Genomic DNA, 114,039 nt, shown 5'->3' on the forward strand with positions numbered 1-114,039 from the left:
AGTAATCCGTGTACAACCCCTTGCCCCGCGCCCTGCCTCTGGTCGCCGCCTTGGCCAGCTTCAACGTGCTAGCCCAGGCGCAAACCCAGATGTTCGACCTGCCGCCCGCCAGCCTGGCTCAAACGCTCAACCGCATCGCCAGCCAAAGCGGCCACATCATCGCGCTGGAGCCTGCACTGGTGCGCGGCAAGCAAGCACCTGCCGTGGTCGGCCAGATGAGTGCCGAACAGGCCATGCAAGCTGCTCTGGCCGGCAGCGGCCTGCAGCTGCGGGTTTCCAGCGAGGGGCATTTCAGTGTCGCCCCCGCCAGCCTGGGCGGCGACGTCATGGAGCTGGGCAGCACCAGCATCACCGACAACTACGTGGATGCAACCAGCGAAGGCACAGGTTCCTATGCCGCCCGTGCGGTGACCCTCGGCAAAGGCACGCACACTCTCAAGGAGATCCCCCAGTCGGTCACCGTCATCACGCGCAAGCAACTGGATGACCAGGGCATCACCGATTTGCAGGACGCGCTCAACCACACCACGGGCATTGTCGGCGCGCAGGGCATTGGCCCTGGCGTGGTGGTGACCTCGCGTGGTTTCCAGATCGATGACTGGCAGTACGACGGTGTGCCGATTCCGCGAAACAACTATTCGCTGGGCAACTGGGCAACCCAGGACCTGGTGTTCTTCGACCGAGTGGAGATCCTGCGCGGTGCTTCAGGCCTGCTGCAGGGCACAGGTAGCCCCGGCGGCGCGATCAACCTGGTGCGCAAGCGCGGCCAGGCAACCCCGACCGTTACCCTCACCGGCAAAGCTGGCTCCTGGGACCATTACGGCCTGCAGCTTGACGCCGGCGGCCCGTTGACCGCCGATGGCCGTGTACGCGGACGGCTCGTGGCCGACGAAGACCAAAGCGACAGCTTCATCGACTACCAGTGGAGCAAATCGCATTCGTTGTACGGCGCGCTGGACATCGACCTGAATGACGCCACTACCGTGGGTGCTGGCATCAGCTACAACCGCCAGCAGTCGCGACCGATGCTGCGGGGTATCCCCCGCTACGCCACGGGCAAGCCGGTCGACGTACCGCGCTCGACCTACACCGGCGCTCGCTGGAGCCGTGCCGAGACCGACGTCACCACCTATTACCTGGACCTGGAGCACCGTTTCAACGAGGACTGGGCTTTCAAGGCCGCTGCAGTGCGCATGGACGAGACCAACACGTCGACCCACCAGCGCACCCAGACCGTCGGTGAAGGCCTTGAGCCTGACGGCAGTGGCGTCGAGTATGCAGACTGGATCACCGACTTCCATTCCACCAAGCTGGGCCTGGACATGAACGTGGTCGGCCACTTCGACACAGGCCCCGTAGCACATGAAGTGACCTTTGGCGGCAACTACTCCAAGCTCACCAGCGATGATGGTTACTGGCGCACCTTTGGTGGCAATGACAGCATCTTCGGCATCGACCATGACCGCCCCGAGCCTAGCCGTGACAGCCTGCTTGCCGCGCCCTTCGGGCGCCACGAAAGCAGTGGCTATGATATTCGCCAGAAAGGACTGTACGGTGCCTGGCGCGTCAAACCGACCGACAGGTTGACGCTGATTCTCGGGTCACGCGTCAGCTGGTTCGACTACAGCTACGCAAGCACCACGTACCGCGGGCTGAACCCGGGCCAGGTCAACCCCACCAGCCGCATGACCGAAACGGGTGAGGTCACCCCGTATGCAGGTTTTGTCTACGACCTGACCCGCGAATGGGCCTGGTACGCAAGCTACACAGACGTCTTCGTACCGCAAACCGAACGCGCCGTTGGCAATACACCGCTCAAACCGGTGATTGGCAGCAACTACGAAACGGGCCTCAAGGGCGAACTGCTTGACGGCCGGGTCAACGCTTCGATCGCGCTGTTCCGCTACGATCAGGAAAACCGCGCGGTCACCGATACAACCTCGGGGTTCGCCTGCGATGACTGGTACTGTTCAACAGCGTCGGGCAAGGTACGCAGCCAGGGTGTCGAAGCCGAGATCAGCGGTGAAGTGCTGAGTGGCCTGCAATTGTTCGCAGGCTACACCTACAACACCACCAAATTCCTTGAAGACCCTGTCGACAAAGGCCGCACATTCAGCCAGTGGACACCCAAACACATGCTGCGCGCCTGGGCCGATTACACGCTGCCACTGGACGGCCAGCGCTGGAGTACAGGCCTTGGCTTCACCACCCAAAGCCATACCCTGGGTTACGAGCGCACCTACACCGTGCCGGGCTATACGGTGTGGAGCGCGCGCCTGGCCTATCAGCTGACCCCGGAAGTGAACGTTGCCGTCAACGCCAACAACCTGTTCGACAAGAAGTACTGGGTCGCAGGCTTCAACCAGCTCAATGGCAGCAACAACTTTGGCGAGCCGCGTAACTTCCTGTTGACGGTCAAGTACACCCCAGAGCTCTAACCCCAGGTCATTGCGCCAGCGGCCACTGCGCCAATGGCCAGTAGGCGCCCTTGCGCGACTCGTAAAGCGTGAAGTGTCGCGCGGTGAGGTAGAACTCCGGCGCGCTGCTGGCCTCGGGTGGCTGGCCGTGGTAGTCCCTGGACAGCGTCAGGTGCGGCCGATACTCACGGTTGGCCGCCTCCACCCCCAACGGCAGCAGCGCCTGCTGCAAGCCGTACACCAGGTGCAACAGGGCCGGCGGTGTCTGCTGTGCCTCCAGCACCAGGGCCCCGGCCCGCTGCCACACCTGCAAACGGTCGAGTAACAGCCGCGGCGCCGTGGCCGGCAGCGCCAGTTGATCGACCGCCGCGCAGATCGCTGGCAGCTGGGCGGCGTCCACATCACCGAGGAACAGCAGCGTGACGTGGAAATTGGCTGCCGGCACCGGTTTGCCGCTGCGCAGGCTCAGGCCCCGGCGCCATTGGGCCAGAGCACTGCGCTGGGCATCGCTGACCGGCAAGGCGAAGAACAGCCGTTTGAACGGGCTACCGCTGGGGCGTATATCCTGAACCATACAAACTCCCTGACATGAAACGTTTGCGCAAGACTGTAGGGCATTACACCAATGTCGCCCCACCGTTTCGTAACAATAAGTACAAACTGCCCCCATGATTGTTTATGCTGGCGAGCTTATGCCATGGCGCATGGCCATTTTTCGACAAGTAAACGTCCATGAAAATTGCACTCGTACTTATCTTCGTCCTCTCGATCGCCTATGTTCACCTGCGCGGTCGGGTTCGCCACAAGCTGACGCGTCAGCTGGGCGACCACTCCAGCTTCCTGGCCCCGGTCAACAGCTTTCTGTACCTGTTTTCCAAGCACCCGGCCAAGCCTTACCTGCCGGTTGAGGCTTTTCCCGAACTGAAACCGCTGCAGGACCACTGGCAGGAGATCCGCGAGGAAGGCCGCCAGCTGCTGCACGTAGGCGAAATCAAGAAGTCCGACAATTACGATGACGTCGGTTTCAACTCGTTCTTCAAAACCGGCTGGAAGCGCTTCTACCTGAAGTGGTACGGCGAGAGCCACCCGTCGGCGATGGCGCTGTGCCCACGCACCACCGAGCTGTTGCAAGGTATCGGCACAGTCAAGGCTGCCATGTTCGCCACCCTGCCGCCGGGTGCCAAGCTGGTGCGCCACCGTGACCCGTATGCGGGCTCGTACCGCTATCATCTTGGCCTGGACACGCCGAACGACGACGGCTGCTACATCGACGTGGACGGCGAGAAGTACTCGTGGCGCGATGGCGAGGGGGTGATCTTCGACGAAACCTACATCCACTACGCGGCCAACACCACCGAGCATAACCGCATCATCCTGTTCTGCGACGTCGAACGCCCGCTCAAGTACCGCTGGGCAACCGCGTTCAACCGCTGGTTCAGCCGAAATGTCATGGCCGCCGCCGCTGCGCCCAACGATGCCAGCGACAAGACCGGGGGCATCAACCGCCTGTTCACCCGCATCTACAAGATCCGCGAGCGTGGCAAGGCGCTGAAGAAGCGCAACCGCATGCGTTACTACCTGGAGAAATGGGCAGTGGTCGCAGCGTTGGTGCTGGTGTTCATCTACATCTGAACCGTGTAGGCGCGGGCTTGGTGCAAGCCCGCTGCCAAAGGCCCACTGCATGACCACCAAAGTACAAGCCTCGCACTTGCCACTCTTCGACTAGCCTGAAAGCTCCACTCGCAAACCCCCCAAGGTGAAGACGATGAGCATGATGGACTGGGACGCCTACCGTAAGCAGTTGATGGCCGGCATCGGCGATCTCAAGCAACTCTCACCCGACACCGTGGCCGGTTATGTGACCGCCAGCGGTGCTGGGGCCAAGACCAACCACCTGGACGCCAAGACCCGCGAGCTGATCTCCCTGGCCGTGGCCGTGACCACCCGCTGCGACGGCTGCATCGCCGTGCATTCGCAACAGGCGGTCAAGCATGGCGCCAGCCGCGAGGAAATTGCCGAAGCGCTTGGCGTAGCGGTGGCGATGAATGCTGGGGCCGCACTGGTCTACTCAGCGCGTGCCATGGACGCGGTGGGCAAGGCCAACGGTTGAGCACAAACGGCGTCGCCGCCCTTGCGCGACGGCGCCGCGCCACCCAGACTGGGCGGCTTAGCCCGCGCAGGAACCCGCATGATCCACATTCGCCCCATGACGCCCGAAGACTTCGACCGTTTCTGGCCTACCTTCCAAGCCATTGTCCAGGCCCGTGAAACCTACGCCTTCGAGCCAGCCCTGAGCGTCGAACAGGCTCGCCAGCTGTGGCTGGAGCTGCCCTTGCATACGTTGCTGGCTGAAGAAGATGGCGAGCTGCTGGGTTCCTACTACCTCAAGGCCAATGCTGCCGGGCCTGGCGCACATGTGGGCAATTGCGGCTACATGGTCTGCGAACAGGCGCGCGGCCGGGGCGTGGCGCGCCTGATGTGCGAACACTCGCAGAAGCTGGCGCGCCAGGAAGGTTTTCTGGCCCTGCAGTTCAACTCGGTGGTGGCCAGCAATGAAGTGGCCGTGGCGCTTTGGCACAAGCTGGGCTTCGAGACCGTTGGCCGCTTGCCCAAGGCCTATCGCCATGCCCGCCTGGGGCTGGTGGACTGCCTGGTGATGTACAAATGGCTGGCGGATGAGCCGGTGGTAGAGAAGCCCCCGCTGTTGATCGGGCGCAAGAACATCGAGGCACGGGTTTCGCGGCGCCGCGGACGCTAGCCTTTGCAGGCCTAACCCACCTCCATTGCCCAAGCAAATTTGACGCCCCCGCGTTTCAATGGTCAGATGCGCGCCAGTTTCAGGTGTCCTGCGCCGCCGCGCGCAGGGTGAAACGGGAAGCCGGTGCGTCGTGTTGCCCACGACAAGTCCGGCGCTGCCCCCGCAACGGTAAGCGAGCGAACCCTTCGAGATACCACTGTGCTCCGGCATGGGAAGGTGAAGGTTTCATGCCCCTCGCAAGCCCGGAGACCGGCCTGGAGCTTCACTTGGCAACCCGCGGTGGGCGGGCGCAGGCCGGAATCCGTGCGCGCGCCTGCCTGCATGGTTCGCCTTTGCGTGTTTTCCACCGGGATGCATTCATTCCTGCAGCAGTGGAACGACATGTCCCGTATGTTCAAGCTTCACCCCCTGGCGGCCTGCCTGGCCGTCGCCCTGCCGGCCTTGGCCGATGACCGTGCCCCGCCGCCTCTGGCCTTGCCTTCCACGGCCATCACCGACACCCTCGACAGCCACGCCATCGACCTGGCCACGCCTACCCAGGCCGGCTCGCGCCTTGGCCTGAGTGCCCTGGAAACACCCGCCAGTACCAGCAGCATCAGTGCCGAGCAGATTCAGCAGCGCAACAACCTCACCGTGCAGGATGCGGTGACCCGCTCGCCGGGCATCACCTTCGTCGGCTCCCCAGGCGACGGCGGCACCGGCCTGTCCGCCCGCGGCTTTGCCGGGCACAGTTCGGTGATGACCCTGTTCGACGGCGCGCGCCTTTACACCGGCGCCGGCACGCAAACGTTCCCTGTCGACCCGTGGATGGTCGAACGTATCGATGTGATTCGCGGCCCGGCTTCGGTACTGCATGGCGAAGGCGCCACCGGCGCGGTCGTCAACGTGATCCCGAAAAAAACGTTTGCCGGCGAAGTGCGCAACCACCTGCGTCTGGGCTACGGCTCATGGGACCGTCAGCAGCTCGGCCTGGACAGCGGCGGCAGCCTCAGCGAGCGCCTGAGCTATCGCCTTACGCTGAACCAGCAAGATGGCAATGGTTGGGTCGACCGCACCCATTCGCGCAGCCTGGCCGTTAGCGCAGCGCTGCGTTTCGATGCCAGTGACGACCTCAGCTTCACCCTCGCCCACGACCGTGGCGAGGCGCAGCCCGCCAACTACTACGGCACGCCGCTGATCGACGGCCACTATCGCAGTAGCCTGCGCAACAAGAACTACAACGTACAGAATGACGTGCAGCGTTATGACGACGAGTGGACCCGGCTGACCACCGATTGGACGCTGAACGACCACCTCAGCGCCAGCAACCAGCTGTACTACATCAAGAGCCGCCGCCACTGGCGCAACGCCGAAGACTACAGCTGGGACGCCGAGCGTCAGCAGTTGCTGCGCGGCAGCTACCTGGAGATCAAGCACAACCAGGAACAGTTCGGCGACCGCCAGACCTTCACCTTCGACCACACCCTGTTCGGCCTGGCCAGCAAGACCGTGGTCGGGGCCGAGTACAACAAGGTGCGCTTCAACGTCGACAGCAATTCACCCTACAACGATGTCGGCGGCGACTACATCGACCCATGGCAACCGCAGCCCGGTGGGTTCCACAGTGCCTCGCCGCTGCGACCGCAAACCTTGTCCACCACCCATACCTTTGCCCTGTTCGCCGAGAACCGCCTGCAGCTCAGCGACCGGCTGTCGCTGGTAACCGGCGTGCGCCGCGACCAGAACCACATCGACCGCGACAACCTGACCAACGACAGCCGCAGTGACCGCAGCCTGCAAGGTGGCAACTGGCGCGCTGGGCTGGTGTTCGCGGTCACTGACGACCTGTCACTGTATGGCCAGTACTCCACCAGCGAGGAAGGGGTCAACAACCTCATCAGCCTCAGCCCCACCCAGATGCACTATGACTTGACCGAAGCGAAGCAGACCGAGGTAGGCCTGAAGCAGCGCTTCTGGGAAGGCCGTGGCGAATGGACACTGGCCGCCTACCACATCGTCAAGAAGAAGCTGCTGGTAGACGACCCGATCACCCACGAGAAGCAACAGGCTGGCCAGCAGACCTCCGATGGCCTCGAAGCGACCTTGGAACTGGCGCTGGCGCACCAATGGCAGGTGTCTGCCAACGCATCGCTGGTGCGCGCAAGGTATGACGACTTCGACGAGATGGTCGGCGGCGTGGCGCAGGACCGTGCCGGCAACCGGCCGGCAAACGTGCCACGGCGTACCGCCAACCTGTGGTTGAGCAAAGGTTTCGGCCAACAGGTGGAAGCCGGCATTGGCGCGCGCTATGTGGATGAGCGTTATGCCGACACCGCCAATACCCAAAGCGCCCCCGGCTACACCGTGGTCGATGCCAACATCGCCTGGCAGGTGTTGCCTGATGTACGGCTGGGGTTGCAGTTGAACAACCTGTTCGATCGCGAGTATGTGCAGTCGGCGTTCAGCGGGCAGCAGTGGTTGATGGGGATGCCGCGCTCGTATTTTGCGACGGTGGATTACACCTTCTGACCTGAGTTGCCTGAACCGGCCTCTTCGCGGGCGCGCCCGCGAAGAGGCCTGCACAGGCAACACAAAAACCTCTACCAGCCTCCAATAAATTAGTTATAAGATAACGTTTCACATGACATTCATTCCTATCAGCGACCCTCCATGACAAGCGCCAGCGCCACGCCCACCTTGATCACCCAGCGCCTGCAGAGCATCGATGCCCTGCGCGGCCTGGTGATCCTGTTCATGCTTTTGGACCATGTCCGCGAGACCTTTTTCCTGCACCGCCAGGTCAGCGACCCCATGGCCATCGACAGCACCGAGCCTGCGCTGTTCGTCAGCCGCACACTGGCCCACCTCTGCGCACCGGTGTTCGTCCTGCTGACCGGCCTGTCGGCCTGGCTGTACGGCGAGAAGCATCAGGGCCGTAGCGATGTCTCGGCATTCCTGTTCAAGCGCGGGCTGTTCCTGGTGGTGCTGGAGTTCACCCTGGTCAACTTCGCCTGGACCTTCCAGTTGCCGCCCAGCGTGATCTATCTGCAAGTGATCTGGGCCATCGGCGTCAGCATGATCGCCTTGTCCCTGCTGGTGTGGCTGCCACGCGCCGCACTGCTCACCCTGGGCGCCATCATCGTCGCCGGCCACAACCTGCTCGACGGCCTGCACGTTGGCGTGGGGTCAGCCCTGCACGTGCCCTGGGCAATCCTGCACGACCGCGGCTGGCTTGAATGGTCGGAAAACCTGCGCCTGCGCACGTCGTATCCGGTGCTGCCGTGGATCGGCGTCATTGCCCTGGGTTATGGCCTGGGCCCCTGGTTCGCGCGCGGCAGCGAGGCCGGACAACGCCAGCAACGCCTGCTGACGGCCGGGTTGCTCGCACTCCTGGGCTTTGTCCTGCTGCGCCTGTTCAACGGCTATGGTGAGGCGCCGTGGAGCGGTTACCCCACCTTCACGCAAACGTTGATGAGCTTCTTCAACATCACCAAATACCCACCGTCGCTACTGTTCCTGGCCCTGACCCTGGGCTGCGGCCTTGTGTTGCTGCGCGCCTTCGAGCGGGCCGGCCAGGCGCGCTGGATCAGTGCCCTGGCGGTGTTCGGTGCGGCCCCGATGTTCTTCTACCTGCTGCACCTGTATGTGCTGAAGCTGCTGTACCTGGCCAGCGTGGCGCTGTTAGGCCTCAACCAGGGCGACTACTTCGGCTTCGAGAGCATTGCAGCGGTGTGGCTGAGCGCGGTGCTGTTGGCGGCTTCGCTGTACCTGCCAGTACGCGGGTTCGCCCAACTGAAGCAGCGGCGCCGCGACATCGCCTGGCTGAAGTACTTCTGAAAAGCGTTTTCACCCGGCGGCGCGATGGTCTACCATGCGGGCCGCCGGTTTCCACCACGGAACTAATAGGGAATCCCAGGCCCGCCAATACGGGCCAAACGGAACTGCCCCCGCAACTGTAGGTGCCGAGCCTGCTCCATCGATGCCACTGGGCCAGACCGCCCGGGAAGGCCGGAGCCGGGCCATGACGCACCAGTCAGGAGACCTGCCGGCCTACATTCACCAACCGGCGGGGTGTCCGGGATTGGCCATCAGTGTTGCCCCTGCCACCGGCAGGGGCTCGGCGATGCCTGTCCGCGCGTTCCTCACCCGAACTGTCCGATAGGAGATCGCCCAGCATGCTGCCCCGTTTCGTCACCCTGCTCGCCGGCCTAGGCCTTACCGGCCTGGCCCAGGCCGCGGCCACCCACTACCCGCTGACGCTCGACAACTGCGGCAAGCCGCAGACGTTCGCCCAGGCGCCACAGCGCGCCGTCACCATCGGCCAGGCCGGTACCGAGATGCTCTATGCACTGGGGCTGGGCGACAAGCTGGCGGGCACCTCGCTGTGGTTCAACAACGTGCTGCCCGAGTACCAGGCAGTGAACGCCAAGGTGCCGCGCCTGGCCGACAACGACCCCAGCTTCGAAGCCGTGGTCGGCAAGCGCCCGCAATTGGTGGCGGTGCAGTTCGAATGGATGGTCGGTGCCCAGGGCGTGGTCGGCACCCGCGAACAGTTCGATGAACTGAAGATCCCCACCTACCTGCTGCCGTCGGACTGCGAAGGCAAGGACAACCTGGTCGGCGCCGACGGCACCCGTCTGCAGGCGTTCCAGGTCAGCAGCATCTACAAGAGCATCAGCCAGCTGGCCGAGATCTTCGATGTGCAGGACCGCGGCAATGCTCTGAATGCCGAGCTCAAAGGCCGCCTGGACAGTGCCAAGGCGCAACTGGCCGGCAAGGACCTGTCGGCCACCTCGGCATTGTTCTGGTTCTCCAGCGCCGACCTCGACATCGACCCTTATGTGGCCGGCCGCCAGGGCGTCGCCGACTTCATGCTGCGCACCCTGGGTGTGCGCAACGTGGTCGAGTCCAGCGAAGAATGGCCGACCGTAGGCTGGGAAACCCTGGCCAAGGCCAACCCCACCTGGCTGATCATCGCCCGCATGGACCGCCGCCGCTTCCCCGCCGACGACTACCAGAAAAAGCTCGAATTCCTGCGCAGCGACCCGGTAACCCGCAACATGGATGCGGTGAAGCACGATCGCATCATCATTCTTGACGCCGACGCCATGCAAGCCGGCATCCGCCTGTTCCGCGGCGTGCAGACGCTAGCCACAGCCTTCGCCAGCGGTAAAGCAGCCCAGTGATGATGCGCCTGTTACCCTGCATCGTGGTTGCCCTGGCAGCCCTGTTGGCCGCCCTGCTGGCCGGTACCGCCATCGGCGAAACCAGCCTGTCGCCCAGCGTGGTCGGCCAGGTGCTGGCCAACCACCTGTGGCAGGCCGGCTACCCGGTCGACCCGATCGACGCCGGCATCGTCTGGAACTACCGCCTGACCCGTACCCTGGTCGCAGCCGCGTGCGGCGCCGGGCTGGCAACCTGCGGCGTGATTCTCCAGGCGCTGTTGCGCAACCCCCTGGCCGAGCCGTACCTGCTCGGGCTATCTGCCGGTGCCTCGACCGGCGCGGTGCTGGTCGGCCTGCTGGGCCTGGGTAGCCTGGCATTGAGCATGTCCGCCGGGGCCTTCATCGGCGCCGGGGCCGCATTCGCCCTGGTGCTGCTGCTGGCCCGCGCGGCCGGCCCCAGCAGCAACAACGCTCAGGTGATCCTTGCCGGTATCGCTGGCTCGCAACTGTTCAATGCCCTGACCGCCTTCCTGATCACCAAGTCGGCCACCGCCGAGCAGGCGCGCGGTATCCTGTTCTGGCTGCTGGGCAACCTCAGCGGCGTGCGCTGGCCTTCGGTGTGGCTGGCTGTGCCGGTGGCGCTGTTCGGCTTGCTGGTGTGCCTGTGGCATCGCCGTGCGCTGGACGCCTTCACGTTTGGTGCCGATTCGGCAGCCTCGCTGGGCATTCCGGTGCGGCGTACCCAGTTGTTGCTGATCAGTTGTGCAGCGCTGGTCACGGCGGTGATGGTGTCCATTGTCGGTGCCATCGGTTTTGTCGGGCTGGTAATACCCCACGCCCTGCGTCTGCTGCTAGGCCCCGGGCACAGCCGCCTGCTGCCTGCCAGCGCGCTGGGTGGCGCACTGTTCCTGATTGCTGCAGACATCCTCTCACGCACGCTGATCACCGGCCAGGTGATCCCGGTAGGTGTGGTTACCGCGCTGATCGGCGCGCCAGTTTTCGCGCTGATTCTGGTCAGCCGCCGGGGGCGCCCATGACCCTCCTGGCTGCTGTACAAGTGCACCCACTGAGTTGCCAGGGGCTGGGGCTGCAACTGGCCGGCAATGCCGTACTCAGCGGTATCGACCTTGGCGTTGTCGCTGGTGAAACCCTGGGTATCGTCGGCCCCAACGGCTCGGGCAAATCCTCGCTACTGAAGTTGCTGGCAGGGCTGCGCAAACCCACCTGCGGCAACGTACAGCTGATGGGCGAACCGCTGGCGCAGATGCCTCGCCGCCATGTAGCCCAGGCCTTGGCGTTGGTCGAACAACAGGCCGACACCCTCGATGCGATCAGCGTGTTCGACGCGGTTGCCTTGGGCCGCACGCCCTGGCTCTCGGCCCTGGCGCCGTTCTCCCGGCAGGACCGCGACATCGTCGAGCAAGCGTTGGCCGACCTTGATGCCTTGCACCTGCGTACGCGCCTGTGGGGCTCGCTGTCCGGTGGCGAGCGCCAGCGTGTGCACATCGCCCGCGCCTTGGCCCAACGCCCGCAGGTACTGCTGCTGGACGAACCGACCAACCACCTGGACATCCAGCATCAGCTAAGCCTGCTGCAGCAAGTGCAGGCCCTGCCGGTAACCACCCTGGTGGCTTTGCACGACCTCAACCAGGCGCTCACCTGTGACCGTGTGGCGGTACTCGACAAGGGCCGCCTGGTCGCCCTTGGCAAACCACTCGACGTACTCACCCCCGAGCGCCTGCTGAGTACCTTCGGCGTCCACGCCCACTACCTTACCGACCCTTACGACGGCGCGCGCATTCTGCGCTTTCGCGCCCCCTGAACCCGGAAGTTCTGCCCATGCTGTTTCGCCCTGTCGCCCTGCTGCTTGCCAGCGCCCTGCTTGCCCCGGCCGTGCTGGCCGAAGTGCATGAAGTAAAAATGCTCAACCGCGGCAGCGACGGCGCCATGGTCTACGAACCGGACCACTTGCACATTGCCCCCGGCGACAGCGTGCGCTTTCTGCCCACCCAAAGCGGGCACAATGCCGCCAGCGTGGCGGGCCTGCTGCCCGCCGGTGCCGAGCCGTTCAAGAGCAAACTGAACCAGGTGTTCGAGCAAACCTTCAGCGTGCCTGGTGTGTACGGTATTCAGTGCATTCCCCACCTGGCCATGGGCATGGTGATGGTGATCCAGGTAGGTGATGCGCCCGCAGCGGCGTTGCCGGCGAACTTGCCGGCACGGGCCAAAGCCCGCTTCGCCGCACAACTGCAAAAGCTCGAGGCCGGGCAATGAACCGGTTATTGCTGGCACTGCCGCTACTGGGCCTGGCCCCGCTCGCCCTGGCCGACACTGCCCAGTCGCAGAGTAATGGTTTTCTCGCGGACAGCAGCTGGAACCTGCTCAACCGCAGCGTTTTCGACCAGCGCGACTACAAGCACGGTGGGCGCAACAGCGCAGCGCGCAATGCCTACAAACCGCGCAACGAGCGTAATGGCAAGGCCGAGGAATGGGCCTATGGTTTGATGGGTACCTTCCAGTCCGGGTTCACCCAAGGCCTGATCGGTGTCGGGGTCGATGCCCATGCCTACCTGGGCGTGCAACTCGACAGTGGTGGCGGGCGGGCGGGCAAGGCGCGCTTGCTCGGGGTCGATAACGACGGGCATCCTAAAAACGAGTACAGCCGCGCAGGTGCGGCACTGAAACTGCGCGTGTCCGATACGGTGCTGTCTTACGGTGAGCAACGGGTCAAGACGCCGGTGTTCAGTTCCTCCGACAGTCGCCTGCTGCCCGAGACTGCCACGGGCTTCTTTCTCACCAGCAATGAAGTCGACAACCTCAAGCTGGTAGCCGGGCACTTCAACGAAAGCACCGACCGCAACGCTTCCAGCCACGATCAGGGCTTTGTGGTGAACTACTCCAACGGCCGCCAGGGCAACAGCTTCGACCTGGCCGGTGCCGTGTGGAACCCCGGCGCCGCCTTCAGCGCCAGCCTGTACACCTCACGTTACGAGGACAGCTGGAACCAGCACTACCTGGGCAGTACCCTCAGCCACGCCCTGGATGACCAGCGCAGCATCAGCCTGGACCTCAACCTGTATCGCACCACCGACACCGGCAAAGCGCTATCCGGGCGCATCGACAACACCACCTGGAGCCTGCTCTCGCGCTACAACCAGGGCCCACACAGCTTCAGCCTGGGCTGGCAGCAAGTGGACGGCAACACGCCCTTCGACTACGTGACGCGCGGCGCGATTTTCATCGCCAACGCTGTGCAGATGTCGGACTTCAACGCACCGAACGAGAAGTCATGGCAGGCGCGCTACGACCTGAACATGGGCGCCTACGGCGTGCCGGGGTTGAACCTGGTGGCGTTGTATGTGCGTGGCTTCGATATCGATGGCACGCACGTCGACCCCAATGGCGGGTATGCGTACTTGGGGTATGGCAAGGGTGGCAAGCATTGGGAGCGCGACCTGGAAGCGCGTTACGTGGTACAGAGTGGCAAGGCCAAAGGCACGACGTTCTCGGTCAGGCATAACGTGCACCGGGGGAACACGGCGCAGGCGGAGCTGGATGGCGACCAGATACGGCTGGCGGTGGAATGGCCGTTGTCAGGCGGGTTCTGATGCAATGCGTCGCCTGAGTGGGGCTGCTGCGCAGCCCCTGGGTTTTTCAGGCAACTGAATTACCAGCAGGCAGCAACCCCCACTGGGCCCTCTCCTGTGCGCTCATCGCCGCCAGCACCTCGTCAAACGTGCGCTCCACCTCCGAACTGACATTGCCAAACGCCCGATAATTCGTCAGCAAATAGCGCTTCACCGCCCTGGGCCAACGCCGTTCCTTGTGTGCAGCATTGATGATGCCTTTGGCATCATGCCGCGTTGCCCCGCGCCACAGGTCCATCAACCTGCTCTCGAAATCACCGAAGGTCCACAGGTCTGTGCGGTCTTCGAACTCGTCCAGCAGTTTGAGTTTGTACAGGGCCATGTGCGCCATTGTGAATCTCCCTTGGGTGCTGTTAAAAAGCCATACACGAGGGAAGGTTAGCAAGCCAGGTAGATTTTGAAATGAACGCGTCGATCACACCCAAAGCACCGTCGTAGGGGCTTTCCTACAGGTCAGCGTAATCGCAATTGCATGTGTGTGGTTTGCCAGACCGGGTCCTTCTCCACATCAACCACCGCAAACCCTTGTCGCTCCCAGAATGCAATCGCACCCGGCAGAAACGGATGAGTATGCAGGTACAGGAGGTCGATACCCGCCAGCATCGCCCGCTCGCGCAATGCGCAGAACAGGGCCGCAGCCAGACCATGCCTGCGGTACCCCGGCAACACGAACAGGCGCACCACCTCGACGACCCGTACTGCGTGGTAATCAAACTGGGTAAAGCGATGATCATAGGGCAGGTAACCGATCACCGCGACCAGCCGCCCAGCATCACGGGCTTCCAGGAAACAGCCCGCGCCGTCCAGGTATGCTTCAGCAAAATGCGCCAGGTCACGCGGCAATGGCGCGTTGGCGAGCATCGGAAACAGCTCGCGGCGGGCGCTGTCGACAAACGCCAGCACTTCGGCAATGGCGTCTCGCGCCACGGGTTGCAGGGTCCAGTTCGGCATCGGGTTACTGCCCATGATCGGGAGGGCAAGGTTCTACCCCAGCGCGCCGCACAAGGCAAATCACAGGGCTCGTCGTGGCCAGGCGGACATCGGTATAATCAGCGGTCTTCACTGCCCAACCAGGCCATGCCATGTCGCGCTTCCAGAAGTTGCTGTTGCCCCTGTTGCTGACTGCCGCACTCACCGCCTGCGACCAGAAACCCTCCCGTGAAGAACAGATCCTTGCCCAGCTACCGCTGCAGGACGCCTACACACACAACATCGAGCGCATGGCCGCACTGCTGGGCCGCACTCACCCACAGCTGTCGCAGGCGAGCATTCAGGACGTACTGCGCAAGCACCTCACCGTCGAGGACCAGCGCCAGGACCTGTTCCGCCTGTACAGCGAAAAGAACTTCAGCGACGCCGAGTTCGCCACCATCGTCGCCGCCACCCAGGACCCGGCCAAGGCCCGTGCCCTGGAAGACACCGAAGCCGGCAAACGCCTAAGCGAAAAACTCACCACCCTGATGCGTGAAACCGCCCAAGATGCAAACGTTCAGGCCTTGGTCGAACAGCGCATGCAGCAGGTGGAGGACGAACTCGACGCACTGGACAAGGCAGGTTCTTGACCGCGGCGCACCAGGCCACTCCCGTTCAGTAGCCCTTTTCGATCACCCGAGGTCAGGATTGCCACACGCCAAGCATGGATTGCGCCTGGATTTACGTACACTCATTCTGGTGCTCTGCGCCCTTACCGCAGTGGTCATGCTGTGCGCCAGCTACTTCGCCAGCTACCGAGTGCAGCGCCAACTGCTGATCGACAACGCGCTGGAAGCCAACCGGGTGTATGCGACGAAGCTGGCCAGCATCACCGAAACCTTCATCGGCAACGCCCTGCAGCAACTGGCGTTCAGCGCCAGCCTGCAGGGCCGTCAGCTGAGCGATGGTGCTGCGCTGCAGGTGGAAACCGAGCGTGTGCTGGGCCAGAGCATGGCCTTCAACTCCACCTTCGTGATCGACGCCAACGGCGTGCTGTTGGCAGTATCCCCAGCCCCGCTGCGCCACCTGGTCGGCACCCACGTGCAGTCGCCCGGTGCCCAGGAAGCCTTGCACGAACGCCGTCCACTGGTTTCCACGCCCTACCTGTCGGCGGCCGACAACCTGGTGGTGGCGCTCTCGCAACCCATTTTCGACAGCAACGGCCGCTACCTGGGCTATGTGGGCGGCAGCCTGTACCTGCGTGAGCGCAATATCCTCAACAGCCTGCTGGGCGAGCACTTCTACAAGGACGGTTCTTACCTGTACGTAGTCGATCGCAACCGCCGCCTGCTGTACCACCCCAACAGCGAACGGGTAGGCACCGTGGTGGAGGGCAACGCGCTGGTAGACCAGTTGGCGACACTGGACAGCGGTACTCGGCAACTGACCAACAGCCTGGGCGTGGAAATGCTCGCCGGCTTCGCCACCGTACCCAGCGCCGGCTGGGGCGTGGTCGCGCAGCAGCCCTTGGCGCAGACGGTGACGCCACTGAGCCACCTGGTGCTGAACGTCGTCGGCACTTCGGCACCCTTGGCGCTGGTTGGCAGCCTGCTGCTGTGGTGGTTGGCCATGACCATCGCCCGGCCGCTGTGGCAACTGGCCGCGGGTGCCCGCTCGATGGACCGCGCCGGCACCGCCGAACATTTGCATCAGGTGCGGGCCTGGTACTTCGAGGCAGCAGAACTCAAGCGCGCGTTGCTGTTCGGCTTGAACTTGCTGCAAGAGCGGATTGGCCGGCTCAATCGTGACGCCCAGACCGACCCGCTGACGGGCCTGGGCAACCGCCGCAGCCTGGAGTTCAGCCTGTCGCTGCTGGAAGCCGAAGGAAGAGCATTTGCGGCCATCGAGCTGGATATCGATCACTTCAAGCGGGTCAACGACAACCATGGGCATGAGGTGGGTGATCAGGTGCTGCGCCGGCTGGCGGAATTGATGCGCCGTTGTTGCCGCGAAGGTGACCTGCTTTGCCGCACCGGGGGCGAAGAATTCCTGATGCTGCTGCCAGGGGCCAGCCTGGAAGTGGCGGCGGCGGTGGCCGAACGGCTGCGGGTGACAGTGCAGGACACGCCTGTGGAGCCCGTGGGGGCAGTGACGATTTCGCTGGGGGTGGCGCGCTGGGATGGTGATGCGGGCAGCAAGCCTATGGAAGCTTTGGGCCTGGCTGACCGGGCGCTTTACCAGGCCAAGCAGCAAGGGCGCAACCGGGTGGCCATCGCCTGAGCCCCCTGATTGTGAGCTTGTAACAATCTTTGTCATAAAACTGCAGTGTTTCAGTCATAGGATTGACCCCAACCTGACATTTACACTTCATGGATGAGCGTCTCATGCGTCGTGTGGTTTTCAATCAGAAAGGTGGCGTGGGCAAATCCAGCATTGCCTGCAACCTCGCCGCAGCCAGTGCCGCCGAGGGCTATCGGACCCTGCTGGTCGACCTCGACCCGCAGGCCAATGCCACTTACTACCTGACCGGCTTGGTCAATGACGCCATACCTGCCGGCATCGCCGATTTCTTCCGTCAAACCTTGTCGCCGGTTACCGCCGCTGGCAAGAAGCACCGCGTGGCGATCACCGAAACCCGCTACAGCAACCTGCACCTGGTCACCGCCAGCCCTGACCTCAGCGATCTGCAGAGCAAGCTGGAGAGCAAGTTCAAGATCAACAAGCTGCGCAAACTGCTGGTGGAACTGGGCGAGGACTACGAGCGGATCTACATCGACACCCCGCCGGCGCTGAATTTCTACACCTTCAGCGCGCTGGTGGCGGCCGAGCGCTTGTTGATCCCGTTCGACTGCGACAGCTTTTCGCGCCAGGCCCTGCACTGCGTCATGGCCGAGGTCGAGGAGCTGCGCCAGGACCACAACCCGGCACTGCAGGTGGAAGGTGTAGTGGTGAACCAGTTCGCCGGGCGCACCGCGCTGCACCAGACCCTGGTCGAGCAGTTGCGCAACGAAGGCCTGCCGGTGCTGCCGGTGTACTTGAGCAGCTCGATCAAGATGCGGGAGTCGCACCAGGCGTCGGTGCCGTTGGTACATCTGGCGCCACGGCACAAGCTGGCGATGGAGTTTGTCGACTTACTGGATGCGCTGGAGCGGGCGGCCTGACAGGTCTTGGGGGGCGCTTTGCGCCCCTGTCGCGACAAAAGGCCGCTCCTACAAGCGATCGTGCTGCAGCAAAAGCACTACCCGACCGTTCATCCGAATGGTAGATTCGCCGCCATGAAAACCACCCGGCACACTCGCACGCTGACTGCCTGGGCGCTCTATGCCAGCGTCCTGTTCAGCCTGTTGCTGTGCGGTTTGCACCATGGGCAGATGGGCGGCCTGCGCCTGGCCGGCCTGGAAGGTGGTTTCTGCTCCGTCAACAGCGAGCACGGCGTGGCCATCGACCTGGACGGCGCCGGCGGCGACCAGCACATGGCTCAGCTCGACTGCCCGGTGTGCTCATCGTTCGGCCTGGCGGTACCGCTCAGCAGTGGTGGCTGGTCATTCACCCCGGCGCAAGCCGTGGCCACCTCGCCCATCGTGGTGCGCAGCTGGGCACAACCGCCACCGCGCTATCAACGCCCCGCCCTCAACCCCCGCGCCTCCCCTGCCGTCTTCCCCGCAGCCTCACTTCATTTCGCCTGACTTCAGCCGGGCGCGCCTGTGCGCGCTCGCCGTCAGCCATGAACCTTGCGTGGAAGACACACAAACATGCTTCGCAATACCTCCCTGCTGCTCATCATGGGCACCTGCAGCGTTGCCTGGGCCGGCAGCGCCCCTGTAGAACTTGGCGCCACCACCATCGACGGCGAACGCGACGCCGCCAGCGGCGTGCAACTGGACGAGCCGATCCGCACCGGCTCGCGCCTGGGCCTCACCGCGCGAGAAACGCCCGCCTCGGTCAGCGTCTCGGACCGCCGCCTGATCGAAGAACGCGGCGCCAAGGACAGCCAGGACGTGATCAACGCCATGACCGGTGTAAACGCTTCGGCCAACCCTGGCTTTGGCGGCTTCGTCGCCTACCGCGGCTTCACCCAGAACCAGGTCACCCAGTTGTACAACGGCATCAACTTGGGCTACAGCAGCGCCACTCGCCCGGTGGATGCCTGGGTGCTCGACCGCGTCGAGCTGATTGGCGGGCCGTCTTCGTTCCTGCATGGCGCGGGGGCGGTGGGCGGCTCGATCAACTACATCACCAAGCTCGCCAGCCGCGACCAGCAGATCATTGACGGGCGTATTCGCTACGGTAGCTTCGACGACAGCGAAGTGGCCTTCGGCATCAACCAGGCGCTGGCCAGCAACCCCGCCGATGCCCGGCATTTCATGCGCCTGGACTTCAGCCGCGGGCATGGCAACGGTTATGTCGACCGCAACGAACGGCACACCGACAGCCTGGCCTTTTCGCTGCTCAGCGACCTGACGCCCAACCTCACCCACACCTTGGCGCTGGAATACCAGGAAGACCGCGAAGACAGCCCGTACTGGGGCTCGCCGATTTTGCCGGGGCGCAGCACGATGAAAATCGACAACAGCCGCCGCTTCGAAAACTACAACGTTGGCGATGGCCGCTATGAGCAGCGGGTGCGCTGGCTGCGTTCGATCCTCGACTACCAGATCAGCGACAGCACCAGCGTGCAGAACACGCTGTACCACTACAACGCCCAGCGCGATTACCGCAACCTCGAACGTTACACCTACACCCGCGATGGCAAGGTGCAGCGCAGCAGCCCCTACTTGCAGCGCCACGACCAGAACCTGTTGGGCGACCGCATCGAGCTGCGCCATGACAACCAGCTGTTCGGCCTGGCCAGCCAGTGGTCGCTGGGGCTGGAGTACTCGCGCATGCGCCAGACCCTCTACCCCACCTCCAGCAGCTGGAGTGACGTGGTCGATGCCGAGCACTTCGACCCCGGCAGCTTCGATGACATCCCTGGTGTGAATGCCGGCCTGACCAAGCAACGCCGCCACGAGGTCATCAACCGCGCGGTTTTCGCCGAAAACCGCTTGCAGCTGACTGAGCGCCTGGCCCTGCTGACCGCCCTGCGTTACGACCACCTGGACATGGACGTCACCAACTACGGCGCAGTGACGCCAACTTCGCCGGCCTACTTCGAGCGGCGCTGGGAGCCGCTGTCCGGGCGCATCGGCCTGACCTATGCGCTGACGCCTTCGGCCAGCGTGTACGTACAGTACAGCTCTTCCGCCGACTTGCCGGCCGGCTCGCTGGCAGCGGCGACCTACTCCAATGTCGGCCTTTTCGACTTGTCCAAGGGCGAGCAATGGGAAGTGGGCAGCAAGTTCGACTTCCTCGATGGGCGCGGTGCCGCGACGCTGGCGCTGTACCAGATCGTGCGCAAGGACTTTGCCGTCCGCGACTCCAACGACGCCAACCTCACGGTCCAGGCCGGGCAGCAGACCTCACGCGGTATCGAGCTGTCCGGGCGGTTGCAGGTGACACCGAAACTGCTGGCCGAGGCCAACTATGCCTATGTCGATGCACAGTACGATGAGTTCAACGAGGCGGTGAACGGCGTATCGGTGTCGCGCAAAGGCAATGCACCGACCAACGTGCCGGCCAATGTCGCCAACCTGTGGCTGACCTACAGCCTGTCGTCGGCGTGGTCGGTGGGCGCGGACGGGCGCTATGTGGGCTCGGTGTATGCCGACAATGCCAACAGCCTCAAGGCCCCGGCCTACACCCTGTTTGGCGCGTTCGCCCGCTACCGGCTGGATGAGCACACTACGCTGACCGGGCGGGTGCGCAACCTGACCGACGAGGTGTATGCCAAGCAGGCCTACAACAGCCAGTACTACATGGGGCCGCCGCGCACCTTCGAACTGGCACTGGACATGCGCTTCTGATGCACAGGGCGGTATCGGCCATCGCGCCGATACCGCAAAACCATACATTTCCTACACACAAACCACACAAAGCCCTCAAGCATTTCGAGTGATAATATTGGTTCTCATTACCGCCGGCATTAACGCCGGCTCTATCACATCAAGGAAGTTTCTGTGCTCAGACCGTTGTCTCCGGCAATCGTGGCAGCTGCACTCATCGCCTTGGCGGGTTGCCAGAACCGCCCTGCCTCCGAGGAGGACAAACAGGCGCGCAAGGCATTCGTCAGCGACATGCAACACGTACTGAAGCTGGGCATCGCCACAGCAGATACAGGCAAGCAGGTTGGCGTGGTGATGCTGAATGTCAAACTCGACCAGCACTCCGCCCCCATCAGTTGCAAAACCAGTAAAGCACCGATGAAGTACGAAAGAGCATTACCGGCCGACCTGGTCCGCTCAGACTTCAACGCATTGGCCAACATGGTCGAGGCGCAATGCTGGAAGACCATCTACCCCGTGGTGCCCAAGTCGATGCGCGACGAGGACGGCACGACGGAAATACGAGCGCCGCTGTTCGTGGATCTGCCCGCTGCCGCCCAGGCACTGGATACCCCACGGCGCCAGGCCAATGCACAACGTGAGTTCTTCTGGCAGCACCTGTTCCGCGACCAGCCGGTAAACAGCATCGGCCGGGCCTCGCTCTATTACGAGGCGAATGCGCAGGGCAAGGTCCAAGGCTGCCTGGTACAAATCTATCCCCACCCGAACCGGCCGGATGACTTTCGTCTCGATGGCAGGCTGCAAGCCGAACTCACCAGCCGCTGCATGGCGCTTGACCTGAGCAGCCTGCCGGGCTTCAAGGCCGACATGCACGGCAAAGCCGAAGGCTACAGCGAACTGGAGTACGCCCCCTGGAAGGTCGGCCGGCTGTAAACCGTTATACCGGTTGAATCAGGTATCCCGAGGTCGCCCTCGACAAAGCACCTTTTTGCACCCGGTTATCTACTGGCAAGCACAACAATGATGGCGCGGCCCGACCGCGCCACGTTCATCATGGCTGCCAATGGAACCGGAGAGCACCCGCATGTCCGCACCTCACGAGGTATCCCCCGCCACCCTGCGCAGGGTGATCGCCGCCTCGGCCATCGGCAATTTCGTCGAATGGTTCGACTTCGCCGTGTATGGCTTTCTTGCCACGCTGATCGCCAGCCAGTTCTTTGCCAGCGAAGACCCCAGCGTGGCGTTGCTCAAAACGTTCGCGGTGTTTGCCGTGGCCTTTGCCCTTCGCCCGCTGGGCGGGATCGTGTTCGGCGCGCTGGGCGACCGCCTGGGGCGCAAGCGCATCCTGTCGCTGACAATCCTCTTGATGGCCGGCTCCACCACCCTGATCGGCCTGCTGCCGACCTACGCCAGCATTGGCCTGGCAGCCCCCGCGCTGCTCACCCTGGCGCGCTGCCTGCAGGGCTTTTCTGCCGGTGGCGAGTACGCGGGGGCCTGTGCCTACTTGATGGAGCACGCACCTAACGACAGGCGTGCGTTTTACGGCAGTTTCGTGCCGGTCTCGACCTTTTCCGCCTTCGCCTGCGCCGCAGTGATCGCCTATGGGCTGGAAGCCAGCCTGTCGGCCGAGGCAATGAATGCCTGGGGCTGGCGCGTTCCATTCCTGATTGCCGCGCCGCTGGGGCTGGTCGGTCTGTACCTGCGCTGGCGCATGGAAGAAACCCCGGCATTCCGCGAAGCCGTCGCCCAAGGCAAGGAACATGAGCATTCACCGCTCAAATACACCCTGCGTCACCATGGCCGGGTCATTCGCAACCTGGGGGCGTTCATCTCGCTGACCGCCCTGTCGTTCTACATGTTCACCACCTACTTCGCCACGTACCTGCAACTGGTAGGCAACCTGACCCGCGCACAGTCACTACTGGTGACCACCGTGGCCCTGCTGTTCGCCGCCGTCGGCTGCCCGCTGGCCGGCGCGTTCTCGGACCGAGTGGGGCGGCGCAAGACCATCGGCTTTACTTGCCTGTGGGTGATGCTGTGCGTGTTCCCGGCATACTGGCTGGCCAGCTCTGGCTCGATGTCGGGTGCACTGCTGGGGGTGATTCTGTTGGCGGTGGGCGCGTTGTGCAGTGGCGTGGTCACTGCGGCGTTGCTGTCCGAAAGCTTCCCAACCCGCACCCGCTACACCGCTTCGGCGATTACCTACAACGTGGCCTATACGCTGTTTGGCGGCACCGCGCCGCTGGTGGCGACCTGGCTGATCGGGCAGACCGGCAGCAGCCTGGCACCGGCGTTTTACCTGGTGGTGATTGCGCTGGTGGCGCTGGTGGGCGGGTTGGCGTTGCCGGAGACTTCGCGGATTTCGTTGCATGATGAGGGGGGGGTAGACGGCGTGCAGTCTGGAGTTCGTAGTACTGTCTGAGATTGTCGGGGCTGCTTTTGCAGCCCATCGCGACACAAGGCCGCTCCTACAGGGAAATACGCAATCCTGTAGGAGCGGCCTTGTGTCGCGATGGGCCGCAAAGCGGCCCCTGGCTCTCAGCCCTCTTGCGCCTCTTCCCGCCGATACGCCCACTGATACAACGCAGGCAGAACCAGCAACGTCAACGCAGTAGAAGACAGGATCCCACCAATCACCACCGTCGCCAGCGGCCGCTGCACCTCAGCCCCGGTCCCCGTGGCCAAGGCCATTGGAATGAACCCCAGCGAAGCCACCAGCGCGGTCATCAGCACCGGCCGCAAGCGCGTCAAGGCGCCCTCTTCTACCGCCACCCGCAACGGGCGCCCTTCTTCGCGCAGGCCACGGATAAAGGCGATCATCACCAGCCCGTTGAGCACCGCCACCCCCGACAGGGCAATGAAACCCACACCCGCCGAGATGGACAACGGAATGTCCCGCAACCACAGCGCCAGCACCCCACCGGTCAGGGCAAACGGAATACCGGTGAACACCAGCAAGCCATCCCTGAGGTTATTGAACATCATCAGCAACAGTGCCATGACCAGCAGCAAGGCTACCGGCACCACCACCTGCAGGCGCTCGGTTGCCGATTGCAACTGTTCGAACTGCCCACCCCAGCGTGTCCAGTAACCCGGTGGAATCTGCACCTGCTGGATCAGGGTCTGTTCGGCATCCTCCACGAACGAGCCCAGGTCACGCCCGCGAACGTTGGCGCTGACCACCACCACCCGCTTGCCATCCTCGCGGCTGACCTGGTTAGGCCCCAGTTGCAGGTTCAACGTGGCCACCTGAGACAGCGGGATAAAGCCGATTTGCGCAGCGCCCGCAATGGCACTGGCCGGTACCGGAATCAGCAGGCTGGAAAGCCCGTCCACATCCGTGCGCAAGGTTTCGGGCAGGCGCACCACCATGTCGAAGCGCCGGTCGCCTTCATACAGTGTGCCTGCCGTGCGGCCACCCACGGCAATGGCGATGGCGTCCTGCACGTCGCCCACGTTCAGGCCATGGCGCGCCGCCTTGTCGCGGTCGATGTCGATGGTCAGCACCGGCAGGCCGGTGGTTTGCTCCACCTTCACCTCGGACGCACCCGCGACACCTTGCAGGCTGCTGGCGATTTGCGCGGCGGTGCGGTTGAGCACATCCATGTCATCACCGAACAACTTCACCGCCACATCGCTGCGCACCCCGGAAATCAGCTCGTTGAAACGCAACTGGATCGGCTGCGACAGCTCGTAGTTGCTGCCCGGTACGCTGGCGGCAGCACGTTGCACCTCGGCGATCAGTTCGTCACGCGGCTTGCCCGGATCTACCCACTGCTCGCGCGGGCGCAACATTACATAGGCGTCGGAGATGTTCGGTGGCATCGGGTCAGAGGCGATTTCGGCAGTACCGGTACGGGCGAACACCCGCTCCACCTCCGGCACCTGGGCGATGATCGCCTGCTCCAGGCGCTGCTGCATGTCCACCGACTGCGACAGGCTGGTACCCGGCACACGCAGGGCCTGCAAGGCAAAGTCGCCCTCGCTGAGGCTGGGGATGAACTCGCTGCCCATGCGGCTGGCCATGCCCCCGGACAACAGCACCAGGGCGGCAGCGGCGGCAAACGCCACCTTGCGCCGGCCCAGCACCCAGGCCAGCACCGGTGCATAACGCTGGCGCGCCGTGCGCATCACCAGGCCTTCTTCTTCCTTGACCTTGCCGGTGACGAACAGGGCAATGGCCGCCGGCACGAACGTGACCGAAAGAATCATGGCGCCGAGCAAGGCCATGACCACGGTAAAGGCCATGGGGTGGAACATCTTGCCCTCGACACCGGTCAGGGCAAAGATCGGCAGGTACACCACCATGATGATCAACTGCCCGTAGATCAGCGGCCGGCGCGCCTCGCGGGCGGCGGCGAACACTTCATGGAAGCGCTCGCTGCGGGTCAGCATGCGGCCATGGCGTTGCTGGGCATGGGCCAGGCGGCGGATGGCGTTTTCCACGATCACCACCGCACCGTCGACGATGATGCCGAAGTCCAGCGCGCCTAGGCTCATCAAGTTGGCGCTGACCTTGTTGCTGAACATGCCAGTGAAAGTGAACAACATCGACAGCGGGATGACCATTGCGGTGATCAGTGCGGCGCGGATGTTGCCCAGGAACAGGAACAGCACGGCAATGACCAGGATGGCCCCTTCGATCAGGTTCTTCTTCACCGTGGCGATGGCTTTTTCCACCAGGTTGGTGCGGTCGTACACGGTCACCGCCACCACCCCCTTGGGCAGGTTGCGGTTGATCTCGACCAATTTGGCGGCGACCGCCTGGGACACCGTGCGGCTGTTCTCGCCAATCAGCATGAACACCGTGCCCAGCACCACCTCCCGGCCATTTTCGGTGGCCGCACCCGAGCGAAGCTCTTCGCCCAGGCCAACCTCGGCAACATGGCTGACACGGATTGGCGTGCCATCGACGCTGGAGATGACAATGTTGGCGATGTCTTCGGCCGACGCCACCTGGCCCGGTGCGCGAATCAGCAACTGTTCGCCATTGCGCTCGATGTAACCGGCGCCGACGTTGGCGTTGTTGCGTTCCAACGCCGCGATCAGGTCATTGAGGGTGAGCTTGTAGGCCGCCAGGCGTTTGGGCTCCGGCGCAATCAGGTATTGCTTGGCATGGCCACCAATGCTGTTGACCTCGGCCACCCCCGGCACATTGCGCAGCTGTGGCTTGATGATCCAGTCCTGGATCACCCGCAGGTCGGTTGGGGTGTAGGGTGTGCCGTCTTCCTTGAGCGCCCCCTCCTCGGCTTCCACCGTCCACAGGAAGATTTCCCCCAGCCCGGTGGAGATCGGCCCCATGCCCGCTTCTATCCCCTCGGGCAATTGCTCGCGAGCCACTTGCAGGCGCTCGTTGACCAACTGGCGGGCGAAGAACACGTCGGTGCCATCATCGAAAATCACCGTAACCTGCGACAAGCCCGAACGCGACAGCGAGCGGGTCTGCTTCAGCCCAGGCAGGCCAGCCATGGCGGTTTCGATGGCAAAGGTGATGCGCTGCTCGGTCTCCAGCGGCGAATAACCGGGGGCGGCGGTGTTGATCTGCACCTGGACGTTGGTAATGTCCGGCACAGCGTCGATCGGCAGTTTCTGGTAGCTGTGGATACCCACCGCGGCCATCAGGACCACGGCCAGCATCACCACCAGGCGCTGCTCGATGGCGAATTGAATCAGGCGTTCGAACATGCAGGTGTCCCCGTGATCAATGGCTGTGCTCGGCCGAGCCTTTGCCCAGCTCCGACTTGAGGACAAAGCTGCCGGCGGCCGCTACCTGAGTACCGGCGGCCAGGCCGCTGAGAATCTCTACCTGGCCAGCATCGCGGCGGCCAGTCGTTACCGGGCGGGCCTCGAAGCCTTCCTCGGTGCGGGCAAACACCACGGTCTGTTCTTCCCAGGTTTGCAGGGCGTTTTCCGGCACCGTCACGGCGGCCTTGAAGCGCTCGACGCTGACAGCAATGTTGACGAACAGCCCTGGGCGCCAGGCCCCGTTGGGGTTGGCCAGGGTGGCGCGCACGGTAGCGGCGCGGTTCTGCTCACCGAGCAGGCTGCCGACGTAGTTGACCTTGCCCTCGACCTGGGCGCCCAGGTCCGGCGCACTGACCGTGACATCGCGGCCAGTCACGACCTTGCCAAGGTCACGCGGGGCCACGGCGAAGGTGGCCCACACACGGCTCAAGTCAGACAGGGTGAAAGCGTTGCTGGTCTCGTCAACCACTTCGCCTGCAGTCAGGTGCTTTTCCACGACCACCGCATCGAATGGCGCACGTAGCTCATAGCGGTTACCGGCACCGGCCGGGCCCACGGCGGCGACCTTCTGCCGGGCGTTGGCCAAGGCGATCTCGGCCTCCTGCAATGCCTGGCGCGCCTGCAGGTAATCCTGCTCGGCGCTGATGCGCTCCTGCCACAGTTGCTGTTCACGCTGGAAGGTCAGCCGCGCCAGCTCCAGACGACGCTGGGCGGCCTGCTGCTCGCTGCGCAGGTCGGAGATCTGCTGGCTGGCGATCACCGCCAGCACCTGGCCGCGCTTGACCGCCTGGCCCAGCTCGGCGTGCACCGCCTCGACGACGCCCGGCACACGGGGGACGACGTGGGCGGTACGGTCCTCGTCAAAGCGGATTTCACCTGGGAAGCTGATGGCGATGCCCAACTCACGGGGGCCTGCGGCAGCCAGTTGCACGCCGGCGGCTTCGATCTGGGCGATGGACAGGTGCAGCTGGCCTTCTTCTTCAGCGTGCCCCTCCTCGGCATGGCCCTCAGTGGCCTGCTCTGCGGCGTGGCCGTGGCTGTCTTGGCCATGATCGTCGTGCCGGGCTTCGGCTTTCGACGCCTGGCCGAGGTTGCCGGTCCAGGCCAGGCCGCCAAGGCCGAGTGCGGCGACGGCGGCGGCCAGAAGGGCTAGCTTGCGTGGGTTAGTCATTGTTGCTCCTGCTATTCGGTGTGTTGCTCAGGCCATCGAGGTCGCCGTAGATCCGCTCGACTTGCGCGCGCGCATCGGTCGCCGAGGCCAGCGCCTCGAGGTACAGCCCGCGGGCCTCGATCAGCGTGCGCTGGGCGTCGAGTACATCGAGAAAGGCGAACTTGCCCATTTCAAAACCGCGAGTGGCGGTATCCACGGCCTGCTGCGCAGCGGGCAGGATGGTGCGGTCATAGGCCTGCACGTCCTGCATCGCCGTGGCCCACTGGCTCACGGCACTGCGGGTTTCACTGCGCAGGCGCAGTTCCACGGCGTTGCGCAGGTCACGCGCCTGGTCGGCACGGCGCGCAGCGGCCAGTACATTGCCCTGGTTGCGGTCGAACAACGGCAACGGCATGGACAGGCCAACCACGTTCACCCGCTCACGGTCCTCACGGCTGTACTGGCTGCCAAGGCTGACGGTGAGGTTGGGAATACGCTGGGCCTTTTCCGAACCCAGGGAAGCATCGCCGCGCTCGACCTGCGCAGCGGCCAGGCGCCATTCGACGGTCTGTTCGACCTGCTCAAGCAAAGCGTCGGCGTTGGGCGCAACGCCCGGCGAAAGGTTGGCGGCCTGCAGCTGGTCGAAACCTGCCAGCGGGCTGCCGGTCAGGCGGGCCAGCGCCTGGTAGGCCACGCTGCGCTGGGTGCGTGCGCGGCGCACTTCGGCCTGGGCCTGGGCCAGTTGCACCTGGGCACGGGTGGCCTCTACCGGCGATGACTGGCCCGCAGTGACCCGCCCTTGCACAACCCGCAGCCCGCGTTCAGTCAGTGCCTGCGACTGCTGCGCCAGCTCCAGCGCGGTCTGCGCGCGCAAGGCTGCATGAAAGGCCTGCACCACATCGGCCCGCAGGCCGTTGCGCTGGCGCTCCAGGTCGAGCTGGGCAATGGCCTGGCCAGCACCGGCCACGGCGATACGTGCCCCGCGCTTGCCGCCCAGCTCCAGCGGTTGGCTGAGGGTGACGGTGGTGGTACTGGTGTCACGGCGGGTGTCCTCGACTTCCCAGGCCAGCTCGGGGTTGGGGAGCAACCCGGCCTGGCGCCGTTCACCTTCGGCAATGCCGATTTCGCGGCCGGCCGCAGCCAGCTCCGGGTTCTGGGCAAAGGCGGCGGCAAGCGCCTGGGGCAGGCTCAGGCTCTGGCTGGCCTGGGCGCTGGTGGCACCGGCCAGCAACAGGCAGAGCAAGGCGATCTTGCGGGGGATGGGCACGAATCAAGTCCTCTCGGCGAAGCGTTGGCGAGGGACTGTAGAAAGGGTTGGTTATCGGGGCGGTGGCGGCAACATTACAATTTTGTAATCACCAACGCAGTTCGATAATCGCCCACTTTCCCGGTGCGAAGTGGCTGTCCAATTGACGGAACTAACCAGTCAGTACAAAACTAAGCGCATCCAACAACAACAAAGTGATGCCCGTCATGAAGCCCCTTATTCTCGTGCTCAACGGCCCCAACCTGAACATGCTGGGCACCCGCGAGCCTGCCCAATACGGCCATGAAACCCTTGCCGACCTGGCTCAAGGGTGTGCCGATACTGCCCATGCCCACGGCCTGGAAATCGAATTCCGCCAAACCAACCACGAAGGCGAACTGATCGACTGGGTCCACGCCGCCCGTGGCCGTTGCGCCGGTATCGTGATCAACCCTGGCGCCTGGACCCACACATCGGTCGCCATCCGCGATGCCCTGGTGGCCAGCGAGCTGCCGGTCATCGAAGTGCACTTGTCCAACGTGCACAAGCGCGAGCCGTTCCGTCACCTGTCGTTCGTCTCTTCCATCGCCGTCGGTGTCATCTGCGGCCTGGGCAGCCATGGCTACCGCATGGCCCTGAGCCACTTCGCCGAAATGTTCCAGGAGCGCACGGCATGAGCCAACAAGCCATCCTCGCCGGCCTGATCGGCCGCGGCATCCAGCTGTCGCGCACCCCCGCCCTGCACGAACACGAAGGCGACGCGCAGGCCTTGCGTTACCTGTACCGCCTGATCGATGCCGACCAGTTGCAACTGGACGACAGCGCCCTGCCCGGCCTGCTTGACGCCGCGCAGCACACCGGTTTTACCGGGCTCAACATCACCTACCCATTCAAGCAGGCGATTCTGCCGTTGCTCGACGAGCTGTCCGACGAAGCCCGTGGCATCGGTGCGGTGAACACCGTGGTGCTCAAGGACGGCAAGCGGGTCGGCCACAACACCGATTGCCTGGGTTTTGCCGAGGGCTTGCGCCGTGGCCTGCCCGACGTCGCGCGGCGCCAGGTGGTGCAGATGGGCGCTGGCGGTGCAGGCTCGGCCGTGGCCCATGCCCTGCTGGGTGAAGGAGTCGAGCGGCTGGTGCTGTTCGAAGTGGACGCTGCCCGTGCACAGGCATTGGTAGACAACCTGAACGCTCATTTCGGCGCCGGTCGTTCCGTGGTCGGCACGGACCTGGCCACGGCATTGGCCGAAGCGGACGGGCTGGTCAACACCACCCCGGTGGGCATGGCCAAGCTACCGGGCACCCCACTGCCGGTAGCGTTGCTGCATGCACGCCTGTGGGTGGCGGAAATCATCTACTTCCCCCTGGAGACCGAACTGCTGCGCGCGGCCCGGGCACTGGGTTGCCGCACCCTGGATGGCAGCAACATGGCCGTGTTCCAGGCGGTGAAGGCGTTCGAGCTGTTCAGCGGGCAACAGGCGGATGCGGCACGGATGCAGGCGCATTTCGCCAGCTTCACCTGACGGTTATCAGCGGCAAGCCCGCGAACGCTGAACTGTAGCGGCGATGAGGCCGGAACTGACCGCCTATGCTTGAAGTCAGTCCCTTTATGCGCACGTCCATGAAGACCTCCATCGCCCTCGCCATCCTGGCCCTGATCGCCGCCGCCGCCCTGCTCGGCTCACCGTGGATGAACCAGCGCTTCCACATGCCTGCAGAAAAACCCCAGGCTCAACAACGCGAAACGGCCGGGTCCCCAAGGGAGCCGGCCGTTTCCAAACGCGAGTGACGCTTAGTGCTGCTTGCTGCCAGAGCGGATCTGGTGCACCACACCCATTGCCACCACGATCGCCGCAGCGATACCGGTAGAGATCACCAGGATCTGGTAGTCAGGCATGAAGGCCATGGTGACCAGGGCGGCCACGATGAACGCGATCACCAGGTAGGTCAGCCACGGGAACAGCCACATCTTCAGGCGTACTTCCTTGCCCTCGGCAATCAGCTTGCGGCGCATGCGCAGTTGCGAGAAGGCGATGACCAGGTACACCAGCAGGGCGATCATGCCAGTGGTGTTCATCAGGGTGTCCAGTACGTCTTTCGGGCGCAGGGTCTCGCTGAAGTTGATCAGCGCACACACCACGGCCACGGCGCACGAGCCCATGATCGCGTACACCGGTACACCGGTGCCGGCGCGGGTGATCTTGAAGAACGACGGCGCGTCGCCACGCTGGGCCAGGGAGAACAGCATGCGCGAGGCGGTGTAGTGGCCGGAGATCAGGCAGCTGCTCACCGAGGTCAGCACCACGAAGTTCATCAGCAGTTCGGCATACGGCACGCCCAGCAGTTCCAGGGTACGGCGGTAGGCACCGTAGCCGGAGACGCCCAGGTGCGGGTCGTTCCACGGTACCAGGCAGACGATCAGGAAGATCGAGCCGACGTAGAACAGGCACACACGCCAAACCACCGAGTTGGTCGCCTTGACGATCTGCGCCGCAGGGTCCTTGGCTTCGGAGGCCGCGATCGTGACGATTTCGGCGCCAAGGAAGGCGAACATCACCCCGAGCAGGGCACCGATCACGGTGGTGATGCCATTGGGCATGAAGCCTTCGGCGGTGAGATGGCTGATGCCACGCACCTCACCGAACTGCCAGACGTTCATCACGGCAGCGGTACACACGATCAGGAAGCAGACGATCGCAATCACCTTGATCAAGGCGAACCAGAACTCGAACTCACCGTAGTGCTTGACGTTGAAGAAGTTGACGGTGATCAGCAGCAGGGTCGTGGCCAGCACGAACACGTTGACACTGACGTCAGGGAAGAAGCCATGCAGGATCTTGCCCGCCACATAGGCTTCCCAGGCCATGAGGATGACCCAGTACCACCAATACAGCCAGCCGATGGTGAAACCGGCCCAACGGCCAATGGCGCGGTCGGCGTAGGTGGAGAACGAGCCGGTGTCTGGCGAGGAAGTCGCCATTTCACCCAGCATGCGCATGATCAGCACCACCAGGATGCCGCCTGCCAGATAGGCCAGGACAGCGGCTGGGCCGGCGCTGTGGATCACGCTGCCGGAACCGACGAACAAGGCGCCGCCAATAACCCCGGCGATCGACATCATCGTCAGGTGGCGCGACTTCAGCGAGGCACTGAGCTTGCTCTCGTGCCCGCTTTTCGCGGTGGTGGTTGTGGATGTTGCGTCCATCAGTTGTGTACCCCGTGCTTCTTTTTATCCAAGGAAAACTGTGAAACCCCGATGGCTGGCGATTTCACCTGTACATCAGTGCTAATGCGGGCAGGATGGTGTGAACAAACACACGCAGGCCCTCCATGGCGGCCTGCTGACGCGCCCCAGGGCGACTGCCTGGCGCGAACTGAACATGCTTTATGTGGCGATATCCGACACCTAATGTAAAAATGTCCGACGCAGAGAGCCATGCACAGTGGCATGAATCTCGCACTGCACTGTACAGGTCGCCCTTGCAGTACACCCTGCAAACGCCAGGCGATACGCACCCTGAAGGCCACGAATGTTCGAATTACATCCAGACTCCTCAACCCCGCTGGTCAACCAGATCATCGACGGGCTGCGCGAGCTGATCGACAACCAGACCCTCAAGCCAGGCGCCAAGGTCCCGTCGATCCGCGCCTTTGCCGCGAGCTATTCGGTGAGCACCTTCACCGTGGTCGAGGCCTACGACCGGCTGGTCGCCCAAGGGCTGTTGGTGAGCCGTGGCAATGCGGGGTTCTTCGTCAACCGTGCGGCGGGCGAACTGCTGGAGCAGCACAACGCCGAGGCCGACACCAGTCGACCAACGTTCAACTCCGAGTGGTACCTGCAGCAGATCTTCGAAATCCGCCAACTGCCGTACAAGCCGGGGTGCGGCTGGCTGCCCAACGACTGGATGTACGAGGACGGCCTGCGCCGTGGCCTGCGCCAGGTAGCCGGCAGCCCACTGGAACTGTCGGGCTACGGCGACCCCATGGGCCTGATGGAGCTGCGGGCACTGACTGCGCAGAACCTGCAACAGGAGCTGTCGATCGTCGCCAACCCGGCGCAGCTGATGCTCACCCACGGCGCCAGCCAGGCCCTGGACCTGGCCGCACGCACGCTGGTGCGCCCTGGCGACGTGGTGCTGGTGGACGACCCCGGCTACCCCAACCTGATGAGCATCCTGCGCACCCAGGGCGCCACCCTGGTCGGCGTGCCGCGCACCCCCGCCGGCTACGACCTGAACCAGCTGGAGCAGCTGCTTACCCACCACCGCCCAACCGCGTTCTTCACCCAGCCGCACCTGCACAGCCCGACCTGCTCGCGCACCCCACTGCCGCAGTTGCACCGGCTGTTGCAACTGGCCAGCCAGCACGGTTTCCGCCTTGTGGAGAACAACCTGTACGCCGACATGGTCACCGAGCCGCAACCGTGCCTGGCCAGCCTCGACCACTTGCAACAGGTGGTGTACGTGGGTAGTTACTCCAAGAGCATTTCACCCAACGTGCGGGTCGGCTACATGCTGGCCAACCCCGAACTGATGCAGAAATTGCTGCACCTGAAAATGCGCTCGGGCCTGACCACCTCGCAGGTGATGGAGCGGGTGGTGTACGCGGCGATCATCGACGGCCGCTGGCGCAAGCACCTCAAGCGCCTGCGCCAGCGCCTGGCCGAAGCCCATCAGGAAGTTGGCCGGCATTTGCATCGATTGGGCTTTGAACTGTTCACCGAATCGGATGAGGGCATGTACATCTGGACCCGCCACCCGGCGATTCCCGACAGCGCGGCGTTGCTGGATGACGCGCTGGAAAAAGGCATCATGCTCGGGCCTGGTCAGTTGTTCATGGTCGATGCCAAGGCCACCGGGTGGATGCGGTTCAATGTGGCGTTCAGTACCGATCCGGCGATGTGGGAGTTGCTGGAGAAGGTCTTCGTCAAGCATGTGCGGCGGGGTGGGATGTAGGGGCGGTGTTGTTCCGGGATGTTCGCCTTGGCATTTTCGGCGCCAGTCAAATCGAGTTCCTATCAGGCCCGTGACGGGAGTAGGCCAAACCAAACTTTTGAGGCGGCACGCCCATATCCGCGGCTTAACGAAACAATTCCATCTTAGCAAGCCCGACTTTACTCTAGAACATTTCACTCTCCCGAACCCAGTGATCAGGAGAGTGAAATGACCTCCCGCACGACCATGACAGCTTCAGAAATTGGTGAAATTTATTCACCCTCTCCGTTCCGGTATGACTTTGAATACCTCTTGAATTGGGCTGAGCCTTTTACCCTTCCACTCGTACCACCAGATAGTGCGGCATTTTTCAGTATCGGTGCTGACAGCAGGGATGCCGAAGCTAAAGCACAAAAGATTATAAACAAAATCGAAGCAACTCGCCCCTCCGCCCCACCTGGCCTGAAGCAATATCTGGACAACCACTACTCAGCAATTGACGCTCGTCACACTGACGAACTAATCAGACTGCAGGCCAAGCGGCAATTTCTTCTAGATCTTCAAGAAAAAATCATCTACAAGCGCCTACCCACTGACGACTTCTCAGGAATACATGTGTATGCCCCCGGGCTTACACCAGCCTACCTCTTTTATACCTATATAGACCCTCACATCAACGTTGGAAAAGAGTTCTACATCGCACAGGGCTTCCTGTTTGCCCTTATGCGAAGCATCACTGCAGCGCAGATTGAAATCCTGCTAGGCCAGAGCCTGAAAATAATCCATCGCAAAATAACTACTCTCAACTCAAAACTTGAACCTACTGAAAAAATCACCTCGGAAAGCAATACCATAACCTTTAGCATAACACCTTCAATTCAACTCTCAACAACCTTGGGCGCAATAGGCAATAGCCACTACCATAATCGCCAATTAGAAACAACTTTGCGATCAGGCCGACAATTGCTGGCAAGGGCAGCCGGCGCTGCTGCATCCCGGCTATTCAACGTTGGCATCGGTGCTCTGCTCTATTCTTCCGAACTCGGCAACAGTGATCTCTATCATGAAACAACACTGAGCCTCCCAGCCGATTCATTAATACCGGACCTACCCGATCAGCTGTACGAGAAAGCCCTCAGCCATGGTGTAGCGGAGTCAACCTATCGGATTTATACGAGGAATGACATCTATGCACTCATCAAAAACCAGCAGACAGCAAGTCTCGAAAGCAGAGTACCTCTACGCCCCCTCTACTTCGACGAGGCGACGAACAGCTACATTTCCGTACCTTCGCAAAAGTTTCCAATCAAGCTAACGTTACCCGCCCACACACCCGGCGACACTTCGACAACTAAACCTGGCGCGCAGATACCTTCCTACCCCTATCGTGGCGTGACACTCAATCCACTGCACATCGAAGCCTCCCCTCTACCCGCGCTGGAACCGGAGGACTTCAAAGACTGCATTTACTGCTTCCCGCCAGAATCTGGCCTACCGCCACTGTACGTTGTCTTCAACTCTCCCTACCCCGGCGCGACAACCAAAGGGACTTACAGTGGACGACCCTACAACCCGGATAAAGCTGGGGGACCTATCGAACGACTGGATTGGAGGAAGACTAAGATCACAGCTGATGGCATTGAGCTAGTCAAGCTACACACAAGTCGTTTCGAACCCTCCGATGCGAACAAGATCATGATCGATAGGCTGAAAAAAATACTACAAGGTCAATTAGAAGCAACTGACACTGACAAGCGATTCTACACACATGAAATAAGAGAACTTGAGCGCTTCCGGGCGCTTGAAATCCCAGATAGAATTAGGCCTGAAGATCGTGGCGAAGCATGGAATAACACACATGCCGCAACACTGGAGGACTACCAACTCACTTCAGAACTTGAGCTATTATACACACCAGAAGCCATTGAGGCAGACGACCGGCAGACTGCGCGAGAAAATCAATGAATACCGTCAGCGAAATAGTAATTAACGAAAGCCCTACAGACGTCATTTTATGGCTTGTGAGGCGAGATGGCATTTCTCATCCCCGGCTCGACAACTTGTACAATAGAAATAGCTGGGCAAATATTGGTGACTGCCTACAACTCATGAACTTAGTAAGCAAAATGCTTGAAGAAGGCTTAATACAATATGGCGGTAATGGCTACATCAAGGGCCAGAATTGGCGAGAGCCAGAATTCCTGGCTCAAAAAAAATATGAATTGTGAGGCGCTCTGAACTTAGGGCCTTGCAGGCTAAGATGAGTTTCATCAGAGGCGCCGGCAGTGACAATGGGTCTGCCGGCGCTCACCACCTAACGCCAGTCCGCCTTACCAGCAAAGAACGCCTGCGCATTCACCTCCAGGCTGTCCAGGTGATACCCGCCTTCCTGCACGATCAGACACGGCAACCGCAACGCACGAATCCGCTCCCCCAACGCAGCAAACCCTTCAGTCGTCACTGCCACCTTGCTCTGCGGGTCGAGCTCATAGATATCGAACCCCAAAGACAACACCAGCGCCTCAGCACCAAAGTCCTTCACTGCAGCTAGCGCAACGTCCAACTGCCCCATGAAATCAGCCTCACTGGCCCCATGCGCCATCGGCAAGTTCAGGTTGTACCCCTCCCCTTCACCACTACCCCGCTCGTCCGCGAACCCAGCCACGCCAGGGTAGAAGTTGGTCGGGTCGCCATGCACCGACACATACAGCACATCACGGCGATCGTAGAAAATCTCCTGAATCCCCTGCCCATGGTGCATGTCGGTATCGAGAACTGCCACGCGGCTATAACGGCTGCGCAGGGCCTGGGCAGCTACAGCCGCGTTGTTGATGTAGCAGAACCCACCCGCCGAATCGAAGCGCGCATGGTGCCCCGGTGGCCTGCACAGCGCATAGGCAGCCGGTTCGCCGTCGAGGATGGCCTTGGCCCCGGCCACCGCGCTTTGCGCAGACCAATAGGCCGAACGCCAGGTGTTTTCGCCAACAGGGCAGCTGCCATCCGCCAGGTAGCGCCCGGCCTGGGCGAGAATGCCACGCAAGGCGTTGGGCTCACGCACGAAGATGTTGGACATGACCTCGTCGCCCCAGTCCTCGGGCACTTCCTTCCAGCGTGCATGGGCCTCTTCGAGGAAGGCCAGATAGGCCTCACCGTGCACAGCCCTGAACGGTTCAAGGCCGGCATCGTCGGGCTGGCGGATGTCGAAGCCCAGGTCCTTGGCGGCCTGCAACAGCCGCTGGGCGCGCTCGGGGACTTCCTGCGGGGTGCGCATGGCGCCGCGCGAGTAGTAGCTGCGCGGGTGGTGCAGCAGTTGTTCGGGGTGGAAGTAGCAACGCATCAGGCTTCTCCTTATTCGACAAGGCCCGCACGGGCCAGCACGGCGTTCAGCAGTACATCGGCACCCTGACGGGCATCGTTGGGCAACACGTCTTCGGCTTCGTTGTGGCTCAGGCCGCCGACACAGGGGATGAACACCATGGCCGTCGGGCAGTAGCGGGCCAGCAGGATGGCATCGTGGCCGGCACCGCTGACGATCGATTGCTGGGCATAGCCCAGGCCATCCACAGCCTGCTGCACAGCAGCCACGCAGTCGGTGTCGAACGGGGTGGCCGGGCTGACCCAGTGCCGCTCGATACGCACCTGCAGACCCCGCTGGCTGGCAATGGCTTGCAGCTTCAAGGTCAAGTCACGCTCCATCGCCTCGATGGCTTCGTCGCGGTGGTGGCGCAAGTCGACCGTGAACTGCAGCAGGCCAGGAATGGTATTGCGTGAAGACTTGGCAATGGACAGTTCGCCAACAGTGGTCAAACCTTCGGGCGCGAAGTCCGCTGCCAGTTGCTCAATCGCCTGGATCATCCGCGCCGCGCCATACAAGGCATCCTTGCGCAGCGGCATCGGCGTGGTGCCGGCGTGTGCCGCCATACCTTCGACAGTGACGTCCAGCCAGCGGATAGCCTGACCACCGCTGACCACGCCGATGGCCTTGGCGTTGTCTTCAAGGATCGGGCCTTGCTCGATATGCGCCTCGAAATACGCATCCACCTGGCCACCCAGCGGGCGCTGGCCGGCGTAACCAGTGCGCTGCAGCTCGTCAGCCACGCTGATGCCATCAGCATCGCGGATAGCCAGCGCCTCGGCCAGCGCAAGGCTGCCGGTAAACACCGCCGAGCCGAACATGGCCGGGGTGAAGCGCGCGCCCTCTTCGTTGGTCCATACAGCGATTTCCAGCGGCTTGCGGGTCTGGATGTTCAGATCGTTGAGGCGACGCACCACTTCAAGCCCGGCCAGCACGCCATAGACGCCATCGAAACGACCGCCTTTGGGCTGGGTGTCGAGGTGGCTACCAATCATCACCGGCGCCGCATCCGGGTCACTGCCAGGGCGGCGGGCGAACAGGTTGCCGATGGCATCCACCGTCAGCGTCAGGCCGGCTTCACGGCACCAGTGGCTGAACAGTTCACGGCCAGCCTTGTCTTCGTCGCTGAGCGCCAGGCGGCAGCTGCCGCCACGGGCGGTGGCGCCGATTTCGGCCATGGCCATCAGGCTCGCCCACAGGCGTTCGCCATTGCTTTTCAACATGTGCGGGTACTCCAGAGTAAAACAGTTCGATCAGGCCAGTTCCAGGCGCTGGCTACGGGCATACTGGCGCGCCAGGGCAAGCACGCAGACCAGCGAGACGGTGGCGATCAGGGTGTAGAACACGGCCATCGGCCACCACTGGCCGCTGAAGGTGTGAGCCAACCAGGTGCCGATCAGCGGGGTAAGGCCGCCAGCGATGGCGCCGCAGACCTGGTAGGCCAAGGAAATGGCGGTATAGCGCACGCGGGTTTCGAACATACCGCTGACATAGCCAGCTATCACCGCGTAGAAAGAGGCCATGCAGGCTGCAGCCAGGGCGATGCCCAGTACGATCAACGGCCCCTGGCCCGAGCTGACCAGCACGAACATCGGGTACGGCGAGGCCATCGCCAGCAACGCAACCAGGGCCAGGAAGCGCGTGGCACCGATCTTCTCCGACAGCCAGGCAGCCAGCGGTTGCACGCAGAACTGGATGATCGCCACGAAGAACAGGCACTCAAGTATCAGCGAGCGCTCCAGGTGCAATTGTTGAGTGGTGTAGCTGATCATGAAGGTGTTGGTGAAATAGACCCCGGCAATGCCCAAGGTGTTGGCACCGATGCACAACAACAGCGGGCGCCAGGCGGTGCGCAGCACTTCGAAGACCGGCGCCTGCTCTTTGCGCCGGGCCTTCTCTGCCTGTTCGCGGCTGGCGATGAACTCGGGCGACTCGTTCACCCCCAGGCGAATCGCCAGGCCCACCAGCAGCAACAACGCGCTGGCCAGGAACGGCACGCGCCAGCCCCAGCTCATCAGCTGGTCTTCAGGCAGGCGGGTCACCGCGCCGAAGGCCAGCAGCGACAGAATCAGGCCCGCCGGGCTGCCCAGTTGGGCAAACGAAGCGAAGAAGTTGCGCCGGCCTTTGGGCGCATGCTCGCCGGCCATCAGCACCGCCCCACCCCACTCGCCGCCCACGGCGATGCCCTGGACGATGCGCAGCAGGATCAACAGCACCGGTGCGGTGGCACCGATCTGCGCGTAAGTTGGCAGCAGGCCGATACACACGGTGACGATGCCCATCATCAGCAGGGTGATGACCAGCGACTTCTTGCGGCCGATACGGTCGCCCACGTGGCCGAAGACAATGCCACCCAGCGGCCGGGCGAAAAAGCCCACGGCGAAGGTGCCGAACGCGGCCATGGTGCTGAACAGGCTGTCGTCGGAGGGGAAGAACAGGGCACCGAACACCAGGGCGGCGGCGGTGGCGTAAATGTAGAAGTCGTACCACTCGATCATGGTGCCGATGAACGCGGCAGCGGCGGCACGGCGTGGCTGGGCGGAAGCGGTGGGCTTCATGGGGGCTCCTTTGCTTGTTGTTCTGGCAGGAGTTGCTGGGTCATGGTCGCGCTCTCGTGGCGCTTGGCCTGCGATTTATCGGCTCAGGGCTATGATTAGTCAATTTTCTATTTATTATTCGTACTATTAGCCACGCTTATCATCGAGCCTCGCCATGTCCGACCGTCTGCTCAACGACCGCCTCGACTGGAACCTGCTGCGCACCTTCCGGGTCATCGGCCAGGAACTGTCCATCAGCCGCGCCGCCGCCCGCCTGCACCTCACCCAGCCGGCCGTGAGCCAGGCGCTCAAGCGCCTTGAAGAGCAGCTTGGCCGCCAGCTTATCGCCCGACGTGGGCCGCGTTTCGTGCTGACGGAAATGGGCGAGCAGCTGTTCCAGCTGGCTGGCGAGGTGTATGGGCAGATGTCGCAGATCGGCGGTTTGCTGGAGCAACCGGCGGACGAACTGGTAGGCAAGGTGCGTCTGTTGATGATCAGCCGCATCGTCAGCGAGCGCTTCGACGACTTCCTCGCCGACTTCCATCGCCAGCACCCACGGGTGGAGCTGGAAATCGACGTGATGCGCAGCTCCGACATCGTCGCAGCCCTGCAGGAGAAAACCGCCACAGCGGGCCTTAGCCTCAACCGGCGTGCACAGCCACGGCTGGAGCAACGGCTGTTTCTGCGCCAGCGCTATGCGTTCTTCTGTGGCAAGCACCATGCCTTGTTCGGCCAGGCCGAAGGCGACTTGCAACGGGAGAATTTCGTCAGTTTTACCAGCGACCAGATTGGCGGCATGTTGTCGCCGCTGACCATTTTCCGCGACCAGCAGGGCTTTGCCGGGCGCATCGTGGCGTCATCGCCAAGCCTGGAGGAAGTACGCCGGCTGGTGATCGCCGGCTTTGGCATCGGCTGCCTGCCCGAGCATGTGGTGGCGCCGGATGTAGAGGCGGGGTTGCTGTGGAAGTTGCCGCCGCAGGAAGGGATTGCCGATGTGGATATTCACCTGTTGTGGAACAGGGAGCAGCGCTTCAGTCGGGCAGAAGAGGTGTTTATCGAGGCCTTGCAGCAAAGTCTCGGTTAACAGGCTTCGCTGGCGATAGGAGGGCAAAGCCCTCCCCCTTTCGCGATTAGGCTTCAGGTACCGGTGCCTGCTGGGCGATCAGCCCCAGCTCACGCAGCTCAGCCCAGAACGCGGCCGGAATCACCGCATTGAACGCCGCCAGGTCTTGGTCGGCATGTTGTGGCCGGGTCGCCCCTGGGATCACCGCCGCTACCGCGGGGTGCGCCAGCGAGAACTGCAACGCCGCAGCCTTGATGTCCACCCCATGGCGCGCCGCCACTTCGTTCAGGCGCTGGACACGGGCACGGATTTGCGGGCTGGCCTTCTGGTACTCGTAGTGCTCTCCCCCGGCAATCACGCCGGAGTTGTACGGGCCGCCGACGACAATGCCGAGGCCTTGCGCCAATGCACCTGGCATTACCCGTTGCAACGCACGGTCGTGGTCCAGAAGGCTGTAGCGACCCGCCAGCAGGAAGCCGTCCGGGCGTGCTGCTTCGAGGTCCAATGTCAGCTCGATCGGCTCGACGCGGTTCACGCCCAAGCCCCATGCCTTGATCACGCCTTCTTCACGCAGGCGGGTCAGCACGCGGAAGGCACCGGTACGAGCGATTTCGAACTGGCTCAGCCATTCGTCACCGTAGAAGTCCTGGGCGATGTCGTGAATCCAGACGATATCCAGGTAGTCGGTACCCATACGCTTGAGGGTGTCTTCGATCGAGCGCAGGGTGGCATCGGCGCTGTAGTCATTGACGATGCGGTTACGGTTGCCGTGCTCGAACAGGCCGCTCTTCTCGCCCAGCTCACGAGCAGCCGGGTCTTCCAGTGCGTCGAGGATGACGCGGCCAACCTTGCTGCTCAGCACGTATTCATGGCGCGGGCGCTGGGCCAGGGCCTTGCCGAGGCGGATTTCCGACAGCCCGGCACCGTAGAAAGGCGCAGTGTCGAAGTAGCGCACACCGTTGTTCCAGGCCGCGTCCACCGAGGCTTGCACTTCGGTATCTGGCACGTTGCGGAACATGTTGCCCAGTGGCGCGGTACCAAAGCCCAGGGGGTTGGCGATCAGGTCTTTCAAGCTCATGGCATGTCTCCAAAGGGTGTGTAAGGTCATCAACCGACGACGTGAGCACATCCTAGGCTGGCCAAACCCAGACCGTCCAAGTCATAATTCGTCACAGTTAAGTCCCTGGAGGTCTCATGCAGGATTTGCGTCAGTTGCGCTACTTCGTGGCCGTCGCCGAATGCGAGAATGTCGGCCGAGCCGCCGAGCAGCTGCATATTTCCCAATCGCCCCTCAGCCGGCAGATCGCCCAGCTGGAGGACAACCTTGGCCTGGCCCTGTTCGAACGGCGCAACCAGCGGCTGTACCTGACTAACGACGGGCGCACCTTCCTGGCCGAGGCGCGCGGCCTGCTCAAGCATGCCGAGCGCTTGGAGTCGCTGGGCAAGCGCCTGGGCCGTGGCGAGGAAGGCGGCTTGTGCATCGGCTACGTCAACCACGCCATCCACGCTGGTGTGCTGCCTGGCGCAGTGCGGGCCATTCGTGGCGAACGCCCGAACATTCACATTGCGCTGTACAACATGATCCCCAGCGAGCAGTTCGAAGGCCTGCGCCAGCGCAGCCTGGACATTGCCCTGGTGTGCGAGCCGCCGCCGAAGCACGACCCCGACTTGCGTGCGCAGCCAGTACTGGATGACCCAATGCTGCTGGCCATCCCAGCCTCGCACCCTCTGGCCAGCAAGGCGGAACTGACCCCGGCCGACCTGCACGAGCAGGAATGGATCATCACCGGGGGCCAGCCCGACCAGGTGAACAAGCGCGACGACTTCATCGCCCGCTGCGGTGATGCCGGTTTTACCCCGCGCTTGTCCCTTGAAGCGACCGACCCATTGAGCGTGCTCGGCCTGGTGTCCGCGGGCCTGGGCCTGGCCATGGTGCAGGGCAGCCTGACGGCCAGTGCCGGGCCAACCGTGGTTTTGCGTCAGCTGGATTGGTTCCAACCCAGCGTGCAATTGTGGGCCGCCTGGCACAAGGTCGACCTGCGGCCGATCGTGGGCATTTTCCGTGAACGCGTGCTGGCGCAGGCGAATAAGTCCATAGAGGTCTGAACTCAGTCGAATTACGTCTTTTACAGTCTGAGTAGGCTTTACTAGGATGGCTCTCATCGATACAACTCACCCACAGGAGCCATTCCATGAACATCGACCTCGGCGGGCGCACCGCCATCATCAGCGGCTCTACCGGCGGTATTGGTCTGGCCATCGCCCGCGGCCTGGCCCGCGCCAACGCCGACGTGGTCATTGCCGGCCGCAGCCAGAAATCGCTGGATGCAGCCTTGGCCGAACTGCGCCAACAAGGCGGCCGTGGGCAGATTCACGGCGTGGTCGCCGACCTGGGCACCGCCACCGGTGCCGACACCCTGTTTGCCGCCCACCCACGGGCCGACATCCTGGTCAACAACCTGGGCATCTACGACGACGTCGACTTCTTCGACGTGGCCGACAGTGAGTGGGCGCGCTTCTACGATACCAACGTGTTGAGCGGCGTGCGCCTGGCCCGCCACTATGCACCGGGGATGGTCGAGAAAGGCTGGGGGCGGATCCTGTTCATTTCCTCGGAATCGGGCATCGCCATCCCTGCGGACATGATCAACTACGGTGTTACCAAGGCCGCCAACTTGGCCGTTTCCCATGGCCTGGCCAAGCGCCTGGCCGGCACCGGGGTTACCGTGAACGCGATACTGCCCGGCCCGACCCTGACCGATGGCGTGGCCGCGCTGGTAGCCGATGCGGCACAGGCGTCCGGGCGCAGCATTCGTGAAGAGGCCGACAACTTCGTACGTACCGCACGGCCAAGTTCGATCATTCAGCGCGCCGCCGATGTCGACGAAGTCGCCCACCTCGCGGTGTACCTCGCCTCGCCTTACTCCTCCGCCACCACCGGCGCGGCCCTGCGGGTCGACGGCGGTGTGGTCGACAGCCTTGCTATCTGAACTCAACTGGAGCATTACCCTATGGCAACTGCCTACGCTTCCCTGCAAGCCCAACACAGCCCTGAACACGTCTGGGCATTGATCGGCGGTTTCGACAGCCTGCCGGACTGGCTGCCGTTCATCCCCGAGAGCATCTCCAGCGAAGGCGGCCGTGTGCGCTCGCTGAAAGACCCGGACGGCAACAGCATCGTCGAGCGCCTTACAGCTTTTGACGACAACGCGCGCAGCTACAGCTACACGATCCTGAGCAGCCCGTTTCCGGTGACCGACTACCGATCGACCCTGCGAGTCAAGGCCGACGGCCAAGGCAGCCTGGTGGAGTGGTTCGGCGAATTCACCCCGGCCGGTGTCAGTGAGGCCGAGGCTGAGGCACTGTTCAAAGGCATCTACGAAGGTGGCCTGCAAGCCTTGGCGAAAACCCTGGGCTAAGCGAGTCCCCCAGGTACCTCATCCCCTTGCAAGATTCGAGGGTGGGGGCAAAGCGCTTTTGCCCCCCCGTCAAAACACCTTGTCCCACCCCCGCCTGTATCCCCCGCCTCATCTGCGCTAGCCTGCCGCCCATACTCGTCTCACAAGGACCCGCACCATGCCAACTGATTATCAAGCCTGGGGCTGGACCCCGAACGCCGGCCTCGAAGGCCTGCAGCTGCTGCGCAAACCCCTGCCGCAACCCGGACCCGGCGAAGTGCTGGTGGCCAACCGAGCTATAGCCCTCAACCCGGTGGACTGGAAAATCTGCGAATGGGGCCATCCGGCCTGGCAGCAAGGCACAGTACCGGGTGTGGATGGCGCCGGGGTGGTCGTCGCCGCTGGCGCAGGCGTCGAACTGCCCTTGGGCAGCCGCGTGGCTTACCATCAGTCGCTGGCTCGCGACGGCAGTTTCGCCGAGCATTGCCTGCTCGATGCCAGCCTGGTGATGCACATCCCCAGCGCACTCAGCGACAGCGCCGCCGCCGCCGTACCCTGCCCCGCGCTGACCGCCTGGCAGGCCCTGGCCAAGATACCGGCAGGCACCAGCCGCGATGTGCTGGTGATTGGTGCCGGTGGTGCGGTGGGCTTCTACCTGGCGCAGTTGGCCGCACAACGTGGCCTGCGCGTGTGGGCGACAGCCAGCCAGCGCCACCACGCGGCGCTCAAGGCGCTGGGCACAAGCGGCGTGTTCGACTACCACGACGCCGACTGGCAACAGCAGTTGCAGGTCGCCCTGGGTGAGCGCCCGCTGCATGCCCTGTTCGACACCGTCAGTGGCGCCCACGCAGGCAGCCTCGCCCATCTGCTGGGCTACAACGGGCACCTGGTGTGCATCCAGGACCGCCAGGAAAGCGCGCCAACAGCCGCCTTCAGCACAGCCATTTCGCTGCATGAAGTGGCGCTGAACAGCGTGCATGCCCATGGCCGCCTGGCAGATCGCCAGGCCCTGCGCATGGCCGGTGAACAGCTGTTGCAGGCTGTCGCCAATGGCAGCCTGATCGCGCCTCAACGCCGTGAGTTCGACTTCGCCACGCTGCCCGATGCACTGCGGCAATTGAAAGAAGGCCAAGGCGCAGGCAAATGGGTGACGCGCCTCGGCTGAAGGGCATCCGCGCAACTTGGATCCCATTCTGTGACAAGGTATGCTGGGCAATAGCTAAACGCCATTACTCAGGCAGGCTTAGTGCCTGCCCTCAAGGACGAGCCCTTTGCCCAGCCACCCAACCCGCCACACTATTGCCCGCCAGTGGCAGTTGCTCAAGTTGCTGCCCGGCCGCCATCCGGGCATGAGCTCTACCCAGTTGCAGGCCGCCCTGACAACCGTGGGTCATACCACCAGCAAACGTACCGTCGAGCGCGACCTGGTCGAGCTCGCTGCGCTGTTCCCGCTGCAGTGCAACAGCAAAGGCATGCCCTACGGTTGGTACTGGCAACCGAGCATGAGCCTGGTCGATGCGCAGCCACTGCAACCGGACATACTCACACCCCCGGCACAGGTTGAACTGCACGCCTGGGTGGACGACACACTGGCGCGCCTGCTGAAAGAATCCCCGCTGTCCGCAGACATGCAGCTGACCCCGCAAGCGAGCGGCGGCGCGGCATTGGTGGCCACCGTCGACGACAACCGGGCACTGATGGGCTGGCTGCTGTCGCAAGCGGGTTCGATCCGCGTGCAGGCCCCGAAGACGCTGCGCGTGGCCATGCTGGAACAGCTGCGCCAGAGCCTGGCGCTGCACGATGGCGGTTGTTGACCGGCAGGCAAATATCATTGTCCTGCCGAGCGCTTTTTCCCGGTGCCGGCCCTGCGCAGAATTCGCTCCTGACAACGCATCACTTTCAGGAGTACACGATGAAACGCTTCAAGCCCCTGCTGCTGGCCGTCGCCTTGGCGACCACTGCCCAGGCTACCCTTGCCACCGACTGGCAGCACTCGCCGTACGGCAAGCAGGATGAAATCGGCGCTGCCAACCTGCTCACCCCAGACGTGGTCAAGCAGGCCGTCGGCCTGGTCAAGACCGGCAAGACCTACCCCTTGGCCGTACCCGTGAGCAAGGACTTGCCGGCGTTCCGCCACCGCAGCTTTCACCTGTACAACATCCAGCCCGGCGAGCAGGCCGGCCAGACCCTCGGCCGCAACAAGTTCAGCTTCAACGATGAACTGGTCAACGGCTGGACCGGCGTTGGCACCCAGCTCAACGGCATCGGCCATATCGGCATCGACAACGTCTACTACAACGGCAACAAGGCTGCGGATTTCGTCACCGTTGAAGGCGTGACCAAGCTCGGCGTGGAGAAAGTACCGCCCATGGTCACGCGTGGTGTGGTGCTGGACATGACGGCCTACTTCGGCAAGGCCATCGTACCGGGTGGCACCGCGTTTACCGTCGCAGACATCAAGGCGGTGCTGAAGAAAGAAGGCATTACCCTGCGCAAGGGTGATGTGGTGCTGTTCAACACCGGCTGGCTGGAGTTGGTCGGCAAGGATAACCAGCAGTTCCTCGCCACCGAGCCAGGCATCGACCTACCGGCTGCCGAATGGCTGGCGGATCAGGGCATCGTCGCCTTCGGTGGCGATACCTGGGCCTCCGAGGTATACCCCAACCCGACCGGTGAAGAGTTCCCGGTCAACCAATTCATGCTGGCCAAGCGTGGCATTTACAACCTGGAATTGATCGACACGCGCGCGCTGGTGAAAGACAAGGCGTTCGAGTTCCTGTTCGTGCTGGGCCAGCCGCTGTACAAGGGCTCGACTCAAGTCAATATCAACCCGGTGGCGATTCACTGATCACCGGGCTGATTCAATCTGAATATTGGGGCTGCTTTACAGCCCCAGCTTTCAGAACGTACCCGGATACGCCCCGCCATCAATCAGCAGGTTCTGCCCGGTGATGTACCCGGCCTGCGCGCTGCACAGAAACGCGCAATAAGCGCCGAACTCCCCGGCATCACCAAAGCGTGCCGCCGGAATGGCCTTGCGCCGCGCCTGGGCAGTGGCTTGCACATCACCGCCTGCCGCCTTCAACGTCTTTTGCAGACGCGCCGTGTCGAACGCCCCGGGCAGCAGGTTGTTCAGCGTCACGTTGCTGCCCGCCAGGCGCTGCTGCCGGGCCAGTCCGGCGATGAAGCCGGTCAGGCCACTGCGGGCGCCATTGGACAGGCCCAGTATGTCGATCGGTGCCTTCACTGCGCCTGAAGTGATATTCACCACCCGGCCGAACCCCCGCTCGGCCATGCCATCGACCACCGCTTTGATCAGCTCGATGGGGGTGAGCATGTTGGCGTCCAACGCCTTCAGCCAGTCTTCACGCCCCCAGTCACGGAAGTCCCCCGGTGGCGGGCCACCGGCGTTGTTGACCAGAATATCGACCTGCGGGCAGGCCGCCAGCAGCGCCTGACGTACCTCGGCATCGGCTACATCACCGGCTACGGTACGCACCTCGATGCCCGGATTAGCCGCGCGCAACTCATTGGCGGTCTGCTGCAAGGTGGCGTCGGTACGGGCATTGATGACCAGGTTGACGCCCTCTTTGCCAAGCGCCTCGGCGCAGCCTTTGCCCAGGCCCTGGCTGGCCGCGCAGACGATGGCCCAGCGGCCGGTAATACCTAGATCCATTGGGTTGCTCCTAGATGTAATGCAGTTACAGGGTTGCAGGCAGGCCGTGCCGGTACAATCTAGAACGCCGGTCACGGCCACCGATAATGAAAAGAGCTGATCTACCAATAACCATTGCTTATCCCCACCAGCGCTGCAACAACGGGTCGGGGGTGGATAGGCACTGTGGCGCGTCAACCAGCTACCAACTCCTCTACCAGCAACCGCGCCGCTGGCGACAATGGCGCCGCTACCCGGTGCACGATGCCGAACGGCTCGCTCAACGCCCGCAGCTGCACCGCCAGCGACACCAGCAACCCACGCTGTTCGGCGAAGGCCGCCACTGCACTCGGGATGACCGCCACCAGGCTCGGATCATCTTCCAGCAGCATGAAGGTGGCGAAGGTGGAGAAGGTTTCCAGCGGATAGCGTGGCACTTGCACTCCGGCCTCGCTCAACTCGCGCTCCAGCGCCTGGCGCATGGGCATGTTGGCCGGGTAGACAACCCAACGGTACTGGCTCAGCTCGCCGATCTCCAGGGCCATCGCCCCAGCCAGTGGGTGCTGTGGGTGCGCGACCACCGCCAGTGGCTCATGAGCCAGTTCGACAAAGGCATATTCCGCAGCGTTACGGCCCAGGCCCGGTCGACAGATGGCCAGGTCGAGCCGCCCCTCATCCAGCTGAGCGAGCAGATTGGCGCTGGTGTTCTCGGCGATCTCCACGGCCAACTGTGGCTGTTTGCGGCGCAAGCGCCCCAAGGCGCTGACCAGCGCCGGCATAGCGCCCATGATGCAGCCCACCGCCAGCCGCCCACCCTGGCCTTGTACGATGCCCAGCACTTCTTCGCGCAAATGCCCCAGGTCGCTGTGAATCAGCCGCGCATAGCGCACCACGCAACGGCCCACATCGTTGGCCACCAAACCACTAGGCAAGCGCTGGAACAACGGTACGCCCAGCACTTCTTCCACCTCGCGCAAGGCCTTTGTGGCACCGGGCTGGGAGATGGCCATGGCTTCGGCCGCCTTGTGCAGCGAACCGCAACGGTCCAGCTCGATCAACAGACGCAACTGGCGTAGGCGCAGGCGAGAAAAAATGGAGTCCAGGGAAGGGATCATCAGGCAGGCTCGGCATGGCTCTTGTAATGCCGAGCACTATAAAGGGTGGTCAATGGGGCAGCGTTGCGTTTGCAGCAAATAACCTTTGATTGCAGCACACGCATGCCCGCATTTTTCTGCAGGCGCTTACCGCGTAGTACGTCGTGCCAGGCAGGCGTAGCCCAACCCCAGCACGGTGGCCGCCAGCGCTCCCAGCAACACCATCAGCTCGCGGCTATAGCGGGCCACCAAGGCCGGGAAGCCGATGACCTCGTGGTACACCTGCACATTGGCGGCACCGTTGGCGTGGCTGATGCTGACCCCGCCCTGGCGGATCTGTGAATAGTCTGCGTCGAAATACACCCACACCTTGCACGTACCGCCTGGCTCTATGGCCGGGATCTCCACCTGGGCGGTTGCGGTTTCCAGCAGCGTGTCGTTGCCGGCAGCATCGCGCACCTGCACCAGGCCCTTGGCTGGCAGGCGGATTTTCACCTGGCGTACCTGCGCGTCACCACTGTTGCGCAGCTCGATGAGCAAGCCGGTGCGGTGGTCGACCAGCCCGGCTTCGAACGGCTTGGCGAACAGTTGGGCATACGGTGCCTGAGCCATTTCGATCAGCCGCTCGACCTGGTCATGGCTCAGTTCGCCCTGGTCGATGTTGTTGATGCGCCCCTGCAATTGTTCGTACTTGAGCTGTTCGCTGGCCTTGCTGATACGCTCGCTGAACTGGCTGGGGTAAGTGAGGTAGGCATAGGTCAGTGACGCCTCCAAGCGCGGGTTGCCCCTGAGCAACGCGTAGGCGGCCAACAGGACCATCAGGCCAATCAGCACGGCGACGAGAAGCTTCCCCACCTTGTCCCAGCTCAATGCATACTTCCTTCTGTCGTGTTACAGACGTTCAAAACCGCCCAAGGGTGCCAACTTCACGCCCCCCAGGCAAGCCTGACCGGGCTTGGTGGGTTGCGGGCGTGCGGAGACTAGGGTGCTCCGGCTACCTCCACAATAGCCAAGGGGGTGAAAAGGGTTACTTTCGGAAATGGACTACAAGAACATTACGAAGGGCGGTTCCGTCGCTGTTCGGCCCCTTGACCACTGCACGGCAGTGGCGGACGATCAACCTCCCCTACACAAGGACGAACACCATGCTACGGATACTGGGCAGAGCCTCTTCCATCAACGTGCGGAAAGTTTTGTGGGCCTGTGCCGAGTTCGAGGTCGCGTTCGAGCGTGAGGATTGGGGGTCAGGCTTTCAGCCCACCGACAACGCCGAGTTCCTGGCACTGAACCCCAATGCCATGGTCCCGGTGATCCAGGATGGCGACTTTACGCTGTGGGAGTCCAACAGCATCATCCGCTACCTGGCCAACCGCTACGGCGCCACCGCGTTCTATCCAAGCGAAGCGCAGGCGCGGGCCCGGATCGACCAGTGGATCGACTGGCAGGCCTCGGACCTGAACCGTTCGTGGAGCTACGCGTTCATGTCGCTGGTCAGGCATTCACCCGCCCACCAAGACCCACAGGCGCTTGCGGCCGGTTGCGCGGAGTGGTCGCGTTACATGCACATCCTCGACCGTCAGCTGGCCGGCACCGGTGCCTATGTGGCCGGCAGCCAGTTCACTCTGGCCGACATCCCTATCGGCCTGTCGGTCAATCGCTGGTTCGAAACGCCATTCGAGCACCCGCACTTGCCGGCAGTGCGCGACTACTACGAACGCCTGAGCGAGCGCCCGGCCTATCACCTGCATGGCCGCAATGGTACGCCGTAACGCCAACAACGACTTTTATCGGCGGGCGGGGTGGGTGTGTACAGGGGCGGTAGCTGCTTTGCAGCTCATCGCGACATAAGGCCGCTTCCACAGAGACCGCGCAGCACCTGGAGCTTGCGCTGCACTTGTGGAAGCGACCTTGTGTCGCGGTAGGGGCGCGAACTCAGCGTGCTACAGCGCCACCTGCCCCGCTGCAGCCACTACTCGCCCACGCCAGGCAAACAGCAGCACCATCACCAACCCCAACGCCGCCATCGCCGCGCCCGCCAGGGAAATCGCCGGGTAACCCAGCCCCGCATTGATCACCGCGCCACCCAGTGCCGCGCCAATCGCGTTACCCAGGTTGAACGCGCCAATGTTGACTGCCGATGCCAGGTTGGGCGCATCTTTGGCCGCTTCCATCACCCGCATCTGCAGGGGTGGAACCAAAGCAAAGCTCGCTGCTCCCCAGACCAGGATCGCCAGAGCCGTCGGCAGCGGCCAGTCCAGCACCAGCGGGAACACCAGCAACACGGCAATCAAAACGGCCAACGACAGGATCAACGTGCGATCGATCGAGCGATCCGCCGCCTTGCCGCCCCACACGTTGCCCAGGGTCAGGCCGACACCGAACAACACCAGCATGGCCGTCACGAAGGTGGTGGACGCCGCCGCTTCGCTTTGCAGGATCGGCGCAATGTAGGTGAACACCGTGAACATCGCACTGGAACCCACCACGGTCAGCAACAACGCCGCCAGCACCGGCCCACGGCCTAGCACGCGGATTTCGGCCAGGGCCCCATCCCCCTTGGGCGCGGCCACATTGGGCAGCGCGTACCAGAGCGTGGTCATCGCCACCAGGCCAAGCCCGGCTATACCCCAGAACGCCGTGCGCCAGCCCAGCATTTCACCAAACCAGGTCGCCAACGGCACTCCGCCGATGGTGGCCAGGGTCAAGCCCATGAACATGGCTGCCACGGCCCCAGCGCGCTTCTCGGGCGGCACCACGCTGGCCGCGACGATCGAGCCGATGCCGAAGAAAGCACCGTGGTTGAGCGAGGTGACCACGCGGGCCACCAGCAAGCTGGCGTAGTCACTGGCCAGGGCCGACATCAAATTACCCAGGGTGAAAATGGCCATCAGCCCGATCAACAGGTAACGCCGTGGGATCTTCACCGTGGCCAGGGTCATCAAAGGCGCGCCGATCAGCACGCCAATGGCATAGGCACTGACCAGCAGCCCGGCAGCAGGAATGGAAACACCAAGGTCGGTGGCGATACTGGGCAACATGCCCATGGGGGCGAACTCCGTGACACCGATGCCAAAGGCACCGATGGCGAGTGCGACGAGAGGTGGATTGATACGCATGGCAAGCTCCTTATCTATGCCGCGAATGCTACGATCTGTTTCAAAGTCGCACTAGACTGCTTTTTTGCGAACCACCTTTGCTTGTGAGGCACAAATGGACTTCAGTGGCAGATCTGGAGAGATGGAGGTTTTTGCCAGGGTGGCACACGAGGGCAGCCTATCGGCTGCCGCGCGGGCACTGAACCTGACGCCTTCCGCGGTCAGCCGCATCCTCGCCCGCACCGAACAGCGCCTGGGCACTCGCCTGCTGCTGCGCACCACCCGGGCGATCACCCTCACCCCCGAGGGTGAGGCGTACTTGCGCGGCGCGCGGCGGGTGCTGGCGGACATGCTCGAAGTCGAAGAGGCCATCACTGACCAGGGCGTGCCACGCGGGCGCTTGCGGGTCAGCGCTGCGCTGGGCCATGCCCGGCTGACCGTCGTGCCGCTACTGGCAGCCTTCAGCGCGCGCTACCCGCAGGTGCTGGTCGACCTGACCCTCAGCGACGAGGTAGCCGACATTCTCGGCGGCCAGGCCGACGTGGCGCTGCGTTTCGGGCACCTTCCGGACAGCTCGTTGAGCGCCCGTACCATTGGCGAAACCGGCCAGGTGGTAGTTGCCTCACCTGACTACCTGCAACGCTGCGGCACCCCGCTTGAGCCTGAAGACCTGGCCCGGCACAACTGCCTGCGCTTCAACTTCCGCCGCGCCGCCCCCGACTGGCCGTTTCGTCGCGACGGGCAAACGTTCTCGTTGAGGGTGGCGGGAAATATCGAATGCAGCAGCGGTGAAGCCTTGGCGCAACTGGCCAGGCTGGGTGCCGGCATCGCGCGGATCGGCACCTTCACCGTGGTCGATGACCTGGCCAGCGGGCGGCTGGTGCCGTTGCTCGAGGCATACAACCCTGACGACCGCGAGCCGATCCATGCAGTGTTCGTCGGTGGCCCGGCGATGCCCGCGCGAGTGCGGGTTTTTGTGGACTTTCTGATACAGCACCTGTCCTAATGCCGCACGCTTACATCAACCCTGCAAAGGATCGCCCATGCTTTACGTCGTCATGCTCGGAGGCCGCCACCCCGGCGCCAAGATTGAAGTCCACGACGTGGTATTCGCCCAGGCCGATACCTTCGAACAGGCCTACCCGCAGCTGCGCAAGGCGTGGTTCGGTAGCCCGCAAGGCTTGCACATCGATTCGTGGTTGGAAGTGCACGGCGTAGACGGCCAGCGCATTGAACTGCGCCCGGGCTCACCCGCACGCGGCGCTCTGCGCCTGTATTTCATCAACCTCGGCGGGTATGAACGCGATGTGTTCGGCGAGGCGCACCGCTTCCTGCTGGTTGCCGCCCACAACAAGGCTGCAGCCAAGGCCCTGGGCAAGCAGCGGATGCAAGCGCATTGGCTGAAGCCGCACACCGATGCCCTGCTCGATGTCGATGACTGCCTGGCGATCGATCAGGTGGACGGGCAGTTTGTGCACCTGGTCGAAGGGCCGCATGAGCCGCTGGTGGTACGCAGCGACTACATCCTGATCTGACGGCAATAGAACGCCAGGGCCAAGCCACCCTGCGCGATGCTGGTCCGCGTTAACCGAGCAGGTGCAGCCCCAGCGTAAAGACCGCCACGGCCAAGGCCAGCAACGACACGGCGTGCCGTTCCAGATACGCTGGCCAACCGGGCGCTGGCTGCTGTTCGCATTCACATTGACGCTCAGCCAGGCTTGCTAGCCGTGACTCCACGCTGTCCACACGGTCTGCCTGAGCGCTGGTTGCCAGTGCGAGCTTCTTCAACGCAGTGGTCATTGTGGTGGACAGGCCTTCCCGGGCCAGGTTGCTGGCTGCCAGTTGCTGCTGATGCTGCTCAAGGCTCTTGCGAATCGCCCCTTCCTTCTGCACCCGGGCCAGGGTACTTGCCACCAGCTTCTTGTTCAGCACCTCGATACTGGCCAGCAACGCGCCTTGCTCGGTGGCCTGCCGGGTCAAAGCGTCTGCCTCAATAGTGTTCTCGATCACCCTGTCCACATCCGCCTCGCTGGAAGGCGTCAGAGTGCTGTGTTCGTGTGGCTGGTTCATCAATCTATCCGGATACTGCGATAAAGCGGGGGAAGCTATCAAAATGGCATCACCGGATCCACTGATGAGTTATGGAATTGAGAAATTGGCCAGGTATCTGACAAGGCTGACCAAGCCAGATATGTAAAGTAGCCAGTCACATCTTGGTGAAGGCGTACACCGTCTGCTCACGGCACCCTCAATGCTGGCAAAGCCTTGTCCACCGTGGCATCGCTTGCACTGAGTGATATCAAATTGCCTGCCGCTGCGTCATGACGCGCCAGGGCGAGTCCCGCTGAACCTGCACCATTCTCTTACCTGTATAAGTCATCACTATCGACATGTAATTATTGGCGACATATCTTTTTGCTTACCAGCTGATGATCACTCCCGAGGAACGTTACATGGAAGCAATCGAAATCGCCCTGCTGGGTGTCTGCGGCATTACTCTGCTGCTGGTGTGTCTCCAACTTGTCCGCCAAGGCGAGATATGGAGCCTGCTGCAAAGCGACCGTGAACTGGAACACACCGCACGTATCCACAGGCAGGAGAACAGCACGCTGCACGCGGCTCTGCGCACGGAGCGCGAACATGTGAGCCAGCTGCAACACCAGATTCAAGTACTGCTCGGGCTGGCGCCGGAGGCCTGAGGGCTTTCGACGCAGCGTGCGCGTACACTCGCTTTCAGGCCACTTGCAGGAGCAACTCATGCCCTACCCTATTGAAGAAAAACTGGTCATCGGCGTTGCCTCGAGTGCGCTGTTCGACCTCACTGTCTCGGACGACATCTACAAGTCCGAAGGTGTCGAGGCCTATCGCCAACACCAGGAGCAAAACCTGGACGAGCCGTTTCCCCGAGGTGTGGCGTTCCCTTTCATTCGCCGCTTCCTGAGCATCAATCAAGCCTTCCCCGAGCAATTGCCAGTGGAGGTGGTACTGCTCTCGCGCAACTCGCCCGAAACCGGCCTGCGGGTGTTTCGCTCGATCAACCATTATCAGCTGGACATCACCCGCGCGGCGTTCATGTCGGGCCGCTCGCCTTACGAATACATCCCGGCATTCAATGCCTCGCTGTTCCTCAGTGCCAATGAGGAAGACGTGCAAAAAGCCATCGACGCCAACTACCCGGCCGGGCGCGTGCTGCCTACACGCATCTACGACGATGAAATCGACACAGAGCTACGGGTGGCCTTCGACTTCGATGGCGTGATCGCCGACGACGAGGCCGAGAGCGTGTACAAGCGCAACGACAACCTGGACGACTTTCAGGAACATGAGCGCGTGCACAAGGGCACCCCGCATTCGCCTGGGCCGTTGGCGGACCTGTACCGCAAGCTTTCGCTGATACGCATGCTCGAAGATCGCAAGCTGGCCGAGGACCCGACGTACAAGCGAATTTTGCGCATTGCCATCGTCACGGCGCGCAATGCACCTTCCCATGAGCGGGTGGTGACCACCTTGAAGGATTGGGGCGTGTCGCCAGATGAGTGCTTCTTTCTGGGTGGGATGGAGAAACCCAGGGTGCTGTCGATCCTCAAACCGCATGTGTTCTTCGACGACCAGCGCACGCATTTGCAATCGCCAGCGGGGAATCTGCCGATGGTGCATGTGCCGTTCGGCGTGGCGAACAAGAACGCTACGCTGCAGCGTTCCCAGGCTGCCGTGCCACCCGCCGAAACGGTGCAAGCTGAACACCTACAGCACGATAGCCAGTAGCCATCAATTTACCGGCAACGTAAACTGCCCGTGCTGTGCTGCGCAGCCCTCTCTACCGCCACGGAGCCCCTAGGCATGGATCGCGACGCCCTCGTTCAACAGGTTCAGTTGAACATCCTGAAACGCTACGACGTCTTGCTTGATTGCAGCGAATTCGACGACAGCACACTGAACAAGTTAAGCAAACGCTTGCCCAAGGCGAATGGCGAGCACGCGACCTTCGCACGCTGGTGCGAACATGTGTTGGGAGACTATCGGCCAGCAGTGGCACGCTTCGAGTACGCAGTTGCAGGGCAGACGCGTATCGACACACTGCGCCTGGGCATGCGTGAAGGCCTGTCGACCCAGGAAAGGGCACTGACAGCACAGGTTGAAGAACTGAAGAAACAGATCAACGCGCTGCAGGCCAAACAATCGGCGCTACCCACTCACGTTCAACCTGCCGTGGACATCGAACAGGTGCGTTGGGAGCACGCCTGGCAGTATTTCTATGCAGGCCGGCGTGACGTATTGCGCAACTTGCTGGCTGATGTGCGGGATGTCGAAGGGCACATTTTCAACGCTCAAGGTGAGCGCAACCGCAATTATCGCGAAGTGCTCGACGAAGGCATCCGTTACATGCTTGAGGGTCTGCAACGCCTGGGTTTCATCATCGACGTCACATTGACCACCGCCAGGGAACATGGCTTCATGCCTCAGTACTTCGATTACTACCGTACGCCTGAGCGCGACGATCGATTCGACCATTTGCTCAGCTTCGAAATACCGGAGATGCCGACCGATATCCTGGTTCCGCTACCCGAGGAGGTCAGCGACAAGTCGATCTGCCACGTCTCGCTGTACCGTGGCAGTGCAGCACGGGCTACACCTGAAGAAGTCGAGCACTTGGGGGCATTTCTGCACAGGATGTTCGCTGCGCTCGCCAAGTCGGCCGACCACGTACCACGCGCAGGGCTGCGAGAGCATCTGCTGCTCGCCCTGATGCTGTCCTGGAGCGCCCCCGGGGTAAGCCTGGACGATATGCACTACAGCTCGGTGTACTCACACTCTGACGAGGCGTGGGTAACGCCGAATGCGCAGCCGGCCGACCAGCCCATCGAAATGAGCCCACTGAAGGTTTTCAAGCTGCTGGCCAACGCGGTGGCAGCGCACAGCAATAATTGACCGCTCTGTGCAGGGGGGCAGCTTAGCGTGGGCCGCCGCCTTGGTGGCCGCCAAAGCCACCGCCACCGCCGTGGCCACCACCATGCCCCCCACCACCACCCGGCGGCATGAACATCCAGCAACCCGACAAGGCGGATACCAGCGCCGCCACCAGGGCTGCGCGGAAAAGGTGTTTCAACTTCATAGCAACGCTCCACTAGGCTAGATCCGCTGCCCGCCGTTGGCCGGCTTGGCAGCGGGCGGATTCTAGAGCGGCGGCATGATGGCCCGGGGAAACTTTGCCTATCTTTACAGTCGGCGCAGGCGCACGGGCACAACCACGACGTCCTTGACCCACGCCCGCCCGCCGACGCATGCTCGAACGCTTCCACCCACGCTCAAGGAACGATTGCATGAAGCTGGAAACGCTTGCCATCCATGCGGGCTTCAGCCCCGACCCGACCACCCGGGCGGTGGCCGTACCGATCTACCAGACCACCTCCTTCGCCTTCGACGACACCCAGCACGGCGCCGACCTGTTCGACCTGAAGGTGGCCGGCAACATCTACTCGCGCATCATGAACCCGACCAACGATGTGCTGGAGCAGCGCATGGCTGCCCTCGAAGGCGGGGTGGGCGCGCTGGCGGTGGCGTCGGGTATGGCGGCCATCACCTACGCCATCCAGACCGTCGCCGAAGCCGGTGACAATATCGTCTCGGTGGCCAAGCTGTACGGCGGTACCTACAACCTGCTGGCCCACACCCTGCCACGCATGGGCATCCACACCCGTTTCGCCGCCCATGACGACATCGCCGCCCTCGAAGCGTTGATCGACGCACGCACCAAGGCGGTGTTCTGCGAGTCCATTGGCAACCCCGCTGGCAACATTGTCGATATTGCCGCGCTGGCCGAGGCCGCCCACCGTCACGGTGTGCCGCTGATCGTCGACAACACCGTGGCCACCCCGGTCCTGTGCCGACCGTTCGAGCACGGCGCGGACATCGTCGTGCACTCGCTGACCAAGTACATTGGCGGCCACGGCACCAGTATCGGCGGCATCGTCATCGACGCTGGCAAGTTCCCCTGGGCCGACAACAAAGAACGGTTCGCCTTGCTCAACACCCCCGATCCGTCCTACCACGGCGTCACCTACACCGAAGCCTTCGGCCCTGCCGCTTTCATCGGCCGCTGCCGCGTGGTGCCGTTGCGCAACACGGGCGCCGCGCTGTCACCGTTCAACGCCTTCCTGATCCTGCAAGGCCTGGAAACCCTGGCCCTGCGCATGGAACGCCACACCGAAAATGCGCTGAAGGTCGCCCAGTACCTTCAGGCCCACGAACAGGTGGCCTGGGTGAAATACGCCGGGCTACCCGACCACCCCGAGCATGAACTGGCCCGGCGCTATACCGGCGGCAAACCGGCATCAATCCTGTCGTTCGGCATCAAGGGCGGGCAGGCGGCCGGCGCACGCTTCATCGATGCGCTGCAGTTGGTGGTGCGCCTGGTGAACATCGGCGACGCCAAGTCTCTGGCCTGCCACCCCGCCTCCACCACCCACCGCCAGCTCAACGACGAGGAGCTGGAGAAGGCCGGCGTGCCACGGGACATGGTGCGCCTGTCGATCGGCATCGAGCACAGCGACGACATCATCGCCGACCTGGCCCAGGCCCTGGAGGCCAGCCGCGCCTGACGCATCCGCGCCCCACCCAATGCCGACGGCGGGCGCGCCTTCAATTAGCCTGGATACACCCGCAATGACCCTGTTTTACCTGAAACTGACGGTCACTCCTTTGTTGATGTGGGCCATCTCGCTTGCTTCCCGGCGCTGGGGCGGCCTGTTGGGTGGGCTGCTGTCCGGCCTGCCGATCACCTCGGCGTTGGTGATCACCTTTCTCTGCCTGGAACAGGGCCCGGCCTTTGCCTTGGGGGCGATACCCGGTGCACTGGGTGGCCTGGCAGCGGTGCAGACCACCTACACCTTCTATTTGTTGGCCACCCGCCGCCTCGGCATCGCTGCGTCCGTCCTGCTGGCGTTGCTGTGCTATGGCCTGGCCGCCTATGCGTTTACCCACTGGGGCAGCCTGTACCTGTCGATTGCCGTGGCGCTGGCGCTGATCTGCGTGTTGATCGACGCCAGCGGCCGCGAGCCCACGCCGGATACCCTGGCCCGCCCCCGGCACCGCTACTGGGAGATCCCCCTGCGCATGGTGTCTGCCACTTGCCTGCTGATGGTCATCACCCGCCTGGCCAGTTGGCTGGGCCCGGCGACCAGCGGCATGCTGGCGCCGATCCCGGTGATTGCCTGGCCGCTGGTGGTGTTCGCCCATGTGCAGGGCGGGCGGGCCGCAATGGCGGCGATGGTGCGGGGCAATGCGATCGGCGCAGTGGGGGTCATTGCGTTTTATCTGGTGTTGGCGGGGCTGCTCGAAACCTTGGGCATGGCCATCACGATCAGCCTGGCCATGCTCTGCGCCGTGGTGCTGACCGTCGGGTTGGCCACTGTACTGCGGCGGCGCTGACTGGCCATGCAGGCCGATCACCCTTTTTCATCCAGCAAAGCCTGTATCACCTGTTCCTGCCCGCCATAATCCCCTTCGCCAAAGTGCACATGGCGCACCTGCCCCTTGCGGTCGACAAAGTAATGGGCCGGCCAGAACTGGTTGCCCCAGGCATTCCACAGGTTGTAGTCGTTATCCACCGCCACCGGGTAGGCAATCCCCAGGCTGGCCACCTTGCCCCGCAAGGTGGCGACATCATGCTCGTAGTCGTACTCTGGCGTGTGCACCCCAACCACCACCAGCCCCTGGTCGGCATAGCGCCGCGCCCACTCGTTGACATGCGGCAGGCTGCGCTGGCAGTTGATGCAGTCCCAGGTCCAGAAGTCCACCAGCACTACCTTACCCTTGAGCGCCGGGCCATCCAGTGGCACCGAGTTGATCCACTGGCTGGCGCCCGACAGCGACGGCATGGCGCCGTAGCTGTCGCGTGCCATCAGGTGCCCGGCCAGGCCCAGCCCCGTCAGCGCCAGGGCAACACTACCCACCTTCAACATCAGGCGGCGATCAATTGTCATGGCAACCGCCGGTGGCGTAGGTACGGTACTGCACGCTCTGTGGCTGACCATGGGAGTCAAGGTAGTCCATGCGGGTGTTCACCAGCCCACAGGCATTGCTCTGATCATCCTGCACCGACAGCACTTTCTTCACATCCAGGTGCTCGCCGTAGCGGTACTGCATGGCCCCGCCATCGTGCATCGGGGTAGCGGCGGCCTGGGCAGCGATGGCACCGAAGCTGAGCACGGCGAACAGGCTGGCGCTGGCGAAAGTCTTGACGTTCATGGCATCTCTCCTGAGTAACACTTGGGTGTGGGGAGTGTTGTTCCCCGGTCGAGAGCCATTTCACGCCTGCCAGGTATCCCGTATGTGTCGCCCAACACGGTGATGTGCTTTCTGCTGTATCTGTACCCATGGCAGATACACTGCAATACAAACCCCCGCAGGCAAGCGCGAACGCGCTCGGTACACTGCGCCCATCCCCTCTTTGCACAGGAACGCAGCGCATGGAACACGTCGATCACATCCTGATCGTCGACGACGACCGCAAATCCGCGAACTGGTCGGCAACTACCTGAAGAAGAACGGCCTGCGTACCAGCATCGTCGCCGACGGCCGGCAGATGCGCGCCTTTCTCGAAGCCAACAGCGTCGACCTGATCGTGCTAGACATCATGATGCCCGGCGACGATGGCCTGCTGCTGTGCCGTGAACTGCGTGCCGGCAAGCACCGCAACACCCCGGTATTGATGCTGACCGCCCGCAACGACGAAACCGACCGGATCATCGGCCTGGAAATGGGCGCCGACGATTACCTGACCAAGCCGTTCTCGGCCCGCGAACTGCTCGCCCGCATCAACGCCGTGCTACGCCGCACGCGCATGCTGCCGCCCAACCTGACCATCAGCGAAAGCAGCCGCCTGCTTGCTTTCGGCCAGTGGCGCCTGGACACCACCGCGCGCCACCTGCTCGACAGCGAAGGTACCCTGGTGGCCCTGAGCGGCGCCGAATACCGCCTGTTGCGGGTGTTCCTCGACCACCCGCAGCGGGTGCTCAGCCGTGAACAACTGCTTAACCTGACCCAAGGCCGCGAGGCCGACATCTTTGACCGCTCCATCGACTTGCTGGTCAGCCGCCTGCGCCAACGCCTGGGCGACGATGCCCGCGAGCCCAGCTGTATCAAGACCGTGCGCAGCGAGGGCTATGTGTTCTCGCTGCCGGTGCAATTGCTCGAGTCGCTGTCATGAAATGGCCTCGTACCCTGGCCTCGCGCCTGGCACTGATCTTCTTCACCGGCCTGGTGCTGGCCTACGGCCTGTCGTTCGGCCTGCAGGCCTACGAGCGCTATATCAGTAGCCGCTCGATGATGCTCAACAACCTGGAGCAGGACGTGGCCACTTCGGTCGCCATCCTCGACCGCCTTCCCGCAGCCGAACGTGCTGCCTGGCTGCCACGCCTGGAACGGCGCACCTATCGCTACCGCCTCGACCAGGGCCAGACAGGCGAAGCAATGACCAGCAGCGACCCGCCGATGGCCGCCGAGTCGATCGTCAAGGCCATTGGCAGCGACTATCGCCTGACCTTCCAGGAAATCCCCGGACCGAATGCGCACTTCCAGGCACACCTGAACCTGGCCGACGGTGCGCCACTGACCATCGACGTGACCCCGTCGCCGGTGCCGGTGGCACGCTGGCTACCCGTGGTACTGCTGATTCAGCTGGCTGTGCTGTTGCTGTGTACCTGGCTGGCAGTGCACCTGGCCATCGGCCCGCTCACCCGACTGGCCCGGGCGGTGGACAACCTCGACCCGGACCGCCCCGGTGTGCAACTGGATGAAAGCGGCCCCCGCGAGGTGCGCTACGCGGCGGTGGCCTTCAACGCCCTGCAGGCGCGCATCGCTGCCCACCTCAAGGAACGCATGCAGTTGCTGGCGGCCATTTCCCACGACCTGCAAACGCCGATCACCCGCATGAAGCTGCGCGTCGAGGTGATGGACGAGGGGGTGGAAAAGGACAAGTTGTGGAGCGACCTAGGCGAAATGGAGCACCTGGTGCGCGAGGGCGTGGCGTATGCCCGCAGCATGGATACCAGCACCGAAGCCCCTTGCAGGGTCAACCTTGATGCCTTCCTCGACAGCCTGGTATTCGACTATCAGGACAGCGGCGCCCAGGTGGCGCGCCACGGCAGCACCGGCAGCCTGCTGGAAACCCGCCCGCATGCCCTGCGCCGAGTGCTGGTGAACCTGGTGGATAACGCGCTCAAGTTTGCCGGTGCTGCCGAGCTGGAAGTGTGCCGCGAGGGCGGCATGACCGTGATCCGTGTGCTCGACAACGGGCCTGGGATACCCAGTGGCGAACTGGATGAAGTGCTAAAGCCGTTCTACCGGGTGGAGGGTTCGCGTAATCGCAGCACGGGTGGCACCGGTTTGGGGCTGGCCATTGCCCACCAGCTGATCCAGGCCATGGGGGGGCGACTGACCCTAAGCAACCGCGAAAGTGGCGGGCTGTGCGCACGGATCGAGCTCAACTGAAAAGCGCGCACCTACAATCCGATACACAACCCCCGCACCGCCGACACACTGCAGACACCCCACAACCACACACTCCCGGTCACACAACTAGCCCCGGGAGCCACCTTGATGAAAGCCATTACCCTGACCACCTTCGACCACATCGGCAGCTGGAGCGCCGACCTGCCGTTACGGCTGTTCCTGGCTTGGGAGTTTTTTGAATCCGGCTGGGAGAAGTTCAATGGCAGCAACTGGTTCGCCGACCTGCAAACCCGCTTCCCATTCCCCTTCAACCTGCTACCAGTCGAGCTGAACTGGCAGCTGTCGATGTGGGCGGAGCTGGTGCTGCCGTTGCTGCTGTTGTTGGGCCTGGGTACCCGGCTGGCTTCCTTTGGCTTGATGGTCGTGACCGTAGTAGCGATTGCGGCGGTGCATTGGCCGGCGCACTGGTCAGGTTTGGCTGAGCTGGCGCAGGGGTATGCGATTACCGACCAGGGCTTTGGCAATTACAAATTGCCGCTGATCTACTTGGTTGCATTGCTGCCTCTGCTGCTCAAGGGCGCCGGGCGCTTGAGCCTGGATCATTGGCTCAGGATGCGGTTCAGCAAGTAGTATCGCGGGGGCGTTTTGCGCCCCCAATGCCCTCAAACCGTGCCGACAATGATGCCCGCTTCGCGCATCCCCTGGAGCAACCCCAGCCCCTGCTCCAGATCCCCACCCAACGCCTGCAACCGCTCCCGTCCACGCCCCTGCTCCACCAGCAACCGATACGCCATCGGTGCCAACCGCGCAAAGCGCACCTGCAACCCCGCATCGCGATAAACCAGCAGCAAGGTCGGCGCCTCTGGCGCAACCGTTGGCTGGTAATCGGCGCTGATGCGCTCAACCGGCCACCGGTAGGCCAGCACCCGCGCCACGCAAGACAACAGCGGCTCGCCAGCCAGCAGGTCACCCGCAGGATCATGCAGCGGGTCCTCGGCATCGCTCAGGTACAGCTGCGTCTCGATCCACTCGTAATGCGCCAGTTCCAACTGCCAGGGCGCATCCGGCTGCACGCCTTGCAAGTAATCGACGAACGTCTCTGCAATCTCGGTGAACAACGGTGTCTGGCTACGGTAGTTGGCATAGAAATCACGCACCCGCACATGCCAACGTTGCTCGCCCAGGGCCTGGCGCATGACAGGAAAACTGCCAGCCAGCAAGCCTTCGATGGCGCCATAGAATAACTCCCGGTAAATCTTCAGGCGCCGTGCTTGCGCGCCAGGTGGCGGAGCATTGCGCAGCGGGTCGCGCAGGTGGCGAGCCAAGGCGTATTGCTGTTCGCGCAAGGTCTCATTCATGCCTCTGCCCTCCCCAGCTACGCTGCATGTCACGGATACGTGCTGTCTCCTCCAGCAGCTGTGCCAGTGGGGGGAGGTTGAAGTCACGTTCGAGCACGGTCGGCTGCACCCCAAAGCGTTCACAGGCGAACGCGTACAGTGCCCAGACATCTTCCTTGACCGGCGCCCCATGGGTGTCGACCTTGAGGTCCGGGGCCTCATCGTAATGACCGGCAATGTGCATGCAGGTCACCCGCGCCCGGGGCAAGCCTTCAAGGAATTCCCGGGCGTCATAGCCGTGATTGCAGGCATTGACGAATACATTGTTGACGTCCAGCAGCAGGTCACAGTCGGCTTCATCGAGTACTGCACGAATAAATTCAAGTTCACTCATCGCAGCGTAAGGGGCGGCGTAGTAGCTGATGTTCTCGACAGCGATACGCCGTTCCAGGTGCGTCTGCGCCCGGCGTATGCGCGCCGCCACATGGTGCACCGCTTCATCGGTGAACGGGATGGGCATCAAGTCGTACAGGTGCCCGTCATCACTGCAGTAGCTCAGGTGTTCGCTATACAAGCGCACTTGGTGGCGATCGAGAAACTGCCGGATCTGGTCGAGAAACTGCCAGTCCAGCGGCGCACTCCCCCCCAACGACAACGACAACCCATGGCAGGTGATGGGAAAACGCTCCGCCAACTCGGCCAACCCCTTACCGTAGGCGCCGCCCACGGCAATCCAGTTTTCCGGCGCGCATTCGAGAAAGTCCACTGCACCCGGCGCCATGGCGAGCAGTTCCGGCAACAGGCCACGGCGCAAGCCCAACCCAGTATTCAACAGTGCGGGAAGCATAAACAGGTCTCCAACAGGCACAACGCCCCGCCTGACCAGCAGGAGGGGCGTTGCATCACATCAAGGGATAAGGTCAGGACTTATTGTTCAAGTGGCTGAACAGCCCTTCAGGCATGGCCTTGCCGTTGGCCTGGTAAATCGCCTTCAGGTGATCCGCTGCTTCCTGTTCGGAGATGAAGCCATCATGGTTACTGTCGATCTTGTCGAAGTCGCCCGCACGGTCCTTGGCCACCGCCACGAACTCTTCGCGCGAAACCTTGCCATCGTGGTCCCTGTCGGTCTTGGCGAACGAGGCGTCACCGCACTTGCCTTCGCCGCATTTGCCTTCGCTCTGGGTGACCTTGCCGCTGGCGCCGCATTTGCCTTCACCACACTTGCCCTCGCCGGCCACCTTGGCCGATGCCAGCTGGTAACCCTGGGCCAACGGTTCGACGGCAAACGCGCTGCTGCTCAGTGCCATGCTGCCGATCAGGGCGGCGCCGAGCAGGCCGAGGGTAGTTTTTGCTTGAGTCATGATGTAGCTCCACAGTGGTTGGAAAGTGGAGCCATTAGGCCGTTGCGGTTTGTCGTGGATGTATCGTGTGGGGCGCGCTTTTGTATGGCAGTAGGTCTGCCGTGCGCGCAGATACAGTGGGATACACAACACCTGGCAGCTGGCCCCAACGTGCCTTGGGGCCATGATGCGTGTTCAGTCTTCCAGCGGTTTGGGCGGGGCCGCCGGTTTGGCTGGCTTGGCCGGCTTGGTGTCCTTGGCCTTGGCTTCCGGTGCCGCTGCTACGGGCTCGGGCGCCGCCACCGCCTTTTCGCTGGCAGGCAGTTCATCGACTGCCTTGAAGATCACCTGCGGGTCGATGGCCTCGCCAGTGTCGTCGTCCTTGAGCATGTGCCGCTCGCCATCCTTGCCGACCAGGATCACCTTGGTGCCCTTGCTCGCCCCCAGCTTCAGTTCACGAATCAGGGCCATGGTGGTCTGCTGTTCGAGGTTCTTGTCCTCGCGCTTGCCCATCATGTTGGCGACGCTGTACAGCACAAGGTTGCGCTCCTTGAAGGCTGCCTGGGTGGCCGGATCCTCGAGCGCCTTGTTCAACCCGCGCAAGGTCGGGTCGGCACTGCTCGGGGCGATAACCACCAACGGCCTGGCCTTACCCAGTTCCTTGGCTAAAGGCGCATCACTGTCTGCGGCAAACAGGGGGCCGGCAACAGCAAGCAAGGTTGCGAGGGTCAGTGACCGGACGAGCATGCGTATCTCCTTATTGTCTCGATATACCAATGACTACAGATCACGGAGAAAAATCCGACAAGGAGCCTAAACCACTTCACACAAGAACGGGGGGTGCAAAAGTAACTGTCGATTTCCGAGCTACCTGAAGCCAGGGCAACGGCGTTGGCACAATCCACCGTCACCCAGACTGAGCATAGCCCAAAGCCGCCTTGGTCAGGGCCAGGTAAACCCTTACCCTGAGTTGTGGTCAACGCACCGGTATGCCTAGCTCCTCGGGCCCCGCTTCCATCGCACGAATCGTCATGTCCAGCATCAGCCCCCTGCGTGCAGCACGCTGCGCATCTCGAATGGCATCCGCCTGCTCGATCTTTGCGCCCTCCAGGAGCGCTTCATCGTCAAGTACCGTTTCAAGCTGTCGCCTGAAGGGCAAGTCGACCGCAGCGAATTGGTCAGGATAGGTACGCTCCAGGTGCGCCTGCCAAAATTCACGATCAACCATCGAACGTGCGATCTCATCCGGGGTTTCCGCGTTCCGCACAGCGGCTTCTGCCTCTGCCAGGTCCGCGTCCAAAACGCCTGAAACAGCCTGGAAGCTCATTTCCCCCACCTGCAGGGGCAAGTCAAGCCGCTCCCTTAGCCCGATCCTGAAGGCCAACCCCACTTCGCTGCCTTCCAGCGCCCTGGCGTGTTGGATTGCCCATCGGCTGGCGAACCTGTCGACTGCATCCTGGCGCCATAGGCGTCTTCCCAGGCCAAGCAAGGCGCCTTCGCTATGTTCTCCAGCGGCATGTTCTACCTGCCAGACAAGCATGTTCAGTTCGAGGTTGCTCAAGCACCAGGTTGCACCGTCCTGGCACCCCCACTCATCATTGGCCACGGACAGCAAGTTCTGGCGCAATTCCGGCGTCATGGCCATCGCCTGCACTAACGCCATTACCCGATTGCCCAATGCCCGCGCGTTGACACGAAAGTCCTCGGACAGCAAAAGCTGCCCAAGGACACGGAAAAAGCGCCCGGCATCTTGCCGTTCATCCAGCGAGTCCCAGGCCGCAAGCATCAAGCCGCGATGCTCCGGGGCCACCGCATCGCCCCAGACTTCACGCGCGTGCTGCAGGCGCAGAAACACTTGCTCCTCGTCGACCACAGGAACGTCGCTCCTCAGCGAGGCTCGCAAACGCCCCATCTGGGCCTCGCCCAACGGGTTCGCGCTCAGGCGGATCCGCCGCCGACGCCATACGGGCATCTGGAAAAACTGCTCCGGAATATGCCTGATGCGGTTCTCCCGCAAGTCAACGGATACCAGCTGAGCACGCTCGAACACGCCTGCGGGGAATTGCGTGATGTGTGTGTCGCGCAAGTTCAGCCATCGCAGTTCGGTCAAACCGGCCAGCGGAAACGGGCGCCCCAGTGGATTGTGGGACAGGTCGAGAGACTCCAGGCTCGTACAACTGGCCAACGTGGCGGTTTGCTCCATGTTCAGACGAATCCGGTTATGGGTCAGACTCAGATGCCGTAGTTGCGGTATTTGCAGCAGCGGTTGTGGTAGGCGCGTCAACAGGTTGCCGCCCAGGTCAAGGGTTTGCAGGTTGGGGAAAGCCAGCAGGAAACTGTTGGGTACTTCCAGGAGATTCAGGTGCAACATCGATAGGCTGGTAACGCCTCTGAAGCTGACTTGCGCAGGCATGCTGGGCAAGCCGTCCAATCTGAAATTGCAGAAGATGGCATGCAGGTTTTGTTGCGCATCGATTTGCAACGCCCCAACACCGACCGACCGTCTCCAGCAATTGAACAAGGTCTGGCGCAAGGCATCTCGATCCTCCCTGGCTTCGCCCTGTCCCTGTGCCACCCAGGTATCCAGCGTGTTGCGCAGTACCGTGAGCTCATTGCTCAGGTCGCTCAGTACCCGTTCAAGTTGATGCCCTGAACGCCTGGCCTCATCGACGAGGGTCTCGATCTGCACATCACTCAACCAAGGAAAGAGATCCCGCAGCGTTGCTCTCAGGGCTCTGCCTCTCGATGCGAAACCACTCACGCCAGCGCCACCCAGCGGGTAGCCCAAACGCCCATCTGCCAAGCGCAGGGGCATTCGAACAGCGCCCGGGCGTACCGCGCCGAGCAGACGAGCGATCTCATCACGGCGGCTGACTGCTTCGCGCCCCAGCAGCACCCTGAGGTTGTGCGAGAACGGCTCGCCGACCCTCATCGCCTCACGTTGCTCATCGGTATAGGCTAGCGCCATGACGTCGAACAACTCTCCCGGCGCCCCGAGCGCCTTGCCTTGGTCATCAAGCAACTGGAAACGGCCATTCAAGTGCACCAGATCGAACGCTCGCTGCCCCTGTTCGGTTTGCGCCAGCATCGGCCCATCCAGGTAACCTTCGTACAAGCGCCAGCGCACACCTTGTTCGCTTCCAGGCAGGTACCGCAAGAGGCCCAGGGCCACCCGAGCCAGGTCTGCATTCTGTGGCGTATCCAGGTACAGCGCTTCAAGTACCCGGACCTGACGCATAGCCGACAGGCTGCCCCTGGCCGCTTCGGCCAGCCCCAGCGCAACCCTGCCGCTAGAGAGCAGACGCCTGCGCTCGACACCATTGGCGGCTTTTACCAACGCTTGTGCAGCGCGCACGTGCAACCCTGGAAAAACCCGGCGTAGGGCTGCGCTGCCAGGGCTGTCGGTAGGCTGCAGCGCTTCGTACAGGTGATGCAATAGTGTTCGGCGCTGCGTCCATGCCAACTCAGCCAGTGCCTGATCTGGCAGGCCATCCGCACCTGGCAACCGCCGCGCATGTTCAAGCACGGTTACATCCTCTACCGGCATGCCACTGCGCAGACAACCAATCATGCTACGAATGCGCTGATCGAGCTTGACCCGCAGCACACTGTCAAGCATGCCTGGGCTTGGCGCCTGGGCATGTACATGCAAGCTACGCACATCGTCACCATCAAGGTCATGAAGCAGCAGGACCTGGTCGATCTCTTCGTCACCCAGCCTGCTGAATGCCCCGCCAAAGCGCCGGAACATGCGGTATCTATCGGCCCACTGACTCGGTTGCTCGCTCCACAATCGCCAAGCGCCAGCACCATTGTGACGTAGCATCGGCCCGTGGCCGTCGACGGGGCACAGTTGCCACTGACCGTCGCCAGCCGGCGCCGTCACGCGGTAGTCATACCCGTCCATTTCGATCCAGGCCTACCCATCCAGGCGCCGAATGCCCAATGCGTCCTGGCCGGTGGCCGCAACGGGGGCCTGGCTTTGAAACGGCGTCAAATCGAGTTGCCAGAGTTTGACAGTGCCGTCCTCCAGCCGAGCCGGCAACATGGCATCAACGCACGCGGAGCGCGCCCAAATCCGTCGTGCCACGGCAACCCCCGCAACCGTGGTCGCAAGCACGGCAAGGTCAGTGGCGACATGGGTCAAATGATCGAGTGCCGCTTGGCGATCCCCTTCCTGCCATGCCTCGAAGCCATGGTAGACCTCGCCCAGCAGCTCCCAAGCCGTCACGGCAAGCAGCGCCACGCCAAGGCCCGGCACAAAGAAGCTGGCCAGGTTGAGCAGTGCCCACCCCTCGGCCTCCAGGCGCTCGTCATGCTGGCGCTGAACCTCACGATCAAGCCGTGCCACAGGTACCGCGATCATCGCTGCATCTTCCTTGATCTGGCGTATACGTGCCTGTGCCAGGCTGTTGAACAACGGTTGCGGGTAAGGGTGCAAACGCGGCTCGAGATCACGGAATGCCCAAACCGCCAGATCATCGAACAGCGCCATGACCTGAGCGAAAAACGCCTGGCTGTCACGGCGCAGCACGAAGCGGCTGAAGAAACGCTGATAGGCCTTGTCTCGAAAGCGGCGACCCAGTTCCCGGTTCAATTTGTCGATGCTGTCAAATACGCTCCAAGGTGACACCGGATCCCCAGGCACATAGAGCAATACCCGGCGCGTGGTATTGAAAAGAACGCCCTGGTCAATTACCTCGAACACGATCACCTGCTCGATAAGGCAACCCAGCAGCTTCAGTTGCCTGGCTTCAACACGGTCCCCCGCCAGACGCAGCAGCTTGCCATCCGCGCACACAGTCACCATCAGTTTGAGCTCGCTGTCATCCAGCTTTCCCTCCTGCCTGGCTTTATAGGCGTCCACCAGCATGGCGTAGCGGCTGGTATCCCCAAGCTGAGACTCCACGCGCCTGGCATCACCCGCGGGCTTCAGAATGGAATCCAGGTGACGTTGATAACACGCCCCCAAATCCAGCTCACGGCACAGCGTGGCAAGTTCGATGCTGGTGGGCGGTGCACCCCTGCCCTGACGCGAAACCAGTAGGCGATTACCACGCGGCTGGCCACCCGCCTGGGCCTGCTCGGCAGTGAAGTTGCGCAGGACCACCTCGAGCAGCGGCTTTTCTTCGTAGACCACTTCGGTAAGGTGCGCGCCAACCGGCTGACTGTTGATCACAGGTTCCCGACGGCCCTCCAGAAACCTGAGCGCGCGCGCGTTACGAACAATCCCGTAACGCTCGCCAAGGGCTTTTTCCAGGCCCGCTGCAACGAAACTGTCGATGCTTTCGATGCCCCGCAGCAGCGCATTCACTTGCTCACGACAGCGCAGGCTATTTGCCAATGCCATGCTGATCTCTGGCAGTTGCTCGGCGGGTGCCTGACGCAACCAGAGTGGCAGGCGCTTGCCGATGATGCCGTCCTGGAAAGCATCGATGGCTGCCTGTGCGCTTGATAGCGGAGTAGTGTCCATTGCCTGAGGCCTCTTCATGAAAAGAGGCAAGGCTAAGCAGCATGCTTTACGTCGGGCGCTAGATAACTAACGCCTGCGGTCAGAACAGTTGTAACTGGCGACCGGTCAAGGTGGCGAAGTCATCGCCAACGAACGGCAGGATGGCATCGGCCACCGGCTGCAACTGCCGGCTGAGGTAGTGTTCGTAGTCGATCGGCGATTGCAGGTTCTCCATCGGCTCGGGGCCGGCGGTGGTAATGACGTAACTGATCCAGCCACCGCGCTGGTACTGACGGGGGCGGCCGAGGCGGCTGTTGTACTCATCAGCCTGGCGTGCGGCACGCACATGAGGTGGCACGTTGCGCTGGTAGTCAGCCAGCGGCCGGCGCAGGCGCTTGCGATACACCAGCAGGTCGTCCAGTTCGCCCGCCAGGGTCTGCTGCACGTAAAGGCGCACATAGTCGCGGTACGGCTGGCCGCGAAAGATTCGCCCATACAGCGCCTGTTGAAACTGCTGCGCCAGTGGCGACCAGTCGGTGCGCACCGACTCCAGGCCCTTGTAGACCACATCCTCGCTGCCGTCGGCACGCTGCACCAAGCCGGCATAACGCTTCTTGCTCCCCTCATCGGCGCCACGAATGGTAGGCATCAGAAACCGCCGATAATGCACCTCGAACTGCAGCTCCAGCGCGCTTTGCAGGTTCATCTGCTGGCGCAGGTGCTCACGCCACCACTGGTTGACCTGAGCCACCAGTTCGCGGCCGATCTGCGCCGCGGCTGCTTCGTCATGGGCACCTTTGAGCCAGACGAAGGTGGAGTCGGTGTCACCATAGATGACCTCATAACCCCTGGCCTCGATCAGCGTGCGAGTCTGGCGCATGATCTGGTGACCGCGCATGGTGATCGACGAGGCCAGGCGCGGGTCGAAGAAACGGCAACCGCTCGACCCCAACACCCCATAAAAGGCATTCATGATGATCTTCAGTGCCTGCGACAGCGGCGCATTGCCCTCACGCTTGGCCGCTTCCCGGCCCTGCCAGACACGCTCGACAATGGCCGGCAGGCAATGCTGGCTGCGCGAGAAACGCCCACCGCGAAAGCCCTCCACCGAATGCTCTTCGTCGGGCAAGCGCAGGCCCTCGACCAGCCCAACCGGGTCGATCAGAAAAGTACGGATGATCGACGGGTAGAGGCTCTTGTAGTCCAGCACCAGCACCGAGTCGTACAGGCCTGGACGCGAATCCATGACAAAGCCACCGGGGCTGGCTTCATCGGGGCGGCTGCCGAGGTTGGGGGCGACAAAGCCCAAACGGTGCATCTGCGGGATGTACAGGTGACAGAAAGCGGCCACCGAACCACCGCTGCGGTCTACCGCCAGCCCGGTGACCGAAGCACGCTCCAGCAGGAACTCGAGCAGGCGGGTATGGGCGAAGATGCGGGTGACCAGCTCGCAGTCCTTGAGGTTGTAGCGTGCCAGTGCCGGTTTGTCTTCGGCGAAACGGCGGTTGATTTCATCCATGCGCTGGTACGGCGTGTCGATGGCCTTGCCTTCTCCGAGCAGGGTCTGCGCAACACTTTCCAGGCTGAACGACGGAAAGCTCCAGGTCGCCGAGCGCAGTGCTTCGATGCCATCGATCAACAGCCGCCCCGGTGCGTCGGCGAATACATGGCCGCCCCCGGCGTGGCTGCGCAAGGTCATGGGGGCACCGTTGCGGCCTAATGCCAGCGGTACCTGCAACAGTTTGGCGTGTTCATGCAAAAGGCGCAGGTCGAACTGGATCAGGTTCCAGCCGATGATCGCATCCGGATCGTGCGTGGCCATCCATTGGTTGAGGCAGTCGAGCAACGCGGCACGGTCATCGCAATAGTGCAGAGCGAAGTCGACGCCATCAGCGTCGCCGTTGGCCGGGCCAAGCATGTACACCTGACGCTGGCCACACCCTTCCAGGGCAATGCTGTACAACTCTCCCCGTTCGCTGGTCTCGATATCCAGCGACACCAGACGCAGCGGTGGGCGATAGCCGGGCAAAGGCTTGAGCTGGGCGTCGCAATAAACGCCCTGGGCATTCGGCTGACCGGTGAACTGCACAGGGGCGGTGATGAAGCGCTCCATCAGATAGCGCTCGGGCGGGCGGATATCGGCCTCGTACACCTCGATACCCGCGCTGCGCAGGCGTTGCTCCAGCTGCATCAGTTGCCGGTGTTGGCGGCAATACAGGCCAAGCACCGGGCGCTGGTCGAAGCCCTTCAGCCGCAGCGGCTTAAGCTGAACGCCAGGCTCCTTGGACAGCAGAACACGGGCATGCTCAGCCTGCGCCTGGGGGATGAACGCCACCGACTCTTGGGGCGCCAGGCGCAGCTGCCGCGGCCCCTGATCGGTGGCCAGCCAGAACTCCACGCAAGTGCCTTCGGGCGTGTCATGCCAATGCCGGGTCAGGACAAAGCCCTGCTGCAACTCCACTGCGTCGACCTCTGAATCATCTGTAGATGAGATGATTCTACCTTTGTCGTGCCTGGGGTGAGTGTTTTAGCGCCTTCCTGGCACAAACCCGCTGCGCCGCCCGGCCCAGCTCAACAGCCAGGCCAGCGCGATCAGGCCCAGTACCACCGCGCCAAACCCTTCCACTCCTGGGCCGCTCAACAGCAAGCCGCCAATGATCCCGCCCAGGGCAATGGCGCTGTTCCACACCGTCACCAGCATCGACTGCGCCACATCCCCGCCTTCGCCCGCCGCATCGGCGCAAGCGGTCTGCAACAGAGTCGGCGCACCGCCGTAGGTCACGCCCCACAAAGCGATGCTCAGGTACATCAGCCACGACGACGCCTGCCCCAAAGCCAACGTAGCCAGGGCAAAACCCGCCAGGCTCAATAGCACCAGCGTGCGCAGATGCCGGTCGACCAGCAACCCCACCAGGCCAATCCCGGCCAGGGCAGACAGGCCAAACACCATCAACACTGGGCCAATGTCCGTCGCCATGCCAGCCGCCGCCAGTAGTGGCACGATATAGGTGTAGAGAATGTTATGGCCAAGGATCCAGCTGAGGATCACCAGCAGCACGAGCATCACCCCCGGTGTGCGCAGCACCTGCATGGCCGCTGGACGCTTGCCGGCGGTGTGCCCAGGGTAGTCCGGCACCGACCGCAATACCCACACCACCAACAGCAACGCCACCAGCGTGACCACCACGAACGTCGCGCGCCAGCCCAGCCCCGCACCTAGCCAGGTGGCAATCGGCAAGCCAAGCGACAGGGCAATCGGCTGGCCGAGCATGGCCAAAGCCATGGCTCGCCCCTGCTGTGCCACCGGCACCATGCGCCGCGCGTGACCGGCGATCAAACCCCAAGCCAGCCCGGCTGCAGCGCCGGTAAAAAAGCGCAGCACCGAGGTCAGGCTGTTGGAATTCGACACGGCCGTCAGCCCGTTGAACAGTACGAAACCGACGATCGCCAGCAACAACGCCCGGCGCCGATACCAGCCTTGGGTCAAGGTCACCAGTGGAATGGCGGTCAGCAACGAGCCCAGGGCATAGGCCGTCACCCATTGCCCGGCCATGGCCTGGCTGATGTGCATACCCTCGGCGATCTGGTCGAGCAGGCCGGCCGGCAGGGTTTCGCTGAGGATGGCGATGAAGCCGGTCATGGCCAGCGCCAGCAGCCCGCTGAGCGGCAAGCGTTCGTTACTGGTTGCCAGCAACGATGCGGAAGGTGTTTGGGACATGTGCTTTTGCCTTGCGTAGGAAAACGAGAGGAACAGTCTGCAAGACCCACGCATTACGGAAAAAGACGGTTACAATGCCACTCACCCAGGACACCAATGTCCGCAATCAGGTATGCAGCATGGACAGCCTCAGCGGCTTCGTGGTCTTCAATCGAGTGGCCGAAACCCGCAGCTTTGTCGCCGCGGGCCAGTCACTGGGGATCAGTGCCTCGGCAGTCGGCAAGCGCGTGGCGCGCCTGGAAAACCGCTTGGGCGTACGCCTGTTCCACCGCAGCACACGCAGCATCACCCTCACCGCCGAGGGCACGTTGTTCCTTGACCGCAGCCGGCGCATCCTCGCCGAAATCGAGGCGACCGAGCAGGAACTGTCGCAAGCCAGCGAAACCCCGCGCGGGCGCCTGCGGGTGAGCATGCCGCAGGTGACCGGGCTGGTGATGCCGGCACTGGCCGAGTTCATGGCGCTGTACCCGCAAGTGGAACTGGACCTGGACTTCTCCGACCGCATGGTGGATATCGTCGGCGAAGGCTTCGATGTGGTCATGCGCGGCGGGCAGCCGGTGGATTCACGGCTCAATGCCAAGTTCCTGGGGCACTTCCAGCACCGCCTGGTGGCCTCGCCCGACTACCTGCGCGAACGCGGCACACCCCTGCACCCACGCGAGCTGGCCACGCACACCTGCCTGCACTACCGCTTCCCCAGCAACGGCAAACTGGAAACCTGGCCGCTGCGCCAGGAGCACCCCGAGCACGCCTACGACATCCCCATTTCGATGGTTTGCAACCATGTCGAGACACGCGTCTGCTTTGCCGTGAACCACCGCGGCATCACCTGCCTGCCGGACTTCACCGTAGGCCGTGAACTGGGCAACGGTTCGCTGGTCAGCGTACTCGACGATTTCATGGAACAGCGCGGCAGCTTCTACCTGCTGTGGCCGTCCGGGCGGCATATGCCGCCGAAGCTGCGGGTGTTCATCGATTTCATGCTCGAGCGGGTGTTCAACCGTACAGGTAGTTGATGTCCTTGTAGGCCAGCGGCGCTACCTGGCCGAGCAGGAAGTCGCGCAGCTTGTGCATCTGCCGCGCTTTTGGGCTGGCCTTGAGCCAGGTCATGTAATAACCGTCGCCCGTGGCCACCGCATGCTTGAATGGTGTGACCAAGCGCCCGGCCGCCAGGTCGGCACTGGCCAGCACCAGGTCGACCACTGAAATGCCCAGGCCCTGCTGAGCGGCCGAAATGCCCTGGTCGAGGGTATCGAACACCTGCCCCTGGTCAATGCTGATGTCCAGCGCATCCATGCGCGCCAACCAACGCCGCCAGTCACGGCGGTCGGGGGACGGGTGGAGGAACTCGCATCGGGTCAGGTCGGACAGTTGCGGTTGTGCCTGCGCCATGTAATTGGGGTGGCATACCGGAATCAGCCATTCATCGAACAGCTTGAAGCTCTCGATATCGGCGGGAAAGCGCCCATTGGCCAGAAGAATGGCGCAGTCGTAGGGCTCGGAATAGAAGTCCACGCTGTCGATGTCCATCCACACGCTGGACAGCTGCACACTGCAGTTGTCCTCGATTTTCTTGAACGCATCCAGCGCCCGCAGCAGCCAACGTACGGTGAGCGTGGATGGGGCCTTGAGGCGCAAGCCATAGCGGTCCTGGCGCAGCAACGCGCAGGCATTTTCGATGATCTTGAAACCCACTTTCAGCTCTTGCGCCAGCAGGCGGCCGTGCTCGGTCAGGCTCAGTTTAGGGCCGCGACGTTCGAACAGGTCACAGCCGAACATGGCTTCGAGCGTCTTGATGTGGTGGCTGACCGCACCCTGGGTCAGGGCCAGCTCTTCAGCTGCACGGGTGAAGGAGCCATAGCGAGAGGCCACCTCGAAGGCACGCAGCGCGTGCAAGGCCTGAATCCGTTCCGACATGGCGACGTCCCGAGCATGAGTGAGACTAATAGTAGGTCATAGTTCCACGCGTTTTACAACGTCAGAAGCGTCTCGGAAAATGCAGGTAAATAACAAACATAACCAAGATCCTGCCTGCATGTGACTGGAACGTTCACTTAAATCAACGCCTGGGGAAATCATGTTTACGGGATATGGAAATTGCTATCGCCTGGATGCGCTAGAGCTAGCCGCGGAACATGGTCCTAACATGCAACACTGGACGTACAAAACCATAGAACACTTTCGCAGTGTTCTCGCCAACCCCGAATTTCCCTGCTTGTTCGGCCGCAAGGCGGTAAACGGCGAAACCTGTCACATTCTGTTCGCCCGCGCCGAGCAACTCGCCGATGACATCGCGCAGGGCCTGGCCGACTATGTGCGCACCGTCGCACAAATCACCGCCAAGCAGCGCATCGGCAGCCCTTTGGTGGTGTTTCTCGAAACGCCAGCCGGCAGCAACCTCGCCGAGCAGCAAGCGTTGGCCTGGAAGGTGCTGCGCGGGGTGCATGCACGCGACCCACACCCTTGGCCACAGGGCATTCCGACCGACCCTGACGATTCGGGCTGGTCGTTCTGCTATGCCGGCATGCCGCTGTTCATCAACATGAACTTCCCCGGCCATCAGCAAATGAAAAGCCGCAACCTCGGCCAGCACGTCACGTTCGTCATCAACCCACGGGCGAACTTCGACGAAGTGGCCAACGCCAGTACCGAGAGTGGCAAGCGAATCCGCGAGCGCATTCGCGAGCGCGTGCACCATTACAACGACGGCGTCGTCCCCGACACCCTTGGCGCTTTCGGCGACGCCGACAACTTCGAGTGGAAGCAGTATCAACTGCAGGAGGCAGGCTCGCTCAATCCAGCGCGCTGCCCGTTCCACGCCCATGCCGCACACCTGGCGACACCCGACATACTGATCGAGAACTGACCGTGAATACCGCACTCACCGCCACTTATGCCCTCACCGTCCTGCTCCTTATCGCCACCCCCGGGCCGGTGGTGGCACTGATCGTCAACACGGCCGCTGCCTCCGGCTCACGCAAGGCCATGTTCACCGCTGTCGGCACCAACTGGGCGTCACTGGTGCTGATCGGCGCCGCCGCCTGGATCATCCTCACCAGCGCCGCCATCGACAAGGCATGGCTCAGTACCATGAGCCTGCTGGGCTGCCTGTTCATTGGCTACATCGCCGTGGGCACGCTGAGGGACGCCCTGCAGGCACCAACCCAGGAGGCGGCGAGCGAGGCCCCAAAGGCCGGGCGTGGCGGGCTGCTACAAGGTTTCATGGTGGGTATCTCCAACCCCAAGGACATCATTTTCTTCATCGCTTTCTTCCCCCAGTTCATCCAGATCACCGAGTCGTTCGGCAAGAGCATGGTGGTGCTGTCATTGCTGTGGGTGGCCATCGATTTCGCCGTGCTCAGCCTGTACATCTTCGCCATCGGCAAGATCGCCTCGCAGCGCAGCAACCGCGTCATCAGCCTGGCCTCGGGCGTCGCCCTGCTGCTGATCGCCGCCGGTGGCCTGCTGTACAACCTCAAGGAGCTGGCGGCCTGAACGTGAAACGCAGCACCCGAACAACCGGAGGAGAGAGCATGACCGCGACTGACACGAGCCCGTCTCCTTCGCCGTTGCAGCAGGACTACCAGCGTTTTCTGCTGCTGGGCAGTCGGCGTGCCCCACACACCGTGCATGTGCACGAAACCGGCTACCGCTCCGGCACCATCAACACCGACGCACTCGGCCTGCGCTACAGCCATTGCGCCGGCAAGCGCTTTTCGCCGGCCGAGCGCGGCGGTGCTTCGCGCATCAACCTGCTGGTCGGTGGCTCCACGGCGCTGGGCATTGGCGCCAGTTCCGACGAACACACGGTGGCTTCGCACCTGTCGATGCTCACCGGCGAAGTCTGGCTGAGCCTGGCCGGCTGCGGGCTCAATGCCAGCCAGGAGCTGCTGATGTTCCTGACCCACCAGCACCGCCTTGGCCAGCTCGGCCACGTGGTGGTGCTCAGCGGCCTCAACAGCCTGGCCCACGAAGCCCTGTGCGAAGTTCTCGCCAGCCCCAACGATCCACAACACGCCAAGGCCTACCAGGCCTTTCTCAACAGTTTCAGCGAAGGCATGCAGGCCACCGCACCGTTGCGTCGGCAGTCGCTGTGGCGGCGCATTGGCCAGGCCTTGGCCACGCCTGCGGTCGCAGCCCCGGTCAGCTGGCCGCTGTCGCCCCCGGAAAAGCGCCTGGCCCGTGCCGCCGACAACATTGGCCGTACCTTGCGCCAATGGGACCGGCTGCTGGCAGACAGCCACGCCACCCTCACTTTCATCCTGCAACCGTTACTCCCCTGGTGCCGGGATACCCTGCCCGCTGGCGAGCAGGCCATGCTGGCCGCGCTGCAGCAACAACCGGCAAACTTCGACCGGCTGCTGGAAGGCGCCTTCGACAGCCAACTGCACTCGGCGTTTTTCCGCCGCATCAAGAGCCAGGCCGACCCGGTGCCCTGCTACGACATGAACTGCATGCTCAACAGCTCGCCCGTGTTCGGCGCAGACCTGTTCATCGATCGCCTGCACCTGAACGATCTGGGCAACAACGCACTGGCCAAGGTAATCACCGCCAAGCTTGGCTTGGCCCAGGAAAAACACGCCCAGCGCAAGGTTACGCCAATCAAGCTCGTCTGACAGATGCCGAGTGGTCTTCCGGCCAGCCCCCTTGGGTGGCTAGAATATGCCGTCGTTCCGATTTGCCTGAGGCGTACGCTTGACCGCCATGAACATCGAAGCCGTCCATCCTTGTCTGGCCGCCCCTGGGGTTCGCCTGTGAGCCGCATGCGTCGCTTGCCCCCGCTGTTGATCGCGCTGTTACCGCTGGCTGGGCACGCGCTGGAAGTGCACATCGACCCTCATGCCGACCTGCTCTACCGCCAGGCCTTACCCCTGCTGGAGCAAGCCGACAACCAGGATGACGGTGCCAGCACGCTGCGGACCGCCGTGGGCGACGACCCCGAGCTTAGCCGCCAGGGCCAGGCCATGGCCCACACCTTGCCGACAGCGGTCGCCCTGCTGAAAAAGTCGGTGGAGCTGGGCCACCCGGTCGCGCAGTACCGCCTGGCGCTGTACTACATGACCTACCTGCCCGCCGCGCAAATTGCAGATGCCGCCTGCCCGTTGCTCGAGGCCAGCCTCCAGCAGGGTTTTGCCGCACCCGCGCCAGCCATCGCCACCTGGTGCCGGCCCTACAACGCCAGTAACGAATACCGCGCAGCACTGGAGGCCATCCCCAACATGGCCACCGTGTACGCCCCCTACTACCCGCAACCGGCCACCCGCCTGGCTTGCAACCGCAGCCGGCCACAAGGCCTGGAAATGCTGTGGGGGCGCCAGCGCGACTACCAGGCCGAGGTGTACCGCCTGCTTGGCGACCTCGACCCACAGCACCGCCTGAGCCTGTTGCAGAAGGCCGTGGACATCAACGGCTGCGTGACGGCGCAACAGCACCTGACCAGCCACCCATAGCCCTCGGCCGGCCGCGATCTTGTAGAAGCCGCGTCGACCAGCAAGATCGTTCAAGCCATCCCCTGCTCCGTCTGGCATGCTGGCCTGCCAAGTACAGCATTGCAGCCATCATGCCCCACATCGCTCGCCAAGCTTTTCTCCACGGCGCCATCGCCATTCTCCCGTTGTCCCTGGCCGTCGCCCCCTGGGGCCTGCTGGCCGGTTCCATGGCCATCGAGGCCAACCTCAGCGCCTGGCAGGGGCAAGGGCTGTCGGCCATCGTCTTCGCTGGTGCCGCGCAACTGGTGGCTATCGGCATGCTCAAGGGCGGCGCGAACCTGGCGTCGATCCTGCTCACCACCCTGCTGCTGACCTCTCAGCACCTGCTGTATGGCCTGTCGATGCGCCCGGTACTGTCCAGCCAGCCGCTGCGCTGGCGCTTGGGCCTGGGCTTTCTGCTGACCGACGAGTTCTTCGCCCTGACCAGCCAGTACGACCAGCAGCAGTTCAACCGCTGGTATGCCCTTGGGGTGGGCCTGACCTTCTACATCGCCTGGAACCTGTTCACCCTGGCCGGCATCCTGCTGGGCCAGAGCATTCCCCACCTGGACCAGTTCGGCCTGGATTTCTCCATCGTCGCCACCTTCGTCGCCCTGATCGCACCGCTGGTGCGCAACCTGGCCACGGTGGTGTGCGTCGCCGTGTCGCTGTTCTGCTCGGTGCTGTTCAGCTACTGGCATTGGGAAACCGCCCTGGTCGCCGCAGGCCTGCTGGGCATGAGCGCCGGGTTCATCTGTCAGAAATTCACCGGAGCCCGCGCATGACCTGGATCCTGATTTTCGCCATGGGCGCCATCGTGTTCCTCAACCGCTATGCATTCCTGGAGCCGCGCCTGCCCTTGCGCCTGAGCTCCAATGCCCGGCAGTTCCTCGGTTTTGCCGTGCCGGGTATGCTCACCGCCATTTGCGGCCCGATCATTTTCATGCCCGAGCACCAGCTCAACCTGAGCCTGACCAACCCCTACCTGCTGGGCTCACTGGTGGCCATCGCCCTGGTGTTATTGACCCGCAGCGTATTGCTCAGCATGCTGGTGAGCATGTTGATCTTCTTCCTCCTGCGCAGCTGGCTGGCATGAACACGCCCCTGCGCGAGCAGACACACCTCTGGCAGGCGCCGGCCCTGGGCGACGTCGAGATGCTGCACGCGCGCTATTTCCAGCAGCGCTTTGCCCCGCATGTGCACGAAGGCTATGTGTTCACCGTGATCGAGTCCGGCGCCCAGCGTTTCTGGCACCGTGGCAGCGAGCACTTGGCGCCGGTCGGCAGCATGGTGCTGATCAACCCCGACGAGCTGCATACCGGCGCCACAGCCCACGAAGCGGGGTGGCGCTACCGCGGCTTCTACCCCGAGCACGCGCGGGTCACGGGCGTGCTCGACGAATTGGAGCTGGGCCGCCATGGCATGCCGAGCTTCAAGGACAGCGTGATCCATGACGCGGCCCTGGCGATCGCCTTCAGCCAGCTGCATCAGCTGTCCGAAACTGGCGCCAGTGCCCTGCAACAGCAGACCGCCTGGCGTCAGGCGGTGCTGGCCTTGGTGCAACGACACGGGCAATGCGCTGAACCCTCTGCCCCCGGCCACGAGCCACTGGCCGTGGCCCGCGCCCGCGAACTGCTGGAAAGCCAACTGGCCGACCCACCCTCGCTCGAAGCGCTGGCGGCGGCGGTCAACCTGTCGCCGTTCCATTTCGCCCGGGTGTTTCGCCAGGCCACCGGCCTGCCGCCGCACGCCTGGCTGAAGCAGCGGCGCCTGGCCCGCGCGCGGGAAATGTTGAAGTGCGGCTTTGCTGCTTCGCAGGTGGCGTTCGACCTGGGGTTTGCCGACCAGAGCCATTTGAGCCGGCAATTCAAGCAGGCATACGGGGTGACACCCGGGGCCTATCGCAGCGCTTGCCTGCCAGGCTGAGCTGCGACATCCAGCCTCAGGCAAGCCGGCCAGCCGCTGCTACACTGACAAGGCTGAATGGAGGATCCTGCCATGTCTGAAAGAGATCTCACCACCCTGCTGTCACTGATGAACCAGCGCCAAGCCTGCCTGAGCAGTGCCTGCAAGGAGATTGCCGACTGGATCGACCGGCAGGGCGATGTGCCCGCTGCCGGCAAGATCCGCGCCAGTCTCAAGGCCCTGGAGGCCGACGAAGCCCAGGTCCGCAAGACCTTGACCTCGCTGACCCTCGACAGGCCGCTGCCACGCTTTCGTAGCTGAAAGGCGCAGCTAAAAAAAGGGCCGCTGAACGCGGCCCTTTGATCTGTCAGTGCTTCATGTGCATGTGATCATGCCCACCGCCCGCCTCGGCGTTGAGCGCACGCACCTCAGCCTGTACGTCCAGGGTTTCCTTGCCACCCTTGGCATCTTCGATGGTCAGGGTCAGCGGTACTTTTTCGCCTTCCTTCACCTGATTGTTCAGGCCCATCAGCATCACATGCAGGCCATTCGGGTCCAGGGTCACTGCCTTGCCGGCCGGCAGTTCGACGGCCTTGACCTCACGCATGCCCATCACGTCGCCGTTCATGGTCATCTCGTGCACCTGCACGGTCTTGGCCACGGGCGATGCCACGCTCACCAGCTTGCTGTCGCTGCTGGCGGTCAGGGTCATGAAAGCACCGGTGGACTGCTGGTGCGGCACGCTGGCGCGGACCCAGGCATCGCTCACGGTGGTCTGGGCCAGTGCCGGCAAGGCCAGGCCCATCAGTGCCAGGGCAGCCAGGCCGCGTTTGATCGGTTGCATCGACATTCAGCAGATCTCCATCAGGGTGACCAGGTCTTCGGCGCATTCCTTGGCGTTCAGGGAATGGCCCAGGCTCAGGCGCAGGGTGCCACGTGTATCGTAGACGTAGCTGGTGGACGAATGAGAGATGGTGTAGGTGTCCCCGGCCGGGACCTTTTCGTAAAACACCTTGAATTCCTTGGCCACCGCGGCGATTTCTTCGGGGGTGCCGGTCAGCGCGGTGAACGTAGGGTCGAAGGCCTTGACATAGGCATCGAGCACCTCGGGGGTGTCGCGCTCAGGGTCCAGGGTGATGAACACCACCTGGAACAGGTCGCGATCACGGCCGCGCAGCAACTTGCGGATTTGTGCCGCACGCGCCAGCGTGGTCGGGCAGACAGCCGGGCACTGGGTGAAGCCGAAGAACACCATCGGCATGCTGCCGTAGAAGCTCGACAGGGTGCGCACGTTACCTTGCGGGTCTTTGAGGCTGAACTTGCGCCCAAGGATTTCGTTGCTCATGTTCTTGCCGTACTTGAACTCGAGCCCCCGGGCCGGGCTGCAGCCTGCGAGCAGACCAAGCCCGAGAACGCCCATGCCGGCGACAACCGCACGCCGGGTCAAAAGATCATTCATGAAACCATCCTTTACAGGGAAGGTGCCGGCCCTCGGGACGGGCCGGTCGAAAAACCGGGGCATTCTGGCATGACACCCAGAGGGGTTCTACCCGACCAAGGCGCTGATGGCCCGCAGCCCTTTGAATACGGGCTGCGGCCTGTTGTCGCAGGGGTTGAAACCGTAACACTTTGTTGCTAAGAGAGCCGCCCCGCAGGCGCGTAAGCCTTAGTAGTAGGCGTTCTCTTTCTGCGTGTGGTCAGTCACGTCACGTACGCCTTTGAGCTCCGGAATACGCTCGAGCAAGGTGCGTTCGATGCCTTCTTTCAGGGTGACGTCGGCCTGGCCACAGCCCTGGCAGCCACCACCGAATTGCAGCACGGCAATGCCGTCGTCAACCACGTCCACCAGGCTCACCTGGCCGCCATGGCTGGCCAGGCCGGGGTTGATCTCGGTCTGCAGGTAATAGTTGATGCGCTCGTTGATCGGGCTGTCTTCGTTGACCATCGGCACCTTGGCGTTCGGCGCCTTGATGGTCAGCTGACCACCCATGCGATCGGTGGCGTAGTCGACCAGCGCGTCTTCCAGGAATGGCACGCTGACTGCGTCCAGGTAAGCAGTGAAGCTCTTCAGACCCACGGCGGTGTCGTCAGGCTTCTCTTCGCCCGGCTTGCAGTAGGCAATGCACGTCTCTGCGTACTGGGTGCCCGGCTGGGTGATGAAAATGCGAATGCCGATGCCAGGCGTATTCTGCTTGGAAAGCAGATCGGCCAGGTAGTCATGGGCGGCGTCGGTAATGGTTATAGCGCTCATGTAGGTTCCTCACAGACTTGCCGCCAAGTGTACGCCAACCCAGCCTTCGAACAAAGTCCTAGTATTTGACTCGGGAAAGCGCATATTCAGGCGCCGGCTCCCGTGGCGCCGCCAGCCAGGCCTGCATGCGCCGGTACAGGCCGCGCTCCAGCCACTGGTAGCTGAACCACGACATTAGTCCAATGGACGGCACGCACAGGGCGAACACCAGGTACGGGTTCAAATGCAGGCGCTGGCTGGCGAACCAGCCGGCGTACAGCACCAGTACATGGACCAGGTACACCGAGTACGAACAGTCGCCCAGCGCCTTGAGCAACCGGTTGCCCTGGAACACGGGCTCCAAGGCAATGAAAGCCAGCACGATCATCGCGCTTGGCAGGCCCCAGTGCAGCAACCGCTGTGACGCATCCAGGTGATAGATGGCCAGGCCTGCCACCCCCAGCACCACCAGCGGCAGCCACCGCCCTTGGCGAATCAGGCCACGGCGATGAAGCACACCCAGGCCAATGCCGAGCAGGAACTCGTAGATGATGTCGTTGTTGTAGAAATGGCTGAGCACACCCACACGGCCCAGCACCTCGCTGACCAGCAACAGTGCAGCGCTCACCAGCAGCAGGTGGTGCCGTTGCCGCACCAGGAACGCCAGGCCGAACAGCAGGTAGAAGAACATCTCGAAGTTCAGCGTCCAGCCCACGTTCAGGGTCGGGTACAGGCCATAACCCCCGGGGTTTTCCGCCGGGATGAACAGCAGCGACAGGAACAGGTGACGCCAGGCGAATTCCTGATGTGGCATCCATTGGCTGAAGGCCAGCAGCAACATGGCCATCAGCGCTGTGTAGAACCAGTAGGCAGGGACGATACGCATAACCCGATTGAGCAGGAACTGGCGCGGCTCGATGGATTTGTCGCGGGTCGACAGGTAGATGACCAGCCCGCTGATGACGAAGAAGATGTCGACGCCTATGGCGCCACGGTCGGTGAGCAGTTGGCCGATGGGGCCTGTGGCATGGAAGTCGAAGAAGATCTGCATGAAATGGTGGCAGACCACCACCCAGGCGGCGAACGCCCGCAGTGCCTGAAGCGAATACAGCATGAAATACCCTGCGATTGCCGGTGCATTGAGGCCTTCGGGCTGCATAGCAGCCCCGGACCACCCACCGATTCCGACCGCAGGGTATTCGGAAAGATCAGCTGACCCGATCAGAGGTTCTCATAGCGGTTCATGTCCAGTACCCCGGCTTCGACCGGTTCGGTCTCCTTGATGAAGCTGTTCAAGTCATGGAAATAGCGCCAGAACTCGGGGTGACTGCGGCGCACGCCCCAGCGCATGACAATGCGCTCGAACTTCGCCGCATCATCTTTTGCATATTCCATATCCTCGACGAACTCCGGCACTTCCTTGGTCGGGATATTGAAGATGAAGTTCGGGTAGCTGCTGAGCACCCCAGGGTACAGGGTCAGCGTGTCCAGCCCTGGCTGGTAGCGGTACGCCTCGCCCAACAGGAACGCCACATTGCTATGCGCGCGGTTGCGCAGCAGGCTGTAAACCTGGCGCTGCCCGCCCTGCCCTTCGATGCGCAACATGGTCGCCTCGGGCAACTGGTTGATCACCTTCAGCCCGGCAGCCGGGCGCGACACCAGGCGGCTGAGCGACTGCTCGGCATTGCGGAACTCCTCGCTCACCTGCGCCCGCGAGCAGAACGCACCCTGGCAGCGGTTGATCGGGTCCGGCGCGGCATTCAGGCTGCCGGTGCGCTGCAGCAGCTTCAGGCCAAAGTCACGTTTGGGGTTGTGCGCGTCAAGCTTGATACCGCTCGGGGTATCGGTGTCGATGTCCTCGTAATCCATCCACATCTTCACCTTGCCGCTGTTCTGGTACCAGTCGCCGAGGATCGCCTTGCGCTGGTCGGCAGGCATCAGGCGCAGGAAGTTGACCTCGGCGCCGTTGCGGATCAGGTCGAAGTACAGGCGTGTCTGCAACTGGTGAGAAACGTTGCCGTACACATCGAAGTTGACCGCCAACTGATAATAAGTGCGCTCGAACAACGGGTAGTCGAACAGCCACACGGTCAGCGGCACATCACCGATCAGGCCCTTGGTCACCGAGGCGCTGTCGAAGTGGCGGAAGATGCTCAGCAACGCGTTGTCGTTACCGGCCCACAAGGTCGACCAACCGGGTGCTGGCATGTCGGCATAGGCTTCACGGCGCAGTTTCTCGTACTCGTTGCGCTTGTCGCGGTAGGCGTGCCACAGGCTCAGCACACTGCCCACATCATCGATCTGCCCCGGCATGGCCAGCAATGGCGTAGCCTCGCCCCGGTACTTGGCATCGGTGATGTAGCGATCGAAGGCCGGCTCTTGGAACAACGCCCAGAAATTGTCGCGGATCACGTCGGTGGCAATCTGCCCGCGGCACACCGGGCCACGGATGAAGGTGCGCACGAAGTATTCGGCGTTATCCAGCATGAACTGGTAGCGCGCCACCGCCGGGATCGCCTCGAAGGTTTCGAACGGGTTGGCCCGGTGGCGCGGGCCGTAGCCTGGCAGCGCGGCGGCATGCCAGTCACCGGCGTAGAACAACTGCTTCACCCGCTTGAGCTTCTGCGGCCCCATCGGGTAGGTGATGTGCGTTTTGTGCACGATCACGCCCTGTACCGGGATCAGCCGGTAGTAGAAGTCGGTGCCCGGCGGGTCGTTGGGGCGACGGGTCGCAATGATGTCGACGGGCTTGCCACTTGGCGTGCGCGAGCGCACCCACTGGAAGAAGTGGCCCTGCTCGCCGCCAACGAAATAGATGTGCGCCAGGAACAGGTGCTCGTATAGCCAGCGGCCAACCAGCGCCTCGGTGGAACCGGGGCGGTTGAGCAGTTCTTCCCAATCGCTGATCTGCCTGGCTTCGGCAGCGCTCGGCTGGATCGGCTGGTACTCCACCGGCGCACCGGCCGCCAGCCATCGGCGCATGGTGTCGTATTCCTTGTCGGTCAGCCCGGTCACCGCCAGCGGCATGCCCTCATTGGGGTGGGCGCCGGCATAGGCGTCGAACTCATGGGGCAACGGGCACATGTTGTTGCGGCTCAGGCCCAGGACGATCTCCTCGGGCAGCTTGGCGTTGGGCGTGAGCGGGGTCTTGTGGCCCAGCTCCAGCATGCGCGCCATCAACGCGGCCTGGCTGCCCTGGTTGTCGAGCACCGAGTAGAAGCCCTTCTTGCGCCATTGCTCTTCGCTGTGGGCGTCATAGAACAGCCGGGTGGGGGGCACCGCCTTGCTGCGCTCGCCTTGGTACACCGGCACCTTGCTGGCCCCGCGCACCGCGCCTTCGGGGCTTTCCAGCTTCAGCTGGCAAGCGGCGTCGTTGCAGGCGTGGCAGGCCACGCACTTCTCGGTGAAGATAGGTTGAATGTCCCGGGTGTAGGAAATAGCCGGGCTCGACTGGGGGGCTTGCCCGAACACCGCGCCGCTGATGAGCAGGGCGAAGGCGCCGGCAAGGATACGATGCACCATGTGCGGAAAGTCCTGGTTCTTGAAAGCCATCACGATTTGTTGCCTGGTCGTCCTTGGGTGCTCTGCGTTACCGACACCCGCCCAACATGAGCACTTTTCATGCAAATGGGCGATGCGCCTAAAAACCGCGCAGGTTTGTTATGATTCCGCACCTTCTGATATTTGCCCGACCAGGTAGTTCCTATGTCCGACCGCAGCGCTCGTCTCCAAGCACTCCAGAACGCCCTCAAAGAGCGCATCCTGATCCTCGACGGCGGCATGGGTACTATGATCCAAAGCTACCGTCTCGAGGAACACGACTATCGTGGCACGCGTTTCGCCGATTGGCCAAGCGATGTCAAAGGTAACAACGACCTGCTGCTGCTCAGCCGCCCGGACGTGATCGCCGCCATCGAGAAAGCCTACCTGGATGCCGGCGCCGATATTCTCGAAACCAACACTTTCAACGCCACGCAGATTTCCCAGGCCGACTACGGCATGGAATCACTGGTTTACGAGCTGAACGTAGAAGGTGCGCGCATCGCGCGCCAGGTGGCCGATGCCAAGACCCTGGAGACGCCCAACAAGCCGCGCTTCGTCGCCGGCGTGCTTGGCCCCACCAGCCGTACCTGCTCGATTTCCCCGGACGTCAACGACCCCGGCTACCGCAACGTCACCTTCGACGAACTGGTAGAAAACTACATCGAGGCCACCCGTGGCCTGATCGAGGGCGGCGCCGACCTGATCCTGATCGAAACCATCTTCGACACCCTCAACGCCAAGGCGGCGATCTTCGCCGTGCAGCAAGTGTTCGAAGACGACAACGTCGAACTGCCGATCATGATCTCCGGCACCATCACCGACGCCTCCGGCCGTACCCTTTCGGGCCAGACCACCGAAGCATTCTGGAACTCGGTGCGCCACGCCAAGCCGATTTCCGTGGGCCTGAACTGCGCCCTCGGCGCCAAGGACCTGCGCCCGTACCTGGAAGAACTGTCGACCAAAGCCGATACCCATGTATCCGCCCACCCCAACGCCGGCCTGCCCAACGCCTTTGGTGAATACGACGAAACCCCGGCCGAGATGGCCGAAGTCGTCGAAGAATTCGCCGCCAGCGGCTTCCTCAACATCATCGGCGGTTGCTGCGGCACCACCCCGGGGCACATCCAGGCCATCGCCGAAGCCGTGGCCAAGTACAAGCCGCGCGAGATCCCGGAAATCGCCAAGGCCTGCCGCCTGTCGGGCCTGGAACCGTTCACCATCGACCGCCAGTCGTTGTTCGTCAACGTGGGCGAGCGCACCAACATCACCGGCTCCGCCAAGTTCGCCCGGCTGATCCGAGAAGAGAACTACACCGAAGCCCTGGAAGTCGCCCTGCAGCAGGTCGAAGCCGGCGCCCAGGTGATCGACATCAACATGGACGAAGGGATGCTCGATTCCCAGGCCGCCATGGTCCGCTTCCTCAACATGATCGCTGGCGAGCCGGATATCTCGCGCGTACCGATCATGATCGACTCCTCCAAGTGGGACGTGATCGAAGCGGGCCTCAAGTGCATCCAGGGCAAGGGCATCGTCAACTCCATTTCCATGAAGGAAGGTGTCGAGCAGTTCAAGCACCACGCACGCCTGTGCAAGCGCTACGGCGCTGCCGTGGTGGTGATGGCATTCGACGAGGTCGGCCAGGCCGACACCGCTGCGCGCAAGAAGGAAATCTGCAAGCGCAGCTACGACATCCTGGTCAACGAAGTGGGCTTCCCGCCGGAAGACATCATCTTCGACCCGAACATCTTCGCCGTCGCCACCGGTATCGAAGAGCACAACAACTATGCCGTCGACTTCATCGAGGCCTGTGCCTACATCCGTGACCACCTGCCTCATGCGCTGAGCTCGGGCGGGGTGTCCAACGTGTCGTTCTCGTTCCGCGGCAACAACCCGGTGCGCGAGGCGATTCACTCGGTGTTCTTGTTCCACGCCATCCGCAACGGCCTGACCATGGGTATCGTCAACGCCGGCCAATTGGAGATCTACGACGAGATCCCGGCCGAGCTGCGCGAAAAAGTCGAGGACGTGGTGCTTAACCGCACGCCGGAAGGCACCGATGCACTGCTGGCCATCGCCGACGACTACAAAGGCGGCGGCGCCACCAAGGAAGTCGAGAACGAAGCCTGGCGTTCGCTGCCGGTCGACAAACGCCTGGAGCATGCCTTGGTCAAGGGCATCACCGCGCACATCGTCGAGGACACCGAGGAGTGCCGCCAGCAATGCGCACGCCCGATCGAGGTCATCGAAGGCCCGCTGATGAGCGGCATGAACGTGGTCGGCGACCTGTTCGGCGCAGGCAAGATGTTCCTGCCCCAAGTGGTCAAGTCAGCTCGCGTGATGAAGCAGGCGGTGGCGCACCTGATCCCGTTCATCGAGGCCGAAAAAGGCGACAAGCCCGAAGCCAAGGGCAAGATTCTGATGGCCACGGTCAAAGGCGACGTGCACGACATCGGCAAGAACATCGTCGGCGTGGTGCTGGGCTGCAACGGCTACGACATCGTCGACCTTGGCGTGATGGTGCCGGCCGAGAAGATTCTGCAAACCGCTCGCGACGAGAAGTGCGACATCATCGGTTTGTCTGGCCTGATCACCCCGTCGCTGGACGAAATGGTCCATGTCGCCCGCGAAATGCAGCGCCAGGGCTTCGAGCTACCGCTGATGATTGGCGGCGCCACCACCTCCAAGGCGCACACTGCGGTGAAGATCGAGCCCAAGTACAGCAACGACGCGGTCATCTACGTCACCGACGCCTCGCGCGCGGTCGGCGTGGCGACCCAACTGCTGTCCAAAGAGCTCAAGCCGGGCTTCGTCGAAAAAACCCGCCTGGAATACGTGGACGTGCGCGAGCGCACCGCCAACCGCAGCGCCCGCACCGAACGCCTCAGCTACACCCAGGCCATCGCCGCCAAACCGCAGTACGACTGGGCCGGCTACCAGCCGGTAGAGCCCACCTTCACCGGCGTCAAGGTGCTGGAAAACATCGACTTGCGCACCCTGGCTGAATACATCGACTGGACCCCGTTCTTCATTTCCTGGGACCTGGCCGGCAAGTTCCCGCGTATCCTCACCGACGAAGTGGTCGGCGAGGCGGCCACCGCGCTTTACCAGGATGCCCGCGAGATGCTCGACAAGCTGATCGACGAGAAGCTGATCAGCGCCCGCGCGGTGTTCGGCTTCTGGCCGGCCAACCAGGTGGCCGATGACGACATCGAAGTGTACGGCGAGGACGGCCAGACGCTGGCCACCCTGCACCACCTGCGCCAGCAGACCATCAAGCCGGACGGCAAGCCCAACTGGTCGCTGGCCGACTTCGTCGCGCCAAAATCCAGCGGCGTCACCGACTATGTGGGTGGCTTCATCACCACCGCCGGCATCGGTGCCGAGGAAGTGGCCAAGGCCTACCAGGACAAGGGCGACGACTACAGCTCGATCATGGTCAAGGCCCTGGCCGACCGCCTGGCCGAAGCCTGTGCCGAGTGGCTGCACGAGCAGGTACGTAAAGAGCACTGGGGTTATGCCCGCGACGAGCACCTGGACAACGAGGCGCTGATCAAGGAACAGTACAGCGGTATCCGGCCTGCCCCGGGCTACCCGGCCTGCCCGGACCATACCGAGAAGGAGACCTTGTTCCGTTTGCTCGATGGCACTGCCATTGGTGAAACCGGGCCAAGCGGCGTGTTCCTCACCGAACACTTCGCGATGTTCCCCGCAGCGGCGGTCAGCGGCTGGTACTTCGCCCACCCACAGGCGCAGTATTTTGCCGTGGGCAAGGTCGACAAGGACCAGATCGAGCGCTACAGCGCGCGCAAAGGCCAGGATGTGAGCGTCAGCGAGCGCTGGTTGGCGCCAAACCTCGGGTACGACAGCTAAGGCCGCGCTGGCCTCTTCGCGGGCAAGCCCGCTCCCACAGGGGCCGCACCGTTTTTGAAACGTGTGCAGTACTTGTAGGAGCGGGCTTGCCCGCGAAGAGGCCAGTCCAGGCAGTTCCTTTTTCATTGCCTACACTGTCCCTGATTGCCTCTGATTTCCCAGGAGCCAACATGGACGATTCCAGCCAGGGCAAACCCCCGACCTTCTGGCAGATGCTGCACAGCATCCTCGCCGCCGCCTTTGGCGTGCAAAGCGGCAAGAACCGCGCCCGCGACTTCACCCACGGCAAGGCCAGCCATTTCATTGCGCTGGGGACGTTGTTCACCCTGGTGTTCATCGCGGTATTGATCGGCCTGGTGCAACTGGCCCTGCACCTTACCGCCCGTTAGAAGTGAAAACGCCTGCGGGGATTCCGTCCCCGCAGGCGCGCTTGCTGCATCACGGTCTAGAAGACAAGTCTACTGGTGGCTGACCCAATACACGGCAGTGACCACCACCAAAACGATCAGGCAGAGGATCGCCCAGGCATCGACGCTGCTGTCAGCTTTGCGGACCTTGGTTGAGTTTCCCATTGCATTGCCTCTTGTAGTGGTTATGGGAATGCACTTCACCACCAGCAGTTAAGACGAGCAATGCCCTTCACTCAAGCAGGGTCTTTCAATATTCGACCGGTGACGTAAGAAATGGGTAGCGGTAGCCCGGCGGCCGCCCTTCAGCGCTGTACCGCTGGAAATCGACGCCGTAATCGTCCCGTTCCAGCAGTTTCAGCCAGCGCTTGGCTTTGGCCTGATCGATCGCCTGCAATACCGGGGCACTGTGCTCGCGCAGCCCGTCGCGGTTCAACGCCAGCCCTTGAGCGTCATCGTGCAGCATAACCATCGCCCAACCGCCCAGGGTGAAATGCCCACCCATCAGCACGCTCAGGCGCCCATCGATACGCGCCCGCAAGGCCTCGGGCGAACTGTTGACGGCGCCGAACAGCACGTCGCGCCCCGGTGTGTGCCCAGCTTCCTCGAACGCCTGCATGGCACCAAAGGCCATCTCGTCATTGGCCGACCACACCAGCCGGGTGGCCGGGTAGCGCTCCAGTAACTGCTGGGCCTGTTCATAGGCGCGCTGGCGGTTCCAACCGCCGTACACCACCTGACGCAGGCGCACCTGGGGGAAGTCGGCCAGCGCACGGCGCATGCCCTCCTCACGCAACTGCGAGGCCGGGGTGGTCTTGACCCCGGCAAAGGCCACCAGGTCCACCGGAAAGCTGTCGCGAGGCAACTGTGCGACCATCTGGTGCAGCATTTGGAAGCCCGCCTGCTCGTCGTTACTCATCAAGGTCCCCAGTGGCTCGGCGTACTTGTCGGGCTGGGCCTCGATGCTGCGGACCTGGCTGGCGGTCAGGCCATTGTTGACCAGCAGCAGCTTCACACCCGTGCCACGTGACAGGCGCAGGATTTCCGGTGCTACGTACTGCTCGTTGACCAGCACCAGGTAGTCCGGCCGCTGCGCCCCACCCAGAATTGCCCGGGCCTGGCTCAGCGCCAGGTCGGCGCGGCGCTCGCTGTACTCCACCCGCAGGGTCATGCCCAGCTCATCCGCGGCGGCCTGCATGAAGCGGGTATAGCTGGTCCAGAACGTCTCGGTGGACAGCCCAGGGTTGAGGAACACCACCGAAGCCGGCTGCGCACTTGCCGCCAGTGGCAGGGCAAGACACAAGCTTTGGCACAGGGCCTTGAGCATGGGGTCACATCTCTGCGAAGCAAACGCCGGATTATAAACGCCTGGCTACGCTCAGCGCACAAATGGCAGTCAGTCTCACATAGTCCATTTGGTTCTTTTCATATGCAAAAACATCACTTTAGCGCATAACTGCAACCTGATATCGTTCCCCGGCTCCGTACCGGAGTGCGCGGCCGTGCGCGCGAATAGCTGCATGCCTGAGACAGGACTTTTATGTACGTATACGACGAGTACGATCAGCGGATCATCGAGGACCGCGTCAAGCAGTTCCGTGATCAGACCCGCCGCTACCTGGCCGGTGAGCTGAGCGAAGAAGAATTCCGCCCTCTGCGCCTGCAGAACGGCCTTTATATCCAACGTTTCGCGCCGATGCTGCGTGTCGCCGTGCCGTACGGCCAGCTGAACGCCACCCAGGTCCGCACCCTGGCCAAGATCGCTCGCGACTACGACAAGGGCTATGCCCACATTTCCACCCGCCAGAACGTGCAGTACAACTGGCCGGCGCTGGAAGACATCCCGGACATCCTCGCCGAGCTGGCCACCGTGCAGATGCACGCGATCCAGACCAGCGGCAACTGCCTGCGTAACACCACCACCGACCAGTTCGCCGGTGTGGCCGCAGACGAAATCATCGACCCGCGCCCATGGTGCGAAATCGTCCGCCAGTGGACCACCTTCCACCCGGAATTCGCCTACCTGCCGCGCAAGTTCAAGATCGCCATCAACGGCTCGCAGGAAGACCGCGCCGCCATCGAAGTGCACGACATCGGCCTGGAGCCTGTGCGCAACGCTGCCGGCGAGCTGGGCTTCCGTGTGCTGGTCGGCGGTGGCCTGGGCCGTACCCCAGTGGTGGGCTCGTTCATCAACGAGTTCCTGCCGTGGCAGGACCTGATCAGCTACCTGGACGCCATCCTGCGCGTGTACAACCGTTACGGGCGCCGTGACAACAAGTACAAGGCGCGGATCAAGATCCTGGTCAAGGCCCTTACGCCGGAAGTGTTCGCCGAAAAGGTCGAGGCCGAAATGGTCCACCTGCGTGGCGGCAGCACCACCTTGACCGAAGATGAAGTGCAGCGTGTGTCGCGCCATTTCGTCGACCCGCAGTACCTGGCCCTCGACAATGTCGACTACGCCGCCCAGGACGCCGAGTACCCAGGTTTCGCCCGCTGGCGCTCGCGCAACACCCGCGCCCACAAGCGCCCTGGCTATGTGGCCGTGACCCTGTCGCTCAAGCCCACCGGCGTTGCCCCTGGCGACCTGACCGACAAGCAGCTGGACGCCGTGGCCGACCTGGCCGAGCGCTACAGCTTCGGCTTCCTGCGTACCTCGCACGAGCAGAACATCATCCTCGCCGACGTCGAGCAGCGCCAGTTGCACGCGCTGTGGCTGGAGCTGCGCGAGGGCGGCTTCGCTACCCCGAACATCGGCCTGCTGACCGACATCATCTGCTGCCCAGGCGGTGACTACTGCTCGCTGGCCAACGCCAAGTCGATCCCGATCGCCGAATCCATCCAGCGCCGCTTCGACGACCTGGACTACTTGTTCGACATCGGCGAAATCGACCTGAACATCTCCGGCTGCATGAACGCCTGCGGCCACCACCACGTGGGCCACATCGGCATCCTCGGTGTGGACAAGAAGGGTGAGGAGTTCTACCAGGTGTCGCTGGGCGGCAATGCCGCGCGTGGCGCGAGCCTGGGCAAGATCCTCGGCCCGTCCTTCGCCCAGGATGCCATGGCCGATGTGATCGAGAAGCTGATCGCCGTGTACGTCGAACAACGTACCGAGGAAGAGCGTTTCATCGACACCTACCAGCGTATTGGCATCGACCCCTTCAAGGAACGCGTCTATGCAGCGAATCATTAAGAACAACCAGATCGTCGACGAAACCTGGCACCTGCTGCCCAAGGAAACGTCCTTTGACGAGCTGACCAACTGCGACGACTACATCGTCCCGCTGCAGATGTGGCGCGACCATGCCCACGTGCTCAAGGCCCGCGATGGCGGGCTGGGTGTGTGGCTGGACAGCGACCAGGAAGCGGAAGAGATCGGCGAAGACGTGCAGCACTTCCAGGTCATCGCCCTGAACTTCCCGGCATTCACCGACGGGCGCAGCTACTCCAATGCGCGCCTGCTGCGTGACCGCTACAAGTTCAAGGGCGAGCTGCGCGCCATCGGCGATGTGCTGCGTGACCAGCTGTTCTTCATGGCCCGTTGCGGCTTCGATGCGTTCGCCATCCGTGCCGACAAGGACCCGGAAGACGCGCTGCAAAGCCTGAAAGACTTCTCGGTGACCTACCAGGCCGCCACTGACGAGCCGCTGCCGCTGTTCCGCCGCCGCTGATCGTCCAGCCCCAGCGAACAGCCCGCCTTTCAGCGGGCTGTTTCGTTCATAGGCCCTGGCGCTCAATGGCCTCGCGGCTCAACTCAAGAAAAAGCTGGCGTTGCGCTGCCTCACGCTCTGCACTGATCTGCTCGGTTTGCATGAGGTAGTCATGATCGCTTAGCGCTTCCGATTGCTCGAGCAATGTATCCAGGCGCTGCTGGAACGGCTCGTTCATGCGGCTGAAACGCGCCGATTGGTGACTGCTTAAGTAATCTTGCCAAAAGGATCGATCGGCAAGCGCTTGAGCCAAGGATTGTGGCGTCTCCTCCCGCAGTACCTCGCTGCGGGCCGACTCCAGGTCTTTATGGCTAACCCCGCTTACACTCTCGTACGCCATATGTTCAGGCTGCGCTGGGAGGTCGAGGCTTTCAGCCAGTTTGACACGATAGGCCAGGTAAACTTCGACGGGATCGTCCGAGTAATAGTGGGCGATATGCCGTGCCGCTATCGCGTTTACCTTGTCCAGACGAGACAACGAACGCCCCAGCATCACCAGCGCCCGCTCCCTTTGCAAACCACTACTGGCCGATGCAGCCCTGGAGGCCATCGCGCCAACCTCCAGCTCGCTCAGCGTCAGCAGCAACTCGTCACTGCAACTGCGCGGCCGGCTAGCTTGCTCGAAAAGGCTGGCACGCACTTCGGCGTGCTGCTCGCACGCTTCGAGGATATGCCACACGCGCGCTTGAAGGTCACGGGGGCGTGCGTGGTATTCACGCAAATCCTGCAAATCAGCGATAAATTGGAACAGATCACTCGCCCCGTCCTCTTGGCGCAACAGGTTCCAACGCGCCAATCGAACTTCGCGTTGTGCCGCAGTAAACCCTGACAACCATGGGGTTGCGTCGCTGGCGTCAATCGATAGGTGAGTCGCTTGCGTACGCTCAGATGCCCCCGCTGCGGCCCTGGCCAATTGCAAGCGTTGGAGGGTTTCATCCGAGAGTGGATTGTCGTGCAGCTCCAGCCCCCCTAGCAAACGTAGCGGCAACATGGACAGCGCTTCAGGCAACGTCTGGATCTGGTTGCCACGCATGTCCAGCAACTCCAGATTTCCGTGCCTGGCCAATTCAGCTGGCAAGTTGCCCAGCCCTGTGTTGCGCAAGGACAAACGGCGCAGCAAGGGGAATGATGTCAAGGGTGGCAGCAGGCCCACAGGGTTGCCGTTGAGCTCCAGACGGCGCAGCCCCACAAGCTGGCTCAAGCGAAGATTATCGTCGCTGGAAAGAACGATCCGATTGCCACCAAGGCGTAGGTTCCTCAATTCGGCCAGTTGCTCGATACCTGCAGGAAGGCGTGTAAGCTGGTTGCCACGCAAATCCAGGTTACGCACCTTGCTAAAGCGAGCAAGGAAACCCGCGTCAAGGGCCGCCATCCGCATATCACGTAGGGTCAGGTGCGTGATATGGTCAAAAGCCACGTTCTCGGGCAAGGACGGCAAGTCACCCACTCTGTCACCCGCGATCGTCAGGTGATAATCACCCGTCAACTCCCCAGGGTTCATGCGCTGCCAACTCGCCATAATGCGCCTGGCAACCTTGATGCGACGCAACCGGCGAATAATGTTCAGCCCCGTTTCATTCCGCCAGCTTTGCAATGCCTGCTTGAGACTAAACTTGGCCCGTAACAGCTGGCTGACATGGTTCCACGGGTCAATCCCCCGTTGAGCCAGGTCTCGCAGATACAACTCCAGTTGCTCACTGCTCATCACTGGGAACACGTGATTCAAAGTACGCCTCAATGCCTGTCGAGTCCCCGATAGGTGGCCGCTGAGCGGATAGCCCAAACGCCCATCGTATAAACGCACAGGAGGGCGTATACCCTGCCCCACCTGGGCCAGCCCAATCAAACGGGCCGCCGCTTCACGGTCAGCAAGCGCTTCACGCCCAAGCCGCTCGCCCAGCGCGCTTTCCGTCATTTGGCTACCGCCGAGCAGTTGTAGCTGGCGGCTGTCCAGCTGCCGCATTAACGCTTGCAATAACCCACCCTGGTCAGCGGTAGGCAGTTCAACCTCGACCCCAGCCGGCCAGGGTGCGATGGCATCGATCAGCCCCCGCGCGAGCCTTGCGCTGTCGTCATTTGCGGCAGAGGCCTGGCGCAAACCTGCGCAGGCACGGTCTATCCGGCTGTCGCGCACCGCCCAGCGCGCCCGCTCCGCCAAAGCCAACGGTACCCGCCCTGCGCTGGTCAGGCTTTCCAGTTCGTCGCTATTTGCCCCTTCAACGATTTCCCATGCGCAGCGGTGGGAAAGGCTCGGGAAGTTCCGCATCAATAGGTGGTCCGCTGCCTGCGGATTGACCTGCCGCTCATTGAACAATTCCTCGAAAGCACCACCCCGTAATGCCGGGTAATCATGGTGCAATTGCTGACGCTCAAGGGCGTCGAGCAAGCGTGCCGGGGGTGGCGCATTTTCCAGTAACAAACGGCGCAGGCAATCTGCATCGAAACCGGTGACCTGTAGCGCAACAGACGCCGCCTCGTCGGACACTTGGGCCGTGCGGCTGGCAAGGCGGCGCACCATGTAAGCGGCGTCCTGCCAGCACTGCGGCTGCTCAAACTCATGCACCCATCCTCCGGCACCATTGTGTTCAAGAGCTGGTACATAGGCCCCCGGCCGCGTGGGGTGATGAATACGCAATGTGCCATCGCTGTGTTCGCTTACCTCATAGGTAGCATCGTGCAGGCGCCTCAGCGTTCGGCCATTTTCAGTGGCCGCCTGCCCAACGATCAAATTGACGCCATCATGCTGATACGCCGACAGCGCTGGATCGCACAAGCGTAACTGGCCATCCTCCAAACTCACCGGCACCATGGCATCTACGCGTGCCACTCGCTGGGCCAGCTTGCCGAGTGCCGCCGTGCCGGCGGCCGTCACCGCCCCCAGCGCCACCGTCTCGGCCACGTTGAACAGGTGCCCCAATGCGGCGTTGCGGTCGCCCAGTTGCCAATCCTGGTAGCCTTCGTACACCTCGTCCGCCAATTGCACTGCCGTCAGCCCAAGCAAGGCCTGACCCAACACCGGCACGAACAGCGCGGCCAGGCCTGCAATGCTAAGCCCCAAGTTCAGATAACCTTGTAAGCGTGCGTGGCGGTCGGCGATATCCTCATCCTCTGTCGACACCGCCAAAACCCGAGCGTCATCCAGTATTTTGTGGAGACGGGCTTTGCGCAGTGCGACGAACACGCCCCCCTCGACCACAAAGCAGCGGCCATCCAGCTCAAGCGGTGAACCTGTATCGTCTTGCGTGAGCTGCAAGTTCAGGGCCGTATGGAAGGCGACCCGATCACGCTCTGCGATAAAACGCTGGAAGTACTTGCGATACGCTTCGCTGCGCAAACGTACGCCAAGCGCCGTGTACAGCAGCTCCCAGGTTGCATACCCGCTCACCGGGGCATAGGGGTCCTCGGGAAACCACGCGATAACTCCTAGTAGTTCAGCGTGCTGACGCACTTCGATCACAAGTGCACCAATGACCTGCTTGCCCAGCAGCCTCAAGGTATGGCACTTCAACACAGTATTGTCGGCGGGCGACAAAGGTGCTGCGTTCACAATGCGAGCAATACGTTGATACGTCTGCTCGTCGATCTCACCCTTGGTCCTGGCGAGGATGGCCGCAGCGTCCAGGTTGGCGCTTGACGCCTCCTCCATGACTTCGGTGATCACCTCGCCTTCAAGGTGCAATTTCAAGTGGTTTTGATACTGCCGCCCGATATCGAGCCGTCGGCAGAGCTCGACGAATGCCTTCACGCTCAGCGGTAGCACCTGCCCACTCGCATCGACCAACTGTGACCCTGTAGCGAACCAGCCAGGCTGCGTTTCATTTTCGTGAAAGTTATGCAGCGCCGCTGAAAGAAGCACCTGAGTGCTGACAATTTGCGACCAATACAGTGGCAAGGAGGGCGCTATCGGCGGGTTCAGTCGCCGGGTCACCAGGGTGACCTGGGCCAAACGCAGGTCTAGCTGCGTGATCGAGTGCTCCGCGAGCGCGCTTGCAAGCAACGACTCGGCAAAGGTTTCCAGGGGGCTGATGGCTTGCAGCCGGGCGTTGAGGGCGTCCTGGGCTTTTTGTTGACGCAGCAACGCCACACGCAATAAAGCCAGGTGTTCGGCTGAAGCACCTTTGAGCCAACCTGGCAGTCGGCTGGCAATCAGCGCATCGATGGAGTCAGCAGGTATTACAGAAGTAGCCATCGGCAGTGTGTCCGCTTGATAAAAGCGGTAGCTGACCAAGTTATCGACCTGTTCAGGCCATACTTATGTAATGGAGACACAGCTTGACGGGCGATTCGTGCCTCCCGATCAAATGACTTTGACGCAGCGGCCGCTTATTCACTGCCTGCCAAACCTGCACACTGGCCATCACACGAACTTCCCCAACTTTCCAGGAGTAACCCCATGAGCGTTCCTTCATTCGGCCTCGGTACCTTCCGCCTGACCGGCCAAGCCGTCATCGATTCGGTCAAATCGGCACTGGCGCTGGGCTACCGCGTCATCGACACCGCACAGATCTACAAGAACGAAGCCGATGTTGGCCAGGCTATCGCCGAAAGCGGTGTACCGCGCAGCGAGCTGTTCATCACCACCAAGATCTGGGTCGACAACTATGCCGCCGACAAGCTGATACCCAGCCTGCGCGAAAGCCTGGAAAAACTGCGCACCGACTACGTCGACCTGCTGCTGATCCACTGGCCAGCGCCGGGCAACGGCGTTGAACTTACCGAATACATGACGGCCTTGGCCGACGCCAAGAAACTAGGCCTGACCCGCCAGATCGGTGTCTCGAACTTCAACATCGAACTCACCCGCCAGGCGATTGAAGTAGTCGGCAAAGGCGAAATCGCCACCAACCAGATCGAACTCAGCCCATACCTGCAGAACAGAAAGCTGACCGCGTTCCTGAAGGAACAGGGCATCACCGTGACCTCTTACATGACCCTGGCCTACGGCAAAGTGCTGAAAGACCCGGCCCTGGCCGAGATCGCCGCCAAGCACAAAGCCACCGTCGCCCAAGTAGCCCTCGCCTGGGCACTGCAACTGGGCTTCGCCGTGATCCCATCGTCGACCAAGCGTGAGAACCTGGCCAGCAACCTGCTAGCCCGCGACCTGAAGCTGGACGCCGACGACATGGCACGAATCGCCACCCTCGAGCGTAATGGACGCGAAGTCAGCCCTGACGGACTGGCGCCGATCTGGGACTGACAACAGCACGGGGGGGAGCACCGCGCGGGTGCTCGCCCTGTGGGTTTTGCGCTGACCAGTTGCTGGCAGTGGCTGGCCAGTCAAAAACGCACCCCCACATTGACCATCCCCGCCGCTGCCCCCAGCACCACGAATTCCGCCCCCAGCGGCCCCCAGTGCACGCCAAACGACGGAATGATCACCGGCGCAATACCAAAATGGTTCAACGGGATCTTGTCGTCGTACTCACCCTTGTAGCCTTCTATCAGCCCCCCGCTCAACTTCACGTACACGGGATAACGGTCGTTTTCCCAGACCTTGCCCAGGTAGGCATAGTACGAACGCTGGTAGAACGAGTTCTTGAACGTTGCCGCGCCCCACAGCAAACCATCCGTATAGACTCGTTCGATGCCGACCAGCTCCTGGTGGTTGTTGTGATCCGGGTCATGGCTCCAGTGCTTGGTGTAGGCGCTGGTCTGCACGTACCAGTAATCTCCTTCACGCTCGCCATCCTCGGCGTTTGCAGCCAGACTCATGATCAGCAGCCCTACCGCTGCAAATGACGTCCTGTTCATGTTCAACGCCTCATGGGTCAATCCAAAGACCCTAGCCAAGCCCAAACCATCACGCCAATGCAATGGCTTCGGGAAAGAGCTGTGCACCTACATCACCGTTGCACCTGGCGAAATTATGAAGTCCCCAGCCCAGGCATTCTCGCCACGGCGTTGAACCACTACGCTCCTACGTGCCCCTTCAACCCTTGGGAGTTACCCTGATGCCCCGCCCCCCCGTTCCCCCCTTCACCCAGGAAAGTGCCATCGAAAAGGTTCGCCTTGCCGAAGATGGCTGGAATGGCCGCGACCCAGCCAAGGTCGCGCTCGCCTACACCCCCGACACGGTCTGGCGTAATCGCGTCGAGTTCCCCCGTGGCCGTGCCGAGGTCGAGGCGTTTCTGACCCGCAAGTGGAACCATGAACTGGAATACCGCCTGATCAAGGAACTGTGGGCATTCACCGGCAACCGCATTGCCGTGCGCTATGCCTACGAGTACCACGACGATAGCGGCCAGTGGTTCCGCGCGTATGGCAACGAAAACTGGGAGTTTGCCGACGACGGCCTGATGTGCAACCGCCATTCGAGCATCAACGAGCACCCCATCAGCGAAGCCGAGCGCAAGTTCCACTGGCCATTGGGGCGGCGCCCGGATGACCACCCCGGGCTGAGCGAACTGGGCCTCTGATCACCCCAGCGGCAGTGTGACCTTGGCTTGCAGACCGCCATCGGGGCGGTTGCTCAATGTCAGGCTGCCGCCTTGCTCCAGCACGATGACCCGTGCTGCGGGCAGGCCCAGCCCCACACCGCCAGTGTCGCGGTTGCGTGAGCCTTCGATCCGGTAAAACGGCGCGAATACCTGCTCATGCAGTTCGGGCGCGATGCCCGGTCCGCGATCCTGCACGGTTATTTCTATCTGCCTGGCGGTTACCATCAACATCACCGTTGGCTCGCACCCGTACTTCGCGGCATTGTCGATCAGGTTGACCAGCACCCGTTTGATACCCACCGGCCTGCCGGTGTACACGCAGCGGCGTGGCCCGCTGAGGCCAACTTCTACGCCCGCATCCTTGAAATCATCCACCACGGTCAACAGCAGTTCGCCTAGGTCGAATGCCGTGGTGGGCTCCAGCCGAGCATCATCACGGAAGAACGCCAATGCGGCGTCGACCATTGCCTGCATTTCATCGACGTCCTTGAACAACTTGGCCTGCAGTTGGGCATCCTCGATGAACTCGGCACGCAAACGCATGCGCGTCAGCGGTGCACGCAGGTCGTGAGAGATGGCCGCCAGCATCTGGGTACGGTCGTTGAGGTAATGCCTGAGCTGCGCCTGGGTGGCATTGAACGCCAGAATGGCCTGGCGCAGGTCGTGCGGGCCGACCACCGGGATGGGTGGGGCGTTGAAGTCCTTGCCAAACCTGCGCGCCCCTTCGGTAAAGCGCTCCAAGGGTTTGGCCAGAAAGCGCGTTGCCAAGAACGCGACGGCAAAACTGGACGCCAGCATCAAGCCGAGGATGATCAGGTTGCGCGGCAGTTCATCCAGGCCCCAACTTCGGCTAGTAGCGCGAAACAGCACCCAGGACTTGTCGCTCAACTCGACCATCAGGGCATAGCCACGCTCAGGGGCGTATTCCGGCATGTCGGAAGGCTCGAATGCCTCAACCCTGGCATCCGGCCGCTTGAGCAAGGCGCGCAGAATAGGCGTGCCCTCGCGGAACTCGGCATCGACCAACACCGGGACGCCCGCTTCGTCATGGCGTTGCAGCCAGCGCACGGAGTAAGAACCGTCGCCCGCCGCGCCGGCAATATTGCTGCGCTGCGCTGCGGGCGCGGCATCGAGGATGCGAGTCACCGCTGCTACTTTCTCGATCACGCCACTCTCCAGCAGTGGCGGTTGCGCCCACACGCTCAGCAGCAGGCTGAACAGCATCTTGAGTAGCAGCAGGAACAACATCGCCGTCAAGGTGGTCAGGGCAATCCAGCGGGCAATGGTGATTCTTGGCTGCGGCACAGCCTGGCGCAGCCGGGCGAACAGGCTCATCGCCTGGCGACCACGGGTGTGAACAGGTAGCCGACGTTGCGCAGGGTGCGGATCAACGGCTCATTGCCGCTGTCGGTTTCAAGCTTGCGGCGCAACCGGCTCACTTGCACGTCAACGCTGCGGTCATAGGCGTCGTAGGCTTCGCCACGGGCCAGGTCCAGCAACTGCTGGCGGCTGAGCACCCGGCGCGGATGTTCGGCAAACACCAGCAACAGCTCGAATTCACCGTTGGACAAGGGAATCATGACGTTTTCCGGCGAGCGCAGCTCGCGCCGCACCACATCCAGTTGCCAGCCGGCAAATTCGAGGGCCGAGGCATGGCTGGTTGCACCTCCCGCCCCCTCGCCGGCCCTGCGCAGCACTGCCCTCACCCGTGCCAGCAGTTCACGGGCGGCAAACGGTTTGGTCAGGTAGTCGTCCGCCCCCAGCTCCAGGCCCACCACCCGGTCACTCAGCTCACCCATGGCGGTCAGCATGATCACCGCCACCTTGTAATCGGCCAGCAGCCGCTGGCACAGCACCAGGCCACTGTCACCAGGCAACATCACATCGAGGATGACCAGGTCCGGCACGCGCCGCTCAAGCGCCTGCCAGAGCGCATTGCCATCACAGGCCACATCTACCTCGTAGCCATGCTGGCGAAGAAACTTCTGTAACAGGTCGAGCACCTCGACATCATCGTCGACTATCAGCAAATGGCTCACAAAAAAGCACCGCAAACAAAGTAACCAAGCGGTACTTTACGGCCATCGCCACGCGGCCGTCATATATTTCAACCCTGTAACAATGTGTCCGAGCAGAGACAATCCAGACATTCCCAGGCAAGAAAAACCGGGCAGCATCGCCGCCAGTTCTTGCCAGGAATGCACCTATGTCCCGTTCATCCTCCACCTCCCGCTCGGCGCGCTCTGCCGCGCTGGCATTGTCGCTGCTCATGGCCGCAGGCTGCAGCCAGCGCGCCCCGGCCAGCATGGCCTGCGGCCCTGTTGCCTATCAGGTCAGTGACCCGGCGGAGCCCGCAAACCGCGTGGTGTTTGCCTTCAATCGCACGGTCGATGACTACCTGCTGACCCCTGTCGCCCGGGGCTACTCTGCGCTGCCAGATTTTGCCCAGCAGGGCGTGCACAACTTCGCCAGTAACTTCGGGGAGCCCAAGGTGTTCGCCAACGACCTGCTGCAAGGCAATGGCGAACGGGCAATGACCAGCCTTACCCGCTTCATCTTCAACACCACGCTCGGTGTGGCGGGGTTGGTCGATGTGTCCGGCAAGATGGAGCTGAGCCAACACCGCTCGGACTTCGGCCAGACCTTCGGCGTTTGGGGCATCGGCAATGGCCCCATCGTCGAGCTGCCGCTGCTGGGCTCGCACAATCTGCGTGACGCCACCGGCACGGTCTTGAGCATGGCGGTGGACCCGTTCGGCGATCACAGCGATACAGTCGATACACTCACTACCGTGGCCACTGCCGGGCACGTCGTGGACGGCCGCGCTGCCGCGCTACCGGTGACCGACTTGCTGCACACCTGGCCCGATTACTACCTGGCAATGCGCGATTACACCGCGCAACAGCGCAGTAACCTGGTGGCGCAAGGCAAGGCAGGCGAACCTGGTACGTGGCAAGCCAAGTGCCCGCAGGTACCCGGCCATGAATGATGCCCACGCCGCCATGCTGCTGTTCCGGCGCCTGGAGGGTGCCGCCCGGCAACCGCTGTTGCTGCACGAACTGGAGGCCCGGGTGTCTGCCGATGGCCGCAATCTGGTCCTCAGCCGCTATCGCGAACGCTATACCGCCGAGGGTGAGCCCTACCGGCACGAGGCTCACCGCAGCGTACCGATCGCTGCGTTGCTGCGCTGGATGGCAAGGCACGAACGGTAAAAAGGCCTTACGGGCACGGATGCCGCACAGATGCCCGAAACGCGGCAGTGGCTGCCTGTTCGGCGTGAGACAGGCAACCCAGGCACTGGCTAACCTGCGGCGGCAATGCCTTGCTCCCTTGCCACAGAAGAACCTTGCCCATGACAACCTCTACCGCCTCCATGGCCACCGCCACGCCTGCCGACCAGCCTCAGGGCTTCGCGGTCCGTATCGTCGGTGCCGCCGCATTCGCCCACTTGCTCAACGACTTGATCCAGGCCGTACTGCCGTCGATCTACCCGATGCTGAAAAGCGATTTCGCGCTGAGCTTCGCCCAGATCGGCTGGATCGCCTTGATCTACCAGGTGACCGCCTCGCTGCTGCAACCTTGGGTCGGCATGTTCACCGACAAGCACCCACAACCCTACCTGCTGCCGGCCGGCATGTTGGTGACACTGGTGGGCATCGCCCTGCTCGCCTTTGCCGGCAGCTATGAAATGCTGCTGGTGGCGGCCGCCGTGGTCGGCGTGGGCTCGGCGACCTTCCACCCCGAAGCCTCGAGGGTGGCCAGGATGGCCTCCGGCGGGCGCTTCGGCACCGCGCAATCCGCCTTTCAGGTCGGCGGCAATACCGGCTCGGCCCTCGGCCCGCTGCTCACCGCCGCCGTCGTCATTCCGCACGGCCAGCCAGCCATTGCCTGGTTCATGCTCGCAGCCGCGCTGGCGGTAATGGTGCTGCTGCGGGTGACCGGCTGGAGCGTGCGTCACGGCCAGGCCCGGCTCAAGACCTTCGCCAGCCAGCAGGCGCCCGGGTTGTCGCGCAACGCCATGTGGCGCGCGGTGGTGGTGATCGCCGTGCTGATGTTCGCCAAGTTCGTCTACATCGCTTCGTTCACCAACTTCTTCACCTTCTACCTCATCGAGCATTTCGGCCTGAGCGTGCAACACAGCCAGCTGTACCTGTTCGTGTTCCTCGCAGCCGTGGCGCTGGGCACCTTTGCCGGCGGCCCGGTGGGTGACCGTATCGGGCGCAAGGCAGTGATCTGGGTCTCGTTCCTCGGCGTGGCGCCCTTCGCACTTGCCCTGCCCCATGCCAACCTGGCCTGGACAGCGGTACTGGCAGTGGCCATCGGCCTGGTGATGTCCTCGGCTTTCGCAGCGCTGGTGGTGTATGCCCAGGAGGCAGTGCCAGGCCGGGTCGGCATGGTCTCGGGAGTGATGTTCGGGCTGATGTTCGGCATCAGCGGTATCGGTGCCGCCGGCCTCGGCGAGCTGGCCGACCGGTATGGCATCGAGTGGGTGTACCAGGCCATCGCCTTCCTGCCGCTGCTGGGGCTGGCCACCGCGCTGCTGCCGGCTACCCGCTCACAAGCCCGGCCCAGCCGTTGCTGCTAAAGTGGCGCTGCCAGGCTGCATCTAGACGAGGACACGATGGTAAAGCCGCAGCGTGAATTGCTGGTGGAGGTCGATGGGTGGACCTGGGAAGTGGGTAGCCGCGCGACGGACTACCCGAGCGACTGGTTCATCGAGCCCCATCACCATGCCAAGCATCAACTGATCTATGCCATCAAAGGCCTGATGATCGTCGAGTCCGGCAACGAATGCTGGACTGTGCCGCCCAGCCGCGGTGTATGGATGCCTTGCGGCCAGGTGCACGCCATCCGCTGTGTCGGTGATGTGAAAATGCGCAGCGTGTTCGTGCGCACCGACGCGGCGGCGGGCCTGCCCCTGCAGAGCAAGGCCATCAGCATTTCGCCGCTGCTCAGTGAGCTGATCAAGGCCTCGGTGGGCTTTACCGCGCCGTTTGCCGAGGACTCGCGAGAAGCCCGGGTGATGCGCCTGATCCTCGACGAAATCTGCGTACTGCCCACCTTGCCGCTGAAGCTGTCGCAGCCCAGCGACAAACGCTTGCGGGTGATCTGCTCGGCGTTGCATGAACGGCCCGACGATAATGCCACCGTAGCCGACTGGGGCCTGTATCTGGGGGTGGACGAAAAGACCATCCAACGGTTATTCCGCAAGGAAACCGGCATGACCTTCGGCCAGTGGCGCCAACAGGCGCGACTGATGCAGGCGCTGGAACGGATTGCCCTGGGCGAGCGGATCATCGATGTGGCGGGCGCACTGGGGTATGACAGCCCCAGTGCCTTCGCCAGCATGTTCAAGCGCCAGTTCGGCACTACGCCGAGCCAGTTCTTCAAATAGCCTGCAGGCTATAAAGCCATCCTCAGTCAACAGCCTGGGGCTCGAACACAGTCACCGCCCGCGCATCCACCGGTTTGGGCAGCAGCCCTTCACGGTAGAAGGCATCGGCAATACGCTGCTGCTCACCCAGGTGGTCCAGTTGCACCGGCTGCACGTCATAGCTGCGCCGGCCATTGGCCTGCTGCACCGTGGCGCTGTCCAGGTTGCCCCACAACGGTCCCAGCACCCGGGCCGCCGCGGCAGGGTTGGCCTTGGTCCAGGTACCGATCTCGCGCAGCGCCTGATACACCTGCTGAAGCACTTCAGGGTGCGCCGTGGCGTAGTCGCTGCCGGCCAGATAGTAACGCTGGTAACTCGCCAGCTCGCTGCCATCGGCCAGAATGCGTGCATTCTGCTGACGCTGGGCACTGGCCACGTAAGGGTCCCAGGTGACCCAGGCATCAACCTTGCCATTCTCGAAGGCCGCGCGGCCATCGGCAGGGATCAGGTACGCCGGGGTGATGTCCTTGAAACTCAAGCCGGCCTTGGCCAGGGCCTGGATCAACAGGTAGTGGCTACCCGCCGCCTTGGTCACCGCCACGCGCTTGCCCTTGAGATCGGCCAGTGTCCTGAGCGGCGAGTCGGCCGGAACCAGGATGGCCTGGGCCGAAGGGGACGGTGCCTCACGGGCAAAATAGGTGAGCTTGGCGCCGGCTGCCTGGGTGAACACCGGCACTGTATCGGCCACGTCCGCCGACAGGTCGACATTGCCCAGGTTCAGTGCCTCCAGCAACGGCAAACCACTGGGGAACTCATGCCAGCTGACGCGAATGCCTTCGGCTTGCAGGCGCTGCTCCAGCGTGCCGCGTGCCTTGAGCAAGGTCAGCAGGGTGGAGGATTTCTGGTAACCGATGCGCAGGGTCTGCTCGGCGCTGGCAAGCGACGGCAGCAGGCCACCGAGCAGCAGGCCCAGGGCCAGGTGGCGCAGGCGTTTGCGGTGCAGCATGGGGTGTCTCCAGGTCAATGTTGGGCCAGTGAGTCAGTGGCGGGCACGGTAAAGCCAATGGCGAAGGTCGGGCCAACGTCCAGGCGCTGATTCATAAGGCCGTGGGCGTGGTAGAAGTCGGCGGTTTCCTGTTGTTCACTGATGGTCTTGGCGTCGATGACCTGCCAGTGCAACTGACGGCGTTCAAACTGCAGCCGCGCGGCGCCCTCCGGGAAACCAATGATCGCCGCCAGGGTTTTCGAGTAGCTGTCCAGGTGTTGGTAGGCCCACACCTGGGCACCCGCCAGGCGGGCCAGGTAGTCCTGCAGTGCAGCGTGCCGAGCCGGGTCGTCCAGCGCCTTGTCGGTAGCGGCCAGGAAACTGTTGCCGCTGGACAGCCCACGGCCGTTGACCAGCACCCTGCCCTGGCCGCTCAGCTCGGCCAGAGCGGTGTAAGGCTCCCAGGTTGACCAGGCATCCACCGAGCCGTTGGCCAGGGCGATCTTGGCGTCGACCGGGCCGAGAAAGCGGAACTCCACGTCTTTTTCGCTAAGGCCGACCTGATCCAGTGCCTTCAGCGCCAGGTGATGGCCAATAGAGCCGCGGCCGGTGGCGATGCGCTTGCCCTTGAGCTCGGCGGCGCTTTGCAAGGCTGCATCGGGGCGCACCAGCAGCGCTGTGCCGTAGGGGTCGGACTTGTCCACGGCAATGGCCTTGACCGGCGCCCCGGAGGCCAGCACGAACAGCAATGGTGCGTCACCGATGATGCCGGCATCGATCGCCCCGGCGTTCAGTGCCTCGGCCAGGGGGGCGGCTGCGGGGAATTCGGCCCAACGGATATCGTAAGGCAAGTCGCGCAAGGCATCGGCCGCCTCCAGCTGGGCACGCATGTTTCCTTTCTGGTCGCCGATGCGCAGGGTCAGGCGTTCGCTGGCGAAAGCCTGGGTGGTCAGCAGCGTAGCGGCTGCGAACAGCAGCAGGCGAGATCGAATGGACATCCGCAGTTCCTTGCAGGTAAGAGAACGCTGAATGTAACGGGCAAAACCAGATAAATGAAATTGATTTTAGAGCTAAGCTAATATGCAAAAAATATAGATACTTATCTGACCAACGCTGGCCGCGGCAGCTCGATCACAGCCTGCCCGACAAAAGCGCGCACGAACTTGTCCCGTCACATTCCGATACCGCCATGTCATGCAAACAGACGCAACAATCCTGCCAAGCCGTGTACAGTACCCTTACAACAATACCCGCAAAGGAGCCCGGCACATGACCGTGACGCTGTCCCCCCTGCAGATCGACTGCGACTTCGATTCCGGCAACATCCAGGTGCTGGATGCCAGCAACCCGGCCCAGGTACACCTGGCCATCCGCCCGGACACCCACAGCGGCCACTACCAATGGTTCCATTTCAAGGTCAGCGGGCTCACCCCGGGGCAGGTGCATCGCTTCAGCCTCGACAACGCGTCTGGCTCCTCGTACAAGAACGCGTGGAGCGGCTACAACGCGGTGGCCAGCTACGACCAGCAGAGCTGGTTCCGCGTGCCCAGCCGGTTCGACGGTACGGCGCTGTCGTTCGAGGTAAAGGCTGAACAGGAACATATCTGGTTCGCCTACTTCGAGCCCTTCTCTCGCGCCCGACACAACCAGCTGATCGAACGTGCACGGCAACTGCCGGGGGTCGAGTTGCTGGCCAGCGGCCGCAGTGTCCAAGGCCGCGATATCCCGCTGCTGCGCGCCGGTGACGGTGCAGATGGCAAGCGCAAGCTCTGGCTGATTGCCCAGCAACACCCAGGCGAGCACATGGCCGAATGGTTCATGGAAGGCGTGATCGACCGCCTGCAGGCCAACGATGCAGTGGTTAAGCAATTGCTGGCCAAGGCTGACCTTTACCTGATCCCCAACATGAACCCCGACGGCGCCTTCCTCGGCCACCTGCGTACCAACTTCAAGGGCAAGGACCTCAACCGCGCCTGGCAGGACGCCAGCATCGAACTGAGCCCAGAGGTGTTCTTTGCTCAGGCGCAGATGAAGCAGTACGGCGTGGACGCGTTCATCGACGTGCATGGTGACGAAGAGATTCCGCACGTGTTCACCGCCGCGTGCGAGGGCAACCCAGGCTACACCCCGCGACTGGAAAAACTCGAAGCGCAGTTTCGCAATACCTTGTGCAGTGTGACCCGCGACTTTCAGACCGTGCACGGCTATACCCGCGACGAGCCTGGCCAGGCGAATACGACGCTGGCCTGCAATGCCGTGGGCATGGCACATGACTGCCTGTCGCTAACGCTGGAGATGCCATTCAAGGACCATGACGACGCGCCCGATGCGGTAACCGGCTGGTCGGGGGCACGCTCGAAGGCCCTGGCCGGGGCGGTGCTGGAGACCCTGGCAAAAATGGTGGGCGATTTGCGCTGAGCCAAGGCTGACGCGGCCCTACAGGGGCCGTGTCAGCGGCAGGCATCAGGCTCCGTCAGAGCTGCATCAGAACTGCACATCCAGTATCACACTGTCGGTATAGGTCGCTGCAGGCGGTGTCGCCTGGTCGGTATAGACCTTGGCGTTGTAGTTGAACACCTGGCTACCCGTACCAGTCCCCACACCGGGGTTGACGTCGGCATCGGTGCTGGAGCGCCTGGCAGCCCCGGTCGCGCCCCAGCGCACCGTCCCAGCACTTTTGAAAATGTCATAGGCCAGGTAGTTGTTGGCCGCCGACTTCATCCGCCGCCGCCCAGCGGACACGTTCTGCCCGTCATCCAGCCCCACCGTGTAGCTGCTGCCCTTGGTGCACGACACGTTTATACCCTGGCTCACAGTGCCGAACCCTGCCACCACCGGCGCACTGGCGAAGCTGATGTTGGGGGTGGTGATCTGGCAGTCGTTGGTCACCGTCAGGCTCACGTTCAAGGTCTGGCTACCTGAACCGATGTCACGCCCAAGGCATATCCCTAACGCGCCAATCCCCGAACAATAGTTCCAGCTCCAGGCCACGGTCAGGTTCTCTTGGTACACCCCTGCCGCGACATTGCTGCCAATCTGGGTACGCATGTAGATAGGCACCGCTTTGGGCGTGGTGCCGCCGAGCAGCCCTAGCAGGTCGATGATACCGTTGCGAGCGAAGTCGTAGGCCAGACCGCGGGTGATCGGGTAGTTGGTGCTGTTGTCGGCATACAGTGTGTAAGAGATGACATCGCCTGTCGGGCCGACCAGCCCGCCCGAGGCGGGCGTGATGGTTGCGTAGAAATGATCATTGCTGCTGAGCAAGGTGAGTAGCGAGCCGGTGCACTGCAAACCGGAGTTAAGGGTGGAAGCCGTCTGTACCGTGGTGCGAACCTGCGTTGAATTGAGGCTGCCAAACGCCGCCGGCAACGTGGCTACCGACGAACAAACCGCCCAGGCCGTACCCGTCGGCAACAGCAGCACGCTCGCCCACAGACCACGCACCCAGGCATTCATCGGCACACCAGCGGGCCAATCAAGGGCACCGAGCCTTGTGACTCAGGCAGGTCGAATGCCACCTCGCAATGCCCGCCGCCTTCAATTTCCACCTGCAAGCGGTTATGCGGCGACAAGTTCTCCAGGTAGACCAACCCGTCCCAACCCACCACCGCCTGGCCGCCACTTTCTGTGTGGGTCACACGGCTACCCAATTTGAGCACCTGCTGGTCGCCATCCACCAGCTCGACGCTGGCCGCCATGACCCGCTTGAGCGGGAACTCCAGCAAGTAACCGCTGCCCCGTCTTACCGCCACACGCTGCTCCACGTCTGGCGCCAGCACATCCGGCGGCAGGTCCATGGGGTCGATTTCGTACTTGCCACGGTAGTAACCGCTGCTGTACGGCACCAGCAAGTGCCCCTTGGCATCGGTGCGGCCAACGTCCTGGTTTTCGTAGCGCACCGGCACATCGGCGTAGCCTGCGGTACTGACTACCACGAAGGCATCATCGATGCGGTTGGCTGCAAACACCCCGGCATCCATCCACACCAGAGAACCACTGGCGTCAGCCCAACGGGTCATTTCACCGCTACTGCCATACACACCCGCCTGCAACTGCACCGATTGCAGGCGCCAAGTGACGTCGGCCTGGCGATAGGCATCCCGGTCGCTGCCTGCGGCATAGCCCAGGTTGTAACCAACGCCGACACCCGCTGGCACCGCGTGGCTGTAGTTGACCCGCTGCAGTGTCTCGCCTTCTTTACTTCGCTCCATGCCCAGCGCCAGGGTGCCGTGCAGGTCGAACGGAATCACCAACTGCGCCTGCACCGCCCACTGGCTGTCACCCACTTCGCGGTTGGCCGACAAGTACACGCTGCTGCTGCCCCACAGCGGCTTGCTGTAGCTCAGGTTGATCAGCCGAGTACGCGTGCCGTCACCGGCGCGTACATCGAAGTAGCCGGCGCCAATGCTGCCGTACTCGTTCAGGTTCAGGCTGAGGGTGACCTGTTCGCTGCGCTTGCTCAACTGCATGTCCGGAAGGTCGACCCGGGTCAGGTCGGCATAGTCACCATGGCGTTGCAGGCGCTGGTAACTGAAGCCGATGCGCTGGCTGTTGTACTGGTACCCAAGGGCGACCTGGTGGCCCTTCTCGCCATCGAACTGGCTTTGCGCCAGGGCGGCATTGAGCACGCCGAAGTTGCCCAGCCGCATGTTGCCACCCAGCCCGCCCAGCATCAGCGACTCGGCAGTTTCGGCGTGGGTTTCGAGGGTGAAGAAGTCACTGAGCCCATAGCGCAGGCTGCCCGAGGCCACACCCGGCCCATAGCTGAAATCGCGCACGCCGTAATCACGGCGCAGGCTGCCGGCGGCCACCGAGTAGTCCGTCAGGCCCTTCTGCAGCAGGCTGCTGGTGACATAGAACGGCAAGGTCGTCGACACCTGCCGGCCAAGCGCATCGGTGGTGACCACCACCGCCTCCCCGGCGCCGTTGATGAACGGCACGTTGGTCAGGGTGTACGGGCCTGGCTGCAGCTCGGTAGTGCTGGACTTGAAACCGTTTATGAACAGGTCGAGCGACGTCGGCACCGCCGCTTCGCCTGCGAACGCCGGTAACGGGTAAGTGACCAGGTCGGGGCGCGCAGCGAAGTCACGCGACAGCTGCACGCCGCCCACCCGCACCGAGCTGCTCCAGGGCAAAGCGCCAGTCACGAAGTCACCGGCTTCATAGGACAGCAGACGCTGCTCGTCAGTGAAGCGCCAAGTAGTGTCATAACGCATGAAGCCTTGGCGCGTATCATCCGCCTGTGCGCCATTGAATGACTGGCGCCACTGCCCGGTACTGGAGAAAGTGCCCCAGCTGTCAAACAGGCGCAGCTCGTTCCAGGCGGCCAGGTAGGTGCCGCCTTCATCGGTGTCATTGAGGTACAGGTCGTAGTTGAACAAAGCGCCAAAACTGCTGCGCGCATCACTGGCCGGGTACAGGTTGCGGTCACCCACTTGCTGGTCTGGCAACCAGGCCGGCGGCACCTGCAGCAGCAGGCGCTGGTTCTGGCTGTCGTAGTCGGCATGCAACCCCGCGATGCTTTCCAGGGCCACCTCGCCCTGGGGGCTGCCAGGCAACGAAATACCGGCTGACCGCAAGATGTCGCTGTCCAGGTACAGCTGCCCGGCCCGCTGCTGCACCGGGACCAGTTCAGCCCTGGGCATCTGGTTCACTACCAGGTCGAGGTACAGGGTGGCTTCGGCGATGGCGGACATCTCCGTGGGCGGTGGGGGCAGGTCGTCGGCCAACGCCAGCCCTGGGCTGACCATGACCAGCCCCAGGCACCAACGGCGAGTCGT

General features: G+C 62.8%; 101 protein-coding genes, 2 pseudogenes and 2 riboswitches. Of the genes and pseudogenes, 62 read left to right on the top strand and 41 right to left on the bottom strand.

Annotation, left to right across the window (positions count from 1 at the left end; genetic code table 11):
• Nucleotides 1–8: 8 nt before the first annotated feature.
• On the top strand, nt 9–2,438 hold the full coding sequence (locus DM807_RS15650) for a TonB-dependent siderophore receptor (protein ID WP_179027534.1): 2,430 nt from the start codon (nt 9–11) through the stop codon (nt 2,436–2,438).
• A 7-nt stretch (nt 2,439–2,445) separates the two neighbouring features.
• On the opposite strand, the gene thpR is transcribed toward DM807_RS15650, so the two are convergent.
• Nucleotides 2,446–2,991, bottom strand: a complete 546-nt coding sequence (gene thpR, locus DM807_RS15655; protein ID WP_179027535.1) for an RNA 2',3'-cyclic phosphodiesterase — start codon at nt 2,989–2,991, stop codon at nt 2,446–2,448.
• A gap of 158 nt (nt 2,992–3,149) precedes the next feature.
• Here thpR and lpxO point away from each other — a divergent pair, with 158 nt between their 5' ends.
• The 10 genes from lpxO to DM807_RS15705 all read left to right on the top strand — a co-directional run bounded on the left by lpxO (nt 3,150) and on the right by DM807_RS15705 (nt 13,927).
• Entirely contained in the window at nt 3,150–4,049 is a 900-nt protein-coding gene (lpxO, locus tag DM807_RS15660; protein WP_012271715.1) for a lipid A hydroxylase LpxO, read from the top strand.
• Nucleotides 4,050–4,182: 133 nt separating this feature from the next.
• Nucleotides 4,183–4,527 carry a carboxymuconolactone decarboxylase family protein gene (locus tag DM807_RS15665; RefSeq protein ID WP_012271714.1) on the top strand — a complete coding sequence of 115 codons (345 nt, stop codon included), beginning with the start codon at nt 4,183–4,185 and terminating at the stop codon, nt 4,525–4,527.
• 78 nt (nt 4,528–4,605) lie between these two features.
• On the top strand, nt 4,606–5,175 hold the full coding sequence (locus tag DM807_RS15670; RefSeq protein ID WP_012271713.1) for a GNAT family N-acetyltransferase: 570 nt from the start codon (nt 4,606–4,608) through the stop codon (nt 5,173–5,175).
• Nucleotides 5,176–5,239: 64 nt separating this feature from the next.
• Nucleotides 5,240–5,447, top strand: a riboswitch (cobalamin riboswitch).
• Between the two features lie 109 nt (nt 5,448–5,556).
• The gene (locus DM807_RS15675) at nt 5,557–7,683 is read left to right on the top strand and encodes a TonB-dependent receptor (RefSeq protein WP_179027536.1); all 2,127 of its coding nucleotides are present in this window, start codon (nt 5,557–5,559) and stop codon (nt 7,681–7,683) included.
• A 141-nt stretch (nt 7,684–7,824) separates the two neighbouring features.
• Entirely contained in the window at nt 7,825–8,991 is a 1,167-nt protein-coding gene (locus tag DM807_RS15680) for an acetyltransferase domain-containing protein (RefSeq protein ID WP_179027537.1), read from the top strand.
• A 28-nt stretch (nt 8,992–9,019) separates the two neighbouring features.
• Nucleotides 9,020–9,218: riboswitch (cobalamin riboswitch) on the top strand.
• Nucleotides 9,219–9,329: 111 nt separating this feature from the next.
• Nucleotides 9,330–10,340, top strand: a complete 1,011-nt coding sequence (locus DM807_RS15685; RefSeq protein ID WP_179027538.1) for an ABC transporter substrate-binding protein — start codon at nt 9,330–9,332, stop codon at nt 10,338–10,340.
• Nucleotides 10,340–11,356 carry a FecCD family ABC transporter permease gene (locus tag DM807_RS15690; RefSeq protein WP_012271709.1) on the top strand — a complete coding sequence of 339 codons (1,017 nt, stop codon included), beginning with the start codon at nt 10,340–10,342 and terminating at the stop codon, nt 11,354–11,356. Before DM807_RS15685 ends, DM807_RS15690 begins: the two co-directional genes overlap by 1 nt.
• Entirely contained in the window at nt 11,353–12,141 is a 789-nt protein-coding gene (locus DM807_RS15695; RefSeq protein WP_012271708.1) for an ABC transporter ATP-binding protein, read from the top strand. Before DM807_RS15690 ends, DM807_RS15695 begins: the two co-directional genes overlap by 4 nt.
• A 17-nt stretch (nt 12,142–12,158) precedes the next feature.
• A complete protein-coding gene (locus tag DM807_RS15700) occupies nt 12,159–12,593 on the top strand; it encodes a pseudoazurin (protein WP_060515765.1) in 435 nt (144 codons plus the stop codon).
• A complete protein-coding gene (locus DM807_RS15705; RefSeq protein ID WP_060515766.1) occupies nt 12,590–13,927 on the top strand; it encodes an OprD family porin in 1,338 nt (445 codons plus the stop codon). The genes DM807_RS15700 and DM807_RS15705 overlap by 4 nt, the downstream gene beginning before the upstream one ends.
• 46 nt (nt 13,928–13,973) lie before the next feature.
• Here the strand turns inward: DM807_RS15705 and DM807_RS15710 are convergent, their stop codons facing one another.
• Nucleotides 13,974–14,297: a hypothetical protein gene (locus DM807_RS15710; RefSeq protein ID WP_012271705.1), complete on the bottom strand. Its 324-nt coding sequence runs from the start codon at nt 14,295–14,297 to the stop codon at nt 13,974–13,976.
• A gap of 122 nt (nt 14,298–14,419) precedes the next feature.
• Nucleotides 14,420–14,917 (bottom strand): GNAT family N-acetyltransferase, encoded by a 498-nt coding sequence (locus tag DM807_RS15715; protein WP_179027539.1) that lies wholly within the window; start codon nt 14,915–14,917, stop codon nt 14,420–14,422.
• A gap of 131 nt (nt 14,918–15,048) precedes the next feature.
• On the opposite strand from DM807_RS15715, the gene DM807_RS15720 reads away from it, so the two are divergent.
• From DM807_RS15720 to DM807_RS15750, 7 genes are all read left to right on the top strand, one after another.
• Complete coding sequence (locus tag DM807_RS15720; protein WP_069942783.1) at nt 15,049–15,528, top strand: hypothetical protein; 480 nt, start codon at nt 15,049–15,051, stop codon at nt 15,526–15,528.
• Nucleotides 15,529–15,586: 58 nt separating this feature from the next.
• Nucleotides 15,587–17,158 (top strand): sensor domain-containing diguanylate cyclase, encoded by a 1,572-nt coding sequence (locus tag DM807_RS15725; RefSeq protein ID WP_012271702.1) that lies wholly within the window; start codon nt 15,587–15,589, stop codon nt 17,156–17,158.
• A 104-nt stretch (nt 17,159–17,262) separates the two neighbouring features.
• The gene (locus DM807_RS15730) at nt 17,263–18,039 is read left to right on the top strand and encodes a ParA family protein (RefSeq protein ID WP_012271701.1); all 777 of its coding nucleotides are present in this window, start codon (nt 17,263–17,265) and stop codon (nt 18,037–18,039) included.
• Nucleotides 18,040–18,153: 114 nt separating this feature from the next.
• Complete coding sequence (locus tag DM807_RS15735) at nt 18,154–18,564, top strand: DUF2946 family protein (RefSeq protein ID WP_012271700.1); 411 nt, start codon at nt 18,154–18,156, stop codon at nt 18,562–18,564.
• A 66-nt stretch (nt 18,565–18,630) separates the two neighbouring features.
• Nucleotides 18,631–20,781, top strand: a complete 2,151-nt coding sequence (locus tag DM807_RS15740; RefSeq protein WP_179027540.1) for a TonB-dependent receptor — start codon at nt 18,631–18,633, stop codon at nt 20,779–20,781.
• A gap of 153 nt (nt 20,782–20,934) precedes the next feature.
• A complete protein-coding gene (locus DM807_RS15745; RefSeq protein ID WP_060492801.1) occupies nt 20,935–21,693 on the top strand; it encodes a hypothetical protein in 759 nt (252 codons plus the stop codon).
• A gap of 151 nt (nt 21,694–21,844) precedes the next feature.
• On the top strand, nt 21,845–23,182 hold the full coding sequence (locus DM807_RS15750; protein ID WP_179027541.1) for an MFS transporter: 1,338 nt from the start codon (nt 21,845–21,847) through the stop codon (nt 23,180–23,182).
• 116 nt (nt 23,183–23,298) lie between these two features.
• Here DM807_RS15750 and DM807_RS15755 read toward each other — a convergent pair whose 3' ends face one another.
• From DM807_RS15755 to DM807_RS15765, 3 genes are read right to left on the bottom strand one after another with little or no spacing between them, the layout of a single operon-like run.
• On the bottom strand, nt 23,299–26,445 hold the full coding sequence (locus DM807_RS15755) for a CusA/CzcA family heavy metal efflux RND transporter (RefSeq protein WP_179027542.1): 3,147 nt from the start codon (nt 26,443–26,445) through the stop codon (nt 23,299–23,301).
• Between the two features lie 16 nt (nt 26,446–26,461).
• Nucleotides 26,462–27,676 carry an efflux RND transporter periplasmic adaptor subunit gene (locus tag DM807_RS15760; RefSeq protein WP_012271695.1) on the bottom strand — a complete coding sequence of 405 codons (1,215 nt, stop codon included), beginning with the start codon at nt 27,674–27,676 and terminating at the stop codon, nt 26,462–26,464.
• Nucleotides 27,669–28,922 (bottom strand): TolC family protein, encoded by a 1,254-nt coding sequence (locus tag DM807_RS15765; protein ID WP_012271694.1) that lies wholly within the window; start codon nt 28,920–28,922, stop codon nt 27,669–27,671. Before DM807_RS15765 ends, DM807_RS15760 begins: the two co-directional genes overlap by 8 nt.
• Before the next feature lie 206 nt (nt 28,923–29,128).
• On the opposite strand from DM807_RS15765, the gene aroQ reads away from it, so the two are divergent.
• The 3 genes from aroQ (at nt 29,129) to DM807_RS15780 (ending at nt 30,689) form a co-directional block, all read left to right on the top strand.
• Complete coding sequence (aroQ, locus tag DM807_RS15770) at nt 29,129–29,578, top strand: type II 3-dehydroquinate dehydratase (RefSeq protein WP_012271693.1); 450 nt, start codon at nt 29,129–29,131, stop codon at nt 29,576–29,578.
• Nucleotides 29,575–30,423 (top strand): shikimate dehydrogenase, encoded by an 849-nt coding sequence (locus DM807_RS15775; protein WP_179027543.1) that lies wholly within the window; start codon nt 29,575–29,577, stop codon nt 30,421–30,423. Before aroQ ends, DM807_RS15775 begins: the two co-directional genes overlap by 4 nt.
• An 86-nt stretch (nt 30,424–30,509) precedes the next feature.
• Entirely contained in the window at nt 30,510–30,689 is a 180-nt protein-coding gene (locus DM807_RS15780) for a hypothetical protein (protein WP_069942825.1), read from the top strand.
• A gap of 3 nt (nt 30,690–30,692) precedes the next feature.
• Here DM807_RS15780 and DM807_RS15785 read toward each other — a convergent pair whose 3' ends face one another.
• Nucleotides 30,693–32,105 carry an amino acid permease gene (locus tag DM807_RS15785; RefSeq protein WP_012271690.1) on the bottom strand — a complete coding sequence of 471 codons (1,413 nt, stop codon included), beginning with the start codon at nt 32,103–32,105 and terminating at the stop codon, nt 30,693–30,695.
• 325 nt (nt 32,106–32,430) lie between these two features.
• Here DM807_RS15785 and DM807_RS15790 point away from each other — a divergent pair, with 325 nt between their 5' ends.
• The 3 genes from DM807_RS15790 (at nt 32,431) to DM807_RS15800 (ending at nt 36,062) form a co-directional block, all read left to right on the top strand.
• Entirely contained in the window at nt 32,431–33,855 is a 1,425-nt protein-coding gene (locus tag DM807_RS15790) for an aminotransferase-like domain-containing protein (RefSeq protein ID WP_012271689.1), read from the top strand.
• A gap of 207 nt (nt 33,856–34,062) precedes the next feature.
• The gene (locus DM807_RS15795) at nt 34,063–35,799 is read left to right on the top strand and encodes an S-type pyocin domain-containing protein (RefSeq protein WP_179027544.1); all 1,737 of its coding nucleotides are present in this window, start codon (nt 34,063–34,065) and stop codon (nt 35,797–35,799) included.
• On the top strand, nt 35,796–36,062 hold the full coding sequence (locus tag DM807_RS15800) for a hypothetical protein (protein WP_071984352.1): 267 nt from the start codon (nt 35,796–35,798) through the stop codon (nt 36,060–36,062). The genes DM807_RS15795 and DM807_RS15800 overlap by 4 nt, the downstream gene beginning before the upstream one ends.
• An 86-nt stretch (nt 36,063–36,148) precedes the next feature.
• Here DM807_RS15800 and DM807_RS15805 read toward each other — a convergent pair whose 3' ends face one another.
• Genes DM807_RS15805 through DM807_RS15815 form a run of 3 tightly spaced genes read right to left on the bottom strand, consistent with a single transcriptional unit; the run spans nt 36,149 to nt 39,747 of the window.
• On the bottom strand, nt 36,149–37,171 hold the full coding sequence (locus DM807_RS15805; RefSeq protein ID WP_060492804.1) for a histone deacetylase family protein: 1,023 nt from the start codon (nt 37,169–37,171) through the stop codon (nt 36,149–36,151).
• 11 nt (nt 37,172–37,182) lie between these two features.
• Nucleotides 37,183–38,412 (bottom strand): Zn-dependent hydrolase, encoded by a 1,230-nt coding sequence (locus tag DM807_RS15810; RefSeq protein ID WP_179027545.1) that lies wholly within the window; start codon nt 38,410–38,412, stop codon nt 37,183–37,185.
• 30 nt (nt 38,413–38,442) lie between these two features.
• Nucleotides 38,443–39,747: an MFS transporter gene (locus DM807_RS15815; protein ID WP_179027546.1), complete on the bottom strand. Its 1,305-nt coding sequence runs from the start codon at nt 39,745–39,747 to the stop codon at nt 38,443–38,445.
• Between the two features lie 154 nt (nt 39,748–39,901).
• Here DM807_RS15815 and DM807_RS15820 point away from each other — a divergent pair, with 154 nt between their 5' ends.
• Entirely contained in the window at nt 39,902–40,810 is a 909-nt protein-coding gene (locus DM807_RS15820; protein ID WP_012271684.1) for a LysR family transcriptional regulator, read from the top strand.
• A gap of 46 nt (nt 40,811–40,856) precedes the next feature.
• Here DM807_RS15820 and DM807_RS15825 read toward each other — a convergent pair whose 3' ends face one another.
• Nucleotides 40,857–41,867, bottom strand: coding sequence for an aldo/keto reductase (locus DM807_RS15825; RefSeq protein WP_060515702.1), 1,011 nt, complete (start codon nt 41,865–41,867; stop codon nt 40,857–40,859).
• Between the two features lie 116 nt (nt 41,868–41,983).
• Here DM807_RS15825 and DM807_RS15830 point away from each other — a divergent pair, with 116 nt between their 5' ends.
• From DM807_RS15830 to DM807_RS15855, 6 genes are all read left to right on the top strand, one after another.
• Nucleotides 41,984–42,895: a LysR family transcriptional regulator gene (locus DM807_RS15830; RefSeq protein ID WP_071984347.1), complete on the top strand. Its 912-nt coding sequence runs from the start codon at nt 41,984–41,986 to the stop codon at nt 42,893–42,895.
• An 86-nt stretch (nt 42,896–42,981) separates the two neighbouring features.
• On the top strand, nt 42,982–43,779 hold the full coding sequence (locus tag DM807_RS15835) for an SDR family NAD(P)-dependent oxidoreductase (protein WP_060492807.1): 798 nt from the start codon (nt 42,982–42,984) through the stop codon (nt 43,777–43,779).
• A gap of 21 nt (nt 43,780–43,800) precedes the next feature.
• On the top strand, nt 43,801–44,208 hold the full coding sequence (locus DM807_RS15840; protein ID WP_012271680.1) for an SRPBCC family protein: 408 nt from the start codon (nt 43,801–43,803) through the stop codon (nt 44,206–44,208).
• Nucleotides 44,209–44,365: 157 nt separating this feature from the next.
• A complete protein-coding gene (locus DM807_RS15845; protein WP_012271679.1) occupies nt 44,366–45,352 on the top strand; it encodes a zinc-binding dehydrogenase in 987 nt (328 codons plus the stop codon).
• A 106-nt stretch (nt 45,353–45,458) separates the two neighbouring features.
• Entirely contained in the window at nt 45,459–46,001 is a 543-nt protein-coding gene (locus DM807_RS15850) for a WYL domain-containing transcriptional regulator (protein WP_012271678.1), read from the top strand.
• A gap of 98 nt (nt 46,002–46,099) precedes the next feature.
• Nucleotides 46,100–47,035 (top strand): cyclase family protein, encoded by a 936-nt coding sequence (locus DM807_RS15855; RefSeq protein ID WP_012271677.1) that lies wholly within the window; start codon nt 46,100–46,102, stop codon nt 47,033–47,035.
• A gap of 51 nt (nt 47,036–47,086) precedes the next feature.
• Here the strand turns inward: DM807_RS15855 and DM807_RS15860 are convergent, their stop codons facing one another.
• The 3 genes from DM807_RS15860 to DM807_RS15870 form a co-directional block, all read right to left on the bottom strand.
• Nucleotides 47,087–47,863, bottom strand: coding sequence for an SDR family oxidoreductase (locus DM807_RS15860; RefSeq protein ID WP_012271676.1), 777 nt, complete (start codon nt 47,861–47,863; stop codon nt 47,087–47,089).
• A 173-nt stretch (nt 47,864–48,036) separates the two neighbouring features.
• The gene (locus tag DM807_RS15865; protein WP_012271675.1) at nt 48,037–48,957 is read right to left on the bottom strand and encodes a LysR family transcriptional regulator; all 921 of its coding nucleotides are present in this window, start codon (nt 48,955–48,957) and stop codon (nt 48,037–48,039) included.
• A gap of 126 nt (nt 48,958–49,083) precedes the next feature.
• The gene (locus DM807_RS15870) at nt 49,084–49,806 is read right to left on the bottom strand and encodes a hypothetical protein (RefSeq protein WP_179027547.1); all 723 of its coding nucleotides are present in this window, start codon (nt 49,804–49,806) and stop codon (nt 49,084–49,086) included.
• A 275-nt stretch (nt 49,807–50,081) separates the two neighbouring features.
• On the opposite strand from DM807_RS15870, the gene DM807_RS15875 reads away from it, so the two are divergent.
• The gene (locus tag DM807_RS15875) at nt 50,082–50,705 is read left to right on the top strand and encodes a glutathione S-transferase family protein (protein ID WP_012271673.1); all 624 of its coding nucleotides are present in this window, start codon (nt 50,082–50,084) and stop codon (nt 50,703–50,705) included.
• A 171-nt stretch (nt 50,706–50,876) separates the two neighbouring features.
• Here the strand turns inward: DM807_RS15875 and DM807_RS15880 are convergent, their stop codons facing one another.
• Nucleotides 50,877–52,052 carry an MFS transporter gene (locus DM807_RS15880; RefSeq protein ID WP_012271672.1) on the bottom strand — a complete coding sequence of 392 codons (1,176 nt, stop codon included), beginning with the start codon at nt 52,050–52,052 and terminating at the stop codon, nt 50,877–50,879.
• A gap of 94 nt (nt 52,053–52,146) precedes the next feature.
• Between DM807_RS15880 and DM807_RS15885 the strand changes: the two genes are divergently transcribed.
• Nucleotides 52,147–53,037, top strand: coding sequence for a LysR family transcriptional regulator (locus DM807_RS15885; RefSeq protein WP_012271671.1), 891 nt, complete (start codon nt 52,147–52,149; stop codon nt 53,035–53,037).
• Nucleotides 53,038–53,074: 37 nt separating this feature from the next.
• Nucleotides 53,075–53,566 (top strand): DUF1543 domain-containing protein, encoded by a 492-nt coding sequence (locus tag DM807_RS15890; RefSeq protein ID WP_012271670.1) that lies wholly within the window; start codon nt 53,075–53,077, stop codon nt 53,564–53,566.
• Between the two features lie 49 nt (nt 53,567–53,615).
• On the opposite strand, the gene DM807_RS15895 is transcribed toward DM807_RS15890, so the two are convergent.
• The gene (locus DM807_RS15895; protein WP_179027548.1) at nt 53,616–54,101 is read right to left on the bottom strand and encodes a hypothetical protein; all 486 of its coding nucleotides are present in this window, start codon (nt 54,099–54,101) and stop codon (nt 53,616–53,618) included.
• 383 nt (nt 54,102–54,484) lie between these two features.
• Here DM807_RS15895 and DM807_RS15900 point away from each other — a divergent pair, with 383 nt between their 5' ends.
• The 3 genes from DM807_RS15900 to DM807_RS15910 all read left to right on the top strand — a co-directional run bounded on the left by DM807_RS15900 (nt 54,485) and on the right by DM807_RS15910 (nt 56,960).
• Nucleotides 54,485–54,730 carry a hypothetical protein gene (locus tag DM807_RS15900; protein WP_041166458.1) on the top strand — a complete coding sequence of 82 codons (246 nt, stop codon included), beginning with the start codon at nt 54,485–54,487 and terminating at the stop codon, nt 54,728–54,730.
• 58 nt (nt 54,731–54,788) lie between these two features.
• The gene (locus tag DM807_RS15905; RefSeq protein ID WP_012271667.1) at nt 54,789–55,796 is read left to right on the top strand and encodes a 5'-nucleotidase; all 1,008 of its coding nucleotides are present in this window, start codon (nt 54,789–54,791) and stop codon (nt 55,794–55,796) included.
• A 75-nt stretch (nt 55,797–55,871) separates the two neighbouring features.
• Nucleotides 55,872–56,960, top strand: a complete 1,089-nt coding sequence (locus DM807_RS15910; protein WP_060514131.1) for a hypothetical protein — start codon at nt 55,872–55,874, stop codon at nt 56,958–56,960.
• A 22-nt stretch (nt 56,961–56,982) separates the two neighbouring features.
• On the opposite strand, the gene DM807_RS15915 is transcribed toward DM807_RS15910, so the two are convergent.
• A complete protein-coding gene (locus tag DM807_RS15915) occupies nt 56,983–57,144 on the bottom strand; it encodes a hypothetical protein (protein WP_176729454.1) in 162 nt (53 codons plus the stop codon).
• A gap of 208 nt (nt 57,145–57,352) precedes the next feature.
• Between DM807_RS15915 and DM807_RS15920 the strand changes: the two genes are divergently transcribed.
• A complete protein-coding gene (locus DM807_RS15920) occupies nt 57,353–58,630 on the top strand; it encodes a bifunctional O-acetylhomoserine aminocarboxypropyltransferase/cysteine synthase (protein ID WP_012271664.1) in 1,278 nt (425 codons plus the stop codon).
• 64 nt (nt 58,631–58,694) lie between these two features.
• Entirely contained in the window at nt 58,695–59,459 is a 765-nt protein-coding gene (locus DM807_RS15925; protein ID WP_012271663.1) for a hypothetical protein, read from the top strand.
• 17 nt (nt 59,460–59,476) lie between these two features.
• Here the strand turns inward: DM807_RS15925 and DM807_RS15930 are convergent, their stop codons facing one another.
• Nucleotides 59,477–59,992: a thioredoxin family protein gene (locus DM807_RS15930; RefSeq protein ID WP_179027570.1), complete on the bottom strand. Its 516-nt coding sequence runs from the start codon at nt 59,990–59,992 to the stop codon at nt 59,477–59,479.
• 10 nt (nt 59,993–60,002) lie between these two features.
• A complete protein-coding gene (locus tag DM807_RS15935) occupies nt 60,003–60,278 on the bottom strand; it encodes a DUF2790 domain-containing protein (protein WP_012271661.1) in 276 nt (91 codons plus the stop codon).
• 221 nt (nt 60,279–60,499) lie between these two features.
• On the opposite strand from DM807_RS15935, the pseudogene DM807_RS15940 reads away from it, so the two are divergent.
• From DM807_RS15940 to DM807_RS15950, 3 genes and pseudogenes are all read left to right on the top strand, one after another.
• Nucleotides 60,500–61,239, top strand: a pseudogene (locus DM807_RS15940) (response regulator).
• The gene (locus DM807_RS15945; RefSeq protein WP_012271659.1) at nt 61,236–62,522 is read left to right on the top strand and encodes a sensor histidine kinase; all 1,287 of its coding nucleotides are present in this window, start codon (nt 61,236–61,238) and stop codon (nt 62,520–62,522) included. The pseudogene DM807_RS15940 and the gene DM807_RS15945 overlap by 4 nt, the downstream one beginning before the upstream one ends.
• Nucleotides 62,523–62,630: 108 nt before the next feature.
• Complete coding sequence (locus tag DM807_RS15950) at nt 62,631–63,113, top strand: HvfX family Cu-binding RiPP maturation protein (protein WP_012271658.1); 483 nt, start codon at nt 62,631–62,633, stop codon at nt 63,111–63,113.
• Between the two features lie 32 nt (nt 63,114–63,145).
• Here the strand turns inward: DM807_RS15950 and DM807_RS15955 are convergent, their stop codons facing one another.
• The 7 genes and pseudogenes from DM807_RS15955 to DM807_RS15985 form a co-directional block, all read right to left on the bottom strand.
• A complete protein-coding gene (locus tag DM807_RS15955) occupies nt 63,146–63,841 on the bottom strand; it encodes an HvfC family RiPP maturation protein (protein ID WP_060492816.1) in 696 nt (231 codons plus the stop codon).
• A complete protein-coding gene (locus tag DM807_RS15960; RefSeq protein WP_012271657.1) occupies nt 63,834–64,667 on the bottom strand; it encodes an HvfB family MNIO-type RiPP peptide maturase in 834 nt (277 codons plus the stop codon). Before DM807_RS15960 ends, DM807_RS15955 begins: the two co-directional genes overlap by 8 nt.
• 73 nt (nt 64,668–64,740) lie before the next feature.
• Complete coding sequence (locus tag DM807_RS15965; protein WP_060492817.1) at nt 64,741–65,181, bottom strand: HvfA family oxazolone/thioamide-modified RiPP metallophore; 441 nt, start codon at nt 65,179–65,181, stop codon at nt 64,741–64,743.
• A gap of 174 nt (nt 65,182–65,355) precedes the next feature.
• Entirely contained in the window at nt 65,356–65,907 is a 552-nt protein-coding gene (locus DM807_RS15970) for a DUF4174 domain-containing protein (RefSeq protein ID WP_012271655.1), read from the bottom strand.
• Nucleotides 65,908–66,136: 229 nt separating this feature from the next.
• Nucleotides 66,137–70,633, bottom strand: a pseudogene (locus DM807_RS27950) (NEL-type E3 ubiquitin ligase domain-containing protein).
• Between the two features lie 79 nt (nt 70,634–70,712).
• Entirely contained in the window at nt 70,713–73,073 is a 2,361-nt protein-coding gene (locus DM807_RS15980; protein ID WP_060514135.1) for a DNA polymerase II, read from the bottom strand.
• Between the two features lie 66 nt (nt 73,074–73,139).
• Nucleotides 73,140–74,330, bottom strand: coding sequence for an MFS transporter (locus DM807_RS15985; RefSeq protein ID WP_179027549.1), 1,191 nt, complete (start codon nt 74,328–74,330; stop codon nt 73,140–73,142).
• A 119-nt stretch (nt 74,331–74,449) separates the two neighbouring features.
• Between DM807_RS15985 and DM807_RS15990 the strand changes: the two genes are divergently transcribed.
• Nucleotides 74,450–75,346: a LysR family transcriptional regulator gene (locus DM807_RS15990; protein WP_012271651.1), complete on the top strand. Its 897-nt coding sequence runs from the start codon at nt 74,450–74,452 to the stop codon at nt 75,344–75,346.
• Here the strand turns inward: DM807_RS15990 and DM807_RS15995 are convergent.
• Nucleotides 75,327–76,247 carry a LysR substrate-binding domain-containing protein gene (locus DM807_RS15995; protein WP_012271650.1) on the bottom strand — a complete coding sequence of 307 codons (921 nt, stop codon included), beginning with the start codon at nt 76,245–76,247 and terminating at the stop codon, nt 75,327–75,329. The genes DM807_RS15990 and DM807_RS15995 overlap by 20 nt on opposite strands.
• A gap of 160 nt (nt 76,248–76,407) precedes the next feature.
• Between DM807_RS15995 and DM807_RS16000 the strand changes: the two genes are divergently transcribed.
• The 8 genes from DM807_RS16000 (at nt 76,408) to DM807_RS16035 (ending at nt 82,024) form a co-directional block, all read left to right on the top strand.
• Entirely contained in the window at nt 76,408–77,196 is a 789-nt protein-coding gene (locus tag DM807_RS16000; RefSeq protein ID WP_069942800.1) for a YqcI/YcgG family protein, read from the top strand.
• A gap of 2 nt (nt 77,197–77,198) precedes the next feature.
• The gene (locus DM807_RS16005; RefSeq protein WP_060492822.1) at nt 77,199–77,825 is read left to right on the top strand and encodes a LysE family translocator; all 627 of its coding nucleotides are present in this window, start codon (nt 77,199–77,201) and stop codon (nt 77,823–77,825) included.
• A 38-nt stretch (nt 77,826–77,863) separates the two neighbouring features.
• Entirely contained in the window at nt 77,864–78,946 is a 1,083-nt protein-coding gene (locus DM807_RS16010; RefSeq protein ID WP_012271647.1) for a hypothetical protein, read from the top strand.
• A 138-nt stretch (nt 78,947–79,084) separates the two neighbouring features.
• Complete coding sequence (locus DM807_RS16015) at nt 79,085–79,780, top strand: SEL1-like repeat protein (protein ID WP_041166456.1); 696 nt, start codon at nt 79,085–79,087, stop codon at nt 79,778–79,780.
• A 110-nt stretch (nt 79,781–79,890) separates the two neighbouring features.
• Entirely contained in the window at nt 79,891–80,583 is a 693-nt protein-coding gene (locus DM807_RS16020; RefSeq protein ID WP_012271645.1) for an AzlC family ABC transporter permease, read from the top strand.
• Nucleotides 80,580–80,894, top strand: coding sequence for an AzlD domain-containing protein (locus tag DM807_RS16025; RefSeq protein WP_012271644.1), 315 nt, complete (start codon nt 80,580–80,582; stop codon nt 80,892–80,894). The genes DM807_RS16020 and DM807_RS16025 overlap by 4 nt, the downstream gene beginning before the upstream one ends.
• On the top strand, nt 80,891–81,724 hold the full coding sequence (locus DM807_RS16030; RefSeq protein WP_069942801.1) for an AraC family transcriptional regulator: 834 nt from the start codon (nt 80,891–80,893) through the stop codon (nt 81,722–81,724). Before DM807_RS16025 ends, DM807_RS16030 begins: the two co-directional genes overlap by 4 nt.
• Before the next feature lie 72 nt (nt 81,725–81,796).
• The gene (locus DM807_RS16035; protein WP_012271642.1) at nt 81,797–82,024 is read left to right on the top strand and encodes a hypothetical protein; all 228 of its coding nucleotides are present in this window, start codon (nt 81,797–81,799) and stop codon (nt 82,022–82,024) included.
• 46 nt (nt 82,025–82,070) lie between these two features.
• Here DM807_RS16035 and DM807_RS16040 read toward each other — a convergent pair whose 3' ends face one another.
• From DM807_RS16040 to DM807_RS16060, 5 genes are all read right to left on the bottom strand, one after another.
• Nucleotides 82,071–82,553, bottom strand: a complete 483-nt coding sequence (locus tag DM807_RS16040; protein ID WP_012271641.1) for a copper chaperone PCu(A)C — start codon at nt 82,551–82,553, stop codon at nt 82,071–82,073.
• The gene (locus tag DM807_RS16045; RefSeq protein ID WP_003250418.1) at nt 82,554–83,162 is read right to left on the bottom strand and encodes an SCO family protein; all 609 of its coding nucleotides are present in this window, start codon (nt 83,160–83,162) and stop codon (nt 82,554–82,556) included.
• A gap of 207 nt (nt 83,163–83,369) precedes the next feature.
• Nucleotides 83,370–83,954 (bottom strand): Fe-S biogenesis protein NfuA, encoded by a 585-nt coding sequence (gene nfuA / locus DM807_RS16050; protein ID WP_012271640.1) that lies wholly within the window; start codon nt 83,952–83,954, stop codon nt 83,370–83,372.
• A 58-nt stretch (nt 83,955–84,012) separates the two neighbouring features.
• Complete coding sequence (locus DM807_RS16055; protein WP_069942826.1) at nt 84,013–85,047, bottom strand: acyltransferase family protein; 1,035 nt, start codon at nt 85,045–85,047, stop codon at nt 84,013–84,015.
• Between the two features lie 107 nt (nt 85,048–85,154).
• Nucleotides 85,155–87,455: a fatty acid cis/trans isomerase gene (locus DM807_RS16060; RefSeq protein ID WP_179027550.1), complete on the bottom strand. Its 2,301-nt coding sequence runs from the start codon at nt 87,453–87,455 to the stop codon at nt 85,155–85,157.
• 183 nt (nt 87,456–87,638) lie between these two features.
• On the opposite strand from DM807_RS16060, the gene metH reads away from it, so the two are divergent.
• Both metH and DM807_RS16070 read left to right on the top strand, forming a co-directional pair.
• Nucleotides 87,639–91,346 (top strand): methionine synthase, encoded by a 3,708-nt coding sequence (gene metH, locus DM807_RS16065; protein WP_179027551.1) that lies wholly within the window; start codon nt 87,639–87,641, stop codon nt 91,344–91,346.
• A gap of 170 nt (nt 91,347–91,516) precedes the next feature.
• The gene (locus tag DM807_RS16070; RefSeq protein WP_012271636.1) at nt 91,517–91,735 is read left to right on the top strand and encodes a DUF2970 domain-containing protein; all 219 of its coding nucleotides are present in this window, start codon (nt 91,517–91,519) and stop codon (nt 91,733–91,735) included.
• A 268-nt stretch (nt 91,736–92,003) separates the two neighbouring features.
• On the opposite strand, the gene DM807_RS16075 is transcribed toward DM807_RS16070, so the two are convergent.
• Entirely contained in the window at nt 92,004–93,080 is a 1,077-nt protein-coding gene (locus DM807_RS16075) for an ABC transporter substrate-binding protein (RefSeq protein WP_060514138.1), read from the bottom strand.
• 213 nt (nt 93,081–93,293) lie between these two features.
• Here DM807_RS16075 and DM807_RS16080 point away from each other — a divergent pair, with 213 nt between their 5' ends.
• Nucleotides 93,294–94,946 carry a nitrite/sulfite reductase gene (locus DM807_RS16080; protein ID WP_012271634.1) on the top strand — a complete coding sequence of 551 codons (1,653 nt, stop codon included), beginning with the start codon at nt 93,294–93,296 and terminating at the stop codon, nt 94,944–94,946.
• Nucleotides 94,930–95,424: a DUF934 domain-containing protein gene (locus DM807_RS16085; RefSeq protein ID WP_012271633.1), complete on the top strand. Its 495-nt coding sequence runs from the start codon at nt 94,930–94,932 to the stop codon at nt 95,422–95,424. Before DM807_RS16080 ends, DM807_RS16085 begins: the two co-directional genes overlap by 17 nt.
• A 46-nt stretch (nt 95,425–95,470) precedes the next feature.
• Here DM807_RS16085 and DM807_RS16090 read toward each other — a convergent pair whose 3' ends face one another.
• A complete protein-coding gene (locus DM807_RS16090) occupies nt 95,471–99,652 on the bottom strand; it encodes an NEL-type E3 ubiquitin ligase domain-containing protein (RefSeq protein ID WP_179027571.1) in 4,182 nt (1,393 codons plus the stop codon).
• A 204-nt stretch (nt 99,653–99,856) separates the two neighbouring features.
• Between DM807_RS16090 and dkgB the strand changes: the two genes are divergently transcribed.
• Complete coding sequence (dkgB, locus tag DM807_RS16095) at nt 99,857–100,660, top strand: 2,5-didehydrogluconate reductase DkgB (RefSeq protein WP_069942803.1); 804 nt, start codon at nt 99,857–99,859, stop codon at nt 100,658–100,660.
• Nucleotides 100,661–100,740: 80 nt separating this feature from the next.
• On the opposite strand, the gene DM807_RS16100 is transcribed toward dkgB, so the two are convergent.
• Nucleotides 100,741–101,214, bottom strand: coding sequence for a hypothetical protein (locus tag DM807_RS16100; protein ID WP_060514139.1), 474 nt, complete (start codon nt 101,212–101,214; stop codon nt 100,741–100,743).
• 200 nt (nt 101,215–101,414) lie between these two features.
• Between DM807_RS16100 and DM807_RS16105 the strand changes: the two genes are divergently transcribed.
• On the top strand, nt 101,415–101,879 hold the full coding sequence (locus tag DM807_RS16105) for a nuclear transport factor 2 family protein (RefSeq protein ID WP_179027552.1): 465 nt from the start codon (nt 101,415–101,417) through the stop codon (nt 101,877–101,879).
• Here DM807_RS16105 and DM807_RS16110 read toward each other — a convergent pair whose 3' ends face one another.
• The gene (locus DM807_RS16110) at nt 101,880–103,235 is read right to left on the bottom strand and encodes an ATP-binding protein (protein WP_179027553.1); all 1,356 of its coding nucleotides are present in this window, start codon (nt 103,233–103,235) and stop codon (nt 101,880–101,882) included.
• On the bottom strand, nt 103,232–103,939 hold the full coding sequence (locus DM807_RS16115; RefSeq protein ID WP_041166455.1) for a response regulator: 708 nt from the start codon (nt 103,937–103,939) through the stop codon (nt 103,232–103,234). The genes DM807_RS16110 and DM807_RS16115 overlap by 4 nt, the downstream gene beginning before the upstream one ends.
• Before the next feature lie 167 nt (nt 103,940–104,106).
• Here DM807_RS16115 and DM807_RS16120 point away from each other — a divergent pair, with 167 nt between their 5' ends.
• The 4 genes from DM807_RS16120 to DM807_RS16135 all read left to right on the top strand — a co-directional run bounded on the left by DM807_RS16120 (nt 104,107) and on the right by DM807_RS16135 (nt 107,295).
• Nucleotides 104,107–104,889, top strand: a complete 783-nt coding sequence (locus DM807_RS16120; protein WP_179027554.1) for an MlaA family lipoprotein — start codon at nt 104,107–104,109, stop codon at nt 104,887–104,889.
• On the top strand, nt 104,882–105,112 hold the full coding sequence (locus DM807_RS16125) for a hypothetical protein (RefSeq protein WP_012271625.1): 231 nt from the start codon (nt 104,882–104,884) through the stop codon (nt 105,110–105,112). The genes DM807_RS16120 and DM807_RS16125 overlap by 8 nt, the downstream gene beginning before the upstream one ends.
• A gap of 140 nt (nt 105,113–105,252) precedes the next feature.
• Nucleotides 105,253–106,485 carry an MFS transporter gene (locus tag DM807_RS16130; protein ID WP_012271624.1) on the top strand — a complete coding sequence of 411 codons (1,233 nt, stop codon included), beginning with the start codon at nt 105,253–105,255 and terminating at the stop codon, nt 106,483–106,485.
• Nucleotides 106,486–106,521: 36 nt separating this feature from the next.
• Nucleotides 106,522–107,295 carry an AraC family transcriptional regulator gene (locus DM807_RS16135; protein ID WP_012271623.1) on the top strand — a complete coding sequence of 258 codons (774 nt, stop codon included), beginning with the start codon at nt 106,522–106,524 and terminating at the stop codon, nt 107,293–107,295.
• Between the two features lie 22 nt (nt 107,296–107,317).
• Here DM807_RS16135 and DM807_RS16140 read toward each other — a convergent pair whose 3' ends face one another.
• Both DM807_RS16140 and DM807_RS16145 read right to left on the bottom strand, forming a co-directional pair.
• On the bottom strand, nt 107,318–108,280 hold the full coding sequence (locus tag DM807_RS16140) for an aliphatic sulfonate ABC transporter substrate-binding protein (protein ID WP_179027555.1): 963 nt from the start codon (nt 108,278–108,280) through the stop codon (nt 107,318–107,320).
• 14 nt (nt 108,281–108,294) lie between these two features.
• Complete coding sequence (locus DM807_RS16145) at nt 108,295–109,251, bottom strand: ABC transporter substrate-binding protein (RefSeq protein WP_425326929.1); 957 nt, start codon at nt 109,249–109,251, stop codon at nt 108,295–108,297.
• Between the two features lie 277 nt (nt 109,252–109,528).
• On the opposite strand from DM807_RS16145, the gene DM807_RS16150 reads away from it, so the two are divergent.
• Nucleotides 109,529–110,677 carry a M14 family metallopeptidase gene (locus DM807_RS16150; protein ID WP_060492832.1) on the top strand — a complete coding sequence of 383 codons (1,149 nt, stop codon included), beginning with the start codon at nt 109,529–109,531 and terminating at the stop codon, nt 110,675–110,677.
• 66 nt (nt 110,678–110,743) lie between these two features.
• Here the strand turns inward: DM807_RS16150 and DM807_RS16155 are convergent, their stop codons facing one another.
• Nucleotides 110,744–111,715: a Csu type fimbrial protein gene (locus DM807_RS16155; protein WP_012271619.1), complete on the bottom strand. Its 972-nt coding sequence runs from the start codon at nt 111,713–111,715 to the stop codon at nt 110,744–110,746.
• Nucleotides 111,712–114,009, bottom strand: a complete 2,298-nt coding sequence (locus DM807_RS16160) for a fimbria/pilus outer membrane usher protein (RefSeq protein ID WP_012271618.1) — start codon at nt 114,007–114,009, stop codon at nt 111,712–111,714. The genes DM807_RS16155 and DM807_RS16160 overlap by 4 nt, the downstream gene beginning before the upstream one ends.
• Nucleotides 114,010–114,039 lie beyond the last annotated feature (30 nt).

The sequence above is a fragment of the Pseudomonas hunanensis genome (assembly GCF_013393325.1).
Lineage (GTDB): Bacteria > Pseudomonadota > Gammaproteobacteria > Pseudomonadales > Pseudomonadaceae > Aquipseudomonas > Aquipseudomonas putida_P.

What these genes read in the sequence shown, in the direction of transcription:
- thpR (WP_179027535.1), bottom strand. Translation starts at nt 2,991, where the DNA reads ATGGTTCAGGATATACGCCCCAGCGGTAGCCCGTTCAAACGGCTGTTC.
- lpxO (WP_012271715.1), top strand. Translation starts at nt 3,150, where the DNA reads ATGAAAATTGCACTCGTACTTATCTTCGTCCTCTCGATCGCCTATGTT.
- DM807_RS15665 (WP_012271714.1), top strand. Translation starts at nt 4,183, where the DNA reads ATGAGCATGATGGACTGGGACGCCTACCGTAAGCAGTTGATGGCCGGC.
- DM807_RS15670 (WP_012271713.1), top strand. Translation starts at nt 4,606, where the DNA reads ATGATCCACATTCGCCCCATGACGCCCGAAGACTTCGACCGTTTCTGG.
- DM807_RS15675 (WP_179027536.1), top strand. Translation starts at nt 5,557, where the DNA reads ATGTCCCGTATGTTCAAGCTTCACCCCCTGGCGGCCTGCCTGGCCGTC.
- DM807_RS15680 (WP_179027537.1), top strand. Translation starts at nt 7,825, where the DNA reads ATGACAAGCGCCAGCGCCACGCCCACCTTGATCACCCAGCGCCTGCAG.
- DM807_RS15685 (WP_179027538.1), top strand. Translation starts at nt 9,330, where the DNA reads ATGCTGCCCCGTTTCGTCACCCTGCTCGCCGGCCTAGGCCTTACCGGC.
- DM807_RS15690 (WP_012271709.1), top strand. Translation starts at nt 10,340, where the DNA reads ATGATGCGCCTGTTACCCTGCATCGTGGTTGCCCTGGCAGCCCTGTTG.
- DM807_RS15695 (WP_012271708.1), top strand. Translation starts at nt 11,353, where the DNA reads ATGACCCTCCTGGCTGCTGTACAAGTGCACCCACTGAGTTGCCAGGGG.
- DM807_RS15700 (WP_060515765.1), top strand. Translation starts at nt 12,159, where the DNA reads ATGCTGTTTCGCCCTGTCGCCCTGCTGCTTGCCAGCGCCCTGCTTGCC.
- DM807_RS15705 (WP_060515766.1), top strand. Translation starts at nt 12,590, where the DNA reads ATGAACCGGTTATTGCTGGCACTGCCGCTACTGGGCCTGGCCCCGCTC.
- DM807_RS15710 (WP_012271705.1), bottom strand. Translation starts at nt 14,297, where the DNA reads ATGGCGCACATGGCCCTGTACAAACTCAAACTGCTGGACGAGTTCGAA.
- DM807_RS15715 (WP_179027539.1), bottom strand. Translation starts at nt 14,917, where the DNA reads ATGCCGAACTGGACCCTGCAACCCGTGGCGCGAGACGCCATTGCCGAA.
- DM807_RS15720 (WP_069942783.1), top strand. Translation starts at nt 15,049, where the DNA reads ATGTCGCGCTTCCAGAAGTTGCTGTTGCCCCTGTTGCTGACTGCCGCA.
- DM807_RS15730 (WP_012271701.1), top strand. Translation starts at nt 17,263, where the DNA reads ATGCGTCGTGTGGTTTTCAATCAGAAAGGTGGCGTGGGCAAATCCAGC.
- DM807_RS15735 (WP_012271700.1), top strand. Translation starts at nt 18,154, where the DNA reads ATGAAAACCACCCGGCACACTCGCACGCTGACTGCCTGGGCGCTCTAT.
- DM807_RS15740 (WP_179027540.1), top strand. Translation starts at nt 18,631, where the DNA reads ATGCTTCGCAATACCTCCCTGCTGCTCATCATGGGCACCTGCAGCGTT.
- DM807_RS15750 (WP_179027541.1), top strand. Translation starts at nt 21,845, where the DNA reads ATGTCCGCACCTCACGAGGTATCCCCCGCCACCCTGCGCAGGGTGATC.
- DM807_RS15755 (WP_179027542.1), bottom strand. Translation starts at nt 26,445, where the DNA reads ATGTTCGAACGCCTGATTCAATTCGCCATCGAGCAGCGCCTGGTGGTG.
- DM807_RS15760 (WP_012271695.1), bottom strand. Translation starts at nt 27,676, where the DNA reads ATGACTAACCCACGCAAGCTAGCCCTTCTGGCCGCCGCCGTCGCCGCA.
- aroQ (WP_012271693.1), top strand. Translation starts at nt 29,129, where the DNA reads ATGAAGCCCCTTATTCTCGTGCTCAACGGCCCCAACCTGAACATGCTG.
- DM807_RS15775 (WP_179027543.1), top strand. Translation starts at nt 29,575, where the DNA reads ATGAGCCAACAAGCCATCCTCGCCGGCCTGATCGGCCGCGGCATCCAG.
- DM807_RS15780 (WP_069942825.1), top strand. Translation starts at nt 30,510, where the DNA reads ATGCGCACGTCCATGAAGACCTCCATCGCCCTCGCCATCCTGGCCCTG.
- DM807_RS15785 (WP_012271690.1), bottom strand. Translation starts at nt 32,105, where the DNA reads ATGGACGCAACATCCACAACCACCACCGCGAAAAGCGGGCACGAGAGC.
- DM807_RS15790 (WP_012271689.1), top strand. Translation starts at nt 32,431, where the DNA reads ATGTTCGAATTACATCCAGACTCCTCAACCCCGCTGGTCAACCAGATC.
- DM807_RS15795 (WP_179027544.1), top strand. Translation starts at nt 34,063, where the DNA reads ATGACCTCCCGCACGACCATGACAGCTTCAGAAATTGGTGAAATTTAT.
- DM807_RS15800 (WP_071984352.1), top strand. Translation starts at nt 35,796, where the DNA reads ATGAATACCGTCAGCGAAATAGTAATTAACGAAAGCCCTACAGACGTC.
- DM807_RS15805 (WP_060492804.1), bottom strand. Translation starts at nt 37,171, where the DNA reads ATGCGTTGCTACTTCCACCCCGAACAACTGCTGCACCACCCGCGCAGC.
- DM807_RS15810 (WP_179027545.1), bottom strand. Translation starts at nt 38,412, where the DNA reads ATGTTGAAAAGCAATGGCGAACGCCTGTGGGCGAGCCTGATGGCCATG.
- DM807_RS15815 (WP_179027546.1), bottom strand. Translation starts at nt 39,747, where the DNA reads ATGAAGCCCACCGCTTCCGCCCAGCCACGCCGTGCCGCCGCTGCCGCG.
- DM807_RS15820 (WP_012271684.1), top strand. Translation starts at nt 39,902, where the DNA reads ATGTCCGACCGTCTGCTCAACGACCGCCTCGACTGGAACCTGCTGCGC.
- DM807_RS15825 (WP_060515702.1), bottom strand. Translation starts at nt 41,867, where the DNA reads ATGAGCTTGAAAGACCTGATCGCCAACCCCCTGGGCTTTGGTACCGCG.
- DM807_RS15830 (WP_071984347.1), top strand. Translation starts at nt 41,984, where the DNA reads ATGCAGGATTTGCGTCAGTTGCGCTACTTCGTGGCCGTCGCCGAATGC.
- DM807_RS15835 (WP_060492807.1), top strand. Translation starts at nt 42,982, where the DNA reads ATGAACATCGACCTCGGCGGGCGCACCGCCATCATCAGCGGCTCTACC.
- DM807_RS15840 (WP_012271680.1), top strand. Translation starts at nt 43,801, where the DNA reads ATGGCAACTGCCTACGCTTCCCTGCAAGCCCAACACAGCCCTGAACAC.
- DM807_RS15845 (WP_012271679.1), top strand. Translation starts at nt 44,366, where the DNA reads ATGCCAACTGATTATCAAGCCTGGGGCTGGACCCCGAACGCCGGCCTC.
- DM807_RS15855 (WP_012271677.1), top strand. Translation starts at nt 46,100, where the DNA reads ATGAAACGCTTCAAGCCCCTGCTGCTGGCCGTCGCCTTGGCGACCACT.
- DM807_RS15860 (WP_012271676.1), bottom strand. Translation starts at nt 47,863, where the DNA reads ATGGATCTAGGTATTACCGGCCGCTGGGCCATCGTCTGCGCGGCCAGC.
- DM807_RS15865 (WP_012271675.1), bottom strand. Translation starts at nt 48,957, where the DNA reads ATGATCCCTTCCCTGGACTCCATTTTTTCTCGCCTGCGCCTACGCCAG.
- DM807_RS15875 (WP_012271673.1), top strand. Translation starts at nt 50,082, where the DNA reads ATGCTACGGATACTGGGCAGAGCCTCTTCCATCAACGTGCGGAAAGTT.
- DM807_RS15880 (WP_012271672.1), bottom strand. Translation starts at nt 52,052, where the DNA reads ATGCGTATCAATCCACCTCTCGTCGCACTCGCCATCGGTGCCTTTGGC.
- DM807_RS15885 (WP_012271671.1), top strand. Translation starts at nt 52,147, where the DNA reads ATGGACTTCAGTGGCAGATCTGGAGAGATGGAGGTTTTTGCCAGGGTG.
- DM807_RS15890 (WP_012271670.1), top strand. Translation starts at nt 53,075, where the DNA reads ATGCTTTACGTCGTCATGCTCGGAGGCCGCCACCCCGGCGCCAAGATT.
- DM807_RS15895 (WP_179027548.1), bottom strand. Translation starts at nt 54,101, where the DNA reads ATGAACCAGCCACACGAACACAGCACTCTGACGCCTTCCAGCGAGGCG.
- DM807_RS15900 (WP_041166458.1), top strand. Translation starts at nt 54,485, where the DNA reads ATGGAAGCAATCGAAATCGCCCTGCTGGGTGTCTGCGGCATTACTCTG.
- DM807_RS15905 (WP_012271667.1), top strand. Translation starts at nt 54,789, where the DNA reads ATGCCCTACCCTATTGAAGAAAAACTGGTCATCGGCGTTGCCTCGAGT.
- DM807_RS15910 (WP_060514131.1), top strand. Translation starts at nt 55,872, where the DNA reads ATGGATCGCGACGCCCTCGTTCAACAGGTTCAGTTGAACATCCTGAAA.
- DM807_RS15915 (WP_176729454.1), bottom strand. Translation starts at nt 57,144, where the DNA reads ATGAAGTTGAAACACCTTTTCCGCGCAGCCCTGGTGGCGGCGCTGGTA.
- DM807_RS15920 (WP_012271664.1), top strand. Translation starts at nt 57,353, where the DNA reads ATGAAGCTGGAAACGCTTGCCATCCATGCGGGCTTCAGCCCCGACCCG.
- DM807_RS15925 (WP_012271663.1), top strand. Translation starts at nt 58,695, where the DNA reads ATGACCCTGTTTTACCTGAAACTGACGGTCACTCCTTTGTTGATGTGG.
- DM807_RS15930 (WP_179027570.1), bottom strand. Translation starts at nt 59,992, where the DNA reads ATGTTGAAGGTGGGTAGTGTTGCCCTGGCGCTGACGGGGCTGGGCCTG.
- DM807_RS15935 (WP_012271661.1), bottom strand. Translation starts at nt 60,278, where the DNA reads ATGAACGTCAAGACTTTCGCCAGCGCCAGCCTGTTCGCCGTGCTCAGC.
- DM807_RS15945 (WP_012271659.1), top strand. Translation starts at nt 61,236, where the DNA reads ATGAAATGGCCTCGTACCCTGGCCTCGCGCCTGGCACTGATCTTCTTC.
- DM807_RS15950 (WP_012271658.1), top strand. Translation starts at nt 62,631, where the DNA reads ATGAAAGCCATTACCCTGACCACCTTCGACCACATCGGCAGCTGGAGC.
- DM807_RS15955 (WP_060492816.1), bottom strand. Translation starts at nt 63,841, where the DNA reads ATGAATGAGACCTTGCGCGAACAGCAATACGCCTTGGCTCGCCACCTG.
- DM807_RS15960 (WP_012271657.1), bottom strand. Translation starts at nt 64,667, where the DNA reads ATGCTTCCCGCACTGTTGAATACTGGGTTGGGCTTGCGCCGTGGCCTG.
- DM807_RS15965 (WP_060492817.1), bottom strand. Translation starts at nt 65,181, where the DNA reads ATGACTCAAGCAAAAACTACCCTCGGCCTGCTCGGCGCCGCCCTGATC.
- DM807_RS15970 (WP_012271655.1), bottom strand. Translation starts at nt 65,907, where the DNA reads ATGCTCGTCCGGTCACTGACCCTCGCAACCTTGCTTGCTGTTGCCGGC.
- DM807_RS15985 (WP_179027549.1), bottom strand. Translation starts at nt 74,330, where the DNA reads ATGTCCCAAACACCTTCCGCATCGTTGCTGGCAACCAGTAACGAACGC.
- DM807_RS15990 (WP_012271651.1), top strand. Translation starts at nt 74,450, where the DNA reads ATGGACAGCCTCAGCGGCTTCGTGGTCTTCAATCGAGTGGCCGAAACC.
- DM807_RS15995 (WP_012271650.1), bottom strand. Translation starts at nt 76,247, where the DNA reads ATGTCGGAACGGATTCAGGCCTTGCACGCGCTGCGTGCCTTCGAGGTG.
- DM807_RS16000 (WP_069942800.1), top strand. Translation starts at nt 76,408, where the DNA reads ATGTTTACGGGATATGGAAATTGCTATCGCCTGGATGCGCTAGAGCTA.
- DM807_RS16010 (WP_012271647.1), top strand. Translation starts at nt 77,864, where the DNA reads ATGACCGCGACTGACACGAGCCCGTCTCCTTCGCCGTTGCAGCAGGAC.
- DM807_RS16020 (WP_012271645.1), top strand. Translation starts at nt 79,891, where the DNA reads ATGCCCCACATCGCTCGCCAAGCTTTTCTCCACGGCGCCATCGCCATT.
- DM807_RS16025 (WP_012271644.1), top strand. Translation starts at nt 80,580, where the DNA reads ATGACCTGGATCCTGATTTTCGCCATGGGCGCCATCGTGTTCCTCAAC.
- DM807_RS16030 (WP_069942801.1), top strand. Translation starts at nt 80,891, where the DNA reads ATGAACACGCCCCTGCGCGAGCAGACACACCTCTGGCAGGCGCCGGCC.
- DM807_RS16035 (WP_012271642.1), top strand. Translation starts at nt 81,797, where the DNA reads ATGTCTGAAAGAGATCTCACCACCCTGCTGTCACTGATGAACCAGCGC.
- DM807_RS16040 (WP_012271641.1), bottom strand. Translation starts at nt 82,553, where the DNA reads ATGTCGATGCAACCGATCAAACGCGGCCTGGCTGCCCTGGCACTGATG.
- DM807_RS16045 (WP_003250418.1), bottom strand. Translation starts at nt 83,162, where the DNA reads ATGAATGATCTTTTGACCCGGCGTGCGGTTGTCGCCGGCATGGGCGTT.
- nfuA (WP_012271640.1), bottom strand. Translation starts at nt 83,954, where the DNA reads ATGAGCGCTATAACCATTACCGACGCCGCCCATGACTACCTGGCCGAT.
- DM807_RS16055 (WP_069942826.1), bottom strand. Translation starts at nt 85,047, where the DNA reads ATGCTGTATTCGCTTCAGGCACTGCGGGCGTTCGCCGCCTGGGTGGTG.
- DM807_RS16060 (WP_179027550.1), bottom strand. Translation starts at nt 87,455, where the DNA reads ATGGTGCATCGTATCCTTGCCGGCGCCTTCGCCCTGCTCATCAGCGGC.
- metH (WP_179027551.1), top strand. Translation starts at nt 87,639, where the DNA reads ATGTCCGACCGCAGCGCTCGTCTCCAAGCACTCCAGAACGCCCTCAAA.
- DM807_RS16070 (WP_012271636.1), top strand. Translation starts at nt 91,517, where the DNA reads ATGGACGATTCCAGCCAGGGCAAACCCCCGACCTTCTGGCAGATGCTG.
- DM807_RS16075 (WP_060514138.1), bottom strand. Translation starts at nt 93,080, where the DNA reads ATGCTCAAGGCCCTGTGCCAAAGCTTGTGTCTTGCCCTGCCACTGGCG.
- DM807_RS16080 (WP_012271634.1), top strand. Translation starts at nt 93,294, where the DNA reads ATGTACGTATACGACGAGTACGATCAGCGGATCATCGAGGACCGCGTC.
- DM807_RS16085 (WP_012271633.1), top strand. Translation starts at nt 94,930, where the DNA reads ATGCAGCGAATCATTAAGAACAACCAGATCGTCGACGAAACCTGGCAC.
- DM807_RS16090 (WP_179027571.1), bottom strand. Translation starts at nt 99,652, where the DNA reads ATGGCTACTTCTGTAATACCTGCTGACTCCATCGATGCGCTGATTGCC.
- dkgB (WP_069942803.1), top strand. Translation starts at nt 99,857, where the DNA reads ATGAGCGTTCCTTCATTCGGCCTCGGTACCTTCCGCCTGACCGGCCAA.
- DM807_RS16100 (WP_060514139.1), bottom strand. Translation starts at nt 101,214, where the DNA reads ATGAACAGGACGTCATTTGCAGCGGTAGGGCTGCTGATCATGAGTCTG.
- DM807_RS16105 (WP_179027552.1), top strand. Translation starts at nt 101,415, where the DNA reads ATGCCCCGCCCCCCCGTTCCCCCCTTCACCCAGGAAAGTGCCATCGAA.
- DM807_RS16110 (WP_179027553.1), bottom strand. Translation starts at nt 103,235, where the DNA reads ATGAGCCTGTTCGCCCGGCTGCGCCAGGCTGTGCCGCAGCCAAGAATC.
- DM807_RS16120 (WP_179027554.1), top strand. Translation starts at nt 104,107, where the DNA reads ATGTCCCGTTCATCCTCCACCTCCCGCTCGGCGCGCTCTGCCGCGCTG.
- DM807_RS16125 (WP_012271625.1), top strand. Translation starts at nt 104,882, where the DNA reads ATGAATGATGCCCACGCCGCCATGCTGCTGTTCCGGCGCCTGGAGGGT.
- DM807_RS16130 (WP_012271624.1), top strand. Translation starts at nt 105,253, where the DNA reads ATGACAACCTCTACCGCCTCCATGGCCACCGCCACGCCTGCCGACCAG.
- DM807_RS16135 (WP_012271623.1), top strand. Translation starts at nt 106,522, where the DNA reads ATGGTAAAGCCGCAGCGTGAATTGCTGGTGGAGGTCGATGGGTGGACC.
- DM807_RS16140 (WP_179027555.1), bottom strand. Translation starts at nt 108,280, where the DNA reads ATGCTGCACCGCAAACGCCTGCGCCACCTGGCCCTGGGCCTGCTGCTC.
- DM807_RS16150 (WP_060492832.1), top strand. Translation starts at nt 109,529, where the DNA reads ATGACCGTGACGCTGTCCCCCCTGCAGATCGACTGCGACTTCGATTCC.
- DM807_RS16155 (WP_012271619.1), bottom strand. Translation starts at nt 111,715, where the DNA reads ATGAATGCCTGGGTGCGTGGTCTGTGGGCGAGCGTGCTGCTGTTGCCG.
- DM807_RS16160 (WP_012271618.1), bottom strand. Translation starts at nt 114,009, where the DNA reads ATGGTCAGCCCAGGGCTGGCGTTGGCCGACGACCTGCCCCCACCGCCC.